This window comes from uncultured Winogradskyella sp. (assembly GCF_947498345.1).
In the GTDB taxonomy this organism is placed as follows: Bacteria; Bacteroidota; Bacteroidia; order Flavobacteriales; family Flavobacteriaceae; genus Winogradskyella.
Window position 1 is genome coordinate 519,042 of the sequence record NZ_CANMJY010000001.1, and the last position, 115,343, is coordinate 634,384.

112 protein-coding genes, 1 other RNA gene and 1 pseudogene (2 of these 114 cut by a window edge) are annotated in these 115,343 nt (G+C 30.9%); 55 read left to right on the plus strand and 59 right to left on the minus strand.

Features of this window, described 5'->3' with window-relative positions; all coding sequences use genetic code 11:
* On the plus strand, positions 1–354 hold the 3' portion of the coding sequence (locus tag Q0912_RS02370; RefSeq protein ID WP_299111598.1) for a uracil-DNA glycosylase family protein. 327 nt of this gene lie to the left of the window's left edge; 354 of the gene's 681 nt are visible here — the last part of the coding sequence; its start codon lies beyond the left edge, outside the window; it ends in the stop codon at positions 352–354.
* On the opposite strand, the gene Q0912_RS02375 is transcribed toward Q0912_RS02370, so the two are convergent.
* The 15 genes from Q0912_RS02375 to Q0912_RS02445 form a co-directional block, all read right to left on the minus strand.
* Positions 351–773 carry a hypothetical protein gene (locus Q0912_RS02375; protein WP_299111600.1) on the minus strand — a complete coding sequence of 141 codons (423 nt, stop codon included), beginning with the start codon at positions 771–773 and terminating at the stop codon, positions 351–353. The genes Q0912_RS02370 and Q0912_RS02375 overlap by 4 nt on opposite strands.
* A 38-nt stretch (positions 774–811) precedes the next feature.
* A complete protein-coding gene (locus Q0912_RS02380) occupies positions 812–1,702 on the minus strand; it encodes a YitT family protein (protein WP_299111602.1) in 891 nt (296 codons plus the stop codon).
* A 108-nt stretch (positions 1,703–1,810) separates the two neighbouring features.
* Positions 1,811–2,230, minus strand: coding sequence for an EF-hand domain-containing protein (locus tag Q0912_RS02385; RefSeq protein ID WP_299111604.1), 420 nt, complete (start codon positions 2,228–2,230; stop codon positions 1,811–1,813).
* Positions 2,231–2,316: 86 nt separating this feature from the next.
* Complete coding sequence (locus Q0912_RS02390; RefSeq protein WP_299111606.1) at positions 2,317–2,769, minus strand: tRNA (cytidine(34)-2'-O)-methyltransferase; 453 nt, start codon at positions 2,767–2,769, stop codon at positions 2,317–2,319.
* Between the two features lie 46 nt (positions 2,770–2,815).
* Entirely contained in the window at positions 2,816–3,586 is a 771-nt protein-coding gene (trpA, locus tag Q0912_RS02395; protein ID WP_299111608.1) for a tryptophan synthase subunit alpha, read from the minus strand.
* Between the two features lie 124 nt (positions 3,587–3,710).
* Entirely contained in the window at positions 3,711–4,013 is a 303-nt protein-coding gene (locus Q0912_RS02400; protein ID WP_299111610.1) for a GIY-YIG nuclease family protein, read from the minus strand.
* 36 nt (positions 4,014–4,049) lie between these two features.
* Entirely contained in the window at positions 4,050–5,237 is a 1,188-nt protein-coding gene (gene trpB, locus Q0912_RS02405; RefSeq protein ID WP_299111613.1) for a tryptophan synthase subunit beta, read from the minus strand.
* Positions 5,234–5,809 (minus strand): hypothetical protein, encoded by a 576-nt coding sequence (locus Q0912_RS02410; RefSeq protein ID WP_299111615.1) that lies wholly within the window; start codon positions 5,807–5,809, stop codon positions 5,234–5,236. The genes trpB and Q0912_RS02410 overlap by 4 nt, the downstream gene beginning before the upstream one ends.
* Positions 5,806–6,414, minus strand: a complete 609-nt coding sequence (locus Q0912_RS02415; protein ID WP_299111617.1) for a phosphoribosylanthranilate isomerase — start codon at positions 6,412–6,414, stop codon at positions 5,806–5,808. Before Q0912_RS02415 ends, Q0912_RS02410 begins: the two co-directional genes overlap by 4 nt.
* A complete protein-coding gene (trpC, locus tag Q0912_RS02420) occupies positions 6,411–7,196 on the minus strand; it encodes an indole-3-glycerol phosphate synthase TrpC (RefSeq protein ID WP_299111619.1) in 786 nt (261 codons plus the stop codon). The genes Q0912_RS02415 and trpC overlap by 4 nt, the downstream gene beginning before the upstream one ends.
* 40 nt (positions 7,197–7,236) lie before the next feature.
* Positions 7,237–8,229, minus strand: coding sequence for an anthranilate phosphoribosyltransferase (gene trpD, locus Q0912_RS02425; RefSeq protein ID WP_299111621.1), 993 nt, complete (start codon positions 8,227–8,229; stop codon positions 7,237–7,239).
* A gap of 81 nt (positions 8,230–8,310) precedes the next feature.
* Positions 8,311–8,877 (minus strand): aminodeoxychorismate/anthranilate synthase component II, encoded by a 567-nt coding sequence (locus tag Q0912_RS02430; RefSeq protein ID WP_299111623.1) that lies wholly within the window; start codon positions 8,875–8,877, stop codon positions 8,311–8,313.
* Between the two features lie 5 nt (positions 8,878–8,882).
* The gene (locus Q0912_RS02435) at positions 8,883–10,283 is read right to left on the minus strand and encodes an anthranilate synthase component I family protein (RefSeq protein ID WP_299111625.1); all 1,401 of its coding nucleotides are present in this window, start codon (positions 10,281–10,283) and stop codon (positions 8,883–8,885) included.
* A gap of 258 nt (positions 10,284–10,541) precedes the next feature.
* Positions 10,542–11,111, minus strand: a complete 570-nt coding sequence (locus tag Q0912_RS02440) for a YceI family protein (protein WP_299111627.1) — start codon at positions 11,109–11,111, stop codon at positions 10,542–10,544.
* A gap of 3 nt (positions 11,112–11,114) precedes the next feature.
* The gene (locus tag Q0912_RS02445; protein ID WP_299111629.1) at positions 11,115–11,573 is read right to left on the minus strand and encodes a MarR family transcriptional regulator; all 459 of its coding nucleotides are present in this window, start codon (positions 11,571–11,573) and stop codon (positions 11,115–11,117) included.
* A gap of 103 nt (positions 11,574–11,676) precedes the next feature.
* Between Q0912_RS02445 and Q0912_RS02450 the strand changes: the two genes are divergently transcribed.
* The 5 genes from Q0912_RS02450 (at position 11,677) to Q0912_RS02470 (ending at position 15,853) form a co-directional block, all read left to right on the plus strand.
* Positions 11,677–12,225 carry a TlpA family protein disulfide reductase gene (locus Q0912_RS02450; RefSeq protein ID WP_299111631.1) on the plus strand — a complete coding sequence of 183 codons (549 nt, stop codon included), beginning with the start codon at positions 11,677–11,679 and terminating at the stop codon, positions 12,223–12,225.
* 27 nt (positions 12,226–12,252) lie between these two features.
* Positions 12,253–12,864 carry a thioredoxin family protein gene (locus tag Q0912_RS02455; protein ID WP_299111633.1) on the plus strand — a complete coding sequence of 204 codons (612 nt, stop codon included), beginning with the start codon at positions 12,253–12,255 and terminating at the stop codon, positions 12,862–12,864.
* 124 nt (positions 12,865–12,988) lie between these two features.
* Complete coding sequence (locus tag Q0912_RS02460) at positions 12,989–13,300, plus strand: rhodanese-like domain-containing protein (RefSeq protein WP_299111635.1); 312 nt, start codon at positions 12,989–12,991, stop codon at positions 13,298–13,300.
* A 20-nt stretch (positions 13,301–13,320) separates the two neighbouring features.
* Positions 13,321–13,731: a rhodanese-like domain-containing protein gene (locus tag Q0912_RS02465; protein WP_299111637.1), complete on the plus strand. Its 411-nt coding sequence runs from the start codon at positions 13,321–13,323 to the stop codon at positions 13,729–13,731.
* A 145-nt stretch (positions 13,732–13,876) separates the two neighbouring features.
* Positions 13,877–15,853: a cytochrome c biogenesis protein CcdA gene (locus tag Q0912_RS02470; RefSeq protein ID WP_299111639.1), complete on the plus strand. Its 1,977-nt coding sequence runs from the start codon at positions 13,877–13,879 to the stop codon at positions 15,851–15,853.
* On the opposite strand, the gene Q0912_RS02475 is transcribed toward Q0912_RS02470, so the two are convergent.
* On the minus strand, positions 15,850–16,578 hold the full coding sequence (locus tag Q0912_RS02475; protein WP_299111641.1) for a nitroreductase family protein: 729 nt from the start codon (positions 16,576–16,578) through the stop codon (positions 15,850–15,852). The two genes, Q0912_RS02470 and Q0912_RS02475, sit on opposite strands and share 4 nt — an antisense overlap.
* A gap of 90 nt (positions 16,579–16,668) precedes the next feature.
* Here Q0912_RS02475 and Q0912_RS02480 point away from each other — a divergent pair, with 90 nt between their 5' ends.
* On the plus strand, positions 16,669–17,673 hold the full coding sequence (locus Q0912_RS02480; RefSeq protein ID WP_299111643.1) for a hypothetical protein: 1,005 nt from the start codon (positions 16,669–16,671) through the stop codon (positions 17,671–17,673).
* Here the strand turns inward: Q0912_RS02480 and Q0912_RS02485 are convergent.
* Positions 17,662–19,005 (minus strand): HAMP domain-containing sensor histidine kinase, encoded by a 1,344-nt coding sequence (locus Q0912_RS02485; protein ID WP_299111645.1) that lies wholly within the window; start codon positions 19,003–19,005, stop codon positions 17,662–17,664. The genes Q0912_RS02480 and Q0912_RS02485 overlap by 12 nt on opposite strands.
* On the minus strand, positions 18,995–20,344 hold the full coding sequence (locus tag Q0912_RS02490) for a sigma-54 dependent transcriptional regulator (RefSeq protein WP_299111647.1): 1,350 nt from the start codon (positions 20,342–20,344) through the stop codon (positions 18,995–18,997). The genes Q0912_RS02485 and Q0912_RS02490 overlap by 11 nt, the downstream gene beginning before the upstream one ends.
* A 194-nt stretch (positions 20,345–20,538) precedes the next feature.
* Between Q0912_RS02490 and Q0912_RS02495 the strand changes: the two genes are divergently transcribed.
* The 11 genes from Q0912_RS02495 to Q0912_RS02545 all read left to right on the plus strand — a co-directional run bounded on the left by Q0912_RS02495 (position 20,539) and on the right by Q0912_RS02545 (position 40,231).
* Positions 20,539–21,789 (plus strand): efflux RND transporter periplasmic adaptor subunit, encoded by a 1,251-nt coding sequence (locus tag Q0912_RS02495; protein ID WP_299111649.1) that lies wholly within the window; start codon positions 20,539–20,541, stop codon positions 21,787–21,789.
* 27 nt (positions 21,790–21,816) lie between these two features.
* Positions 21,817–22,494 (plus strand): ABC transporter ATP-binding protein, encoded by a 678-nt coding sequence (locus Q0912_RS02500; RefSeq protein WP_299111652.1) that lies wholly within the window; start codon positions 21,817–21,819, stop codon positions 22,492–22,494.
* Positions 22,495–22,620: 126 nt separating this feature from the next.
* Complete coding sequence (locus Q0912_RS02505; protein ID WP_299111655.1) at positions 22,621–25,026, plus strand: ABC transporter permease; 2,406 nt, start codon at positions 22,621–22,623, stop codon at positions 25,024–25,026.
* 25 nt (positions 25,027–25,051) lie between these two features.
* Positions 25,052–27,454: an ABC transporter permease gene (locus tag Q0912_RS02510; RefSeq protein ID WP_299111657.1), complete on the plus strand. Its 2,403-nt coding sequence runs from the start codon at positions 25,052–25,054 to the stop codon at positions 27,452–27,454.
* Positions 27,455–27,478: 24 nt separating this feature from the next.
* The gene (locus Q0912_RS02515) at positions 27,479–29,896 is read left to right on the plus strand and encodes an ABC transporter permease (protein WP_299111659.1); all 2,418 of its coding nucleotides are present in this window, start codon (positions 27,479–27,481) and stop codon (positions 29,894–29,896) included.
* Between the two features lie 27 nt (positions 29,897–29,923).
* On the plus strand, positions 29,924–32,371 hold the full coding sequence (locus Q0912_RS02520) for an ABC transporter permease (protein ID WP_299111661.1): 2,448 nt from the start codon (positions 29,924–29,926) through the stop codon (positions 32,369–32,371).
* Positions 32,372–32,539: 168 nt separating this feature from the next.
* Entirely contained in the window at positions 32,540–34,894 is a 2,355-nt protein-coding gene (locus Q0912_RS02525; RefSeq protein WP_299111664.1) for an ABC transporter permease, read from the plus strand.
* 27 nt (positions 34,895–34,921) lie between these two features.
* Positions 34,922–37,315, plus strand: coding sequence for an ABC transporter permease (locus tag Q0912_RS02530; RefSeq protein ID WP_299111666.1), 2,394 nt, complete (start codon positions 34,922–34,924; stop codon positions 37,313–37,315).
* 50 nt (positions 37,316–37,365) lie between these two features.
* Positions 37,366–38,109, plus strand: a complete 744-nt coding sequence (locus tag Q0912_RS02535; RefSeq protein ID WP_299111668.1) for a DUF2807 domain-containing protein — start codon at positions 37,366–37,368, stop codon at positions 38,107–38,109.
* Positions 38,110–38,121: 12 nt separating this feature from the next.
* Positions 38,122–38,793 (plus strand): ABC transporter ATP-binding protein, encoded by a 672-nt coding sequence (locus tag Q0912_RS02540; protein WP_299111670.1) that lies wholly within the window; start codon positions 38,122–38,124, stop codon positions 38,791–38,793.
* 16 nt (positions 38,794–38,809) lie between these two features.
* Positions 38,810–40,231 carry a TolC family protein gene (locus Q0912_RS02545; RefSeq protein WP_299111672.1) on the plus strand — a complete coding sequence of 474 codons (1,422 nt, stop codon included), beginning with the start codon at positions 38,810–38,812 and terminating at the stop codon, positions 40,229–40,231.
* Here Q0912_RS02545 and Q0912_RS02550 read toward each other — a convergent pair.
* The 6 genes and pseudogenes from Q0912_RS02550 to msrB all read right to left on the minus strand — a co-directional run bounded on the left by Q0912_RS02550 (position 40,224) and on the right by msrB (position 43,246).
* A complete protein-coding gene (locus Q0912_RS02550) occupies positions 40,224–40,466 on the minus strand; it encodes a hypothetical protein (RefSeq protein WP_299111674.1) in 243 nt (80 codons plus the stop codon). The two genes, Q0912_RS02545 and Q0912_RS02550, sit on opposite strands and share 8 nt — an antisense overlap.
* Positions 40,467–40,475: 9 nt before the next feature.
* Positions 40,476–41,432, minus strand: a complete 957-nt coding sequence (locus Q0912_RS02555; protein WP_299111676.1) for an aldo/keto reductase — start codon at positions 41,430–41,432, stop codon at positions 40,476–40,478.
* An 11-nt stretch (positions 41,433–41,443) separates the two neighbouring features.
* Positions 41,444–41,953: pseudogene (locus Q0912_RS02560) on the minus strand (peptide-methionine (S)-S-oxide reductase).
* The gene (locus Q0912_RS02565) at positions 41,932–42,183 is read right to left on the minus strand and encodes a glutaredoxin family protein (RefSeq protein WP_299111678.1); all 252 of its coding nucleotides are present in this window, start codon (positions 42,181–42,183) and stop codon (positions 41,932–41,934) included. Before Q0912_RS02565 ends, Q0912_RS02560 begins: the two are co-directional and overlap by 22 nt.
* 65 nt (positions 42,184–42,248) lie before the next feature.
* Positions 42,249–42,794 carry a peptide-methionine (S)-S-oxide reductase MsrA gene (gene msrA, locus Q0912_RS02570; protein ID WP_299111680.1) on the minus strand — a complete coding sequence of 182 codons (546 nt, stop codon included), beginning with the start codon at positions 42,792–42,794 and terminating at the stop codon, positions 42,249–42,251.
* Positions 42,794–43,246, minus strand: coding sequence for a peptide-methionine (R)-S-oxide reductase MsrB (gene msrB / locus Q0912_RS02575; RefSeq protein WP_299111682.1), 453 nt, complete (start codon positions 43,244–43,246; stop codon positions 42,794–42,796). The genes msrA and msrB overlap by 1 nt, the downstream gene beginning before the upstream one ends.
* Before the next feature lie 147 nt (positions 43,247–43,393).
* On the opposite strand from msrB, the gene Q0912_RS02580 reads away from it, so the two are divergent.
* Positions 43,394–44,272, plus strand: a complete 879-nt coding sequence (locus Q0912_RS02580) for an aspartyl protease family protein (protein ID WP_299111685.1) — start codon at positions 43,394–43,396, stop codon at positions 44,270–44,272.
* 70 nt (positions 44,273–44,342) lie between these two features.
* Here Q0912_RS02580 and Q0912_RS02585 read toward each other — a convergent pair whose 3' ends face one another.
* Positions 44,343–45,104 carry a LytTR family DNA-binding domain-containing protein gene (locus Q0912_RS02585; protein WP_299111688.1) on the minus strand — a complete coding sequence of 254 codons (762 nt, stop codon included), beginning with the start codon at positions 45,102–45,104 and terminating at the stop codon, positions 44,343–44,345.
* A 2-nt stretch (positions 45,105–45,106) separates the two neighbouring features.
* Positions 45,107–46,213, minus strand: coding sequence for a histidine kinase (locus tag Q0912_RS02590; RefSeq protein ID WP_299111691.1), 1,107 nt, complete (start codon positions 46,211–46,213; stop codon positions 45,107–45,109).
* A gap of 23 nt (positions 46,214–46,236) precedes the next feature.
* Here Q0912_RS02590 and Q0912_RS02595 point away from each other — a divergent pair, with 23 nt between their 5' ends.
* The 4 genes from Q0912_RS02595 (at position 46,237) to Q0912_RS02610 (ending at position 49,690) form a co-directional block, all read left to right on the plus strand.
* Entirely contained in the window at positions 46,237–46,713 is a 477-nt protein-coding gene (locus tag Q0912_RS02595) for a hypothetical protein (protein WP_299111694.1), read from the plus strand.
* A 215-nt stretch (positions 46,714–46,928) separates the two neighbouring features.
* Positions 46,929–47,978, plus strand: coding sequence for a DUF2911 domain-containing protein (locus Q0912_RS02600; RefSeq protein ID WP_299111697.1), 1,050 nt, complete (start codon positions 46,929–46,931; stop codon positions 47,976–47,978).
* A gap of 8 nt (positions 47,979–47,986) precedes the next feature.
* A complete protein-coding gene (locus Q0912_RS02605; protein WP_299111700.1) occupies positions 47,987–48,655 on the plus strand; it encodes a hypothetical protein in 669 nt (222 codons plus the stop codon).
* Between the two features lie 168 nt (positions 48,656–48,823).
* Entirely contained in the window at positions 48,824–49,690 is an 867-nt protein-coding gene (locus Q0912_RS02610; protein ID WP_299111703.1) for a DUF5050 domain-containing protein, read from the plus strand.
* A 99-nt stretch (positions 49,691–49,789) separates the two neighbouring features.
* On the opposite strand, the gene Q0912_RS02615 is transcribed toward Q0912_RS02610, so the two are convergent.
* Genes Q0912_RS02615 through ribA form a run of 11 tightly spaced genes read right to left on the minus strand, consistent with a single transcriptional unit; the run spans position 49,790 to position 59,452 of the window.
* Positions 49,790–51,199 (minus strand): oligosaccharide flippase family protein, encoded by a 1,410-nt coding sequence (locus Q0912_RS02615; RefSeq protein WP_299111706.1) that lies wholly within the window; start codon positions 51,197–51,199, stop codon positions 49,790–49,792.
* A gap of 3 nt (positions 51,200–51,202) precedes the next feature.
* Positions 51,203–52,906 (minus strand): sulfatase-like hydrolase/transferase, encoded by a 1,704-nt coding sequence (locus Q0912_RS02620; protein ID WP_299111707.1) that lies wholly within the window; start codon positions 52,904–52,906, stop codon positions 51,203–51,205.
* 4 nt (positions 52,907–52,910) lie between these two features.
* The gene (locus tag Q0912_RS02625; RefSeq protein WP_299111710.1) at positions 52,911–53,672 is read right to left on the minus strand and encodes a methyltransferase domain-containing protein; all 762 of its coding nucleotides are present in this window, start codon (positions 53,670–53,672) and stop codon (positions 52,911–52,913) included.
* Positions 53,665–54,366 (minus strand): class I SAM-dependent methyltransferase, encoded by a 702-nt coding sequence (locus Q0912_RS02630; protein ID WP_299111713.1) that lies wholly within the window; start codon positions 54,364–54,366, stop codon positions 53,665–53,667. The genes Q0912_RS02625 and Q0912_RS02630 overlap by 8 nt, the downstream gene beginning before the upstream one ends.
* Positions 54,363–54,968 carry an isoprenylcysteine carboxylmethyltransferase family protein gene (locus Q0912_RS02635; RefSeq protein WP_299111715.1) on the minus strand — a complete coding sequence of 202 codons (606 nt, stop codon included), beginning with the start codon at positions 54,966–54,968 and terminating at the stop codon, positions 54,363–54,365. Before Q0912_RS02635 ends, Q0912_RS02630 begins: the two co-directional genes overlap by 4 nt.
* A complete protein-coding gene (locus Q0912_RS02640; protein ID WP_299111717.1) occupies positions 54,968–55,903 on the minus strand; it encodes a glycosyltransferase in 936 nt (311 codons plus the stop codon). The genes Q0912_RS02635 and Q0912_RS02640 overlap by 1 nt, the downstream gene beginning before the upstream one ends.
* Positions 55,904–55,911: 8 nt before the next feature.
* Positions 55,912–56,589, minus strand: a complete 678-nt coding sequence (locus Q0912_RS02645) for a CDP-alcohol phosphatidyltransferase family protein (RefSeq protein ID WP_299111719.1) — start codon at positions 56,587–56,589, stop codon at positions 55,912–55,914.
* Positions 56,590–56,592: 3 nt separating this feature from the next.
* On the minus strand, positions 56,593–56,967 hold the full coding sequence (locus Q0912_RS02650; RefSeq protein WP_299111720.1) for a 6-carboxytetrahydropterin synthase: 375 nt from the start codon (positions 56,965–56,967) through the stop codon (positions 56,593–56,595).
* 3 nt (positions 56,968–56,970) lie between these two features.
* Complete coding sequence (locus Q0912_RS02655) at positions 56,971–57,906, minus strand: hypothetical protein (RefSeq protein ID WP_299111722.1); 936 nt, start codon at positions 57,904–57,906, stop codon at positions 56,971–56,973.
* Entirely contained in the window at positions 57,903–58,853 is a 951-nt protein-coding gene (locus Q0912_RS02660) for a RibD family protein (protein WP_299111724.1), read from the minus strand. The genes Q0912_RS02655 and Q0912_RS02660 overlap by 4 nt, the downstream gene beginning before the upstream one ends.
* Complete coding sequence (ribA, locus tag Q0912_RS02665) at positions 58,850–59,452, minus strand: GTP cyclohydrolase II (protein ID WP_299111726.1); 603 nt, start codon at positions 59,450–59,452, stop codon at positions 58,850–58,852. The genes Q0912_RS02660 and ribA overlap by 4 nt, the downstream gene beginning before the upstream one ends.
* A 540-nt stretch (positions 59,453–59,992) precedes the next feature.
* On the opposite strand from ribA, the gene Q0912_RS02670 reads away from it, so the two are divergent.
* The 8 genes from Q0912_RS02670 (at position 59,993) to Q0912_RS02705 (ending at position 68,592) form a co-directional block, all read left to right on the plus strand.
* Positions 59,993–61,258, plus strand: coding sequence for a phage integrase SAM-like domain-containing protein (locus Q0912_RS02670; RefSeq protein WP_299111729.1), 1,266 nt, complete (start codon positions 59,993–59,995; stop codon positions 61,256–61,258).
* Between the two features lie 3 nt (positions 61,259–61,261).
* Positions 61,262–62,248 (plus strand): hypothetical protein, encoded by a 987-nt coding sequence (locus Q0912_RS02675; protein WP_299111732.1) that lies wholly within the window; start codon positions 61,262–61,264, stop codon positions 62,246–62,248.
* A 100-nt stretch (positions 62,249–62,348) separates the two neighbouring features.
* Positions 62,349–62,636, plus strand: a complete 288-nt coding sequence (locus Q0912_RS02680; protein WP_299111734.1) for a helix-turn-helix domain-containing protein — start codon at positions 62,349–62,351, stop codon at positions 62,634–62,636.
* 70 nt (positions 62,637–62,706) lie between these two features.
* The gene (locus tag Q0912_RS02685; RefSeq protein ID WP_299111735.1) at positions 62,707–64,173 is read left to right on the plus strand and encodes a hypothetical protein; all 1,467 of its coding nucleotides are present in this window, start codon (positions 62,707–62,709) and stop codon (positions 64,171–64,173) included.
* A 112-nt stretch (positions 64,174–64,285) separates the two neighbouring features.
* Entirely contained in the window at positions 64,286–64,642 is a 357-nt protein-coding gene (locus Q0912_RS02690) for a hypothetical protein (protein WP_299111736.1), read from the plus strand.
* Positions 64,643–64,908: 266 nt separating this feature from the next.
* Positions 64,909–65,928, plus strand: coding sequence for an ATP-binding protein (locus tag Q0912_RS02695; protein ID WP_299111737.1), 1,020 nt, complete (start codon positions 64,909–64,911; stop codon positions 65,926–65,928).
* A gap of 207 nt (positions 65,929–66,135) precedes the next feature.
* Positions 66,136–67,485, plus strand: coding sequence for a HEPN domain-containing protein (locus tag Q0912_RS02700; RefSeq protein ID WP_299111739.1), 1,350 nt, complete (start codon positions 66,136–66,138; stop codon positions 67,483–67,485).
* Positions 67,486–67,608: 123 nt separating this feature from the next.
* Positions 67,609–68,592, plus strand: a complete 984-nt coding sequence (locus tag Q0912_RS02705) for a hypothetical protein (protein ID WP_299111742.1) — start codon at positions 67,609–67,611, stop codon at positions 68,590–68,592.
* Between the two features lie 515 nt (positions 68,593–69,107).
* Here Q0912_RS02705 and Q0912_RS02710 read toward each other — a convergent pair.
* From Q0912_RS02710 to ssrA, 4 genes are all read right to left on the minus strand, one after another.
* Positions 69,108–69,287 (minus strand): hypothetical protein, encoded by a 180-nt coding sequence (locus tag Q0912_RS02710; RefSeq protein ID WP_299111743.1) that lies wholly within the window; start codon positions 69,285–69,287, stop codon positions 69,108–69,110.
* 9 nt (positions 69,288–69,296) lie between these two features.
* Positions 69,297–69,503, minus strand: coding sequence for a hypothetical protein (locus Q0912_RS02715; RefSeq protein WP_299111745.1), 207 nt, complete (start codon positions 69,501–69,503; stop codon positions 69,297–69,299).
* A 136-nt stretch (positions 69,504–69,639) separates the two neighbouring features.
* Positions 69,640–69,825, minus strand: coding sequence for a hypothetical protein (locus Q0912_RS02720; protein WP_299111746.1), 186 nt, complete (start codon positions 69,823–69,825; stop codon positions 69,640–69,642).
* 106 nt (positions 69,826–69,931) lie between these two features.
* Positions 69,932–70,326: a transfer-messenger RNA gene (gene ssrA / locus Q0912_RS02725) on the minus strand.
* 210 nt (positions 70,327–70,536) lie between these two features.
* On the opposite strand from ssrA, the gene Q0912_RS02730 reads away from it, so the two are divergent.
* Positions 70,537–71,745 carry an NAD(P)-dependent oxidoreductase gene (locus Q0912_RS02730; RefSeq protein WP_299111747.1) on the plus strand — a complete coding sequence of 403 codons (1,209 nt, stop codon included), beginning with the start codon at positions 70,537–70,539 and terminating at the stop codon, positions 71,743–71,745.
* Here Q0912_RS02730 and Q0912_RS02735 read toward each other — a convergent pair.
* The 8 genes from Q0912_RS02735 to Q0912_RS02770 form a co-directional block, all read right to left on the minus strand.
* A complete protein-coding gene (locus tag Q0912_RS02735; RefSeq protein WP_299111750.1) occupies positions 71,711–72,391 on the minus strand; it encodes a DUF1361 domain-containing protein in 681 nt (226 codons plus the stop codon). The genes Q0912_RS02730 and Q0912_RS02735 overlap by 35 nt on opposite strands.
* Complete coding sequence (locus Q0912_RS02740) at positions 72,354–72,752, minus strand: DUF2809 domain-containing protein (RefSeq protein WP_299111752.1); 399 nt, start codon at positions 72,750–72,752, stop codon at positions 72,354–72,356. The genes Q0912_RS02735 and Q0912_RS02740 overlap by 38 nt, the downstream gene beginning before the upstream one ends.
* A 2-nt stretch (positions 72,753–72,754) precedes the next feature.
* The gene (locus Q0912_RS02745; protein ID WP_299111754.1) at positions 72,755–73,060 is read right to left on the minus strand and encodes a hypothetical protein; all 306 of its coding nucleotides are present in this window, start codon (positions 73,058–73,060) and stop codon (positions 72,755–72,757) included.
* 72 nt (positions 73,061–73,132) lie between these two features.
* Positions 73,133–74,512, minus strand: coding sequence for a cell envelope integrity protein CreD (creD, locus tag Q0912_RS02750; protein WP_299111756.1), 1,380 nt, complete (start codon positions 74,510–74,512; stop codon positions 73,133–73,135).
* Positions 74,513–74,536: 24 nt separating this feature from the next.
* Positions 74,537–75,046, minus strand: coding sequence for a Coq4 family protein (locus Q0912_RS02755; RefSeq protein ID WP_299111758.1), 510 nt, complete (start codon positions 75,044–75,046; stop codon positions 74,537–74,539).
* Positions 75,047–75,142: 96 nt separating this feature from the next.
* On the minus strand, positions 75,143–75,436 hold the full coding sequence (locus Q0912_RS02760) for a transcriptional regulator (protein ID WP_299111759.1): 294 nt from the start codon (positions 75,434–75,436) through the stop codon (positions 75,143–75,145).
* 32 nt (positions 75,437–75,468) lie between these two features.
* On the minus strand, positions 75,469–75,837 hold the full coding sequence (locus tag Q0912_RS02765) for a hypothetical protein (RefSeq protein WP_299111760.1): 369 nt from the start codon (positions 75,835–75,837) through the stop codon (positions 75,469–75,471).
* Between the two features lie 4 nt (positions 75,838–75,841).
* The gene (locus tag Q0912_RS02770; RefSeq protein WP_299111762.1) at positions 75,842–76,456 is read right to left on the minus strand and encodes a hypothetical protein; all 615 of its coding nucleotides are present in this window, start codon (positions 76,454–76,456) and stop codon (positions 75,842–75,844) included.
* A 177-nt stretch (positions 76,457–76,633) separates the two neighbouring features.
* Here Q0912_RS02770 and Q0912_RS02775 point away from each other — a divergent pair, with 177 nt between their 5' ends.
* Entirely contained in the window at positions 76,634–76,978 is a 345-nt protein-coding gene (locus Q0912_RS02775) for a hypothetical protein (protein WP_299111763.1), read from the plus strand.
* A 1-nt stretch (position 76,979) separates the two neighbouring features.
* Here Q0912_RS02775 and Q0912_RS02780 read toward each other — a convergent pair whose 3' ends face one another.
* The gene (locus tag Q0912_RS02780; protein WP_299111765.1) at positions 76,980–77,954 is read right to left on the minus strand and encodes a transglutaminase domain-containing protein; all 975 of its coding nucleotides are present in this window, start codon (positions 77,952–77,954) and stop codon (positions 76,980–76,982) included.
* A gap of 29 nt (positions 77,955–77,983) precedes the next feature.
* On the opposite strand from Q0912_RS02780, the gene Q0912_RS02785 reads away from it, so the two are divergent.
* Positions 77,984–78,370: a DUF1801 domain-containing protein gene (locus Q0912_RS02785; protein ID WP_299111768.1), complete on the plus strand. Its 387-nt coding sequence runs from the start codon at positions 77,984–77,986 to the stop codon at positions 78,368–78,370.
* Here the strand turns inward: Q0912_RS02785 and kdsA are convergent.
* Complete coding sequence (gene kdsA, locus Q0912_RS02790) at positions 78,360–79,163, minus strand: 3-deoxy-8-phosphooctulonate synthase (protein ID WP_299111901.1); 804 nt, start codon at positions 79,161–79,163, stop codon at positions 78,360–78,362. The two genes, Q0912_RS02785 and kdsA, sit on opposite strands and share 11 nt — an antisense overlap.
* A gap of 47 nt (positions 79,164–79,210) precedes the next feature.
* Positions 79,211–79,570 (minus strand): hypothetical protein, encoded by a 360-nt coding sequence (locus Q0912_RS02795; RefSeq protein ID WP_299111771.1) that lies wholly within the window; start codon positions 79,568–79,570, stop codon positions 79,211–79,213.
* 192 nt (positions 79,571–79,762) lie between these two features.
* Here Q0912_RS02795 and typA point away from each other — a divergent pair, with 192 nt between their 5' ends.
* Genes typA through Q0912_RS02830 form a run of 7 tightly spaced genes read left to right on the plus strand, consistent with a single transcriptional unit; the run spans position 79,763 to position 89,250 of the window.
* Complete coding sequence (gene typA, locus Q0912_RS02800) at positions 79,763–81,562, plus strand: translational GTPase TypA (protein WP_299111773.1); 1,800 nt, start codon at positions 79,763–79,765, stop codon at positions 81,560–81,562.
* A 34-nt stretch (positions 81,563–81,596) separates the two neighbouring features.
* Complete coding sequence (locus Q0912_RS02805) at positions 81,597–81,806, plus strand: hypothetical protein (protein WP_299111775.1); 210 nt, start codon at positions 81,597–81,599, stop codon at positions 81,804–81,806.
* 44 nt (positions 81,807–81,850) lie between these two features.
* A complete protein-coding gene (locus Q0912_RS02810; RefSeq protein ID WP_299111777.1) occupies positions 81,851–83,341 on the plus strand; it encodes a hypothetical protein in 1,491 nt (496 codons plus the stop codon).
* Between the two features lie 26 nt (positions 83,342–83,367).
* Positions 83,368–84,759: a class I SAM-dependent methyltransferase gene (locus Q0912_RS02815; protein WP_299111779.1), complete on the plus strand. Its 1,392-nt coding sequence runs from the start codon at positions 83,368–83,370 to the stop codon at positions 84,757–84,759.
* A gap of 5 nt (positions 84,760–84,764) precedes the next feature.
* Positions 84,765–86,255 carry a hypothetical protein gene (locus Q0912_RS02820; RefSeq protein WP_299111781.1) on the plus strand — a complete coding sequence of 497 codons (1,491 nt, stop codon included), beginning with the start codon at positions 84,765–84,767 and terminating at the stop codon, positions 86,253–86,255.
* Between the two features lie 12 nt (positions 86,256–86,267).
* Positions 86,268–87,752 (plus strand): hypothetical protein, encoded by a 1,485-nt coding sequence (locus tag Q0912_RS02825; protein WP_299111782.1) that lies wholly within the window; start codon positions 86,268–86,270, stop codon positions 87,750–87,752.
* Positions 87,753–87,759: 7 nt separating this feature from the next.
* Positions 87,760–89,250, plus strand: a complete 1,491-nt coding sequence (locus Q0912_RS02830) for a sulfatase-like hydrolase/transferase (RefSeq protein WP_299111784.1) — start codon at positions 87,760–87,762, stop codon at positions 89,248–89,250.
* Here Q0912_RS02830 and Q0912_RS02835 read toward each other — a convergent pair whose 3' ends face one another.
* Complete coding sequence (locus Q0912_RS02835) at positions 89,251–90,402, minus strand: glycosyltransferase family 2 protein (protein ID WP_299111787.1); 1,152 nt, start codon at positions 90,400–90,402, stop codon at positions 89,251–89,253.
* Positions 90,386–91,564 (minus strand): hypothetical protein, encoded by a 1,179-nt coding sequence (locus tag Q0912_RS02840; RefSeq protein WP_299111789.1) that lies wholly within the window; start codon positions 91,562–91,564, stop codon positions 90,386–90,388. The genes Q0912_RS02835 and Q0912_RS02840 overlap by 17 nt, the downstream gene beginning before the upstream one ends.
* A gap of 297 nt (positions 91,565–91,861) precedes the next feature.
* Between Q0912_RS02840 and Q0912_RS02845 the strand changes: the two genes are divergently transcribed.
* From Q0912_RS02845 to Q0912_RS02870, 6 genes are all read left to right on the plus strand, one after another.
* Positions 91,862–93,565, plus strand: a complete 1,704-nt coding sequence (locus Q0912_RS02845) for a hypothetical protein (protein WP_299111791.1) — start codon at positions 91,862–91,864, stop codon at positions 93,563–93,565.
* A gap of 51 nt (positions 93,566–93,616) precedes the next feature.
* Positions 93,617–94,570, plus strand: coding sequence for a glycosyltransferase family 2 protein (locus tag Q0912_RS02850; RefSeq protein WP_299111794.1), 954 nt, complete (start codon positions 93,617–93,619; stop codon positions 94,568–94,570).
* 170 nt (positions 94,571–94,740) lie between these two features.
* Positions 94,741–95,613, plus strand: coding sequence for a GNAT family N-acetyltransferase (locus tag Q0912_RS02855; RefSeq protein ID WP_299111797.1), 873 nt, complete (start codon positions 94,741–94,743; stop codon positions 95,611–95,613).
* Positions 95,610–96,713, plus strand: coding sequence for a DegT/DnrJ/EryC1/StrS family aminotransferase (locus tag Q0912_RS02860; RefSeq protein WP_299111800.1), 1,104 nt, complete (start codon positions 95,610–95,612; stop codon positions 96,711–96,713). The genes Q0912_RS02855 and Q0912_RS02860 overlap by 4 nt, the downstream gene beginning before the upstream one ends.
* Positions 96,714–98,021 carry an O-antigen translocase gene (locus tag Q0912_RS02865; protein WP_299111803.1) on the plus strand — a complete coding sequence of 436 codons (1,308 nt, stop codon included), beginning with the start codon at positions 96,714–96,716 and terminating at the stop codon, positions 98,019–98,021.
* Between the two features lie 11 nt (positions 98,022–98,032).
* A complete protein-coding gene (locus Q0912_RS02870; RefSeq protein WP_299111806.1) occupies positions 98,033–99,322 on the plus strand; it encodes an O-antigen translocase in 1,290 nt (429 codons plus the stop codon).
* Here the strand turns inward: Q0912_RS02870 and Q0912_RS02875 are convergent.
* Positions 99,319–100,467 (minus strand): glycosyltransferase, encoded by a 1,149-nt coding sequence (locus Q0912_RS02875; RefSeq protein WP_299111809.1) that lies wholly within the window; start codon positions 100,465–100,467, stop codon positions 99,319–99,321. The two genes, Q0912_RS02870 and Q0912_RS02875, sit on opposite strands and share 4 nt — an antisense overlap.
* Positions 100,468–100,664: 197 nt before the next feature.
* On the opposite strand from Q0912_RS02875, the gene Q0912_RS02880 reads away from it, so the two are divergent.
* Both Q0912_RS02880 and Q0912_RS02885 read left to right on the plus strand, forming a co-directional pair.
* On the plus strand, positions 100,665–101,753 hold the full coding sequence (locus Q0912_RS02880) for a glycosyltransferase (protein ID WP_299111812.1): 1,089 nt from the start codon (positions 100,665–100,667) through the stop codon (positions 101,751–101,753).
* 3 nt (positions 101,754–101,756) lie between these two features.
* Positions 101,757–102,167, plus strand: coding sequence for an FdtA/QdtA family cupin domain-containing protein (locus Q0912_RS02885; RefSeq protein WP_299111814.1), 411 nt, complete (start codon positions 101,757–101,759; stop codon positions 102,165–102,167).
* Here Q0912_RS02885 and Q0912_RS02890 read toward each other — a convergent pair.
* The 3 genes from Q0912_RS02890 to Q0912_RS02900 are packed head-to-tail and all read right to left on the minus strand — an operon-like array spanning position 102,146 to position 104,676.
* Positions 102,146–103,087: a glycosyltransferase family A protein gene (locus Q0912_RS02890; protein WP_299111816.1), complete on the minus strand. Its 942-nt coding sequence runs from the start codon at positions 103,085–103,087 to the stop codon at positions 102,146–102,148. The genes Q0912_RS02885 and Q0912_RS02890 overlap by 22 nt on opposite strands.
* A complete protein-coding gene (locus Q0912_RS02895; protein ID WP_299111818.1) occupies positions 103,084–103,971 on the minus strand; it encodes a glycosyltransferase family 2 protein in 888 nt (295 codons plus the stop codon). Before Q0912_RS02895 ends, Q0912_RS02890 begins: the two co-directional genes overlap by 4 nt.
* 21 nt (positions 103,972–103,992) lie before the next feature.
* Complete coding sequence (locus Q0912_RS02900; protein ID WP_299111820.1) at positions 103,993–104,676, minus strand: ATP-binding cassette domain-containing protein; 684 nt, start codon at positions 104,674–104,676, stop codon at positions 103,993–103,995.
* Between the two features lie 89 nt (positions 104,677–104,765).
* Here Q0912_RS02900 and Q0912_RS02905 point away from each other — a divergent pair, with 89 nt between their 5' ends.
* From Q0912_RS02905 to Q0912_RS02920, 4 genes are all read left to right on the plus strand, one after another.
* Positions 104,766–106,361 carry a hypothetical protein gene (locus Q0912_RS02905; protein WP_299111822.1) on the plus strand — a complete coding sequence of 532 codons (1,596 nt, stop codon included), beginning with the start codon at positions 104,766–104,768 and terminating at the stop codon, positions 106,359–106,361.
* 143 nt (positions 106,362–106,504) lie between these two features.
* Positions 106,505–109,528: a tetratricopeptide repeat protein gene (locus Q0912_RS02910; protein WP_299111824.1), complete on the plus strand. Its 3,024-nt coding sequence runs from the start codon at positions 106,505–106,507 to the stop codon at positions 109,526–109,528.
* Positions 109,529–109,597: 69 nt separating this feature from the next.
* On the plus strand, positions 109,598–111,325 hold the full coding sequence (locus Q0912_RS02915) for a TonB-dependent receptor (RefSeq protein ID WP_299111826.1): 1,728 nt from the start codon (positions 109,598–109,600) through the stop codon (positions 111,323–111,325).
* A gap of 196 nt (positions 111,326–111,521) precedes the next feature.
* Positions 111,522–113,129: an amidohydrolase gene (locus Q0912_RS02920; protein ID WP_299111903.1), complete on the plus strand. Its 1,608-nt coding sequence runs from the start codon at positions 111,522–111,524 to the stop codon at positions 113,127–113,129.
* An 8-nt stretch (positions 113,130–113,137) separates the two neighbouring features.
* On the opposite strand, the gene Q0912_RS02925 is transcribed toward Q0912_RS02920, so the two are convergent.
* A complete protein-coding gene (locus Q0912_RS02925; RefSeq protein WP_299111828.1) occupies positions 113,138–113,830 on the minus strand; it encodes a class I SAM-dependent methyltransferase in 693 nt (230 codons plus the stop codon).
* Positions 113,831–113,990: 160 nt separating this feature from the next.
* Between Q0912_RS02925 and Q0912_RS02930 the strand changes: the two genes are divergently transcribed.
* Together Q0912_RS02930 and Q0912_RS02935 are read left to right on the plus strand one after the other, a co-directional pair.
* The gene (locus Q0912_RS02930) at positions 113,991–114,485 is read left to right on the plus strand and encodes a YkgJ family cysteine cluster protein (protein WP_299111830.1); all 495 of its coding nucleotides are present in this window, start codon (positions 113,991–113,993) and stop codon (positions 114,483–114,485) included.
* Between the two features lie 51 nt (positions 114,486–114,536).
* Positions 114,537–115,343: the 5' portion of a hypothetical protein gene (locus Q0912_RS02935; protein WP_299111832.1), read on the plus strand. 96 nt of this gene lie beyond the right edge of the window; the window shows 807 of its 903 coding nt (coding positions 1–807); the start codon lies at positions 114,537–114,539; the stop codon falls past the right edge of the window.

Here is a 115,343-nt window from a genome sequence, read left to right on the forward strand (position 1 = left end):
AGAGATGTTATTGGTTATCTAATGCAATACCCAAAGATAGAGACGATTTTATTTACTGGGGGAAATAGTAAAAACGGACCAGAATACTTTTTTAGGAGACATTTAAAAGATTATAAACTAAAGTTAGAGCTAGTAAATAACCAAGTGCCGAGAATTCACCAATTTTCCTTGTCCGTTAGGTTGAGCACAGTTGAAACCTCGCTTAGAACTATCAAAACCGTTTCCCTAACTTCTGGTTCAGGTGCAGCTAATATTTCAATCAGTCGATTACCACTTTACAAGCAATTAAAAGCCAAGAATCCTAGCTTTAATACCTTCGATTTTAGAGTAATGCAGTATCGTGAATTCTTTTAAAACTTATAACGCACATTTATCCCAAAACCATCCCATTTAAAATCGGTATCATCAATAATCCAAAAGGTCGGTCTGTAGTCTAAACCTAAAACAATAGGCACTTCTTTAAAGACATATTCTAATCCTATTTCACCACTAACACCTATATTAAACTCATCTTCAATATAGGTAGATGCACCAGCACCAACATACCAGTTAATGGCTTCTTCTCCAAGAGGTTTATAAATAAAGTCGTAAAGCGCATCGATACCAACTCCATCACCAAAAGAGAGATTGGCATGGATTCTATTGCCTTCAAAATCAAAGACTCCATCAATGGCAATAGTATTACCTGTCACTTCACCAAATCTTAGTCCTATTTCCTGAGCATTTAATTGTGTGGTTAAAAGAAGAATAAAAGCTATAAGTATTTTTTTCATTAGAAATGTTTATATAAGTTTTCAAAATTATTAAACTTTCAGACTTTAGGCAAAATCTTATTCTTTTTCTTATCTAAATAATGACGAAGAACACCACCTTTTACGGAATTGACATCAAATTCTACAATAAATGCTTTTGGGTCAATGCGATTAACTACCCGATACATTTTTTTAATGTCAATACGGTTTATGATGGTATGGATGATATCAAAATCCTCTTGCTTTCCAGAGCTTCCCATACCACGCGTTCCTTTATAAAGTGTCATGCCTGTTCCGAGTTCTTCCATGATAGCAACTTCAATGGCACTAAATTGTTTTGACACTATCGTAATACCAATAAAATCTTCAAACCCTTCAATAATTAGATCGGTGACTTTTGCAGTGACGATATAGGTTAAAATGGAATATAGAGCAACTTCGGTTGAAATCACCCAAGCCGTGATGGCAAATAATATAATATTAAACACCAGAATAACTTTGCCTATCGTAATGCCAAAGGTGTCATTGAGATAAACTCCCAGAATTTCGGATCCATCAAGTACAGAACCGTTTCTTATGGCTATACCAATGCCAGCTCCTAAAAACAAACCACCAAATATTGAAATGAGCAACTTATCATCAGTTATGATTTCGAAATTTTCGAAATGAATAAATAAGGCCAAACCAAGAATACTAATAATCGATTTAATAACAATGCGTTTTGAAACCGTATAAAAGCCAAGAATTAAAAACGGAACACTAAAAATGACGAGTAATATCGAAATGTTAATATCCACCAATCGATTCACTAAAAGAGCAATTCCTGTTACTCCTCCATCTAAAAACCCATTAGGTAATAAAAAAGCTTTGAGTCCAATACTAGCGAGTACAATGCCAAAAGCAATCTGCCCATATTCGTATAAAAGCTTAAGTGTTTTTGTGTTTTTCAAATGCTGGTTTTGTTTTGATTAAAAGATACAAAACGAAAATTGGTTATCATATGTTTATGTATAAAAAATCCTCTAGAGTTTCTAGAGGATTATTATTACGACATCTTATTAATGGCGTTTATGCTTACGCTTTTTTCTATGCGTTTTATTGTCTTCTGTAAAGGCCTTGTATTCAGCTAAATCGATATTGCCATCTCCGTTGGCATCCATTTCTGCAAAACGCTTTTCTATACGTTCTGTTTTGACCAGTTCTTTTAGGGATTTAAATTCTTCAATAGATAAACCGCCATTGGCATCAGCATCTAAAGCTTTAAAACGGTCGTTCATGACTTCGGTTTTAATCTCTTCGCGTTGGCGTTTAGATGTGAACTCCTCTAGAGATAACTCACCGTCTGCGTTGGTGTCTAATTTTTTAAAGAACTCTTCTAGGTTACCTCTTTTTTTACTCCTGTGTTCTTGGGCATTTACAAATGATAAGCTGCATATAACAACCATACATAAACTTACTTTTACTGTTTTTGAAATCATAATTTTTTGTGTTTTTAATTAATGAACACTACTAAGACTTCAGTTTTTTTAAAGCGTTTAACCTTTAGATTGGTTTTATGAAAAAATTAACTAAGTTGTCTTAAACCTTCATAAACAATAATGCTTACAGCATTGGCTAGGTTAAGGCTTCTTATATGTGTACTATACATTGGTATTTTAAAAAGTTGCGTTTTATGTTGCTCTATTAAATGCTTGGGTAAGCCTACAGATTCTTTACCAAAAACTAAGAACATATTGTTGGTATAATTAATATCCCAATGCGATTTTGTACCATGACTCGATAAGAAGATCATTTTAGCATCTTTATTTTTTGCAAAGAACTCATCTATGCTATTGTAATAAATGACTTCTATGTGTTGCCAATAATCTAGCCCTGCACGTTTAAGACGTTTATCATCAATTTCAAACCCAAAGGGTTTTACCAAGTGCAGACTAGAGTCTGTAGCTAAGGCCAAACGACCAATATTACCAGTGTTGTTTGGGATTTCGGGTTCTATGAGGACGATGTTAAGTGGCATAATACTTCTTGAGAAGGCAGGAATCTTTTTTAATTTAATAGTTTATTTACAAATTCAATATTCTACTTACAAAATCATCAATAGAGTTAGCACCATTATTAGTGAGATGCTTAATAAAAGCACTACCAATGATAGCTCCCTTAGCATATCTTGTGGCTTGAGTAAAGGTGTCATTATTGGAAATTCCAAAGCCAACGATTTGCGGATTCTTAAGATTCATATTTGCAATACGCTCAAAATAATCCGTTTGTGTACTTCCAAAACCAGATTGAGCTCCAGTTGTACTCGCAGAACTTACCATATAGATAAATCCAGTTGAAATGGAATCAATATAACGAATACGTCTATCAGACGTTTGTGGTGTAATTAAAAAGACATTAATTAAGCCATATTTTTCAAATGTAGCTTTGTAATGTTCATCATAAACATCAACTGGTAAATCAGGAATAATTAAGCCGTCAATACCAATCTCTTGACATTTTTTACAAAAAGCTTCTACACCATATTGCAACACAGGATTAAAGTAACCCATAATTATTAATGGGATTCTTACAAAAGGTCTTATATCCTTGAGTTGTTTAAATAATTTTTCTGTGGTCATTCCATTTTTAAGTGCGGCAGTAGAACTGGCTTGGATAGTTGGACCATCGGCCAAAGGATCACTAAATGGTAACCCTATTTCAATCATATCTACTACGCCAGATAGTTCTAGCTTTTGTATAATTGAAACTGTGTCATCAATCTCGGGATAACCTGCAGTAAAATATATTGACAAGAGTTTTTTGTCTTCTTTTAATTTTTGGTTTATTCTGTTCATGTTTACTTTCCACGAAAGTGGAAATCTTTTAATTAAACTTTCTTTTGTTTTGGTAACCCTGAACTTGTTTCAGCATTTTTAATCATTTTTGGTTTGTCATTCCTGCGTAGGCAGGAATCCATTCTCAATTATTCCAATCTTTTGCTAAATCCTTCCATCCAGAATTCTCTTCTTCAATTAAGTTGATTTTCCATTGTCGTTTCCATTTCTTCATATTCTTTTCTCTTTTTATAGCGTCGTTTATATATTGATAACTTTCGAAATAGACAAGTTGAGTCAAATCATATCTTTTAGTAAAACCTTCTATAAGTTTGTTCTTGTGTTCAAAAATTCGTCTTTCTAAATCATTAGTTATACCAATATAAAGTGTTCCGTTCTTTTTATTGGTTAGGATATATAAATAATATTGATGAATTGTTTTATACATGCTTGTGGATTCCTGCCTACGCAGGAATGACAGTAGTTACAATTTAAAATAATCAATATAATTCTGTAAATCTTTATCGCCACGGCCAGACAGACTGATTACCACAATATCATCTGGTTGAAACGTTTTATGCTCAAAAATGGCCAATGCATGACTTGTTTCAATAGCTGGAATAATGCCCTCTAATTGACATAATTCTAATCCTGCTGTCATAGCTTCATCATCTGTTGCAGAATAAAATTCACCTCGCCCAGATTTGTATAAATGCGAGTGTAATGGACCAACACCAGGATAATCCAATCCAGCCGAAATAGAGTAGGGCTCAGTAATTTGTCCGTCTTTTGTTTGCATTAACAAGGTTTTACAACCATGGATGATGCCTTCTTTTCCTAAAGCAGAAGTTGCAGCACTTTTGCCCGAATGAATCCCTTTACCAGCGGCTTCGACTGCAATAATACCTACATTTTCATTATCTAAAAAATGATAGTAAGTACCAGCGGCATTACTTCCGCCTCCAATACAGGCGACTACATAATCTGGGTCTTCTTTACCTTCTTTGTCCTTTAACTGCCATTTTATTTCTTCCGAGATTATAGATTGAAATCGTGTTACCATATCTGGATAAGGATGGGGTCCAATAGCAGAACCTATGATATAATGTGTGTCTACAGGATTATTAATCCAATCGCGAATAGCTTCATTAGTGGCATCTTTAAGAGTACGACTACCAGATAACGCTGGACGAACTTCTGCACCCAACATTTTCATACGCGCCACATTTGGTGCTTGCCTTGCTATGTCAATTTCTCCCATATAAACAATACATTCAATGCCCATTAATGCACAAACTGTAGCTGTGGCAACTCCGTGCTGACCAGCACCAGTTTCGGCAATAATTCTGTTTTTACCTAAACGTTTTGCCATAAGGATTTGCCCAATGGTATTATTGACTTTATGCGCTCCAGTATGGTTGAGGTCTTCTCTTTTTAGATACACTTTGGTGTTGTATTTTTCTGAAAGACGTTTTGCAAAATAGAGTGGGGAAGGTCTTCCTACATAATCCTTTAGTAATTGATGAAACTCTTCTTGAAAAGAAGATTCTGCCATTATTTTCAGGTAGTTCTGACGCAATTCTTCAACATTCGGATAAAGCATTTCTGGTATAAACGCTCCACCAAATTCTCCGTAATAGCCTTTGTCGTTGATATTATAAGTATTTTTCATTCTCTTTCTCTTTTTCTCTTGTATTTTGAAAATACTTTAGTGTAGTTGTCTCCAAATGTAATTTTGGTAATCCACTTGTATTTATGTTTTACTGGTGTTTCATCTATATAGCCTTGAGCATTAAAATATTCAATATGAACTGCTTTTTTTGTGAATTCAGCTATAGAACCAATACAAAATAATTTATCCTCGTAGCGTTCACATTCGGTAATAATATGTAGTTTTTTAGTTTTTAAGTCAATAAAAATTGTTTCCCAAGAGCTCAAATCAATATCTGATAGTTTATCAATCTCAAACCAAGATTTTTTATGTTCAGATTTATTTATAAAATCATAATATTTATCATTGTCATTATATCTTATTCCCTTAACTGTGTAAGTTGGAATAATTTGATAGCCTCTAAACTCAAAATCATCTTCCTCTTTAACAAGAATAAAATCTTCAGAGTATTTTATGATATAACCTCTTAGTATTTCTTCAAAGTCGCCTTTTATTCCACGTTTAATTCTAGCGTAGAGTCTATTATCAAAGTGCTTTTGAATTTTTTTATTAATCTTATCTTTTTTGCTCATAATGAGTCTTTAAATTCTTTTAAATCTTCAATATGTTTTAACCCAGGCTCTATTTCAAATTTGCTGTTGACATCAATGGCATAACAGTATTTTGAAGCAGAACTTTTTGTAAATGCATTTATGTTTTCTAGTTCTTTTAAACCAATGCCACCACTTAAAAAGTAAGGTTTGGTTGAAGGATAATCTTTTAATATATCCCAATTAAAAGTATAACCGTTTCCGCCTGGTAATTTTCCTTTAGTGTCAAATAAGAAGTAATCGCAAACATCTTCATAGTGACTTAACACTGAAAAGTCAAAATCATTTTTTATAGAAAAGACTTTAATAATTTCCTTATTTGTAGATTTTAATAATCTACAAACTTCAGGTGATTCATGGCCATGCAACTGTATAGCATCTAGTTGGTGTTTTTCAATTTTACTTACTATTACTTCTACTTTTTCATCCACAAAAACACCAACCTTTTTAATGCTTTTTGGTAACTCTGGAATGGTGTCATAAAAATCTCTTGGTGAATTTTCATAAAATATAAAACCCAAAAAATCAGGTTGCAGCTGTGCAACTTCAGCAGTATTGTATTTCATTCCGCAGACTTTTAATTTCATGTTTCCAAAGTGTTTATGAATTCTGTTACACTAGATCCCGGATTATCCGTTTTCATAAAGTTTTCACCAATTAAAAATCCTTTGTAACCATAAGGTTGTAATTCCTTTATGGCTTCAACAGCACTAATACCACTCTCAGACACTTTTACAAAATCATCAGGTATTTGTTCACTTAATTGTTTTGAAGTTTCTAAACTCACTTCAAATGTTTTAAGGTTTCTATTGTTAACACCAAGCATATCTAAAGACGGCATAATTGATTTATACAATTCTTCTTCATTATGTACTTCTAGCAATACATCTAATTTTAAACTCTTTGCTAATTCTGAAAACTGTTTAATCTCATCTCTGGTTAAAATGGCTGCAATTAATAAGACTACATCTGCACCATAAGCCTTAGCTTCTATAATTTGATAAGGATCTACAATGAATTCTTTTCTTAATAGCGGAAGATTACAACTTGCTCTCGCCACTATTAAATCGTCTAGTGATCCTCCAAAATACTTACCATCAGTTAGAACAGACATACCACAGACTCCAGCATTTTCATAACCTTTTGCTACATCCTGAACATTTAAACTTTGATTAATAACAGACTTAGATGGCGATCGTCTTTTATGCTCTGCTATGATTCCGGATTTGCTTGCTTTTAATTTCTGAACTAATGAGTTTGTTTCACGTTCAAAAAGTATAGAAGCTTCTAGTTGCTGAGTAGGGATTAGGGATTTACGTAAGTCTACTTCCTTGCGTTTATCTATTACTATTTTGTCTAAAATGTTCATATTCATTGCCTGCATATGCAGAAACCTTATTAGTTGTTTTTTATTTACTTAACTCAATTAATTTACTCAAACTTTCTTTCGCTTTGCCTCCTAATAAAGATTCTTTAGCTAATTCAAATCCTTCTTTATGCGAAATCTGCTTTACAGTTGCTATGGCTAATCCAGCATTAGCGCAAACCACATTATTATGGGCAACAGTACCATTACCATTAATTATTTTGGTGAATAATCTTGCCGCTTGCTGTACTGTATTTCCTCCAAAAATCTCTTTTTGCTCTATTTTATTCAGTCCTAAATCTTGAGGGCTGAATAGCGTTTCAGAAGTATTAGAAATGACCTTTGTTTTTCCTGTTAAAGAGATTTCATCATAACCATCTAAAGCATGTACAACAGCATAATTTTTATTAGATTCTTGATATAGATAACCATAAAGTCTTAATAATTCTAGATTAAATACACCTACCATCTGGTTTTTAGGGAATGCAGGATTTACCATTGGTCCTAGCATATTGAAGAAGGTTTTTACACCTAATTCTTTACGAATAGGTGCCACATTTTTCATGGCTGGATGAAAAAGAGGAGCGTGTAATACACAAATGCCAGCTTCATCGATACTACGTTTTAAAAAATCTATATCATTAGAAAACTTTATACCTAAATGTTCCATGACATTAGAAGACCCACAGGCAGAAGATACACCATAATTACCGTGTTTTGTTACATGGATTCCAGCACCAGCAGTTACAAAAGACGATAATGTTGAAATATTAAAAGTATCCTTGCCATCTCCTCCTGTACCACATAAATCGATTGTGTTGTAGTTTTGTAAATCTACTGGAATACATAATTCTAGAAGCGCGTCTCTAAAACCCCGAAGTTCATCAATGGTTATACTACGCATCATATATACCGTAAGGAAAGAAGCTATTTGACTTTGGTTATACTTTCCATTGGAAATATTCACCAAAACATTTTTTGCTTCTTCACTTGAGATGCTTTCTTGATTAATAAGCCTATTTAGTAGTTCTTTCATGAAATAGATTTAAGATTTTTGCCAAACTTTTAATTCTTTGTAATTGTTCATATCTAAAGTCTAATTTATAGTGCTTAAAGACTAGCTATTAACCCAATTTTCTAATATCTTTTTTCCATCTGGTGTTAAAACAGACTCAGGGTGATACTGAACTCCTTTAACATCGTAGACTTTATGCCTCAATGACATGATTTGACCGTTAGAATCAAAAGATGTTGCCTCTAAGCTGTCTGGTAAATCAGTATTGACAACCCAAGAATGGTATCGACCTACTTCAAAGGTTTTGTTAAGTCCTCTAAACAAGGTCTCATCATCAACTGAAAGCGTAATATGTGTAGCAACACCATGATAAACTGTATCTAAATTTTCTAAAGAGCCACCAAAAACCTCACCAATAGCCTGCTGTCCTAAACATACTCCTAAAATGCTTTTTGTTGGTGCATATTGGGCAATAATTTCTTTAAGCAATCCTGCTTCGTCTGGTATTCCTGGACCAGGTGATAAGAGTATTTTTTCAAATGCATCAACTTCTTCTAAAGTGAGTTTATCATTTCTTTTTACCGTAACATCACAATCTAAATCTTCTAAATAATGAACCAAATTATAGGTGAAACTATCGTAGTTATCTATGACTAATACTTTTTTCATCAATCTTATATTTTTTTAGCTTGTTCTATAGCATTAGTTAAAGCACCAAGCTTGTTATATACTTCTTGTAATTCGTTTTCTGGATTAGATTTAGCGACTAATCCTGCTCCTGCTTGCCAGAAGAGTTTATGGTTTTTGCTTAAAAATGTTCTAATCATTATGGCATGATTATAATTACCTTCAAAATCCATAAAACCTATTGCACCTCCATAGTATGCTCTGTTTGTTTTTTCGTACTTCTCAATGAGTTGCATTGCCATGTGCTTTGGAGCTCCACTTAATGTACCCGCTGGAAATGTATCAGCTACGATTTGCATAGTGTCTGTATTTTTATGTTTAACACCTGTGACTTTGCTAACTAAATGAATGACGTGGGAAAAGAATTGTACTTCTCTGTAATTTTCAACAGTAACATCATGACTATGTCTGCTTAAGTCGTTACGAGCTAAGTCTACTAACATTACGTGTTCACTATTCTCTTTATCATCTTCAATAAGTTGTTCTGCTAATTCAGCATCTTTAAGATCATTTCCTGTACGTTTAAAGGTACCTGCTATTGGATGAATCTCTGCTTTATTTTTATTAACAACTAGTTGTGCTTCGGGTGAGCTGCCAAATATTTTAAAGTTTCCATAATCAAAATAGAAGAGGTAAGGAGATGGATTTATGCTTCTTAATGCCCTGTATACGTTAAATTCATCTCCACTAAATTTTTGTGAAAAACGCTTAGAAAGCACCAATTGAAATACATCACCGCGAGCACAATGTTTCTTAGCTAGCTCTACATGTTCTTTATATTCCTCGTCCGAAAGATTAGACTCTATATTACCTTTGGTGTTAAAATCGTATGATGCATATTGTCTTGTTTGAATGAGTTGAAGAATATCATCAATGTTATTTTCTGTATCAAAACAATGTGCAAAAATATAAGCTTCATTTTTAAAGTGATTAATAGCAATGATGTTTTGATAAACGGCATAATAGATATCTGGAATATTAATAGAGTTTTCTTTTTTCGACAGATCTATATCTTCAAAATACTTTACGGCATCATAAGCTGTGTAGCCAAATATACCATTGTTAATGAATTTAAATTCATGGTTTGAATCTACTTTAAACCGTTGGGTAAATTTGTGAATCTCATCTACAACACCAACTTTATTTACAAAGTTGTTTTTTGAACTTCCATCTGGATAAGTCTGGGAGATTGTATTGCCTTCTACCTTAATAGATGCTATTGGATTACAACAGATATAGGAGAAACTATTATCATTGGCATGGTAATCACTACTCTCTAGTAAAATACTATTAGGAAACCGATCTCTTATCTTAAGATAAATACTTACAGGTGTAATAGTGTCTGCCAGAATCTTTTTGTAATGGGTATAAAGACTAAATGTTTTCATCTATTTTTAATTAAAAAAGGCTTGTCGTGAATGACAAGCCTTTTTCTATATTTAGCATACTAAGGATTATTTCACGAACATGAGTTTGAGAAATTCCACCACCAAGTATGATTTGTTATTTTTTTCATTTTGAAAGTCAAATATAGAAATGATAATTTTCATTTCAAACTAATTTTAAAAAAAGATTCCTGCTTCAACAAAAATAATTGTTTTGACAGGAATCCATATAACAAGATTGCTATTAATCAGTTATGGTTTTTAAAATTTTAGCGTAACATTTAGGTCAAATTCATCATAGATTGCTTTGTCTTTTAAGTTATCAAAGAAGCTTGAAGAACCATATTTGATATCGAATTTGGTGCGATCTATTTTTACAAATGCTGTTGCAGAATTATCTTTTGTGTACATATTGAATGTGATAATATTAGTAATATCCTTTATGGTTAAGTCCGCTGTAACATTGTATTTACCATTTTTTCCTTCTACGGTAGTAATTTTTAAACTTGCTGTTGGGTGATTTTCTACACCAAAAAAGTCAGCAGATTTTAAATGACCATCTAACTTACCTTTATATTCACCCTCTAAATCAGTAGTGTTTATTGTGTTCATATCCATTACAACGTTACCGCCAGTTAGAGTTTTACCGTCAAATATTAAAGTTCCGCTTTTTAAATTGATAGTACCTTCGTGTTGACCTGTAACTTTATAACCTTTCCAGCTAATTTGACTTTCTTCAATATTAATTGCTTTTTCTTTCAATACTGTAAAAGACATAAATGATAGTGCCAAAATCACTACTAATCCGATGTTAAAATTTCTGTTTTTCATAATTTATTGATTTTTAAGTTTAATTAAAAGTGTATTTAATTGTATCAACTCTTTTTGAGTTAAGTTTTTTGTTATATTTTTTTCAGCTGCTTCGATTATTGGATCAATGTGTATTAAGGTGTCTTTTCCTAAACCTGTAATAATAATTTCTACTTTTCTCCTATTTGCTTTACAAATAGTTCGTTTTACAAATTTCTTTTTAATGAGTTTATCTACTAAGCGCGTAGTATTACTCATTTTATTAACCATACGTTCTTGGATATCTTGCAAGTTAATTGCTTTACCATTTTGTCCTCTAAGAATTCTTAGTACGTTAAACTGCTCTATGGAAAGATCGTATGGCTTTAGTTGTAATTGTAATTCATCTTTTACCCAGCTATTTGAATAAAATATATTAATAACTGTAGCTCTTTCCAGAGGTATTTCAGATTTGGTCTTTAATATTTTTTTTAATTCTTTCATATACAACAATTGTATATACAAATGTAATGAAGTTTTTTAATTTACCAATTAATATTTTGTTAAATTTTAAAAGTACAACGAGTTGGATTCATAACTTTATCGGATGAAGTGGTTATTTTTAGTACTCTTAATTTGTGTTTTTTCATGCAAAGATCATTCTTCTAATACTGATACTGAAGCATCTGCTTTAACTAGCGAAGAAGTAAATGGAGTTTTGGCTTTTGAATCGGATATAGATTTAAAAATTTATGATTATGATGGTTTAGAGCCATTAATCAACAAAACAGATGATAAGGTACATGTTGTAAATTTCTGGGCTACATGGTGTGCTCCATGTGTTAAGGAGCTTCCTTATTTTGAAGAAATAAATGTAAAATATAAAAATAATAATGTAGAAGTGTTATTGGTAAGTTTAGACTTTCCAAAAAATTATGAAACTAAGCTTAAACCTTTTATAAGAAGTCACGACTTAAAATCTAAAGTTGTAGCATTTGATGATACAAATCAAAATCGATGGATACCAGCGATCAATAAAAACTGGTCAGGTGCAATACCAGCTACCATAATTTATAAAGGTGATAAAAGAAAGTTTTATGAGAGGTCGTTTACACAAGAAGAATTAGAAGTTGAAATCCAGGGATTTCTTAAATAAATAAACAATTTTTAAAATAGATTACTTATGAAAATTTTAAAATTACTCGCAGTTATGGTGTTAGCACTCACAATTTCTGCTTTTACAATTAACACTGAAGGTAATGGTTATAAAATAGGAGATATTGCTACAGATTTTAGTCTGGAAAATATTGATGGAAACATGGTGTCACTCTCAGATTTTAAAACTGCTAAAGGTTTTATAGTTGTGTTTACATGTAATACTTGTCCTTATGCTGTTGCATATGAGGACAGAGTAGAGGCATTAAACAAAAAATATGCAGATAAAGGCTATCCTGTAATTGCAATTATGCCTAATAATACAAATGTTAAGCCAGGTGACAATATGGAAGCCATGAAAGCAAGAGCCAAAGCAAAAGGGTTTACATTTCCTTATCTAATGGATAAAGGGCAGAAAATATATCCGCAATATGGGGCAACAAAAACACCTCATATCTACATTTTAGAAAAGACTAAAAAAGGAAATGAAGTAAAATACATAGGAGCCATAGACGATAATTATAAAGATGCTTCTCTGGTTAATGAGAAATATGTTGAAAATGCTGTTGATGCTTTATTAGAAGGTAATGAGATTAAGGTAAAAGAAACCAGAGCTATAGGCTGCTCCATAAAGGTATAAGCGCAGAAGATTAAAATTTCTACAGAAAAAATGTTAAATAATTAATCCGAAGTGTAACACTTCGGGTTTTTTTACGTCTATATCATAAGGAAATGTTAATTTTGTTTAAGCAAAATAGCAATTCATGGCAGATTTATCTCAAAAAGATTGGACAAAACAACTTGAGCAAGATAATAATTCGGTTGTTTTAGATGTTAGAACACAAGAAGAAGTTGAGTTAGGTATTATACCTAACGCACTTCATATAGATATATATAAGGGTCAGGGTTTTATTGATGAAATTAATAAACTGGATAAAACGAAGAACTATTATGTGTATTGTAAAGCTGGAGGACGAAGTGCCCAGGCTTGTGCAGTAATGAATCAATTGGGATTTGCAAACGCCTATAATTTAGTTGGTGGTTTTAGTGAGTGGGAAGGAGAAGTTACCGACTAAAATTAAATTTTACAATGATTATGAAAAAAGTACTCTCCATCTGTTGCCTGGTATTAGTGATAAGTTTAACTACAAGTTGTTTAGATAGTAAAGAAGCTGGTGCAGATGTAAAGCTAGTAACTGCAGAAGAAATGCAATCTATTTTAGAAATGGAAGAAGTGCAATTGGTTGATGTTCGCACACCAAAAGAGTATAACCAAGAGCATATTGTAAGTTCGCAAAACATAGACTTTATGTCTCCAACTTTTGAAGAGGATATTAAAAATTTAGATAAAGCTAAGCCTGTAATTTTATACTGTAAAGGTGGTAATAGAAGTGCTAAATGTGCTAAGAAGCTAAAAGATGCCGGTTTTGAAAAAGTATACGATTTAGAAGGAGGTATTTCTAAGTGGAAACATTCTGATAAATTAAAGATCGAAGTCAGATCATAAAAGTTACACTAATTATAAGTATAAAACCGAGCCTATTATTGTTCGGTTTTTTTATGCCTTAATTCCTAAGGATTTTATAAATTAGACGACTTTAAAATCGTAATAAAACCACATCGTTTACATTTGTGGCTTAATGCATAACTCTATGACGTTTAAAAAAGGACTTCTCTACTGCTTTTTAGCATTTTGTTTTTCATTCAATTTATCTGCACAAGAATTAGAACCCGTTACATGGGAGTATTCTATAGAGAAAATTTCAGATAGCGAGTATGACTTAGTATTTACAGCTAATATTGAAGACGGATGGTATATGTATTCGCAAGAAGAGTCTGAAGGTTTAGGACCTTTACCTACATATTTTGAATATAAAAATCAAGAAAGTAATTATAAGCTTATAGGTAAAACTAAAGAACCGGATGTTAAACCTAAATATGACAAGGTTTTTGAATTAGATGTAAAAAAGTTCGAAAAGGAAGCTCAATTTAAACAACGTATATCTTTAATAAATTCGGAATTTAAAGTTATAGAAGCACGAGTAGATTTTCAAGCTTGTGATGATGGTAAGTGTATAATGTTAGACAAGATATTTAACCTTTCACTTGATGGTTCTGCAATTGAAAAGAAAAACATAGTTATAGATGAACGAAGTAAAGAACTATCTAATGCATTAGAATTAAATGTCACAGGATGGGATAAGTACGAAGAGCAGAATGTAGAACAAAAGAGTAATCTTACTATTTTCTTTTTAGGCTTTTTAGGTGGTTTGATAGCCTTACTCACTCCGTGTGTTTTTCCCATGATTCCTCTAACTGTATCGTTTTTTACAAAGAGTGCAAGTGATCCTAAAAAAGGGCTGTTTAATTCTATCTTGTATGGATTCTTTATCTTTTTAATTTATGCTTTGTTAAGTATTCCATTTCATTTGTTAGATTCATTAGATCCTGGAATCTTAAACAATATTTCTACTAATGTGACGCTAAATGTTATATTCTTTATCATTTTTATTGCTTTTGCATTTTCATTTTTTGGATATTACGAATTAACGTTGCCTCAGTCCTGGAGTGCAGCAATGGATAGTAAAGCCAACAAAATAGGCGGCTTTATAGGTGTCTTTTTTATGGCATTGACTTTAGCAATCGTATCATTTTCTTGTACAGGACCAATTTTGGGTACATTGCTCGGAAGTTCATTAACAGCAGATGGTGGTGCCACACAATTAACGATGGGAATGAGTGGTTTTGGTTTGGCTTTAGCATTACCGTTTACATTATTTGCAATGTTCCCTAAATGGTTAAATTCATTACCTAAATCTGGAGGGTGGCTAAATACTGTAAAGGTAGTTCTAGGTTTTATAGAGTTAGCATTAGCACTTAAATTTTTGTCTAATGCAGACTTAGTTGAACATTGGGGACTTTTAAAACGCGAAGTATTTATTGGTCTTTGGATAATTATAGGAATAGGTTTAGCACTTTACCTTTTTGGAAAAATAAAGTTTCCGCATGATGGTCCACTTCAAAAATTAAGTAAGGGAAGAATTACAACAGGAATTTTAGTTATTGCCTTTATCATTTATTTAATACCAGGTCTAACAAATACAAAATATGCTAATCTAAAACTCTTAAGTGGTTTTCCTCCACCTATGTTTTATAGCTTATATGAAAAAACATCTGAATGCCCTTTAGATCTAAATTGTTATAAAGATTTAGAGCAAGGTATTGCAGCCGCAAAATCTGAAAACAAGCCTATATTGCTTGACTTTACAGGTTGGGCATGTGTTAATTGTAGAAAAATGGAAGAACAGGTATGGAGTACTTCTAACGTTTACGATATGTTACAAGATAATTATGTCATTATATCACTTTATGTCGATGATAAAAAAGCGTTGCCAGAAGATGAGCAATTTCAATATTTAAGGACTAATGGTACAGTTAAGGCTATTGAAAGTATAGGTGATAAATGGGGAACATTACAAACTATAAACTTTAAAAATAACTCTCAGCCTTATTATATTTTATTAGATCATAATATGGGCTTATTAAATGTTACTAATGCTTATGAGCCTAATGCAGATGCCTATCTTAGTTGGTTAAAAACAGGCTTAGAAAACTTTAAAAAACACTAAACCTCAAAATACACGTTTTCAAAAGGAATTCGAAAGCGTGGCCCATAGATACCTTTGTCGTCTCTTATGCCACAACCTATAACCATATTAATTTCGGCACCTCTGGGAAGTTTTAAAATTTGCTTTACTCTTAAGGTGTCGCTTCCTTCCATAGGACACGTATCGTAACCAATAGCGGCCATACTGGTCATAAAATTTTGTGCAGCTAATCCAGCACTTTTATGGGCTACAATACGCATATCACTAAGACGTGTTTGTCTGTATATAGGCTTGAATAATCCAACAACCTGAAATACAAAAAATTTAATGTAACCAAGAATACCTAAGAAATCAGTGTAAATAGTTGGGATGAGTTTTTTATAGTAATTAGTAGCCATTTTTTTACGCTTCAAATCGCGTTCACTTAGCCCTTCTTTATTATAAACTTCATTTAAAAATTCAATATTGGCATTTGCACGCTTGCGCCATAAATCTTTCCGTACCACTACGACAACTAATTGCTGAGCTGTTTTTGCTGCACTCTGATTAAAACATGCCTCTGCCAATCGTTTTAATTTATTTTTATCGGTAATATGATAAAATTCCCAAAGTTGAAGGTTGCTACTTGTAGGTGCCAGAGACGCATTGACTAAACATTGTTTTACTTTTTCTATATCAATAGGGTCATCTTTGTAAACTCTTGTAGATCGTCTATAGGCAATTGCTTCTGAAACTGTTTTTTCCATTATTAATTATTAGAAAATATAATCTACAAGATAATTGAATTAAATATATTTAATTCAATTTTAATAGAAAGCTTATCTTGAAACCTTATTATGAAGAGTGAAACTATTGACTATATTAATATTGGGTTGTTAATTGTATCCTTTGTAGCTGCGATTTACTTACCTTTTGAGTTATTTCTTTTTTCTTACGCGTTTCTTGGACCACTACATTATTTAACAGAAATCAATTGGCTCGATGATAAAAAATATTTTATAAGATCTCAATCTAAAATCTATAAGATATTTATTGTTTTGGCATCTATCATAGCTGTTTACCCATTGCTTAAATATATTGATGATGATTTTTTCAGTTTTATGAGCTCACAAAAGCATATAATCCTTGTTTCAGGTTTTTTGTTTTCTATAAGTTTAATTCTGTTTTCAAAGTCGAAACAATTAATTATAGCTTTTATTATTAGTGCTTTACTATCAGTTTTATGTTTATTGTTTTTACCTAAGATTATTATGGTATTGGGTGTCTTTTTACCTACACTGATTCATGTTTATATCTTTACATTACTTTTTATGATTTATGGTCAGTTAAAACACTTTACTAAAGCTGGTATTGTGAGTATAATTCTTTTAGTCTTAGTTCCTATTGCACTATTTTTTATTGATATGGTGCCCAATTCTTATGAGGCCTCAGAATTTGCTCTGCAAACATTTATAGGTAGTGGTTTTTTATCTATTAACACAATTGTCGCAGACTTCTTTGCAGATATAAATACAGATACTATTAACCTAATGTCTCCTATAATACTTAAAGTCCAGGTTTTTATAGCTTTCGCATATACTTACCACTATCTTAATTGGTTTTCAAAAACTTCAATTATAGGTTGGAAATCGAGCTTAAGTAGCAAACGAACAAAGTATATTATTTTAGTATGGTTGGGCTCAGTGTGTATTTATTTATACAATTATATCACAGGACTGACAGTCCTATTTTTTCTTAGTTTGTTACATGTAGTATTAGAGTTTCCTTTAAATGCAGTAACTATAAGAGAAATAATTAATGTTAGTTTAAAGAAAATGAAATTAAACCAATCAAAAAACTAAACTAAATACTGTGCCTTCACCTTCTATGCTTTTCACAATTATTCGACCTTTATGTAGTAACATAATTTGCTTACAAAGGCTTAAGCCAATACCACTTCCCGTAGCTTTGCTGGTGAAAAAAGGTACAAATATGTTCTCGAGAATATCTTGAGGTATTCCAGAACCATTATCATAGACTTTAATGACAATGTCTCTATTAGAATTTTGAGATGCTAATACTTTAATTTGAGCGTCATCTTTATGCTTGCATGCATCAACTGCGTTAAGCAAAAGATTAATCAAAACTTGTTCAATAAGGTGCGTGTCTATATCTAATGTTAGCTTAGGTCCAGAAATTTTAAATTCTATGTTAATATTTTTAGCCTCTATTGAAGGTGCCATCAATAACTGAATATTATTAAATAGTTCAGATACTTTAACCCGTTGAAGATTTAAGTTAGTAACCTTGCTAAGACTTCTGTACGTTTTGGCAAATTTCAACAAGCCATCACTGCGTTTTTTTATTGTTTTGATTCCAGAGTTAAGATCGTCTAATTGCAATGTGTTTTCCTTAGGTTGTTCAATTACCAATTGCAGATTAGATTGGAGTGTGTCTGCTAAAGAAGAAATCGGAGCAATAGAATTCATGATTTCATGAGTCATAACACTTAATAATTTTTTCCAGGATTCAGACTCATTCTTATTTAAAGTATTATCTATATCCTGAATAACAATCAATTTAAAAGCATCATCATCAACCTGAAACACAGTATCTGAAATTAAAATTTTAATACTTTCATTCTGTAGCGCAATTGAAATAGAATTGGGTTCTCTATGGTAAGTTTCAAAAATGGTATTGAATAATTCTGGTTTTCTGTTTTCAACAAACCGTATGTTTTTAAACGTAGGTATATCTAAAATATCACCAAACGAATCATTAGTCCATAGAACATCACCAGTTTCAAGATTATAAGCAATAATACCAATATCTATCATTTCTAAAATCTTCTGTAAATAAACATATTGTGCCTGATTCTGAGAATTAATTTCTTTTATGGTTCTATTAATCTCATTAAATCCTGTATACAAAAACCGGATATCTTTAGGGCCTCTATCTTCTGGAAACCATCTCGAAAAATCACGATATTTTACAGCTTCAAAAAAATCATCCATGGCTACAAATCGTCGCTTTACAAAACTATAGGTATTGATAAGTACATAGAGGATAACTAAGCCGATAATTACTGCATAAGTGTTATTGTCATTATATATAAAATATGTAATAGCGAGAATGAGACCGACAAGGAGTATAATTTTAAAAAATAATCTAACAATATAGCCTTTATAGTTCATATTTATCTAGTCGTCTATAAAGTGCAGCTCTAGTAATCCCTAGTTCTTTGGCAGATTTTGAGACATTACCTTTATGCTTTTCTAACACTGTTAGAATTGCATTTTTTTCAATATCATCTAGGTTTAAGCTCGTTGTTTCAAGACTTTTAGTAGTGGTTGAGCGTTCAATAGAAGAGAAGACTAAATCTTCAGGTTTTAAAACATTACCATCTGTCATAATTACTGCGCGCTCTAGTACATATTGAAGTTCCCTAACATTGCCAGGGAAGTCATGTTTTTTTAATTTTGAAATAAATCCAGAATCAAAAGAGAATGCATTTTTATTATATTTTTCAGCATAAAGGGATACAAAATAATGGGATAATTCAGTAATGTCTGTACCTCTATCTCTTAAAGGTGGAATGGTTATATCTACTGTATTTATTCTATATATTAAATCTTTTCTAAACCGTTTTTCATTTGCTAAAACTTTTGGATCTTCATTAGTTGCGCAAATCAGCCTAATATCTATAGGTATAGATTCATTTGAACCCAAAGGTGTCACCTGTCTGTTTTGTAATACAGTTAGTAGCCTTACTTGTTGGCCTAAGGTGATATTGCCAATTTCGTCTAAAAACAATGTACCACCATTGGCGGCTTCAAAACGTCCTTTTCTATCTTCTCGTGCATCTGTAAAGGCTCCTTTTCTGTAACCGAATAATTCACTTTCAAATAACGAAGATGTTAAAGCGCCAACGTCAACTTTTATAAAAGGCTTATCTTTTCTATTAGAATTATCGTGAAGCGCTCTTGCAATCAAATCTTTGCCTGTGCCATTTTCACCAAGAATTAAAATATTAGCATCTGTGGGTGCCACTTTTTCTAACTTAACAAAGACATCATTCATAGCATCACTACTACCAATAATTTCTACACTGTTGGTATTAAAATTTTCTTTTTGAGAAGTCTTTGTTTTCTTACTAAGAATAGTAGTAATGGTTTCTATGACTTTTTCATTCTTCCATGGTTTCATTAAAAAATCTGAAGCCCCTTCTTTTAGACCTCTTATGGCCAAATCAATATCAGCATAAGCTGTCATTAGAATAATCGAGGTTTCAGAGCTTTGTTTTTGAATTTTATGTAACCAAAAAATCCCTTCATTACCTGTATTGACAAGCCCATTAAAATTCATATCTAAAATGACTATATCAAAATAAGTTCGCTCAATAAGAGAAGGAATATTATTAGGGTTTTTTTCGGTTACAACGTCCTTAACAAGTGGCTTAAGGAGTAAACGTAATGCGTTAAGTACGTCTACGTCATCATCGACAACTAATATGCTAGCATTTTTTAAAACCATTTATACAATATTACAATATATACATTGCTTAAAAAAATTAAATTATTGCTTTTTAAGAGTGTACATTTTCGAACATAAAGTGTATCAAAATCGAACACTTTTAGTTTTGATTAAAATTGTAAAGTATTGATTTATATGCATTTATTTTTTTGGCATCATCTTCACTATATATTTAATGTCATAAAACATACAAAATGGACGTACCAATTAAAAAGAAAAAATTCTCAAGTAAAAAATTAGGGCTTATAACGGGTATTTTAGCTTTTATAGCATTGATAGTTTATGTAATTGTTCAAACCTCTGGAGGCTCTAAATTGAATGTTGAAAAAGAGCGTATATCCATTTATACAGTAAGCAAAGATGTATTTCAGGAGAATATTCCGGTAAATGGTATTGTACTGCCAATAACAACAATTTATTTAGACGCTTTAGAAGGTGGTAGAGTTGAAGAAAAATTTGTCGAAGACGGTGCTATCCTGAAAAAAGGAGAACCCATTTTGCGCTTATCAAACACAGATTTAGAATTAAGCTTGGTCAATCAAGAAACAGCAGTTTACAATTTACTAACACAAATGCAGATTTCTCAGAATGCTGCACGTCAAAATACAATTAACAGACAGAATCAATTTACAGACGTTGAGAATAGTTTAATTGAAGCCAAACGTGTTTATGATTTAAACAAGCGCTTGTACGAAAAAGGTGCTATAGGGAGACAGGATTTTGAATCGTCTAAAAATAATTTCGATTATCAGAAGGAACGCATGAAGCTCGCAGAACAAGTATTATCGGAAGACTCTATTTCATCTAAACTCGAAATCAATCAAGCAAGAGATTCTTATGCCAGAACACAAAGTGCTTTGGAGCTAATGCGTAAAAAAGTAGGTGATTTAGTGGTGCGTGCACCAATTGATGGTCAGTTAACTTCTTTAGATGCTGAGATTGGTCAATCGATCACTAAAGGAACACGCTTGGGACAAGTAGATGTAACAAGCGGTTACAAAGTTAGAGTAGATATTGATGAGCATTATATATCAAGAATATACAACGGACAAATAGGGACTTTCAACCTTAATAACAAAACATACACTTTAGTTATTAAAAAGGTATTTACGCAAGTTGCCAATGGTCGTTTTCAGGTAGATATGAAGTTTGAAGGAGATGTACCTGTAGGGATTAGAAGAGGGCAAAATCTTCAGATACGCGTAGCACTAAGTGCAGAAAAAGAAGCGCTATTAGTGGCCAAAGGAGGGTTTTTTCAAAAAACAGGTGGTAACTGGATGTTTAAAGTAAGCGATGATGGAAATACAGCTTATAAAGTAGATGTAAGGTTAGGCAGTCAAAATACAGAATACTACGAAGTTCTTGAAGGCTTAAATCCAGGAGATAAGGTTGTAACATCGAGTTACGATTCTTTTGGTGATGTTGAAGAACTGATTTTAAAATAGAATACAATCAATTAAAAAATGAATACAATGATACAGATTACGGATTTAGAGAAGTTTTACAGAACAGAAGAAGTTCAGACTATTGCACTTAATAAATTGTCTTTTGGTGTAAAAGAAGGGGAGTTCGTAGCCATAATGGGACCTTCTGGTTGTGGTAAATCTACTTTGCTGAACATCTTAGGGCTTTTAGATGATCCAGATGGTGGAAGCTTTAAGTTTAATGGAGAAGAAGTCGCAGGATACAATGAGCGCAAACGTTCAGAATTACGCAAGCATAATATTGGTTTTGTCTTTCAGAGTTTTAATCTCATAGATGAACTTACCGTTTTTGAAAATGTAGAATTACCATTAATCTATACAGGTGTAAAACCTGCTGAGCGTAAAAAGAAAGTTGAAGCTGTTTTGGAGAAAATGCAAATAATGCATCGAAGAAATCACTTTCCGCAGCAATTGTCTGGAGGACAACAACAACGCGTAGCTGTCGCCAGAGCTGTAGTTAATAATCCAAAATTAATCTTAGCAGATGAGCCCACTGGTAATTTAGATAGTGTTAATGGTAATGAAGTAATGGACCTACTTATTGACCTCAATGAGGCAGGTACTACAATTATTATGGTAACTCATAGCGAGCATGACGCAAAGTATAGTCATCGTATCATTAGAATGTTAGACGGACAAAAAGTCACTGAGAATATATTGGCTTAATAAGAATTATCAATCAAAGAGGTGGTAAGCACTTCAGTATAAGATCAATCAACCAAAAAACCAATCAACTATACTGAAGTGTTACAGCCAAATCAATTAAAAAGCGAACAGTAATTCATAGAAATCATGCTTAAAAATTATTTCAAAATAGCGTTTAGGAATCTTCTAAAAAACAAAGTGTATTCATTTATTAACATATCTGGATTGGCTATTGGAATGGCAGCCACAATTCTTATAGGTCTATGGATATATGATGAACTTAATTATGATAGTTATTTTAAAGATAAAGCTACTATAGCTCAGGTTTTTCAGCATGAATCTGCTAATGATAATATAGGTACTGGACCTGCAATACCAAGGCCATTAGAGTTTGCTATGCGTGAAGAGTTTGGTGATAATTTTAAACATCTTATTATGTCATCTTGGAATTTTACAAGATACATTAGTTATGGTGATAAAAACATTAATGTTTCTGGTAATTACATGCAAGAAGGAGCTGTGGATATGTTAGAGCTTAATATCATCAAAGGTGATAGAGAAAGCCTTAAAGAGACTAATTCTTTAATGCTCTCTGAAGAGACTGCCAAAACTTTATTTGGTTCTGAAGATCCAATAGGTAAAATGGTTAAGATCAATAATGTTAATGCTGCAAAGGTTACAGCGATATACAAGGATTTGCCTGAGAATAACTCTTTTAATGGGTTAAAATATTTAATGCCTTGGAAGTTCTATTTGTCTACAGAAGAATGGGTAAAAAACTCAAAAAACCATTGGGGAAATAACTCGTTTCAAATGTTTGCTCAAATCAATAATAATACAACAATGGAAGCTGTTACAGCTAAAATTCTTGATATTAAGAAAAGAAATTCAGCAGATGAAGCGGAGTTTAATCCTGAAATTTTTCTATTCCCAATGAAGGATTGGTATTTGAGAGGAGACTGGGAAAATGGAGTGCAAACAGGCGGAAGAATTGAAAATGTCTGGTTATTTGGTGTTATAGGTATATTTATTCTCTTATTAGCTTGTATCAATTTTATCAATTTGAGTACAGCACGTTCTGAAAAAAGAGCTATAGAAGTTGGTATTCGTAAATCGATTGGATCTCAAAGAGGTCAGCTAATATTTCAATTTTTAACAGAATCATTTCTTATTGTTTGTCTGGCATTTATAGTTGCGCTTGGCATTGTTTTAGTGTCTCTAAATGGATTTAATAATTTAGCAAGTAAAGCCATTTTATTTCCTTGGGTCAATAGCTTATTCTGGCTGTCGGGATTTGTTTTTGTCCTAATAACTGCAATTTTAGCAGGAAGTTATCCAGCGTTGTATTTATCATCTTTTAATCCGGTAGCTGTATTAAAAGGAACGTTTAAAGCTGGTCGATATTCTTCATTACCTAGAAAAGTATTAGTGGTGGCACAATTTACTATTTCAGTAGCATTAATAATTGGCACTTTGGTCGTTATGGATCAGATTCAGTATAGTAAAGATAGACCAACTGGATATGATAAAAATGGTTTGGTACAAATTCCTGTAATGAGTTCTGAATTTGTTGGAAAACAAGACCTAATGCGCGAACAATTTATTGCATCGGGAGGAGCAACACATATGACAGCTATGAGCAGCCCAACTACTCAAGTTTGGTCTAATAGAAGTGGTTATACTTGGGATGGTAAACCAGAAGGGTTTCAAGAGGATTTAGCTTATACTTCTGTGCATTACGATTTTATAGAAACCTTGGGATTGAAGCTTGTTGAAGGTCGGGGGTTTTCAAGAGAATTTGCCACAGATTCTAATGCAGTAATTCTAAACAAAACAGCCGTTAAATATATGGGATTGCAAGATCCGACAGGTAAATATATTCGAGATTCGAACAACGATAATCCTAGTCCAGAATCAGCGTTAAAAATAATAGGAGTTATCGATGATATGATTGTTCAATCACCATATGCACCTGTAAAACAAGCTATGTATGTGTTTGAAAAATATGGTAATATCTCTTATTATAATTTAAGACTAAATCCACAAAATAGCGTTAGCAAAAATTTAGAATTAATTGAGAATACCTTTAAAACGAATTTTCCAAATGTGCCATTTGATTATCAGTTTGTAGATGAAGAGTATGGTAAAAAATTTAGATCAGAAGAACATGTAGCAAGTTTAGCTAGAGTGTTTACAGGCTTAGCTATTTTTATTAGTTGTTTAGGATTATTTGGTTTAGCATCTTTTGTTGCCGAACAACGTACTAAAGAAATAGGTGTTCGTAAAGTATTAGGTGCGTCAATAAGTCAATTATGGCTGCTACTCTCTAAAGATTTTATCACTTTAGTAACTGTGGCTTTGGTTATAGCTTCGCCTTTAGCATACTATGTTATGAGTGGTTGGCTACAGAAGTTTCCCTACCGCACATCATTGGGATGGGATATTTTTATGATTGCATGTATAGGAGCATTAATAATCGCCTTAATCACTGTGAGCTTTCAAGCTATTAAAGCAGCAACAGCAAATCCGGTAAAATCCTTGCGTACAGAATAATTATCATCAATCAAAATCAAATATTATGATTAAGAATTATTTCAAAATAGCAATCAGAAATTTAAAAAAGAATAAGCTTTACACAGGTATAAATATTTTTGGCTTGTCTATTGGTTTATCTGCATGTGTGCTTATTTCCTTATATATATCTAGTGAAGTAACCTATGATACATTTCACAAAAATTCTGATAGGATTGTTAGGGCAACCATGGAGTATAAATTGTCTAGTGAGATAAATACAGCAGCAGTTACTGGTACTAAAGTTGGCCCAGAGTTAACCAGAAGAATTCCTGGTATTGAAGATTATGTAAGGACATATGTAAGTGCTAGTGCTGTAAAGTATAATGATAAAATGTTTACAGAAGACCGCATTTTATTTGCCGATCCTTCATTTTTTAAAATGTTTTCATTCAATCTGTTACAAGGTGATACTTCTAGTGTATTAGATGCCTCAAATAAGATTGTACTTACAGCGTCAATGGCAAAAAAATATTTCGGAACGGATAATCCAATAGGTAAAGTTATAAATGCTTTTGGTAGAGATTTAGTGGTCTCTGGCGTTTGTATGGATACACCAAAAAACTCACAGATAAAATTCGATTTTGTAACACAATTCCTAAACTTAAACAATAGCGTTAAGCGAGAACAGTGGTGGTCAGCCAATTGGATTACTTATTTATTGTTGAAAAACTCTGCTAATAAAAATGCTATTGAGAAACAGATCAATGAGTATATGTTAACGGATCTTGTTAAGAAAGAGGCTAGCTTAGATGGTGGTGATTATTTAAAATTTAATCTAGAACCACTCTTAGATGTACACTTAAAGTCTGATTTGGCAGGTTTTGAACCCAATGGGAATATGACATATATTTATGTCTTTATCATTATTACGGTACTTATATTACTAATTGCTATTGCTAATTACACCAATTTAGCGACAGCACAATCTACAACAAGGAGTGGTGAAATTGGGGTAAGAAAGGTAATGGGTGCTTCAAAAAAACAAGTCTTTTTTCAATTTATAAGTGAAGCAACTATAGTAACAATTATATCTACACTAATAGCATTAGGAATAAGCATTCTGTTAATACCATATTTTAATACAATCACTGGGCAATCTTTTATGAGGTCAGAACTTGTGCAGCCATTACCATTACTGTTATTATTTATATTCTGTGTTATTGTTAGTACATTGGCAGGTTTGTACCCAGCATTGGTACTTTCTAATGCAAAAGTAATTTCTATTCTAAAAAAGGGATTTAGTTCAACTAATAGAAATGGCTCATTAAAAAAAGCCTTGATTATAGGGCAATTTGCTGTTTCTGTGTTCCTCATTATTTTCACTCTTATTATTGTACAACAGATGAATTACGTGCAGAGCAAAGATTTGGGTTACGATAAAGAACATGTAGTTGTATTACCAATTAGAGGAGAAATGCTTAATAATTTTCAATCTTTAAGAGAGGCATTTCAGCAGGTTGAAGGTGTAAAATCAGTAACAGCATCTTACGAAACTCCAGAATTTGTTGAATGGTCCGATGGTATATATACTGTTGATGAAAAAGGCGAGCATGATGTCTCTGTAAATGCTATGCCTGTAGATTTGGATTTTGTAAAGACTATGGGTATGAAATTGGTAGCGGGACGTGATTTCATTCAAACAGATTTTGCTTTAATGGATACGGTCACTTCAGGTAATAAAGATTATAGAGAACCCTATTTAATTAATGAAACATTGGCAAAACGTATAGGATGGACACCAGATGAAGCCATTGGTAAAACGATTTCAAAGCGTGTAGATGGACCAGTAGTAGGAGTAGTTGAAGATTTTCACTTCAGTAGTTTACATGAACCAATAGGACCGTTATTGATTTTTTTAGGTAGAGATTATTCGAGAAACTATATGCTTAGAATTACAAGTGAGAATATACAAGGTACATTGAATCGCCTCGAAAGCACATGGGCAGAACGTATATCTGCTATCCCATTTGATTATCATTTTTTAGACCAAGATTACGACGCACTTTATGAGTCAGAGAAACGAAGTTCAATACTTTTTTCTGTAGCTGCGGGTCTATCCGTTCTATTAGCGTGTTTAGGTTTATTTGGCCTGGTAGCTTTTAGTATTGTTCAGCGCACTAAAGAAATTGGAATACGAAAAGTGCTAGGGGCTAATCTTGGCAATATTATGATGTTGATAAGTAAGAGTTTTTTAATTCTAGTGATTATAGCTGTTGTCATTGCTTCACCTTTTGCATATTGGGTTTCTATGAATTGGCTTCAAAACTTTACTTATAGAATAGAACCACAGATATACATTTTTATAATAGCTGGCATCGTTACTGTAACGGTTACACTTGTGACTGTAAGCTATCATTCTTTGAGAGCAGCAATTGCAAATCCTGTGAAATCGTTAAGAACAGAATAATTGAACATCAAAAACGGATAAGTCATGATTAAAAATTATTTAAAAATCGCAATAAGGAATCTTTGGAAGAATAGAATCTTCACTTCGCTTAATGTTATTGGACTTACAACAGCATTTGGTGTGGCAATATTATTGGCTATGTATGTTGTATATGAACTTTCCTATGATCGTTTTCATGAGCATAGCGACAATTTGTATATGGTGTATTCTGAAGAGAGCACACCTAATGGTATAGAAGTTAATATTACTAAATCCGAACCTTTCTCATCTGCTCTAAGAAATGAAACAGTAGGGGTTGAAAAAATAACACGCTATAGAGGTTCAGGTGATTTATTGAGTTACCAAGACAAACAACTTTACATGAACACTGCTTATGTTGACCCTGAGTTTTTTGATATATTCAGTTTTCCTATAATTAAAGGAGATAAGAAGAATCCAATAACCTCAGAGTCATCTATTGCTATTACAGAATTTGCTGCAAAGCGAATTTTTGGTGATAAAAGTGCAATAGGGCAAACAGTTACCTTTCTTATAGATGGACAAGAGGAGCCTTTTAAAGTTAATGCTATTATAGAAGATTTCCCTAATACAAGTTCTATAGGTTTCGATATTATATTAAACTTTAAAAGTCAAGGTTATCATACTTATGAAAGGGTTATTAGTCGTTGGGATGTTGAGAATCATGAAGTATACATGCAACTTTCTAAAGAAGTTACTCCGAATCAGTTTGAAAGAAGCACTACGGACTTTACTAAACTACACTATAAAGAAGAGATTGAAAGTGCTAAACGAGATGGTGCTCAACCCAATAGTGAGGGCAATTACAGACAAATAAAGTTATTGCCTATAGCAGATATGAAGTTTGCAAACTTTAATCAAGGACCTGTTAGTGTTAATCGAACGATGCCTTATTTAGTATTAGGTATTGCAGTCTTAATTTTGTTTATCGCTTGCGTTAATTTTATAAATATGAGTATCGCTAAGAGTGATCAAAGATTGCGAGAAATAGGAATGCGCAAAACTTTAGGCGCAAATAAGAAACAATTATTCTTTCAATTTTGGGGTGAAAGTATTTTAGTGTTTATAATTTCTACTGGGTTTGGTATTTTGCTAGCCATGCTTTTGTTACCTCATTTTCAATTATTGTTCAGCACAAGAGCATCATTTGAAACTTTTTTAAACCCTTCTTTAATACTAATACTTACAGGAAGTGTTATTAGTATTACGTTAATAGCTGGTGGTTATCCTGCTGTATTAATGAGTCGCCTTGGTACATTACAAAGTTTAAAAGGAAAACTAGATAATAGAGGAAAAAATCACTTACGTAATAGTTTAATGGTGCTACAGTTTAGTATTGCTATTCTACTCATTAGTGGAACGTTAGTGCTTCAGAATCAAATGGAGTTTATGCGAACCAAGGATTTAGGTTTTAATAAAGATCAAGTGATTGCTTTTCCACTTAACGGAAAACGTAATGATCAACAAGCCATGCAGCTGCTTAGAGATACTCTAGAGGATAAAACCAATATTTTGAGTGTGTCAGCATCAAATAATATTTTAGGAATTGGTAAAGATGGCTCGCGATCTACTAGTATTCTCGGGTTTGAACATAAAGGACGAGGAGTAGAAACCCACATGTTGGTAGTTGATGCCGATTATGTTGAAACTTTAGATGTAAATCTGTTAAGTGGTAGGTCTTTTAAGAAGAATTTGCCTAGTGATAGCTTATCGGTTATTATCAATCAATCAATGGCTAAACAATTAGGTGAAGAAGATATATTAAACTCTAAAATATATCTTGAAGATAAGTTTTTTACTATTGTTGGAGTTGTTGAGGATTTTAATTTTCAAGAGTTAGATAGACATATAGCACCAATGACACTTTTTGCATTACCAAATTGGAATCTAACAAATGTTTATGTAAAAGTTACCCCTGAAGATTTAGAGCAATCTTTTTCTATTGTTAAAGCAGCATGGGCTTCCATAGAACCAAATGCAGAATTTCAGGGGTCATTTTTAAACGAGAATATTGATAGAACATTACGTAATGAGCGAAATATGATAACAATGATAGGTAGCGGATCTATTTTAGCTATTACTCTAAGTTGTATAGGTTTATTTGCTATGTCATTACTAATTGTTGCACAACGTCAAAAAGAAATAGGTGTTCGTAAAATTGTGGGAGCAAGTGTTTCTGCAATTACTATACTTTTAACAAAAGACTTTTTAAAATTAGTAGCCTTAGCTTTTTTTATAGCAACTCCAATAGCTTGGTTGATCATGAATAAATGGTTGCAAAACTATGCTTATCACATAGAACTCAATATTTTGATATTCCTTATTGCTGGCGGAATAGCATTATTAATAGCTATGCTAACTATTGCAGGGAAAACCATCAAGGCAGCAACATCAAACCCCGTAAAAGCATTAAGAACAGAATAATTGCCATCAAGTAAAAACCGAAGCGTTATGATTAAGAATTATTTCAAAATAGCATGGAGAAACATAATGAGGAACAAGGTGTTTTCTTTTATAAATATTATTGGTTTAACTATAGGTTTAAGTGCTTCATTTGTCATAGGGCTTATGATTTATTACGATTATACTTTTGATAATTTTCATAAAGATGGAGATCGTATTTATAGAATAGTAACAGATTTTAAAGCGCCAGAAGGTGAGTTTTATAACTCTGGTGTTACAATAGCATTAGAAGATGCAATAAATAGTAATATTAATTTCGAATTAGTAAGTGGCTTTTATATTGAAAGACCTTCGAAAGTTGAAAATAAAGAGAACGATATTGAAGTGAAATGGCCTAATCATGTCATATATACAAATGAAGATTATTTTAACCTGTTTGATTACAAGTTTATTGCTGGACATAAATCTGATGCGTTATCTAAGCCTAATTCTGTCATTTTAACTAAAGCTAGAGCTGCATTATACTTCCCTAAAATGTTGCCTTCAGAAATTATTGGTAAAACACTTGTTTATAATGATTCAATTAATATATCAGTTAGAGGAATCGTTGAGAATTTCAAACAACAATCAGACTTTGTATTTCAAGAGTTTATATCCCATCCTACAATTTTACAAACCAGATTACGAGAAGATTTTCAAAATAAAAATTGGAATAATACAAATTCAGCATCTCAACTTTATGTGAAAATTTCTGAAAATGGAAATTTGAATGAAATTCAAAAGCAATTAGATGCTTTAGCTTTAGAACATTTAGACGAAGAAGCTATAAAATATAATCAGTCTAGACAATTTGTTTTGCAGCCACTTAGAGATATTCATTTTAATGATAAATATGGTATTTATGATTGGACGCAAGGTCAAGCAAGTAAGTCATTACTTAGAAACTTAGCATTAATAGCTATTTTTTTATTACTTCTTGGTTGTGTTAATTTTATAAACCTTAACACAGCCCAAGCTACGCAACGTGCTAAAGAGATAGGTGTTCGTAAAACTCTGGGAGGCTCCAAAAAACAGTTGATAGTGCAGTTTATGGGAGAGACATTTCTTTTGGTTGTCATTTCTTCCGTACTATCTTTAATCTTATCAAGATGGTTAATTAGTATATTTTCCGATTTTGTTCCTCAAGGATTGAGTTTTGAACTTTTTAAAGCACCATTAGTAATATCTGGGATTTTAGTTCTATTGCTCATTGTAACATTATTATCGGGTTTTTATCCTGCATTTATGCTATCAAAATTCAATCCTGTTTCTGTATTAAAAAATCAAATAGTGGTCAACGGTAATAAAGCTAAACTAAGAAAGGTTCTAACTGTTTTTCAATTTACGATAGCTCAGGTTTTTATTATTGCAACATTATTAGTAGGTAAGCAAATTAATTATTTACTAAACAAGGATATGGGTTTTAAAACTGATGCCATAATTTCTGTTTACAGTCCACGAAGTGAAACGGAACTCTCTAAAAAAGAATTATATACTCAAAAGTTAAAAGCAATACCTCAAATTAAAGGTTTAAGTATTGGTGGTAATCCACCAGCATCATTTTCTACCAATTCAACTAATGCAACATTTATAGATGGTGAAAAAGAAATACAAACTGGCTTGCAGTTTATACATGGGGATACAAACTATTTAAACGTTTTTGAACTTAATTTATTAGCGGGTCGTACACGCAGAAATGATACGGTTAAAGAGTTAGTTGTTAACGAAACATTTGCTAAAAAAATAGGTTTTTTAAATCCTATTGATGCTGTAGGAAATAGTGTGATTCTTAGTGATGAAAATGTACCAATTGTTGGTGTTATGGCAGATTTTCATCAACGATCGCTTAGAACAGGTATTGAGCCTATGGCATTGATAGGGGATTGGTATCGACCACGATTTAGTCAATTTCAAGCTGTTCATATGTCTTTAAAGAGCGAATCCTCTGAAAACTTAAGGATGACACTTAAAAAAATTGAAAATGAATATAAGTCTGTTTATACTGAGGTTGAAGATTTTAGATTGGTGTTTATGGATGAAACTGTTCAGCAATTTTATAATCGAGAAGAAAAGGTGTCCAGACTTTTAAATTGGGCTACTGGTTTATCTATTTTAATTAGTTGTTTAGGACTATTTGGGCTTGTTATTTATACTACTAATAGACGTGTAAAAGAGATAGGAGTAAGAAAGGTGTTGGGCGCTTCATTGCTACAAATAAACACTTTGCTTTGTAAGGAATTTTTGACTCTTGTTGCTATTGCATTTATAATCGCTATACCAATTGCATGGTATGGTATTAGTAATTGGCTCCAAGATTTTGCCTATAAGACAAGTATTGGCTTTTGGGTGTTTCTAATTAGTGGGTGTGCAATGCTATTGTTTGCGCTTATAGTAATTAGTATTAAGACTTTACAAGCAGCAAATGCTAATCCTGTTAATTCCTTAAGGTCAGAATAAGCTAAAATTTTATGTGTTCGATTACGAACAAATAGTGTATCAAAATCGAACACTTTTAGTTTCTGTAATATTTATAAATGTTTGATTTGTAGCGAGTTGATTTTTTGGCATCATCTTCACTATACTAAAGTAGGTAAGATAAATCCCTATCGTCAAAACAAAATAATTATGATTCTTAATTATATCAAAATAGCATTTAGGACTTTATTGAAGAATAAAGGTTACAGTTTCTTAAACATTTTCGGTTTAGCTATTGGAATTACCTGTGCGACTCTAATCTTTCTATGGGTCGAAGACGAACTAAGTTTTAATAGCAATTTCGATAAGCAAGACCAAGTTTATTACGTGCCTACAAATCAAAATTATGAAGGAGAATGGCGTACATTTTATGCAACACCTGGTCCACTAGCTAAGGACATGAAAGATGATATTCCTGGGATTTTAAAAGCTACAAAGTCTAGTCTTCAAGAACGTTTGTTTGCTGTTGGAGATAACTCTATAACAAGAAGAGGTCGCTATGCTGATGAAGACTTTCTAGATATCTTTAGTCTGAAATTTATAGAAGGAAATAGAGAAAATGCTTTTTCTAACCCTGAAGCTATTGTATTAACTCAAAAAACAGCTGAAGAGCTTTTTGGCAAGGAAGAAAAAGCTTTAGGTAAAGTAATAAGAGTAAGTAATAAGGATAGTTATTTAGTGACAGGTGTTGTTGAGAATATGCCTGATAACATAACATTCCCTTTTGATTGGGTGGCACCGTTTGACCGGTATGGCCTAGGTGAAGAATGGACAAGAGTATATGGTAATAATTTTTCAGATACGTTTGTTTTATTATCACCTGAGGCTAATTTTGAAATAGTATATGCTAAGGTTAGAAATATAATTGCTACTAAAGCCGATTTTACAGATGACTATGCGTTTTTACATTCTATTAAAGATTGGCATTTACGTTCAAAATTTAAAGATGGAAAAATAGTCGGAGGCCGAATTACTTATGTACGTTTGTTCACAATTATAGCTTTTATAATTTTATTAATCGCTTGTATAAATTTTATGAACTTGTCTACAGCGCGAAGTGAAAAACGGGCAAATGAAGTCGGTGTGCGCAAAGCAATGGGGTCAAGTCGTTCAAGATTAGTTACCCAGTTTATTACTGAAGCAGTATTGTTAGCTTTTATATCTGTAGTTTTTAGTGTTCTATTGTTGGCCATAATATTACCACAGTTCAACTTAGTTATCGAAAAAGACTTGTCTTTAGGACTAACAAACCCAATGCATCTTTTTGTTTTATTGAGTATAACACTGATTTGTGGGATTTTTGCTGGCTTGTATCCAGCGTTTTATTTGTCTTCATTTAAGCCAGTACACGTATTAAAAGGGCTAAAAACAACACAGGGTTCAGCTTCATTTATTCGTAAGGGATTAGTTGTAGGTCAGTTTACCATTTCTATAGTCTTTATCATTTTTACAATATTGGTATATCAACAAATTCAACATGCAAAAAATCGAGAGTTAGGCTATGATAAAGATCAATTATTATCAATGCGGATTAATGGAGACTTTATACCAAAATTCGATTTGGTTCAACAAGAATTAATTAGAACAGGTTCAGTAAAAAATGCAACACTTTGTAATTCTCATATTTTATCAGGCGGAAATAATGGTTCGGGTTTTACCTGGAAAGGTGGTACAGATACAGAAGACGTTTTAATCTCTTTTAGAAATGTAACGCAGAGCTTTTTTGAAACAACTGGAATGGAAATTATTGAAGGTAGGGGTTTTAGTAGCAATGTTGAAGCTGATAGCTCTTATGCTTTAATCTCTGAATCATTAGCAAAAATGATGGGTAATGAAAACCCAATTGGAAATATTATAAGTCGAGATGAAGATACTTTTGAAATTATTGGAGTTGTTAAAGATTATGTTTATGGGGATATGTTTGAGTCTAGTGACCCTGTATTATTTATGCATTATCCATATTACACAAGATATATGTACATAAAAACTATGGATGGCGTTCCTGTTGACAAAGCATTATCAGATATTGAAGCCGTTTTAAAAAAGCATAATCCAGCTTACCCATTTGAATATACTTTTATTGACGAAGCTTTTGATGCTAAGTTTAAAAACGAACAGTTAGTTGGTGAATTATCTCAAATTTTTGCCATACTGGCTATACTTATTTCTTGTCTAGGATTATTTGGCTTAGCAGCATATACAGCTGAGCAGCGAAGGAAAGAGATAGGTGTCCGTAAAGTTTTAGGAGCGAGTGTTTCGGGTATAGTTAAGCTGCTTTCAAAAGATTTTATAAAGCTTGTGAGCATTTCAATCTTAATAGCAATACCTATAGCATGGTATTTTATAAAAGATTGGCTTCAAGATTATTCTTATCGTATAGAAATTAATTGGTGGATTTTCTTCATAGCTGGGTTAATGGCCATAATTATAGCTGTGCTCACAGTAAGTTTTCAAGCCGTAAAAGCTGCCATTGCAAACCCTGTAGATAGTTTAAAAACGGAATAATTATCATCAATCAAAAAAATATGAATCATGGTAAGAACAAATTTAAAAATTGGCTTTAGAAATATTTTAAAGAATAAAGGTTTTGTTATACTAAATACTTTAGGTTTGGTTGTAGCCTTAACTGCTGTATTACTTATTAGTTTATGGGTGCACAGCGAACTGACCTTCAATAAATCATTAACCAATTATGATACCATTGCAGGAGTAAGGCAACATTACTCACAGGGTAACGAGATTAGGACAAGTTCAGGGCAACCTTGGCAATTGGCTCATGCTCTCAGAGATCAATATGGCAGTCATTTTAAGCATGTGGTCACCAGTTCAAGACCTAATAGTTTTAACATTACTCACAACAATAATATAGTGGCGTCAAAAGGTAGGTTTGTAGAATCGGGTTTTGCCAAAATGTTTGACCTAAAAATGAAAATGGGCAGTAGAGATGTACTTGGTGATATCTCATCGATATTAATATCTGAGAGCATGGCAAAAAACATCTTTGGTACTGAGAACCCCATAGGTCAAGTACTAAATCTATCTCCAAAAATGAAAGTGACAGTTGCTGGTATTTATGAAGATTTTTCTATGAATTCAAATTTTAATGAGTTGGATTTTATTGCATCATGGGAATTGCTAAAAACCAGTCAAAATTATGAAGAACGATTAGGCTGGGGCAATTCTTGGTTTTTGTTGTACGTACAACTACATAATAAAGATGCTTTAGATAATGTTTCAACAATTATAAAGGATGTAACAAAAGATAATTATGAATATGCAAGAGAGACAGGTTTACAAGATTTATTTCTCTTCCCAATGTCTAAGTGGCACTTGTATTCTAAATTTGAAAATGGTGTTAATATTGGTGGTAAGATTGAATCCGTGACTATTTTTAGTCTAATAGGTTTTTTTATTTTGCTTTTGGCATGTATCAATTTTATGAATTTAAGTACGGCTCAAGCATTAAAAAGAAGCAAAGAGGTGGGTGTAAGAAAAACACTGGGCTCATCTAGAATACAACTTATTATTCAGTTTTTTACAGAATCATTCGTAGTTATTCTTATCTCCTTTTTTATGGCATTACTGTTAGCTTACATATTACTTCCAAAATTCAATATGATAACATTAAAGGAGGTTGAGGTTCCTTTTACTGAACTTTCATTTTGGTTTATTTGTTTGTTAATAGTAGTCGTAACTGCAATACTCAGTAGTGTATATCCCGCAATATATCTATCTGCTTTTAAGCCAGTTAAAGTGCTTAAAGGATTGAGTAGTAATAATAAAACAACAATTGGGTTTAGGAAAGCGCTTATAGTAGTACAGTTTTCAATTTCAAGTATTCTTATCATTTGCACCATAACGATTATTAGTCAAATAAATTATGCTAAAGACAGACCTCTTGGATTTAATAAGGACTTAATTGTAAGTGTGCCTATTAATACTATGAAAGTTATAAATAGTTTTGAAACTATTAAAAGTGAGCTTTTAACTTCTCCGTATGTAGATCAGGTTACTGCGTCAGATGTAAAAGTTACAAGTGCTTACACTGCAAATGGAGGTGATTTTGATTGGAAAGATAAAGACCCAAATATGCAGCCCGAGTTTTATACAATTCGTGCTACTGAAGGATTTGGAAAAATGATAGATTGGGAGATTTTAGAAGGAAGAGATTTTTCGAGAGATTTCCCTTCGGATTCTCTGGCATTTCTAGTTAATGAAACAGCGGTTAAGTACATGGGCTTAGAAAATCCTGTCGGGGAATTTGTAAGATGGAATAAGAATGGGACTTATAAAATTATTGGTGTGGTCAAAGACATGGTTACACAATCTCCCTTTGAACCAATTACGCCTTCTTTATTCATACTTCACAATGGAAGATTTTTAAATTGGGTAAATATAAAAATAGCTTCTAATTCTACTACAGCCATAGAAAGTACTCTGGCTAAAGCAGAGGCCATTTTTAAAAAGCATGACCCTAAAAACTTGTTTAGTTACACCTTCTTAGATGATGATTACGAAAGAAAATTTAATACTGAAAAACGAGTAGCAAGGTTAGTAGGTATATTTTCATTTATAGCAATTTTTATTAGTTGTTTGGGGATTTTAGGTCTTTCTACTTACATGGCAATACAAAGAAAAAAGGAAATCGGAGTTCGAAAAGTTTTAGGTGCATCCATAAATTCAATTTGGAAACTATTATCAAAACAGTTTATAATTTTAGTAGCAGTCTCTTTAGCAATAGCTTTGCCTCTAGGGTATTTTATTTCATCAGAATACTTAATGGAGTATAGTTATCGTGTTAACCTAAGTGTTTGGACGCTCGTTTTGGTTGCTATGATTACTCTTGGCGTTACATTATTAACAGTAAGTTTACAAGCAATAAAAGCAGCTATTGCAAACCCAGTAGATAGCTTAAGAATAGAATAAAATTAATTAACATACACTGAATCTATTTTCAGTATTAAAAACATTTAATCATGAAAAACATAAAACATATTACAGTTGTAATGCTGTTTTTTATAAGTCAAACGCTACTAGCGCAAACTATAAAACCAGTTGAAGCCTTTAGTAAAGTAATTATAAGTCCACATATCGAAACCACTTTCGTAAAGGGCGACGAAGAATCGGTAACTATTCTTGACAATACATTAACCGATGATAAAGTAAATATTGAGGTTAATAAGGGAACACTTAGAGTTTACTTGGATGATGCTAAAGTGACAACAAAACATAAAAAGGTCGTTAAAAATGGTGTAAAGATGAAAGTGCCTCTATACAAAGGAAAAGTATTAACCATAAAAATAACTTATAAAAATATTGATAATCTATCACTACGGGGAGAGCAGAGAACTGTTTGCGAAAGCTTAATTGATGTTGAAACGTTTCATCTTAAAATCTATGGTGAATCACAAGTGACTCTAAATGATATTAATATAGTGAATTTTGATGTTGATGTTTATGGTGAAAGCCAGTTATCGATTATAAAAGGTGTTACTAAAAATCAAAATATAACGGCTTATGGTGAAGGAGAAATTAATCTTGTTGATGTAGATAATAAAAGTTCTAAACTCAAGGCTTATGGTGAGGCCGAGTTTAAAATACAAGCTTCAGAACACATAAAGTTTACAGCTTATGGTGAAGCCGAACTCTATTATAAAGGAACAGCCGAAGTAAGTAAAGGTCTAAGCTTTGGAGATTCAAAAATCAATCGCATTAACTAAAAGGATTAAAAAATGGCAAATACACTATTAAGTCTTAACGAAGCCACACGGACTGTTAACTCTGGCAGCAATAAAGTTACTTTGTTAGATAATATAAATCTACAGGTTAAAGAAGGGGAGTTTATTTCACTTATGGGACCATCGGGATCTGGTAAATCTACCTTACTTAACTGTATAGGTATGCTAGATAGTTTTACAGGAGGTGGTTATACTTTCTTAGGTGAACCTGTGCATAGCATGAAAGAGAAAAACAGATCTAAACTCTATAAAGAATATATAGGATTTGTTTTTCAGGCCTATCATCTTATAGACGAGTTAACTGTATGGGAAAATATTGAGACACCATTATTGTACAAAAATGTAAAATCATTAGAACGTAGAGGGCTAGTGGCCGATATGTTAGACCGTTTTAATATTGTTGGTAAAAAAGATTTATTTCCAATTCAACTAAGTGGAGGACAACAGCAATTGGTAGGCATTGCAAGAGCATTAATCGGAAAGCCTAAACTAATTTTAGCTGATGAGCCCACGGGTAATCTTAACTCTAAACAAAGTACAGAAATCATGGAGCTGTTTTCTCAATTGAATAAAGAAGGTGTAACTATTATTCAGGCTACACATTCTGAGAAGAATGCCTCCTATGGATCAAGAATTATCAATTTGCTTGATGGAAAAATAGTCTAAGCAAAACAAAACAATAATGAAGCATAATCAAATCATATTTACCCTCATAATTTTGGTGGGTTTGGCAGGATATACTCAAGATTTAGATAAAAAGAGTTATTCGTTAGATGAGTGCATTTCAATTGCATTAGAAAACAACATTGATTTAAAGTCGGCCAATTTACGAGCTACTTCTGCTAAGGTCAATCATCAACAGTCTAAAGCTAACATGCTGCCTGGTATTAATGGTAATTTTAATCTTGGTGTCAATGATGGGAGAAGTATCGATCCGTTTACTAATGATTTTATAACTCAAGAACTAACATTTTCTAATTTAGGTTTAAGTTTGGATATGACTGTTTTTAATGGTTTTAGATTATTAAATACAGCAAAACAAAACCGCTTAAATAGAAAAGCTTCAGAGCTGGAAAGGGAAGCAGAACAACAAGATTTAGTGTTGAATGTTACTTTAGCATATTTACAAGTTTTAAATAGTAAAGCTGTTTTAGACTTAACAAAACAACGTTATGAAACTACAAAAAAGCAATTGAAAATTCAGGAAGATTTTTATAAAAACGAATCTGGAAACCCAGCAGATTACGCAGATATTTTAGGGCAAATAGCTAGCGACGAAACAAGTATTTTAGCTTCTGAGTCTAGCTTAAATAGTGCAAAATTAAGCCTGGTGAGATTGTTGAATCTTCCAGAGCGTGTTGTAGTTGATGCCAAGTCTATACTATTAGATTTTGAAAAATATAACCTATCAGCAGATGAGGTGTATAAAGAAGCAATACAAAACTTAGCTACTTTTAAAGCCAATGAATTACGTATCGAAGCTGCAAAGAAAGGGGTTAGTATAGCTAAATCTCAATTTACACCAGAAGTATCCATTTTTGCAGGTGTTAATACCAACTATTCTAGTGCAGCTCAACTTTTTAACTCAATAGGAACTAGTATTGTTGAAACAGGAGATTTTGTAATTGTTAATGGCCAGGATTTTCAGGTAATGACTGAGCAAAATAATTTTGAAGACGAATCTATTAGTTACCAAGATCAGTTAGATAACAATTTAAACACAGTACTAGGTGTTGCTGTCAATGTGCCACTTTTTAATGGGTTTAGAGCCAAGAATAATGTAGCTCTACAAAAAATTAGAGTAGAAGAGTCTATTTTAGAATTAGAGCGTACACATTTGGAAATAAAAAATGCAATAGCTCAGGTACATTTTGATATGGAAGCCGTTTATGACCGTTATCAAAGTTTGCTGAAACAAGTTGAAGCTTATGAAGAGTCTTACCGTATTAACGAGATAAGATTTAATAGTGGTGTATCTAATTTCTTAAGTTATGTGACAAGCAAGAATAATTTAGATAATGCTAAAGTCAATTTAACAAATGCTAAATATGAATACTTACTTCGTGTTAAAGTTTTAGATTATTACAGAGGTGTCGCTAATTAAAAATTAAATAGTAGATTTTATCACCTATCCAATACCCGAAACCTAAAAGTATAGGGTAGCCTATAAATAACCATAAGTAATCTATAATAGACAGTTTACTAAAAGTTGAAGTACCGTTATTGGTCAATAAATTAATAAAATCATACCAGGATTTAACTCCTAATTTCGCTACCAAGGCATTAACTAAAATAGCAATAATTAGAATAGCTAATCCGATAGTGTATAGTCGTATCATACTATTAATTTAATTCCACTCTAAGTTACTCCTTTCTTGCCAATATTGTTTAGGGGATATTGCAAATGATTTTAGTTGAGATAGCTCCATATCATTTAACTCAAAACTCATAGCTTTTAAATTTTGTTTTAAATGATTAGTGTTTGATGCGCCACTCAATACTATTGTTGGTCCTAGATTATCCACTACAAAACGTAGGGCAACAGCATCTATTCCAACATTATATTTTGCAGACAGATTATCTAAGTAATCATAATTGTTCAGGTAAGCCCGAAATTGTTTATTTCTAAAAACCCTACCATTAGCCATAGCTTCTTTAATAATCACAGATTTACCTTCAGCTAATAATTGTTTTAAAATAGTGTGGCAAGATTGTTCAAAAATGTTATATGTTACCTGATAGCTGTCAAACAAAGCTTTATCCTTAAAAACTATTTTTTGTGCTTCTTCAATAATCTTAGTCTGTTCGGGACCGCTGGAGGTAATACCTATTTTTAGCTGATACCTCTCTTTTAATTCACTAAGCCTAGATAACACATCAGTATTGGTTAACACACCACTATCTAGCGTAGCAGAATGTATTTGATAGATATTTAAATTAGGCATAAAGGCTTTTGAAATAGCCCATTGCTCATTAAGCTTTGATAAAGAATGCTCTTTTATTTCGTGCTTTCCTTTATATCCAACTTCCCAATTGGCTACATAAGTATAACCAAACTTTGTAGATAGACTAACATCCTTATAATCTCTTGAGTTATTCCATTCTAATAAAAACTGTTCGCCTAAACCATAAGAAGGGGCGACATCAAAATCTCTAATATCCAAGCTATAAGCTTCGTCTAAAATCCTAAATGCATTATTTTTAAAAGCATCAATAGATTTATCGATAGTATTATTAAATCTGATGTTAATATAATCTGGTCTACCTATAGCGGCTAAGCCTAGACCAATTCTAGTACGACTCATTTACTTTATTGTTAAGTTGTAATGATATAATCAGCATTGGTATAATCCGAAAATTTATCCAATAATAATTTCAATTTAGGGTTTATAAAGCGTTCGCAAAAAGGCTTTTTGGGATTTTTTTGATAATAATTCTGAATAGCTTCTCTCGAAGCTTTAAATTTTGAAAACGGTAATACTTTAGTAATGAGTTTTCCTTTAAAATCATTTTGAGATATTGCCAACAACTTTTTTGCTTCGGCTATCTGTTCTTCAGAGTAAGTGTAAATCGCAGAGCGGTATTTTTCTCGCATAGAATGTGCTGAGGTACTTTTGTGCGTGTGCAAATGAATTTCTATTAAAGTTTGAAGCGATATAATTCCAGTATCAAAATGAACAATAACAGCCTCAGAAAAAGAACTGTTGTCATTAGTTTAAGCTACGTAACCTTGTTCAACCAGTTTTACACCTTTCAAAGATTGAAACACGGCTTCAGTACACCAATGGCAACCACCTCCTAATGCTATTTTAGTTTGTTGAGCCATTTGTTTAATTCTTTATCTGAAGGGTTTCTTAATTTTTTAGAACCAATCAGTATTGTTGGGAAATTCAATTTTCTGTTTTCATAAAGTTGTCTTAATTCTTCAGCATAGTTTGCATATTTCTCAACATCAAGAAATGAAAAAGTCAGCCCCTTTTCGTTAAAAAAAACTTGATAATATTGCGTTTTATGGCAACGTTGCGCACCATACAATTTTATTTTAGGATATACCATTGGGTAATGACCTTTCTTTTTTAATAACTCAAAGCAACTTTAAAAGGCTGCTTTGAGTTTATTAATTAAGCACTTTTTAGTTTATCTGAGTGTAACTTTCTAAGCTTAGCCAATTTAGGATCTATTACAAAATTACAGTACCCGTAATTAGGATTGTTTTTATAAAAATCCTGATGTTCCTTTTCAGCTTCATAAAAAGTAACAGCTTCTGAAACCTCAGTGACTATAGGATCATCGTAATACTTAGCTAGTTCTTTAATCACGACTTCAGCAATTTCTTTCTGCGTTTCATCATGATAATAAATTACCGAACGATATTGTGTGCCACGATCTGCGCCTTGACGGTTCAAGGACGTAGGATCGTGAGTCGTCATAAATATGACAAGAATATCTTCGTAAGAAATCACATTAGCGTCAAAAGTAATTTGCACCACTTCAGCATGCCCTGTTAAGCCAGAGCAAATTTCTCTATAGGTTGGTCTCCCTGGAACATTACCTCCCGAGTAACCAGAAACAACACTTTCTACACCTTTTACTTCTTGAAATACTGCTTCTGTACACCAAAAGCAGCCACCACCAATAGTAGCGATTTTTAAATTTTTAGTAGTCATTAGGCCGTCTCCTTATCTAAGGTCATTGATTCTGAATTAATACAATAGCGTAAACCACTTGGTTCTGGTCCATCTGGGAAAATGTGGCCTAAATGGGCATCGCAAGTATTACACATCACTTCTACACGTACCATACCAAAAGACGAGTCTTTTTCGTACTTAATTGCATTTTTCTTAATTGGTTGTGTAAAACTAGGCCAACCAGTACCAGAGCTAAACTTAATTGTAGAATCAAACAAAGGAGTGTCACAACATACACAGTTGTACTTACCTTCATCATAGATGCTACAAAGTGCTCCACTATGGGCACGTTCAGTACCTTTTTGCCTTGTAATTCTGAATTGCTCTGGAGTTAATTGAGCTCTCCATTCTGCTTCTGTTTTTTCAACGCGTCTGTCTGGCGTTGGGTTTCCATTTACGGAAAAGTTGATTACATCTTTCCAAGTTAGCATACTGTTTGTTCCTTTCTTTTCTAGTTAATAATATGCTTTGTTTAAGATATAAAAATAGTCGAAGTATTTAGAATTTCCTTACACATTTTAAAATGTAATTTTTGAGTCTTTATAAACGTTTATCTTTAAGTGCTAAAACTATTCTAAATGAAGACAACAATTTTTAAATACTGTCTATTTGCTTTATTGTTTTCTATTGCTACCAGTTACGCTCAGGATACCATTCCATTTAATCTAGGTAAGGATAATAGAATATATTTAAAGGCTACAGTAAATGATTCTGAACCTTTGATATTTATTTTTGATACTGGTGCTAATGCGATGGTTGTTAACACCACTAAAACGAATTCTAAACTAAATTTAAAATTTAATTCAGAAACGGAAAATACAGGTGCAAATGGAACAATTAACCAGAAAGTAAGTACATCTAACACATTGCAAATTGGAAAGTTTAAAAGAACAAATGAAGATATCATAGGTATTCCTTATTCTGCTGAGCATTATACTTTTGACGGTGTTATTGGCTATCCTTTTTTTGAAGATTATTTAATTGAAATTAATTACAAGCTTCATAAGTTAGTACTTCATAGTTCCCTGAAAACAATAACTAATCTTAAAAGTTATGATAAAACTAAAATGGGAATAATACAAGAGGTTCCTTTTATAGACTTTACTATTATAAAAGCGAATAATATGTCAGTAACTTTTCCGGCTTTGATAGATACAGGATTTAATGGTGAATTAATTGTTTATCATAAAACGGTAACAGAATTTAAGTTATCTAACCATTTCGAAAAAATTGGTGCTGGAAAATCTCAAGGCACAGATGGAACAATAATACATTCAGATCAGGTTATTATACCTAAAGTGAAAATAGGGGATGTAACTATAAAAAATACAATCGCCAGTTTAAACAAGACTTCAACTAATACAGAATTTACAGCTATTTTAGGTGGTGAAATTCTTAAGAACATTAATTGGATTTTAGATTTTAAAAAGAAAAGGATCTACACAATTTCAAAATAATAAATAGAAAGTAACATAGTATTTGTTCTATAATATATTCTCTATTACATTACAAGTTGGCTAATAACGACTATTTTATTATTAAATACTTTGCTATTACACTACTAAATGATCTGGAAGACAAAACCTCAATACCGTTTTTTAGCTTAAATTTATATACATTGTTATTTACATAGACACATGTTTTAATATAAAATTTGTTGAGTATTAATGTTCTGTGAATTCTCAAAAATTGATCAGGGTCTAAATTGTTATATAAAGCATTCATAGTCTTTCTGTACAGATAAGATTTTTCATTTGTTATAAGTTTAATGTAGTTACCATCACTTTTAAAGTAAATAACATCATCAACATTGATACTTTTAGTTCTGCCTTTGGTAGTAAAACTTATTTCGTTTATAAATGTGTTGGTCTCTTGTAGTGTTTGCTGTAATAGACGTTTTATGTTTTTCTCTAGTTTAGAGGTTTTATTTGTTTTTTGAATAGCTATAATCCGTTCTATAGCAATTTCCAACCGCTCATTATCAAATGGTTTTAATAAATAATCTACAGCATTAATTTTAAATGCGTTTAGAGCATAAGTGTCATAAGCAGTTGTAAATATAACATAGGGTTTTTTGGGGAGTTTATCATAAACAGTAAAGCCATCCATATCTGGCATTTGAATATCCAAAAAAATTAAATCGGGTTCTTTTAAATTTATTTTTTCTAAAGCGTCTTTACCATTTTTACATTCACCAACAATTGATAATGATTCATAGGGTTCTAGCAATTTTATCAATCGTTGTCTTGCTAAAAATTCGTCATCTATAATAAGGCATCTTAGTTTCATTGTTATTCAATAATAGGCAAAACCATTTTTGCTCTATACAATTCAGGACTATCAAAATCTGCACTAAATACATAACGATTGTCGTAAAATTGTTTGAGCCTTTTCGTAATATTTAATAAACCAGTACCTGTACCATCTGGTTTTGTGTAATTTTTGTTTGTATTGAATGTATTCGAAATTTGTAATACCAAAGCGTCTTTTTGCATAAGACCGTTATGTTCTACTTGAATACCTATTTTTATTTCTCCATTTTCTACTGTTGGAATAATCCCATATTTAACAGCATTTTCTACTAAAGGTTGAAATATCATATTTGGGATTTTTAAATGCATAGCTTCCTTAGCTATATTATAAGATATGGTTACACGATCTTTATAGCGTACTTGCTCTAGATCTAAATAATCTTTTATAAACCCAAGCTCATCTTTTACAGTAACCATTTGCTCAGCATCGTATTCTAAGATGTATCTAAGTAATGTGCCTAACTTACTTAACATCTTTTGTGCATTCTTACTATCTATATCTATCATAGCAGCAATAGAATGCAATGTATTGAACAAAAAATGTGGCTGTAATTGCATTCGTAATGCATTTAATTGTGATGCAATTAATGCTTTTTGATTAAGTAAATATTTTTTTTGATAATCAAACGCAAGAAAAATTGCAACAATGACCAAAAGCTCTATAAAACTAGAAAAACTACCTATAACGAGAACTACCATGTTATTATGACCAAAAAAAGACTTTAAATAACCACCATTTATATAGTTTACGATATCATCTAATCTTGATACGATTAATTTATGACAAACAGCCAGAATTATGCAACCAGAAAGAAAAAGTAGAAGGTTAGATATATTAAAACGATTTAGGCTTTGAATGATTTTTGTTAAAGAATAAACTAAAGGTGTTAAAATAACCCAAAGTAAATATGTAATTGTTATTTTTAATGTTATTAATAACCAGCTAAAGGTGTAGTTATAATCATTTATTAGATGATTTGTATAAGCTTTAAGGATAAAAAATAAACTAATTATTATACTGGCCAATAGAATTTTATCAATGGCTACTGGCAAATTATAATAATATTGACGAATCCTTTTTAGCATTATAGGTTTTATATATTCTTAATATGAAATTAAATAGTATTTGTTTTTTAGTTATTGCCATTTTGTGTTTGGGTTGCAAAAATGATAAAACAACTTCAGAAACATTAGATTCAAATATAACAGAAACCAATTTAAAGCATATAAGTGAGTTGTCATATATGGAGATTTATCGTGCACTTTTTGTTGATAATAATGGAGGTTTTGATGCTCATGGTGATTTATATGGACAAGATGCTCTTTCATTTTTGTCTTTTTCTAAAGAACCTGGTTCTTGTGGAAATATAATATATGTATCTAATACTTCTAATGATGTTATAACACTAGCCTTAAAGTCTAGTTTCAGTTTTCCTGGCAATCCAAATAATGAAATGCTTAGAGCTTATAAAATAGCGCCTAATCAAAAAATATCTGTTGGTAATTCAAAATTATGTTATAACGGAAAAGAGTATGACATTAAAAAAGAAATTACTTCTGCTGGTTTTGGTAGTGACTATGAATAAACTTTTTTCTCAAAACTATAAGGTTTGTATACTATTATATAACCAAATGTGATGTTTCGTTTAATTTGTGACGAATAGTTAAGTTTTCATTTAAAGGAATAGTTTTTTTGAGCTTTTTTAACCATTTATCACAAAACTAACCACTCAACACAATTTAATTTTACTTAACTAAGGTCACTTTTAATTTTGTCTCTATAATATAAATCAATTAAGAGATGAAAAGATTAAAATCACAAAACGTCCTGTTTATAGCATTTGTACTAATGCTCACAACAGTAACATTTGCTCAAAACATAACATTGCCTAGAGTAAGTCAACAAGCATCTATTACACAGCGGTCTGGTTTGTCGGATGTGACAATTAACTATCATAGTCCAAGTGTACAAGGACGGCAGATTTTTGGAGGAATTGTACCCTATAATCAAGTATGGCGAGCAGGAGCTAATGAAAACACAACAATCCACTTTACGCACGATGCTACCGTTGAGGGACAAAAAATTGCTGCGGGTATTTATGGATTATACATAATGCCAAAGGAGGATAGTGCAATGGTATTGTTCTCAAAGTATAATCAATCTTGGGGATCAAATGTCCCTGAGGAAAAAGATTTAGTTTTAATGGTAACAGTTAAGCCTAAAACTATTCCTTTTCAAGAGTGGCTAAGTTATGATTTCATTGATAGAGGCAGCAAAGGTCTTACAGCTGTTTTACAATGGGAAAAAACACAAATCCCTTTTAAGATAGAATTCGACATCAAACAAGTTGTCGTTGATAACATGAGACAAGAGTTAAAAGGTGTAGCAGGATTTGGATGGAGAGGACATATGCAGGCTGCTAATTTTTGCTTACAAAATGACATCAACTTAGATGAGGCTATGACTTGGATAGATAAATCCATAGCAAGTTCTAAAGGCTTTAGTAACCTTCAGGTAAAAGCAGGCTTATTATTAAAAAAGGGAGATGTCGCAGGTTCAGAGAAGATTATGGAAGAAGCTATACCAACAGGTACACCGTATCAATTAAATCAGTATGGATATCAATTATTAGGATTAGGGAAAACCAAAGAAGCCATTGAAGTTTTTACTTATAACGTTGAAAAAAATAAAGAACATCAATTTATTTGGGGTTTTATAGATAGTTTAGGTGAAGCCTACTTAAAAGATGGTAATAAAAAAATGGCTTTAAAATATTACAAATTGGCAAAAACTAAAGCACCAGAAAACCAACACGCTTATTTAGATGGTGTAATAGCAGGAATTAAATAATCAAAGCCATGAGAAAATATAGCATTATACCTGTTTTGATTATACTTTACTTAAGTTGTAATCGAGTAGTTAGTCAACAAAAATTAGAAACATTTACTTATAACGGAAAAGCTTTGCAATATACAGTTATGCTACCGCTAGACTTTGATTCTAGTAAAACCTATCCAGTAATGATTGGTCCATCCGAAATAGAATCTGTAAGTGATCAAAGCTTTTATTGGAGAGGAGTTAAAGATAGTCAGGGTTGGATACTGATCAACTACGAAATTTATAATGCTACCAATAGAATAGAGGAAATAAAAGCACTATTAGAGCACTTAAAAACAAAATATCATGTAGAAGGCAATAAATTTCATACCGTTTGTTTTAGCGCTAATAGTGCTGGTATTTTTGATTTAGTAATGGAAATACCAGAATACTTCACTGCAATTACAGGAATGGCAGGAAACCCTAATAATAGTAATACAGAAAAAATGAAAAAGCTAAAAGGTGTTAAAGTTCAGTTTATTGTAGGAGATAAAGATACCTACTGGATGAATACTGCTAAAAAAAGCCATAAAATATTACAAAGTATTGAGGTTGAGAGCTCTATAGAAATCATTAAAAATGGTAAGCACGTTATGGAGCCTCTCATAGGAAAAGGTTTTCTAGATAGAGCAGAACGTTTAAGGGATTAATACTTTTAGGATGAAAATAATAATCACTTTTCTATTACGAATATCAATAGGTTTTTTTGAGTGATAACAATCAAAAGTAGAATTATAATTAACCAATAATTCAGATTTCGATGCTATGCCTACATAGTAGAGACGTGGCTTTGGTAAAGTAAAATAATAAACATTGATATGAATAAATTCAGTATAATAATAGCCTTAATGTTATTCTGTATTGTAGGCAAAAGTAAACAGTCTTATGAGATATTGTATACAAAACAAATAAACAATTCAGATAATATACATCTTATAGATACCAATGGAAAAACCAAACAAATTACTAATAACCCAAGAAAAGATAGTAGTCCAATGTTGTCTCCAGATGGAAATTTTATCGTTTTTACCTCAGAACGTGTTGGGTGGTGGAAAATATGGTTATTAGACATTAAGAAGAAAGAATATTTACAATTAACAAACTCTGGAAGTGCAGAATATGGTCCTTCTTGGTCATTAGATGGTAGTAAAATTGTATTTGTTTCTTCAAGAACAGGAAATAGCGAAATATTTTTAATGAACAGAGATGGTAGTGGTTTTATTAATCTTACTAATGATGGAAGATCGGATACAATGCCCTTCTGGGGAAAGGATAATAGGATTTATTATTCTTCAGAAGTTAATGGAACATATCAAATTATGCGAATGAAACCTGATGGTTCTAATAAAGAAGTACTTACAAAAGGTAGTGGAGATAAATTAATGCCACAATTATCTAATGATGGTAAAAGAATACTTTACTATGGCAATGAAAATGGAAACATGGAGTTGTATATTATTAATCTTGATAACCAAGAACAAGTAAGACTTACCAATCATCCTTTAATAGACATGAGAGGAAGGTGGTCGCCTGATGATAAAAAGATAGTTTTTGAGAGAGGGAATAAAGGTAATAATCATCATATCTATATAATGGATTCTAATGGTAATAATGTAACAAAGCTAACATCTTCTGGTTATAATTATGCTGCTTCCTTTGTTTCAAAGAATGTTAGCTTATTTTAATTATTTGCCAATCAAAAAATAAGGTGAGTTAAAAAACTATATGATTCCCTAATGGAATTCTAAAAACTGTTAGTGCAATTACTTAAACGATTAAAATTTTTATTTCAGTATTGTGTACCCATCTTTGATATAAAAAAATACGAAGAAGCCAATTGAAATTATCATATAGATTATAGTAAATAAGACCTCTTGGATATAATATGTATTTATAAAATAAGAGCCTAAAATAAATATTAGGATATAGACAAGTGTCTTTTTATTTGGTAATAAATTCACTTTCTTAAAAAGAAAGTAAGTAAACATAGCAATGTTAATCACATAAGATATAGATAGAGCATAAAGTGCTCCGTATAATTTATATTTTGGGATAAGAAATATCATAAGTAATATCATAATTATTACTTTGATAAAAGTTACTGAAGACAGTTTAAGAGATTCTTTATAATAGACCAAAAGAAGACCATAAAATCTCACAGGTATAACCAGTAAAAACACAATCGAACCAGTGAAGATGTAATCTTTAATTACCAGATATTCAGTATTTTTAATAATATACTCTAAATTATATCCCAAAGTATTTACTAGAGTAAGAACAAGAATGCCAAAACCAATGTAAAGATTAAAATATTTATTTACCGTTGCTTTTCCTTCCTTTAAATCCCTATATACAAAAGGTCTTATGCCATCGTCTACTGCATTTAGAGATATTATAAGTAAGCCTAATAACTTTATTAATAAAGTATATAAACCAACACTTTTTAATCCAAGATTCAACTCAATTAAATATTTGTCTATTTGATTTTCGAAAGCAAAAAATAACAAAAAGGGTAATAATTTTAAACTATAGTTCAATGATGGGTATAGTAACTTTTTTTTAAGTTTAAATCTAAATAAATAAGTGTTTGAAATTGAAATTAAAACGAAGATTATAATATTAGGTATTAGAGCACCTAAGAGTAGTCCGTATGCTTTCAAATTATATTGAGTTACAAATATAATTTGAAAAAAAGCGGTTAAAATTATAAGACATAATGTATATCTAAGATAAATTTTGAGGTTAATTTCATTTTTTAGAAAAACAAAATAGAGCTTATTTATAACTTCAAAAAAGACAGATAATAAAGCTATTAGGCCATAATCATAAAACGATACTTCATTTGAAGTGAAAATTAATTCATAGATATTATTTCCAAAAAGAATATGTATGCAGGTGATTAAAAAAAATGATAATAAATGAACTATAAATAAATTACTTAGATATTCGCGTAACCGATCTTTTTTATTAAAATCGAAATAGAATGTATACAATGCATTTTTTAATCCTAAGGACCCAATTACTGCAATAATACCTGAATAGATTAATACAAGAGAAACTATTCCATAGTCTTCTGGACTTAAGTAGTTAAGAAATATTGGAAGTAGTAATAATGAAATACCAGATCTTAAAACAGAAAAGACACCAAATAGCAGTGTGGATTTAAAAGGATTTTTTGTTTTAAGAAAATTCATAAGTTAATATAGATGTATACCGTCTTCAAAAATTGGGAGCTCTGCTTTTTTATTTTCACCATAGACTTTATTTATAGCATAAAGAAATTTTGAAAAAAAAGATTCGTGTTTTTGTGTTTGCTGATTAGGAACTAAACCTTGAGTGAAATTAAACTCTTTAAATGCGTTTATAAAATCATTGTTTTTTGCAATCACATGTATTGGCGTAGACTTATCAATATCTGCAGGCGTTATAAATGGTGGCTGATGGTCACCAATTAAAACCATAATAGTGTTTTCTAAATCATTATTTAATAAAAACTTATGTATATAATCTAATTGATAGTGGATGGCAGTAAAATAATTTTTTAGATTATTCTTTTTTAAACCATCTGTTAGTTTAAAATCCTCTGTGTTATAATCCTCCCAATGATTCAATGTTTTTATGGGTGAAATATAATTATAGTGAGAATTTATAGTGCTTACACATAGAAAATATGGGGATGAATTTAATAAAGAGTGATAAGCATAATTAAGAGAGTATTCATCTGGTAAAGAAAATCTGTCTCCAAATATTGGTACTCTATTACCTCTGTAATTAAAATCATCATATAACATTAAATGATCAAAAGGATAAGTGTTTTTTATTTTTTGCCAATCTACCTCGTTTTTATCATAGGATAAGGTGGTGCTCATAGTTGTTTGGTAGCCAATATTGTCTAAAAATTTGGGTAATGACTCTAGATTTGAAGCATAATCTGTGTGGCTAAAAATAACTTCGTGTGCAGCAATATCTTTAACTTTAGCTCCAAATAAAATACTAGAATGGCTCAGCCATGACCCTCCTGATGATATAGGTGATTTACTTAGTGTACTAACTGTTTTATAGTTTTTGGTGTTTATTGATGTGTTAATATCATTTAATTTTTTTTTGATCTCTATTCCATATTTTTCATCAGATAAAGCGAAGCTTCCATAAGATTCTAAAAAAATTAAAATAACATTAGGTGTATTTTTTAGTGTAATGTTTTTTGTGTAATTGTAGGGGGTATCATTATTTAGAGTTTTTAGTGATTGTTTTAGAGTTATACATTTTTTCAAATTAAAAATGAAATGTTTTATTAAAGAAAAACTCACACAGCTATGATATATACTATAGCTCACCTTTTTTATAGAATATAATGATACAAGTATATTGATTATTAAAATGCTACTGAAAACCCATTTGCCTTTAATTTGCTTTGAATTATAGATTAAAATGTCAGATAAGCTATAACTTAAAAAAACAACTAAGGTCATACAAATAAGTATAGTTATAATTGCTACGGGAATCTTTTTTTTATATACCATGATTCCTGTTTTTGCAAAATCTATATCGTTTAAAAGCATTGGCTCCTTCTTAAAAATCTTTATAATAACAGAAATATAGGTTATGTATACAAAGGATAATGTAGTAACTATAATAAATGGTATTTTGAGATAACTTGTATAGTTTTCATTAATTGTTAATAAAAGCAATGTGAGAATTTGTAGTTCAAAAATGAGTCTAAAAAAGTCGTCAGAATATCTTTGGTAAAGTATTTTTTTTAAAAAGAAATAAGGGGTTTCATCAAAAAAAGATTTTTTAGGGTAATCAATCTTTGCAAATTGGCCAATAAGCCAATAAGGAATAAAAACTAAAAAATTGATTCCTAAAAAACTAAGTATAAAAATTAGGGTTGATGTCATTTTTCTATTTCTTTCTGTATTCTATTACACAATATTTCATCATATTTTTTTTAAAAAGTTGTTCTAAATACAAACCACCTCTCATAATTGGGGCAATCGTTAATATGGGTTTTAGAATGGTTAATATTAGAATATTAATGTTCAGTTTAAAATAATTTTTAGTATTTAAATAAGGCGTAAGATCTTTTTTTATGGTAAAATCGGGAAAAAAATCATCCTTTTTAAGGATAACTTTTAGTGCCCAATCCTTAGCATATTTATCTATAAGAGATGGGTAATTATTATTGATTAATAAATCATCAATAATTACCAGTTTTCCATGTGGTTTTAAAGCTTTCTTAAGTGATTTTAGTGTTTTTTGAATGTTTAAAGTATGCTTTACAGATTCAATAGCTAGTATAAAATCAAAGCTGTTAGGTTCTAAATTATCATATGATTTTTGTTGGAAACTAACCAGGTTACTTATGCTAGCATTTTTAGCAAATGCTTTAGCTGTTTTTACTTCTTCATCACTAATACTTATACCTTTTACCTTACAAGAATAAAAATTAGCTAAGTATTGAGAACCATAACCAACACCACAACCTGCATCTAATATGGCTGCATTACTATTTATGGAGTAGGCCTTAGTGATCCATTCATAAATGTCATTAAAACCAAAGGTGTCAGATTTTAATTTCTTATGAATAGGATAAGGTGCTTTCTTATTTTTTCCTTCAAATAGAAATAATTGATTATATAATTTTTGTACTATAGCTTCAGACATCTTTTTTTAATAAAAAAATAAATTTCTCTGTTTTTGTAATAGGGTTGTTGTCATTAACCAATTGTTTATAGTTTATTTTCTTTAACCCGAATGATCTAAGTTTAAGCTTTTTAATGATGCTGTATTGGTCGGGATATACACCATCTATTTTATACCCAGCAGTTTTAAAAATTGTAGTCCATTCTTCTAGATTTTTAGCATCTTGATGTCCTTTTTTGTTTTTTAGATTTAATAAGGCTTTAATGTACTTCCAGCTATTGGCTTCAGAATTACGAACCAAAATACAGTAGTTGCAATCTTGCTTTCCTACTCTTTGCATTTCTTGCAATGCTAAGGGGATGTTTAGCATTCGCTCTAAAGAACCAATACAAGTCACCAGATCAAATGTTTTATCATTAAAAGGTAGCTCTTCAGCATTAGCAACCCTTGCATTAAAATCCGGAAATTTTTCTTTTATTTTTTCTATAGCTACACTAGAGATATCAATGCCGTAACTGTCTAATCCGTATTCAGTGCTAGCTTCTAATAGCCTACCTAATCCGCAGGCAATATCGAGATATTTTTGACCTTCTTTAGCGCCTAATAACTCTAAAAAAATGTAATATGCTTTTGTAGGTCTTAAATACCAGTTACCTCTTTTAGAATAGGTGCCGTTAAACCATTTTGTAACTTCTTGTTGCCTATTTGCTGTCATAAGTAACGTCTTGTTTTACTTTTATATAAGATATAGTCTTTTTTAAATTTTTTTTCTAAATATTCTTCTTCCATAATTATTCTAAAATGAATACTAATAGCATAAGTGATGAAGCATACTATATATATTAGAGAAGGATAAATAAGGTTAAGGCCAATTAAACTAATGTATAGTCCTGTTTGGCAAGGATTTCTGGAGAATTTAAAAATACCTTCTGTTATTAAAACATTATTAATCCTTTTTCTTTTGGCTTGATGTATAAATAGAATATTAATAATCCTACCAACTATAACTAAAACTACACCTAAATATGCCATACTACTGTTTGTATAAAGAGGCTCTAACATATCTAAATGATAAAGTAACGGTAATAGATATAATATATATGTGACTATAAGAGGTAAAACAAAAACAATGATTTTTTTTGTTTTTGACCATTTGAAAATTTGTTCTGTTTTCTCAGAAAAATATTCAGTATCTCCATTATTTAAAGAAAATATTTTTTTTGTAGAAACTACGCTTGGGATATTTACATAAATAATTTCATATCCTAAAGAGATATAGAAAATAGCAAAACTTATATGTATTAATAGGTCTAGCATTAGCCCTTTAATAATGTTTGAAATTCGTAATTAACCTTATCCCAAGTTCTGTTGATAGGGAGTTGGGATATATTAAAATTATAATCCGCAATTTTTCCTTCGTGTAAATCTTTTAGTACGGTTGAGAATTTTTCCATATTATGATTTTCTATACCAATGTAATTAGGATATTGGTTAAATAGATCTATATCACCTGTAAGGAATGCTAAACATGGAGTGCCAACTGAAATAGCTTCAAAAATTGACATCCCAAAGGATTCGTACTTTGATAAACTTAAAAATAAATCTGCTGTAACAAGTTTTTTGTAAATCTCATCTTGACTAATATTAAAATAAAAATGGATACGGTTTTTTAAGCTCTTGTTTTTTAACGACTTGCATATAGATTTAGCATAATTAGGTTCTATGGTGTTATTTCCAATAATATGTATTATAATATTGGATTTGTTGATATTTTTTAAAATAGGTATTAACCACTCATAACGTTTCCTCTCTATGAAATTAGCATTAATAACTATGTTAGTGATCTTGATACTGTGGTTATTTTTAGCCTTCCAGTGATTAGGTATGCCTGGCCTTATAACAAAGATATTGTCGTTACTGAGTTTCCATTTTGCCATCAATTCTTGTTTTATGGGGTTTCCTGTTACAATAAATGAGGAGTTAGTTCTGTAGAAATCAATAATATTAGAAGGTAATTCAGGTATAAGGTGTATAAGAGCTATAATACGATGTGTAAGTTTTAGGGATTTGGTATCGATCTCTTCCATGCAAAGACTGTCAACAATAGTAATATCATAATTTTTATCTGAAGGAGTAAGGTTGTAATCTACTTCAAAATTATTTTGTCGTAAACTTTCAATAATTTGAATATTGTATATGTTTCCACCAGAAATAACGTTGAGAGGTATGCAATTTATAAATTGAATTTTCATCTACAGTATCATTTATGGTATTGAATAATTCCTATTAAAAATGAAACCGCTATAGCCAATGATCCAATAAGTAAGATTAAGAATTGAATAGTGCCGCTAGTGATTAAACCAATTAATAAAATAATAAAATAACTGGCGGCTATTACGGTTGCATATGTCTTTTTGTCTTCTTTGACGTCTGGTTTTGGAAAACAAAATGTGTATATTCTAAAAAGATACCTTAATGCTCCAGGGATTAAAATCCACCACGAGACACCTCCGTATGTATAATAAAAATAGCACATTATTAGTACAAAAAACGCATCAATTTCCATGTCAAAATATTGACCAAAAAATGAGGATTCATTAAAATAACGCGCAGCAATTCCATCAAAAAAATCCAATATTACGGCTATACTTAGGCTATAAAAAAGTAAGTTGGTATCATTAAAGCTTATCAAATAAAAACTTAAAACAATAATTAAAAATCTTACCAATGTTAAAGTATTCGCTATACCAAAAATTGGTCTTGTATTAAGTAATTTTTTACGATTTATAAAAATCAATGCTATTATGGATATTGAAAACACGACCAGTAGTATGCTTAATTGCTTACTAACTAAAGCTATGATTAAAGCAGTGGTCATTGCAAAAGCATTGTAAATACTCCAGGTTTCAATATGTTTATCACTCAATATATCCATCATAGTTTATTTACCAGAGTAGCTTGCCCAAGCATCATGTGTTTCACCTAAGCAGACGCTTATTTGCCCTTCAAAAAACGCATTGACCTTTTCTTTTATGCTATCATGTATATATTTGGCCATAAATTCAGTTGTAGTTAGTTTATCCTTAAACTGTGGCAATTCATCCAAATTTTTATAATTTAAATGACTTAAAACCTCACTAGTCACTTCCTTGGCTTTACCTATATCTATGACCACATTGTGGGCATCTATATCTTTAGAATAAAATGTAACATCCACTACATATGTAGCGCCATGCATATTTTGAGCCGGACCAAAAAAAGGATGTGGTAGAGAATGTGCTATCATTATAGAATTTCTAACTTTTACAGTATACATATTTTAATATTTTATGAGATAAATAAGACCATTTGAAACATCGTTATTTCGTAAGGCATTAAAAAAAGCAGGGGCATCTTCAAAAGGAATTATGGTGGTAATCAATTTATCAAATATATTATGCCTTAAAATATCTACTGCTAACAACTTACGTTTGTAATAATCAAATTCCTTGCGTTTGCGTATTGGAATTCTTGAAACTTGACTAGCAATTAATCGCAGTCTGTTTTTATGAAAATTCTCACCAAACTTCACAGTTGTTTTCGATGTGCCGTACCAACTTAATTCTATAATTTGCCCTTCTTCATTTGTATTATCAATACAAAATTGGAGCGCTTCTTCATTGGCAGCAGTATTAAAAATGATATCAAAACTACCGTTACCTTCATAGATTTCAAAACCTAATTCTGATGCCTTTAGTTTTCTCCACAAATTAACTTCTATGATCTTTACGTTTAAGTTATAATGATATTTCAATGTAACTGCTAATAATGATCCTATATTACCAAAACCGCTAATTGCTATAGTTTTGTCTTGGTCTATATCACTATCCCATATAGCATTTATAACCGTTTCCAGATTACTAATAAGTGGTATGCGTTTTAACGGAAGATCTTGACATGCATTAAAAATTGAAGGTGCATCAACTATACAGTTATTTTGGTGAGGATGCATAAGATGAACTTTTTCACCATTTTCTATAATACCAGATAAGGCATAACCGTATTTTATAGGTAAATTGAAGCTACCTTCCATATAAGGAATAGTCATGTAATTCTGAATAGTTTTGGGAACCCTTTTATTTAATACTAAGGATTCAGTCCCCAGGCTAATCATAGAGTATTTGCTCTCAACATAGTGCTTCAAAGATATATTGTTAGGTACCTTAGTAGATCTAATCTCAGTTTGTGTTGAAGTATGCCATAACGATCTAATCATACCAAACCTGCTGTTATCATAAACGAATTACCTATCTGCGTTACATACATGTTTTTAAGTTTATGAGTTTCATTTACAAGATTTACTGCTGGTAATTTTACAGCTTTAATACCACTTCCAAATAGCATTGGGGAAATATGAAATTGAATGGTCTTAGCGAATTTGGTTTCGATAAATGTACTTAGAGTAGTGCCACCACCTTCAATTAGTATGGATGTTATGTTTTCATCTTTGCATTTTTGAAGAAGATCTAATATTTTATCTTTTTTGGATTTTCCTTTAAACGATATAATTTTATCGAAATGATTGGTGTAATCGTCATAACTATACTCTAGATCTCTAAGTAAATAAGTTTTACAATTAGCAATCTTTTTTAGTGAAGATAAATTTTTACACTTGTTTGACAGAATTAATCTTTTAGGATTATCTCCTTTTACATGTCTAACATTTAGTGAGGGTTTATCGTTTAAAACGGTTTTTCCTCCTACTAAAACGCTATCAAAAAGAGCTCGTAATCTATGCGCATGAATTAAGTTTTCATCATTACCAATCCACTGAGAAGAACCAGAGGTAGTTGCCAAATAACCATCAAGTGATGTTGCAGAATGAATGAATATATAGGGTAGATTTGTGTTGAGGTGGCATAATACACTCAATGGCCAATAATTTTGTAAGACAGCAAGCAATTCACTTGAAATATTTGTATAAACAAAAAACAAAAGTCCTTCAAAAGGAATTTTTATACGTCTGTAGCTTGATAAATTAGTGTTTTCAGAGAGCTCGCTGTTAGACTTTAGCAAAATAGCAGTGTAATTAGTATTAAGGTTTACAATACTATATATTTCAGAGAAAGACTTGCCATTAAAAGCCCAACCCAAAATATTCTTAGTTATTGTTTTGTTCTTTAACTCCAGTAATTTTTGCCAAAGCGTATCATCTACTTTCATAATTTTGTCAAAAAATGCCCGAAATGATCTTTTTTAGTTTTTAGATAACTGTAATTAGTTTCATTTGGATGGGATTCTATAGGTATTCTCTCAACAACATTAATTTTTTTATCATTGAAAAAATCCAATTTATCAGGATTATTAGTAAGTAATCTTATATTTTTTACATTAAAATAATCTAAAATTTTTATGGCATCGTTATATTGCCTTTGGTCTTCTTCAAAACCAAGCATTTTGTTGGCTTCTGCAGTATTATAACCCTCATCTTGCAAACAGTAGGCTTTTAACTTGTTAATAATACCAATACCTCTGCCTTCTTGTCTTAGATATATTAAAATGCCCGAATGTTCTTGAATAAACTTTAACGAATGTTGTAATTGTTCACCACATTCACAACGTTTAGAGCCAAAGAGGTCGCCTGTCATACACTCGGAGTGAATTCTAACAGGTAAATTTTCACTCCAATTATGTTGATCTGTAAACAGCGCAATATGAGGCATTAAATCTTCAGTAGAATCTGTAAAGGTAGCTATGTTAAAATTACCATAAATGGTTTCCATATTTACCTTGCTTTGTAACTTCAAAATTTTGTCTTTCATTTATAATTATTAGCTGCCTTAGTCAATTAGGTTGAAAAAATCTTACAAAGAATACCATTCTTTTATAATATGCATAATTTAAAAAATTATTCTTATACACATTAAACAACTTAAAGATTAATTCTCCTGAATTTTTTTTAATCTATTAAAAAGGGGATATTTTTAAATGAAATAATGTTAACTATAAGTGTTAAACCAAAAATCTTCTTAGCTTTATTGATAGTGTTAGATACAATTAATAATAAACTGAAAAACATTCTGAAAATACTGATTTGCTTAAAAAGAAGATGCCAGTTCTTGAATATTTAAGCAATCTATATAAATCACATATATTAGCCCATAACCAAAGAAGGTTATGGGCTCTACTCTGTGGAGTCGGAGGCTATTGAACTTATTAGTTGTTAATAATTAAAAACAAACCTAATTTCCTTGTTATTTCTTCAAATATAGTGATTTTTTACTGTTTAATATAATTTTGAATTATATTTGAATATAATAAAATTATCAACCAAATTATCAACTATACTATCAACCGGTAATATGAAGTACACATTCTTTCTCAAAGAACCGAATGGCAATAAAGAAAGTTTAATTCTCTTTTCATGTTATTTCAGTTCTGAGAGTAAACAATTCAAATATTCTACAGGAGAAAAGATATTACCTAAGTTTTGGAGTTTTAAAAACAATAGACCAAAACTAAAAGGGAGGAAAGAAGATCGTAGCCAAAATGCCAACTCAATTAATATTCAGCTAGGACGTTATACAGAAGCTTTTATAAGTACTCTGGCACTACAAAGAAAACTTAACGAACCATTAACTTCTGATATTCTTAAAAAAGAATTTGATGATACTTTTAAAAAAAGTAGAAAAGGGCGCAATGTTTTCTATGATGCTTACGATGAGTTCATGAATGAAAAAATAAAAAGAAAGGAATGGAAGCCATCAACAATAAAACGATATAATAATATAAAAAACCACCTCTTGGCTTTTGAAAAGCAATCGTCATATAAGCTCACATTTTCAAACATCAACGAAAAATTTTACACTGATTATACAGATTATTGCTATACAGAATTAGATCATGGGACTAATACATTTGCTAGAAATGTTGGGTTGTTCAAAACTTTTATGTATTGGGCTTATAGAAAAAATCACACATATAATGATAACTTTAGATACTTTAAAAAGCCAGAACGTGTAATCACTCAAGAAGTAGCATTAAACCTTAGTCAAATAAAAAAAATATTTGATTTTAATACTAAATCAAAATCATTGGAAAAGGTTAGGGATGTTTTTGTTTTTCAATGCCTAACTGGTTTAAGGTACGGTGAATTGGCATTAGTAAATAAAAGAACGGTTATTAATGACGTCTTGATAATTAAAGAAGATAAAGATGTTACTAAAGAAGCTAGGGAGATTCCGTTGTTTGAAATTACGAAGTACATTTTGAAAAAGTACAATTATAGTTTACCAATAATTTCTAATCAAAAACAGAATGAATTAATCAAGCAAGTGTTTATGAATGCTGAATTTGATTTTGATGTAGAATATACCAGGAATAAGAATAAACAAAAAGAGATTATTGTAAAACCATTCTTTAATAGGATATCTACGCATACTGCAAGGCGAAGTTTTATAACGATAATGAAAAAGAAAGGCATAGCCGATAAAACAATCATGAAAATGACAGGTCATCGAGACTTAAAAACTTTTACCAGTTATTACAAAGTTGATACTGAAGCCAAAATAGATGCGATGAAATTGGCCTTTGGTAGTATGGAATTGCCTAAACTCAAAAAAGCTTAATATATGAATGAAATCAAGTTTTTCGGTGTTTTGCAAAATTACAGTCTTGATATTTTAAACAAAGAAATAATAGAGATCCTACTTGATAAAAATGTTATAAGCAAAAGTACATTTCAAACAGAAGTTAATAAGTCATCAATTAAAGCTGAAGAATCTAAAAGTTTTGAATACTCTATTTTTTATGATAAGACTTCATATTTTATTTCAAAAGAGTTTTATAAGGAATTATATTATTTGTTACAGTTCTGTGTCGAAAAACATCTTTCGGGTGGGTATACTCTAGAAATTAATTCTTTAGAGCATAGTTTAAAGGGGTGTCTGAATAAAGATTCTAAAATCAAATATTTAGAAAAAAAATATTCTGAAATTTATAATGAAGATCAATTGGGATTTCCAGAGTATATGGCGGATGATACTAATTACTATAATTGGGATACTTACTTTGATGTTCAAATTGGAAATTCTAATCAATTCTTAATTGATTATTTGACATCGAAATTTCAGTTTATTTCTTGTTTAACAGATCCAGATGAGATACAAATACGAGATTTGGATATTTCCAATTGCTTATGGGAAATTATTTTAAATAATGAACATGAAGAGCTAAAAGAATTTTTACATGAATGGTCTAATTGCTTTGATAAAAAATGTATTTTAGAATACATTAAAAGAGAAATTGACAATTTGAAGCTTAATTCACATTCCAAAAATAAATTAAGTGCTTTGGAGATAGCTTATTATGCATACTACATGAAGGAGGCAAGAGAATCATTTACAGTCGAACAATTTCCCTCTGACGCAGCACATAAAGAACTTGGTGAAAGATTCAATACGAATTGGACTAACATTAAAAAAAACTATATAGAAATATCTACTAAAAAGAATCTTCGACTAAAAGCCACTAGAAGAGATAAGATTTTAAATTGTAAAAAGTTTTTAAAACCTAGTGCACTTAATATAGCAAATAAAGAAATTAAAGGTATTTATTAATGCTTTTTTTATTCATAGTACCTACTCCGTAGTTACTATAATGAATTGAATTTTTTAATTCAATTTAGTTTAGCGGTATTGTTAATTAAAACATTATCGCATGAATAGTATTGTTCAACTCCAAAATATTTCTAAATCTGAATTATTTGAACATTTAGAAAATCTCATTGATCGTAAATTAGAACCTTTCAATGCAATAAATAAAAATGAGAAATTGTCTGTACAAGAAGTTTCTGAAGAATTAGGAGTTACAGATCTCACAGTACATAATTACATCAAAAAGGGAATATTACCAGCTTTTAAAATAGGTCGTAGAGTTTTTATTAAACGTGTAGATCTTGATGATGCACTTAAAGAAGTGAAGTCATTAAGGTATCAAAGAAAATAAAAAGAGAAACCCTATAGCATTACCAGTACTATAGGGTTTTAATATTGTTTATTATAACAGCAACAAACAGATGCAAGATAACAAAAAAATAGCCACTACAGGCTTTAATAATTCTAGTGATACCAGAGTAGTTTATTTGGATAGCGATAAAGACTTAATTCATAGCGAAATTATAAAATCTGGTTCTCGAGTTATTACTTTTGAACATACCTTAATTTTAAGTTTTCTACATGAAAATGGATTTAGAAATTATCGAGAACAGCTAATCCGAGTTATAGATAATGTTGGTTCAGAGGTCACAAAAGAATCAATTTTTAAATTTCTTTTAAGTCATGTAGAATCCTTTGACGATAATCAGTTAATTAATGCTTATTATAAGCAAGGTGAATCTTTAATCTTAAAAAACAATGGGCTTATCCACGGTATCAAAGATGTTGAGTTTGAGCCTCTAAAAGATGTTGTAGATATTGGTTATATAGCTTATTTAAATGGTGTAGTGAAAGTCACTAAAAAGGATGTTATTATAATACCATATGTGGATCTTAAAAATTTTGTATGGCAAAATCATATAATAAATAGGTGTTTTTCTCTTATTGAGTGCTATGAAGATAGTCCAAATGTTTATAATAAATGTCTTCGAAACTCAACAAATAATGAAGAACATTATAAGAGTATTATTTCTGCAATTGGAAATTTGATACACAAATATAAAGACCAAAGATTAACAAAGGCAATAATCATTAATGATGAGAACCTTTCTGAAAAAGATGAGCAAGGTGGAAGTGGTAAAGGTTTAATAGTAAAATCCGTTAGTAAAATCCGACCTACTTTAATCATCAATGGTAAGAATGCTGATCCATCCAGGAATCGTTTTTTTCTACAAGGTGTAACGAGTACGACTTGTGTAATATCAATAGATGATCCACCTAGAAATGTGATTTTTGATGATTATTTTTCTCTTTTAACAGATGAAATGACAGTTGAGAAAAAGCATAAAGGAGCATTAATTATACCTTATAAAGAAAGCCCAAAGTTTGCTTTTACTACAAACTATACTATAAAAGGGAGCTCTTCAAGTCATAAAAGGAGAAGGTTCGATATTTTTCTAAACAGTTTCTATAATTCAGATCATACACCTTCAAATGATTTTCATCATGAATTTTTCTATGACTGGGATGATAACGAATGGTCCAAATTTGATTTTTTCATGTCGCTCTGTCTTCAAACGTTTTTAAAAGAGGGATTAATAGTTTATAATAATGAAGAGCTTATACTCAAAAAGCTTAAAAATGAGACTTCAGCAGATTTCTTTGAACTGATGGAAGTTGATTACACTTCCATGACAAAATATTCTTTACCAGACATGAGATCTAAGCTAATAAATATTTATGGTGATAAATACCTTTTTTTAAACAAGGAGACTTCTAGACTTATGGAGTGGGTAGAAAAATATAGTGCTTACAAAGGCTATGTTTTTAGTAAAGGTAGAGCTAGTTATGGGATGTGGTTTTCTTTTTCATTAAAAGAAAAAGTGTAGCATGTGTAGTGTTTTTAAAAATAATGCGTATATGAAGTACATATATAGTTATATAGATTTTTTAAGATTTTGCTACACATGCTACATGAAAACTTTCGAAGTATCATGATATATGGTGACTGAAAGGCAGAAATATAATAGAAATAAAGTATTCTTGGAGATAAAGAATGAACTAGATAAAATGTCAAAGTATGATTCGGAAATGGATAATGTGAGAGTTGATATTAAATTTAGAGAGAAAGAAGATCGTAGAGGATTTCTTTTTTATATATTCTTACGTGATTATACAGATTACAGCTCTCTAAAATATTACCTAAATACAGCATTTGATAGAGTTATAATAGCAGACAAGGAAGACAAATCTCTTACTAATTTAGACATAATGCTTAGAACTAGGTTAGGATCTGATAGAATTGGAAAAATCGTAAACATAGATTTAATTAAAAAAGAAATGAGGTGTGAAAATTAATATTGTTGTTGAAATAGTTGTTATTCTTAAATCTCTTTGTCTATATGGATTTTTTAGCTGATTTTGGCATATTAACAACCAAAAAACAACCAAAAAACAACCAAAAAACAACCAAAAAACAACCAAAAAATAACCAAAAAATAACCAAAAAATTATTGTTGTTGCTTATATAAGTGTATTTTTATTAGTGTTTATCATAGTGGGGATAAAGACATTGTTTTTGTTTTCTCGTTGTAGCCAATTAAACCAAATCACGAACTGAATTAATGATTTCAACCGAAGAACTACTTAAAATTCTTGAAAAAAGTGAATCTTCAACTTTAGATTTTAAAGAAGGCTTTTATGATTTTGCAAATGACAGAGACTTAAAAAACACTGCAAAATTCATAAAAGACGTTATTAGTTTTTCAAATACAATTAGAAACGAAAATGGGTTTATTCTTTTTGGAATAAAAGAAAAAGCGGACAAAAATATAGAGTTGATTGGGCTAAAAAATTCAATAGATGACTCAATTCTTCAAGAGAAAGTAAAAGACAAAGTTTTTCCACGACCATTTTTCAAATATTACGAACTGAATTATGAAAACAAAAAGATTGGAATTCTTGAATTTCCAATAGTAAAATACGAATTACCAATTACACCGACTGTAAAGTTAAAAGGTCTTGAGGTTGGAAAAGTTTATTATCGAAATGGCTCTTCGAATACAGAAGCTAATGCGATTGATGTTATCAGAATTAATGATTGGTTCAAATCATTACCTGGAAATTTAAAACTTACATTGTCTGACAAAATTTCTGAAATATTAAAAAGACTAACTTTAAATCAAGAGAAATTATCAGTAATAACTACTGATTTGCTCAATATTTCAAAAATTCACGGATTAACTGAACTCGAAATATTTTGTTCTGCACAAATAAAAGGAATAAAGCAGAACGAGGCTGAAAACCATAAATATAGAATACAAAAAATGTTTATTTCTCCAAATGGAATAGAAACTAATCCATATTCATTTATCGACATTACAACAGATATGATAAAAAAGGAAATGGAAAAAGATGATAGTTTTTTCGAATATAGGATGTTACTCAATCATTCAATTGTAAAAATCGAAGAGCTTCTTGAACGATTTAAAAATAATAAAACCTATGCTACTGTAAAAATGACTAGTCAGCATTTATTCGGTAAAGGAGATTATGACATCAATGTCTTTATTTTTGAGAATAACATAAAAGATGTTTATAGTAATATTAAACAAAAAACTATTGATGAACTAATGAAAATATAACTGGTTACATCAACGTGTATAAAACATAGCTAGTAAGTGCTAAACTGAAATGTTTGCGTTTACTTTCAAAAATCGCCAAATTTTTAATTTGGCTTTAAAGAGAAGAGTTAAAATAAAGTATAAAAATTCGGATTTGTGTTTATCCGAAAAGTTAGTGTCTTTTTGCGCGCTACGTTTCATACACAAATCCATTAGATTCAATACAGAATGACATCGAAGATAGAATATAAAGGGCAGTGGAAGTTACCAGATGATGAAGATTGGATAAATGGAACTTTAACCTTCGACCCTGAATTTGGTGGAAAATTAGAATTATTCGGTACATTTAATCCAAGTTTTCTTGACCGGTCTAGCAAAGAAATAATTTTGGGTAAAACAAATCATGGAGAAATTACCTTAATTGATAATTGGTATAGAACAAAAAAAGTAACTAACCATACTGGAATTACAATTGGAATTTATGAGCCAATTATAATTATAAAAGGTCATAACTTCAAAGAAGAATCAGAAATAAACTTTCAAAAAGTAATATTTAAACCATTCAATTTGTTTCAATGGTTATCTAAAACTGGGCAGAAGCATGATTTTAGAAATCAAAGTAGCTCTTATTCCTTGCACTATGAAGAAGTTCCTAGAATTGAATTTGAATTAGATGAAAATTGTAAAGGATACATTAGCTTCGATGCACCTATTAGCTTGAATGCAGATTACAATGCAGTGAAATATAGAGAAGAAGCATATGTAAATCTAATTTATTCTGAAAAAGTTAATTATACTAAAATAATTGAAGATGTGACCATCTTTGTCCAGCTCATTACTCTACTTACTTTTGAACAAAGCTATCCTATTGACATTACGTTAAAAGACAAAGATTATACTACTGAACAAGGTAGATTCCAAGAAGAAAAATTCATCAAGTGTTTTTACCGTACTTCTTTCTACAGTAAAAAACATAAATTGAGAAATCAAGGTCAACACATAGTAAGATATTCAGAAGTTGAGGATAATTTTCCAAAAATTATTCAGAACTGGTATAAGCTATATAATGAGATGGAATCAGTAATTATTTTAATGCTTCAACATTTTAAAAGTAAATATTTATTTTCTTCAGATAAATTTATGGACAGTATAAGAGCATTAGAAAGTTATCATCGACGAAATTTCAACAATGAAAGAATTTCCAAAGAAAAATTCGAAGAACTTGTTGTAGATATTAAAAGTCAAGTTAATTTAAGTGATGAAGACAAAAAATGGTTGAGTAGTAGATTAATTGGTAATGAACCAAGTCTAGCAACTCGATTAAAAGAGCTAGTTAATAACAATCAAAATGAGTATATCATCGAAAAAATACAAGACTTGAATAAATATTGCCATAAAGCAACTTCATCAAGGAATTATTATACTCATTATACTAAAAAACTAGAAAAGCGTGCATTAAAAGGGTCAAAACTCTCGGAAATAACACGAACAAACAGAGCTTTACTTTTTTCTTGTATTTTAAAAGAGATTGGAATACAAAACAGGCATTTTGAAAAAGGATTAAAACATAATTTGTGAAATAGTACAGCACTTAACGACGTGTTCCGTTCGTTTTAAATTACTGTCTTTCAGTTAAAAGAAAAGAACCATGCGAATTTTTCCGCAACAAAACCATACCCTAAACCGCTATCAAATATTATAATGACAAAAGATATAAGTTCAAACAAACAGAATACAGGTTTTCTAAGCTCAATAATTGGTAAATTATCTATTATATCAATTGGCTTAACGGGAATAGGAATACTAATAAATAATATGTATTTATTGGGGTTTGGTATTGTTGATTTCAATTTGCTTCAACCGAGAAATATCTTTACAGGAATAACCTTCGTGATATATTTATTTATATACTATATTATTTTTCAATTTAAGTTGGATTTTTTTAACTTAAAGAAGTATTCATATGTTTTAATAACTTCTCATCTTATAATTAAATTTTTCATTATCATAAATGGACTTTTTTACTTACTCAGAATTACTAGTCTACCATTTGACAATAATGAGTACCTTTTATTCTCTAAGTTATCAATTGGAATCCCGGGAGTATTTCTATTCATTTATTTATCTGATGCAATTTTCACTCATGAAGAAAGGAATACATTAATTCATCGAATAAGTTTTCCATTTTTTAAATGGCTTCTCATTCTAATGTCTATTTTTGTTTTTGTTTATTCATATGTTTTTATACCTGAATTTAAACAATTTGCGCAGTCACAAACTACTTTCTTATTCCTTGCTATTGCTATCTTTTTGTCAGCAAAAAATGCTCAAGCTAAAATAGAAATGGCACAAAATGGTAAAAAGAAATTTGAGCCAATAAAGTCATTTTTTACAGAAAACCATTTTGATTACGATCATATAGTTGAGAAATTTTTCAAATTTATAGTAGTAGCCTTTTTTATTGTTTATGGAATGTATTTATACAGTTCACACATTCACTCTAACATACCAACAAATTTTGGCGGTGCCCAAAAGTCTGAAATTTCTTTAGAACTCTCGAATGGTAAAAAGGTAAAAGGAGAGTTAATATTTCAAAATGAGAACAAGTATTATGTTCAAAAAGAAAGGGAGTTATTATTCATTAAGAAAGATGATGTGGCAAAAATTTATCTGATAAAGAAATAACTTATCGAACGAAAATAAGATCAAAAACAATAAAGTATACAACGTTTAGAAGCAAACGTTGCGATCACCTTTTTTAATCCTAAAAACCTTCATTAAACAATCATAAGTAGTTATATAGCATTAACTCCTTTGTTTATAGAGTTTTTTCATAAAAAACAGATAAGAATAAACGTTATTTTAACGCCTTATTTAACGTGTTTATAACGTGAAAAAACGTGTCACAAGAATACGTCACGAAATACGTTTTTTGCGTTACTATGTTCAACATGAAAGAAACGTAAAAGTAACGCGAATCGTTTTTGCGTTTTTTAACGTTGCGATTACCGTTTTTTAATCCTAAAAACCTTCATTTAATTCTATATAGTCTCTACTTAACAATTATAAGGGAACTATATAACATTAAACTCTTTATTTATAAGGGTTTTTAATGAAAAACAGATGAGAATAAACATTTTTTAACGCTCAATTAAACGTGTTGATAACGTGAAAAAACGTTTTACAAAAAAACGTTGCGATTACTGTTTTCTTTTTTCTTTACCATCTCTCGATAATAAAAATTCAATATCAATTCTCGTAATCTCTTTTTCTATTTCATTTAAGGTTTTTTTGTATTCTTCTTTAGTCATGTCTCCATTTTCAAATAGGTTCTTAGACCTCAATAATATAGAGGTTAGTTCTGATATATTATAGCTCATATTTTCTAATTATAATTCAAAGAAGTCTTTTAAATTGATGTTGTCTTTTTCGTATGAAAAGAATATCATTTCTGTTATCAAATCTTTCTTAATTTTTTCTATTTCATTTATATAGTCATCCTTTAAAAAAAGATGCTTTGATTCTTTTAATTGAAGTAATTTTTTTAAATAGTATTTATTGCTTGGGTTCATATAATATTTTTGGTGTGGACCCATAATGATTAATTATTAGATGTTAATACTCACAGGCAACAGTTGATATTTATAATCGAAGTTTGCGTTGAGTTTTTCTAAAGTTAACGTAAATAAACGTTAATTAAGCGTGTAAGCAATATGACGTTTAATTGGTGAATTATGATTGATATTCGATTAGTTTTAGGAGAAGCTTTTTGGAATCAACTTCGTTCCAATTTGTATGATCAATCATCTGTTTTAGCTTAGAACGTTTTTCTTTAATCTGGTTTTCCAAGAACTCGTCTATTTTCTTCAATAGTTGATTACTTTCTTTAGAAGTTAGTGTTGTACTTATTGTTTTCATAATTTAAAATTTACATTAAAATGATTGGAAATTATCAACTCAATTATCAACTCAATTATCAACCAAAAAATAAAACCCTTGTATTTATGGTAAATACAAGGGTTTATAGTGGAGTCGGAGGGACTCGAACCCTCGTCCAAACAAGTAACCAAAGAGCTTTCTACACGCTTAGTCTATACTTGAGTTTTCGATTATAAGCTGGTTAAAGACAACCTACTTATAACTTAGCTTCTAAATCTCGAAAAGGCATCAAAGCGCTACCCGATCTTAGTTAATATTTACGATGCCTCTAAAAAGAACGCCATTAACTAAGGCTTTCTGGAGACATAAAGCTTGCTCACCTTGTGAGCCGAGGCTTAATCTTACTATAATTCAGATTATGCAGCTAAAGCGTAGTTATTCTCGCCGTTTAAAATTTGGTCTAGCCTTTTACGTGTGTCAATGCCATTACACGACGTGCTTACCATTTAATTAATCTCGCTGTCAAAACCAGTCGACCCCTTAATGAGATAGCAAAATCTTGTTTTGCGAAATCAAATTAACCCTGAACTAGTTTCAGGGTCTCATCAATAAATGATATCCCTTTTCTTATAAAAAGGATGGCGAAGTTACAAAAAAAGTTGTGCAACCTCTTAAATCCAGTTATTTTCGTGCAAAAATTTTTCCAGAGTAAAAATTGACAGTTTTGTCAGTTTTTAAATCAATAGTACTATGAAATTTGCCATAATAAAAGAACGTAAAAACCCACCAGATAGACGTGTTGTCTTTTCACCAGAAACCTTAGCAGAAGCCAGAAGCAAGTTTCCTGAAGCAGAATTTGTGGTAGAATCCTCTGATATTAGAGTATTTCCTGATTCAGCTTACGCTAAGTTAGGTTTTGAGGTTACTGATGATGTATCTGATGCTGATGTTATGATTGGTGTTAAGGAGGTTCCTGTTGAGCATTTAATTCCCAATAAAAAATATTTCTATTTCTCTCATACCATTAAAAAACAACCCTACAATAGAAAGTTGTTGTTAGCTATGTTAGAGAAAAATATAGAAATGTACGATCATGAAACTATTGTAAAGCAAAGCGGAGCAAGGTTAATAGGTTTTGGACGTTATGCAGGTTTAGTTGGTGCTTACAATGGGTTTAGAGCCTTAGGTTTGCGTAACGGGTTGTTTAATTTACCCAAAGTTGAAACACTTGCTGATTTAAATGAAGTAAAAGCTGAATTAGATAAAATTACCATTCCTAATATTAAAATTCTTTTAACTGGAACAGGAAAAGTAGCTTATGGGGCCAAAGAAATATTAGACCATTTAGAGATCAAAGAGGTTAGTGATGCGTTATACTTAACAACACCTAAATTTACTGAACCTGTTTACGTTATGGCTGATGTTATGGAGTATGCTAAACGCTCTGATGGTAAAGTAGGTGATAAGCGAGAATTCTATAAAGATCCTACAGGTTATAAAAGTAATTTTATGCCTTATGCTAAACAAACCGATTATTTTATTGCTGGGCATTTCTATGGGAATAATGCACCATACTTATTTACCAGAGAAGATGCAAGGCATTCAGAATTTAGAATCAATTTAGTGGCTGATGTATCTTGTGATATTGATGGGCCAGTGGCAAGCACAATTAGACCTTCTACCATTGCAGATCCCTTTTATGGTTACAATCCACAAACAGAACAAGAAACCGCTTTTGATGCTAAAGATGCAATAACAGTTATGGCAGTTGATAACTTACCATGCGAATTACCTAAAGATGCTAGTGAAGGTTTTGGTGAAACCTTTGTAGAGCATGTGATTCCTGCATTTTTTAATAATGATGAAAGAGGAATTTTAAAGCGTGCCAGAATCACTACTGAAGATGGGCAATTGACAGAACGTTTTAGTTACCTTCAAGATTATGTGGATGGAAATTAATAAGGTTTTTAAAAATCCAATAACCAATCAATAAAAATCCACTAAAGCCTAAAGTAAATAACCAAGCATCAGAATTTTGAAATGGCGATAACAAAATATGAAATACATCCGATATTAGAACTTGAGGATTACTAATAATTTCCCATGAGTTATAGCGCAAAAATCGACCGAGATAGACTCCAAATCCACATAGAAATATTATAAGCAGCGTTAATGTTGTAATTGGTAAACGCTTAAACTTTGACGCAATTAACTTTTGCATATCTAAGATAGAAAGGTAGAAGAGGAGTAAACCAGTTAAAGTAAAAGACAACACAACCAAGACGTCTAACCATAAGAGTGAATCGTTTCCAACTCTAATGTGAATTAAATCCGTAACGATATAAGGAGCATTAGGTAAAAATGCTAACCAAGCAAAAAACCAAAGTACAAGTTTAAGTTTATTGATTGCTATTTTTGAGCTTAGATACATGGTGATGGAGTATGGTATAATGGCTAAAAAGACATTCCACACTAGAAATAAATAGAAGAATGACTTGTTGAGCTTAATTCTTACCATTAGCGTTATAATGCTAAACGCTAAAGCTACTGTGACTAAGGATAAGGTTTTAAATTTTGACTGTATCAGTGTTTTTATGGTTTCCATTGTAATATTCTATTAATAAAACTGTAAGTATTCCTAAAGTGTAAGCAATAATATCTCCGAACTGAAATGTGCTTCCTAAAATAAGTTTAGCTGTAAAGCTATGTTGTAAATTAAAGTAGGTTAAGAAGGGCGTGAGTTGAAGCAATTCAATGCTATAGGCAATTAAGAGGACGACCAAAGCTGAGGCCCTCACACTCAGATTGGTGCATCCTCTAAAAATTGCATACAGTAAAATGACTACGAGATAATCGCCAAAAGTGTAGCGGATAAATCCTGTTTTTATAATAAATGCAATGGCTAATTCTATTAAAAAGATAGAATGGGCTAATGCTAAATAATGTTTATTGAATCGTAGTTTCATAGTTATAAACCAATTAATTTTAATACAATGATAAAATATGCTATAGCTATGGGTATATTCATTAATAATAAGCCGCAATGGTAAAATAGTTCTAGCCTATATTTCCAAAAATAAAATGCTGATAGTAATACAGAAATGAATATTAAAAGATTAATTATCACAGCGATGTAGACATAGAATATGCCTATAGTCACTATTGGAGTGTATGTTCTTGTTATTGCAAATAGAATTACCAAAATAGTACCTATTATAAAACTTACCAGAGCAGTAATTTTACAAGTGTTTTTTATGTTTTGGATAACTTTCATAACGTTTATGATTTAATGAAACCTCGCTTATTTTTTACAGAATAACTTATGAGCGAGGCGCATCACACTAACCTAACCATTGTGCCAATCTATTTTTCGTGACACATACATTACTATCGCTAAGATTATAAATAGGCCAATACTACCAACGAGTAAAGCATAATTTTCTAGTTGAATAACTACATAGATAAAAGCGTATAATGCTGTTAATGAAATGCCTATAAAAGCTGGGAACTTAATGTTTTTGAGTATAGATTTTGAATAAAGTGTTATCAGTAGAACAACCGAAACGCCTGCAATTAAGTATGCTTTTAAAAAGTTACTATGCTCTGATATGGATACTAACAATGTATAGAACATAATCAATGCTAACCCAATCATTAAATACTGAAAAGGATGAATGTGTATTTTACTCAAAGTTTGAATAAGAAAAAACAACAAAAAAGTTAAGCCTATAACTAAAAATCCATATTTGGCCGAGCGTTCACTTTTTTGGTATTCATCGACTAAAACAACGAACTTAGTTCCAAAGGCAAACTGATTTAGATTTGGAATTTTATTGAAGTACATATTGGAAAAAGCACGGTTAATAGAAAGGACTTTCCAATCTACTTTAAAACCATCTTTTGTAATACTTCGGGTCTCGTCATTAGGTGAGTAATTACCAATAAATCCAGGGTCTGCCCAATTAGAATCCATAGACATTACTGTAGTCTTACCAACAGGTATAAGCTTTATTTGCTCACTACCATCATAAGTGATATTCATATCATATTTAAAAGTGTTTTTCAGCATAACTTCATTTAAGAAGCCTGTTTCTAGCTCATCTAAGTGATTTTTATAATTATTGTTTTCACTAAAATTTGTTTCAAAGGGGTAAGAATTTCCATTAAGCTTAATTTCCATTTCAGTTTTTATACCTTTTAAATTGGTGGTTTTAAACAGCATTGATGCTTTATTCCACATAATATCCTCTTGTTTAATATCTTTAGAACTTAAGTCTATGGTATTAAAACGGCCATTCAATCTTATTTTTGAAGTAAAAACTGCAGATTCAAAATTTCCTAAGTGCAACGATTTTGATTTTACATTTGCATTGGTGCTTAGGGTTTCAGGAAATATGTAAGCATAATTAATATGTGTTTTAGTTTCTTTTATATATGCTTTAGTTTTTTCGTTAAAGGTTGAAGTTTCTGAGTAGGTCTTGTATGGAAGTTTTAAAATTGGGCCATACATTGTTACTTCATTTCCCCATTTGTTATTAATTTCTTTTACCACATCTTGCTGTCGGTATGCACGTTCTTCTATAAGGATATTAACATAGGTTAAAGGAATCAATAGAATCATTACGAGGATACCAACGATAATCATTCGTGCTGTTATAGATGTTTTTAACCAATTTCCAAATTTATTAGGTTGATTAGGTGTATTTTGTTTTTCTGTGTTTTCCATGGTGACGTGATTTTATATTATGTTTTATGCTTTCTGATATATGAGTGTTGACTTTGAAAAGATTATAGCTCGTAAATCATTCAAAGATGTATTTAGAAGCTTTCTATAGTCGAAATGATGAAAAGGATTAGCGTGCTTACCAGCTTTATAAGACTTGTAGTAGTACTTATAATAGTCTGGAAGTATAGCAACACCTAGTAAGATAGCTCCATATAGATATGGGCTTCGTTTACCATTACCATAGCAAAGGCATTGCAAAGCGATTTCATCTTCGACTTTGGTACTGTAACCACAAAGTACATGATAACAATCGTGACGCTCTACTTTAGGAATGAGTTCAAAATTATTTTCATCTAAGAATTTGCCCAAATGTCTTCCAAAAGTAGGTTCTGGTAGATTTAGTAAATCAGCTTTTGTGATATTCCAGGATTCATGATTTTTAAATAATGAAGTGTACATACGTTGAGAATGTTCAAACATCCAAATGATTAGTTGTTTTCTTAAAGCTTTTATTTTGTGAAATAGGTTGTTCATAGTAGATGGGTTTGATTTGGTTCAACGGCAAATTTTTTCATTACATGTTGTGTTTAAAGTACTTTGTTTTTCAAAGTAAATAATTAAAAAAATAGATTATGTTTTCTTTATCAATTTTTCTAGTGCTTCAATATGTTTTCTAAATTCTGCTTTACCGAGTTTAGTAGCGCTATATCTCGTATTTGGTTTTCGACCTATAAATTGTTTTTCTACCAGTATATATTCTGCTTTTTCTAAAGCCTTGGTATGACTTGCTAAATTACCGTCTGTAGCTCCTAACAACTCTTTTAAGGTATTAAAATCAGCATACTCATTAACCATTAGAACAGACATAATACCCAGTCGTATCCTGTGGTCAAAAAGTTTGTTTATGTTTGTGATTATGCTCATAATTTCCTGCTAAGGCAGGAACCTCTTTTTAGTTAGAATATGTCATCGAATTTAGCACTAATCAAAATAGTATCGTTTAAAATTCTGATATTAATAATATCTTCCATTTGATAGCCATTAGTATAATATCCAAAACTTTTTGATTTTTTTTGATTAGTTGACGAATTTACGAACGAGATAAGATAACTTCCATCAGATTTAACTTCATCCATTTTTATATCAAGATTTACCTGCTCTCCTTTCTTTATTTCGATAATTTGTTTTTTAGAATCTGGTATCAGATATAAAGAATCTATATCAAAATCACTTTCATTAGAAATGGTAAAATTTCCTTCGTTACGACTACATGAAAGTGTAATGGTAACTATTACTAATAACAGGATGTTAATAATGTTTTTCATTATACTATGATTTAGTATCGTATTTAAAATGCATCCAGGTTCCATATAAAATATGCATAATACCAAAGCCAATAACCCATAGCCAAAATCCATAGCCAGGATAATAGCTAGCTATTAGTCCTAAAATAATTTCTATATACCCTAAATATTTAATATCACCAATACTATATTTTGATGCACTAACCAGAGCTAAACCGTAGAAGATAAGCATTAACCCTCCAGTTTGTCCATATCGTCCCTGGTTTAATATTATAAAACAGTAAATACCACCAACTATTAGTGGAATTAAGAAATTGAACAATAATCGACGTGAGGAGCTATCCCATATTTTTTCATTATTTTTTTTAGCCTTTCTAGTTGTAAGTATAATACCAGTTAAGGCACTTAAAAAGGCTACCATAAGTAGCACTAGCATGCTTGCCCAAAATACCCACCCATTAAATATGTATAGCTTACCACCACTATAGGTGACTACCAACCAATAAGCAACGGCAGCTCCAATTAAAGCATAGATACCAGCTAAGATTCCAGATAAACCACTCAATGATATAAAACGAGACGATTTGTTCATTAAACTTTTGATCTCGCTGATGTCTTTTAAATAATCTTCGTTGCTCATAATAAAAAGTACTTTGAAATACAAAGTAAATAAATTTATTTCATTCTCACAAAACTATTTTAGAAGATATTAACTAAATTTATGATTGAGCATTAAAGTAGATTACATATGATTTCTATCAATACTCAATGTAACAGAATAAAAAATTTAGCGACTAATAATAAAAATTAAAATAACATGATTGGTCTTCTTTTTGCAATAGCTCAAATCTCTGGTGGAATCTTACTTGGACTGGCAACTCTCGATAAATGGGATGGTGAAAGCAATTTTTTTAACAAAATTGCTGGTGTATTAACCCCTTTTCAAACCGTTATAGGTGGAGCACTAGTGGTACTTCCGATTTTAAAATTTAGTCTATTGGGACTAGTAAGTATTTTGGGAGGTATACTCTTGTTAACTCATGCATTTGGTAAAGTTCCTGCTTTGGAAGGTTCACTTAGAAAACTTTCTGATAAGCTAATGCCTTTTAAAGCTATTATTGGTATAGCACTTATTGTGATAGGTATTTTAAGTGTTTTATAGATTATCCTTCAATCTTAAAGTCTAAAATCTTTTCATTTTTATAGTATAGACTTAAGAATTTAGATCTCTTTGATTTACATTTTAAATATGCTATGTAATTATTCATATCATTTTTTGTTAATGATAACCTTTTTAGTGTACTTTCATTGTTAAACTTGTAGTATATAGTACCATTGTAATTTTTACTTTTAAAGCTGATACTAACTTTTTTGCTATTACCAATGATTTGCAAAAGACCACTTTGAGAGTCTGAGAGTTGTAAGCCGCTTTCAAAATACTTTCTATAATAAATAGGACGAGAAAAAAAATCTTCCGTACTTAATGGATTTGCAATAAATTGAAATTCAGCTTGAGCTGGCAAATGTGATGTTAAGAATTTTTTGGGATTTGTAAAGAAATAGAAATCGTTAAAAAACTTAACCCATTTACCTGTAGTATTATTTAAATAACCAGAAGAGAACGTTACATCGATAAGTTTCCATTTATTATTGATTTTTACAGCATTCCATGCATGATTTTTTAAATAATTTGGGTTTTCAATATTGTTTGCTGAAGTTTTAGTAATGCCTTTAATAATTTTCACTTCAATATTAGATTTTAAACAAAGTTCTCTAAAAAGGTAGCTAAAGCCTAAACATAATGCTTTTCGATTTTTAAAAACTTTTTCAGCTGTTTTTTTGATTTTTTGATTTTCAATACTTTTATTTAACCGCGCTGAGTCAAACACTATACCTAGAGTTTTGGGTTTTATAGCATTAAATGTATTTAAATCGTAAGTAATATTATATGCAGACCAGGTGTAAAATGCTCTTACCTTTTCTATATCTGAATTAAAATTAGTATTTACGTAAGATACTAATTCATCAATTTGGTTAAACTTTGGGTAGTTTTTAACCTTTTCATCAATCAATTTGTAATTTTGAGAGTAAGAATTTAAAATAAATAAAGTAAGTATAATTGTAAATAATGTCTTCATATAATAAATATATAATAATTTAATTTATCGTGAACCCGGCAGAAGCATACATTCTAAAGCAATCTGAGCCATATAGATCAATATTACTTCAATTGCAAACTATTATAGAAGCTGTAGCTCCAAATGCAGAGTTGCTTTACAAATGGAGAATACCTTTCTTTTACAATAATGGTATCCCGCTATGTTTTTTGAATCAGTCTAAAGATTATGTGGACTTAGCGTTTTGGCATTTTGACCAAATGGATCAGTATACAGAGCATTTTATAGATGCTAACCGAAAATCAATAAGATCATTGCGTTATAAATCTGTAGAAGACATTAATCATGAAGTTGTGGTCTATGTACTTCAAAAGCAATTAGAAATTAACATCAATCCGTTTAAGTTAATTTTAAAGTCCAAACGGTCTAAAAGGTAGAGACCAATTTTCTAATTGCAACCAGATTAGTTAGCAAACCTTCCAAATTATCTAAATGTAGCATATTGGCACCATCACTTTTGGCATTTGCAGGATTAAAATGTGTTTCAATAAATAAGCCATCTACATTGTTAACTACACCAGCTCTGGCTATAGTCTCAATCATTTCTGGTCGTCCACCTGTAACCCCTATACTTTGGTTTGGTTGTTGAAGCGAATGCGTTACATCTAAAACTGTAGGTGCATATTGGCGCATCGTTGGGATTCCTCTAAAATCTACAATCATATCTTGGTAACCAAACATAGTACCTCTATCCGTAATCCAGGCTTTGTCATTGCCAGCATCTTTTACTTTTTGTACAGCATGTTTCATAGCTTCGGGACTCATAAATTGTCCCTTTTTAAGGTTAACTACTTTTCCTGTTTTTGCAGCTGCAAAAACTAAATCTGTCTGTCTTACTAAAAATGCAGGAATTTGTAAAACATCAACAAACTCAGCAGCCATTGTAGCATCAGATACTTCGTGTATATCTGTAACTGTAGGAACATTAAATGTGTCTGAAACTTTTTTGAGTATTTTCAAGGCTTTTTCATCACCAATTCCTGTAAAACTATCTATTCTACTGCGATTTGCTTTTTTAAAACTGCCCTTAAAAACATAAGGGATTTTGAGTTTATCAGTAATAGAAATCACTTTTTCAGCAATACGTAATGCCATATCTTCACCTTCAATGGCGCAGGGTCCGCAAAGCAAAAAGAAATTTTCAGAATCGGAGTGTTTTAGTTTTGGAATTGAAATCAAAGCTTAAGACTTAAATATTAAGTCGCAAAGATAACATTTTAAAAAACCTTTTTTATGCTATTACGAATAATCCAAAGTGACATTACAAAGTTGCCAACCACTAATAGACCTCCATAAAACAATAAACGTTTAGAAGCTTCAGACCAATTCACAATATTGAGCACATTTGATAAATAAGCTAATATGAGGTAAGAAGACAAACAAACGAATATAATACCCAAAGAGAAATTTAATTTTCGATTAGGTTTAATCAATTGCCATAAAAAAGGAATTGCAAATAATAAGATTGGATATGCAGAAAGCCCTTCACTTTTATTAATATCTGTAAACCAATATACGATTACCGATAAAAAATAAAGGTAGGGAATAAACTTAGTGTATTTGCTAATTGCATTCATCTGCTTTTAATTTTTTAGGGTTCAGACGTAAATAGCCCAATTAGCGGTTGATAAGAAAAGGCTTTTACTATTAATCAATTTCTATAACGACAAGATACGAATTGAAATTGCCTGATTTTCAAATTATAACATATAATTAACGAAATGAGGATAATTAGATGTACCTTTGCGCGCTTAAAATCAGCATCAGTTATGACGAAGATTAAAAACATTGCAATTATTGCACACGTAGATCACGGTAAAACTACCTTGGTAGATAAGATTATGTACCACTGTCAGTTATTCCGCGAAAATGAGAATACAGGGGATTTAATTTTAGATAATAATGACTTAGAACGCGAACGCGGAATTACTATTACATCTAAAAATGTATCAGTAGTTTATAAAGATACTAAGATTAATATCATTGATACTCCTGGTCACGCGGATTTTGGAGGTGAAGTAGAACGTGTATTGAATATGGCTGATGGTGTTTTACTATTGGTTGATGCTTTTGAAGGCCCTATGCCACAAACCCGTTTTGTATTACAAAAAGCGATTGATTTAGGTTTAAAACCCTGTGTGGTAGTAAACAAGGTAGATAAAGAAAATTGTACACCAGATGAAGTACACGAGAAAGTATTTGATCTAATGTTCGAACTCGGAGCAGAAGAATGGCAATTAGATTTCCCAACGGTATATGGGTCAGCTAAGCAAAATTGGATGAGTGAGGATTGGGAAAAGCCTACGGATAATATTGAACCATTATTGGATATGGTGATTGAGCACATTCCGGAACCAAAAATTGAAGAAGGAACTACGCAGATGTTGATTACATCTTTAGACTTTTCAAGCTTTACGGGTCGTATAGCAATAGGGCGATTAACGAGAGGAACTTTAAAAGCAAACCAGCAAATTTCTTTGGTAAAAAGAGATGGTTCTATTGTAAAAAGTAAAATAAAAGAATTACATACGTTTGAAGGTTTAGGTCGTAAAAAAGTAGAAGAAGTGCAAGCAGGTGATATTTGTGCTATAGTAGGGCTTGAAGGTTTTGAAATCGGAGATACGGTTGCAGATATTGAAAACCCTGAAGGGTTAAAGACCATAGCAATTGATGAACCTACGATGAGTATGTTGTTTACAATCAATGATTCTCCTTTCTTTGGTAAAGATGGGAAATATGTAACCTCTCGTCATATTAAAGAGCGTTTAACCAAAGAGCTGGAAAAGAACTTAGCGCTTAGGGTTGAAGACACTGATAGTGCGGATAAGTTTATGGTTTTTGGTAGAGGAGTATTGCATTTATCAGTATTAATAGAAACTATGCGTCGCGAAGGTTATGAATTACAAATTGGTCAACCACAAGTTATCATCAAAGAGATTGATGGTGTTAAATGTGAACCTTTTGAAGAAATGACTATAGATTTACCTGAACATGTTTCTGGTAAAGCTATAGAAATGGTAACTATGCGAAAAGGCGAAATGCTAAGTATGGAAGCCAAAGCTGATCGAATGGTTTGTGAGTTTATTGTACCGTCTAGAGGAATTATAGGTTTACGTAATCAGTTGTTAACTGCAACTGCAGGCGAAGCTATTATGGCTCACCGTTTTAAAGAATATCAGCCATTAAAAGGTGGTATACCAGAACGTCAGAACGGATCTTTAGTATCTATGGAAAATGGACAAGCTATTCCTTATTCTATTGATAAATTACAAGAGAGAGGGAAGTTCTTTATTGACCCAGGGGAAGATATCTATGAAGGTCAGGTTATTGGTGAAAATTCTCGTGGTGACGATATGGTTGTTAATGTAACAAAGACCAAAAAGTTAAGTAATGTGCGTTCTGCAGGAGCTGATGATAAAGCTAAGATTGTACCGGCTATTAAATTTTCTTTAGAGGAAGCTTTAGAGTACATTCAGAAAGATGAATACGTAGAGGTGACACCAAATCATCTTAGGCTTAGAAAAATCTTATTAAAAGAAGTAGATCGTAAACGAAATAAGTCAATTTAAAATAAGAAGTTTTATATTTACCAAAACAATGACTATGCATTTTCTTTATTTCGACCCAGGATTAGGAGCCATGATTATTCAGGCTATTATTGCTGCTGTTGCAGGTGTAGTGCTCTTTTCTAAAAACTTAATGTATAAAATCAAGATGTTTTTTGGTATGGCAAAACCACAAGAAGAAGATGTTTTTGATGATATAGACATAAAAGACTCGGAGATTGAAAACGACAGCTCTGGGAAATCCTAAAATTCTTCACATAGTTAGATTTCAAGTGTTATTAGAAATAAGACATGATTGATAATTTACGTATGTTTATATTAAGGTTTATAAAATCGAAAAAAGAGACTCCATATATTGCTGCTATTGCTGCAGGTTTATATCCTATTCTGTATTATTTTGCCTCTAATTTTGGATATGTAAATTCAATAGAACATATAGGTTTCTTTGTCATAGCTTATATTGGTATTCCACTTATATCAATTCTCATTTTAAGATTAATTTTCTCTAAAATTGATACTCTTAAAGCATATAAAGGCTATATAATATCGGTATTGAATATATTATGGTTTGGAGTACTACTTGCTATAAATACATCGGGTTTAAGCAGACTTAACTCTGTAATCATTTTGGTTACTACAGTATTGTTAGGAGTATTTTTAACAAAGCACATTAAGAAGTTTATTGTGTTTCAGTTTTTTTTAGCTTTTGTAGCCTTGCTTTACATTACACCCAAACTTGGTGCTTTAATGTTTCAATCTACGGATTGGATGCAACAACCAGATAATATCGAAGCAGTTGTATTTAAAAACACACCAAACATATATTTAATTCAGCCCGATGGTTATGCTAATTTTTCTGAATTAAAAAGAGGACATTACAACATTGATAATTCTGAATTTGAGAACTATTTAGAACTTCAAGGTTTTACATTGTATAATGACTATAGAAGTAATTACTTTTCTACAATAAGCTCTAATAGTTCACTTTTTTCAATGAGGCATCATTTATATAACAAGCTAATTTTTAAGACTGTTGAGTGTTACAAATCGAGACGTATTATAGCGGGTAATAACCCTGTAATTAAGATATTCAAGAATAATAATTATAAAACATCATTGCTTTTGGAAAGCGAATATTTAATTGCCAATCGCCCAAAAGTTAATTACGATTATCAAAATATTTCATTTGATGAAATGCCTTATTTAACTCAAGGTTTTGATATTCAACGAAATCTTGTAGATGATCTTAAAACGGAGATGCATTTAAATTCTGATACTAAAAACTTCTATTTCATAGAAAAAATAATACCTAGCCATATTGCACAATCCCGACTAGATAATTTAGGAAAGGAAGGTGAACGTTTGGCATATATTGAAAACTTAAAGACAGCTAATGTCTGGCTAAAAGAAATGATAGAAGCTATTGAGAAAGAAGACCCAAATGGTTTAGTTGTTATTATGGCAGATCATGGAGGCTTTGTGGGTATGAATAGTATTTACGAAGCTAAAATAAAGCAAGACGATAAGGATTTAGTTAAATCTGTATTTACTGCAGCACTTGCTGTTAAATGGCCAAAAAAACAAGTTCCTGAGGATTTAGAATTTAAGACTTCAGTGAATTTTTTCAGGAATTTATTTTCGTATTTATCAGATGATAAACGTTATTTAGATCATTTGCAAGAAGATGCTAGTTATTTGGCAATAAAAAAAGAAGCACCATTTGGTGTTTATAAAGCTATAAATAAAGATAATAACGTTATTTTTGATAAAATAACTGATTAATCCTTATATAGTAAACCAAAAATTAAGTGCAAGCAAAAAACGCTCATTCTGCTTCTTTTAGAGATCCTTCAGGTTATATTTTTGTCGAAAATGGCGATGTGAAAAGAACCATTAATCCTATCTATTTTAAACAATACAAAGCACTAACTGAAAGTGGCTTTTATAAGAATTTGTTTAAAAATGAAGTGTTGATTAGACATGAAGAAATTTCTAAATCTGAAAAAGAAATTATCATCAAGGCCGAAAAGATTCCCTTTATAACTTATCCTTATGAGTGGAGTTTTAACATGTATAAGGAAGCGGCACTGCTGACTTTAAGACTTCAGAAATATAGTTTGGAAAATGGGTTTTCATTAAAGGATGCTTCAGCTTTTAATGTTACTTTCCATAAGGGTAAGGCTGTTTTTATTGATACCTTATCTTTTGATTTTTATACGGAAAACTCTCCCTGGAGAGCCTATAAACAGTTTATTACACACTTTTTTGGCCCAATGCTTTTGGCTCATTATCATGGCGCACAACAGTTAAAGTTATTGGCCAGCTTTATAGACGGTATACCTGTGAAACAGATAAGTTCTATGTTGCCAGCTAAAACAAAATTGAGTCCATTACTATATTCCAATATTCATTTACTTGCGAAATTAGAAGATAGGCATAATGAAGATTATAAGGGAGAAGCTAAAGTGGCATCATTATCTAAAAAAGGTCAGCTTAATATTATTAAAAGCCTGTACGATTATATTAAAAAGCTTGAGCTTAAAGAAAAGTCTGAATGGGGAAATTACTATGACAAAACAAACTATACCAACAAAGCATTTGATGAAAAGTCATTAATCATTAATCAATGGGTAGGTGAGGTTAATCCCAATACTTTAATTGACGTTGGAGGTAATGATGGTACATTTGTAAGGAAGCTTCAGGATGATGTTGAATTGGCTTTGGTTAGCGATATAGATAATAATGCGGTCGATTTTAATTTTAAAACCATGAGGCTTAATAAAGAAACATCTATGCTACCATTTGTTTTAGATGTTCTCTCCCCATCACCTGCTATAGGATTAAATAATCAAGAGCGCGATTCTTTTTTAGATAGAATTAAAGTATTTGCACCAGATATAACATTTGCGCTTGCTGTAATACATCATATTTCGCTGTCAGGTAATGTGCCATTTCAAAGATCTGCTGAGTTTTTTAGTGGTTTCTCAAAATATCTGGTGATTGAGTTTCCTAAGCGAAACGATTCATGGGTGCAACGTTTGTTAAACAGTAAAGCAGATTTTAAGGATTATTTCGACTTTTATAATTTTGACAATTTCATTGAGGCTTACTCAGAAGTATTTGAGATTATAGAACAAAAAGCAATAAAAGATTCTGAACGTGTATTATTACTTTTAAAGCATAAGAATCTGAACACTTAGAATATATGTTCAAAGTTTTAACCAAGAAGTTTCGCAATTTCTTAAATGAAGACAAAACACATCCCGTTATTGCGATTTTGGCGGCAAGTATATATGCATTGTTATATTATTACGATAAGAATTATGCATTAAGCAATTCAAAATCACAGTTTATTTATCTGGTAACAATTTATATTCTTAGCCCTCTTGTTTTATTCTATTTATTGAATTTTTTATTTAAGCAAAGTGAAAAAATCAATACGTTAAGACCTTATTTACTCCCTATATTTAATTTAAGCTGTTTTTTATTAACCGTAGTAATTAGCCTATACGGTTTTGACATATTTAAATTGTTTTTAGCTTTAATCATAGGTGTTACTATTGGTTATGTTTTAAAAGCGCATTTAAAAAAAATAATAGTTATTCAGTGTATTCTAATCCTTATGGTATTACCAAAATTGATACCGGATTTTTATAGGGAAATAACATACACTAAGGAATGGATGGAGCAACCAGATAAAATTGAATTAGCCGCATTTAAAAAAAGACCAAATATTTATGTGATTCAACCTGATGGTTATATCAGCTTCTCAACATTTAGAGATTCTATTCATAATTATAATAACAATAAATTTGAAGTTTACTTAAAATCGAAAAATTTTATAATTTATGATGAGTACAGAAGTAATTATTCTTCCACTTTAGGCTCTAATAGTGCTTTATTTGGTATGAAACACCATTATTATGGTAATACAACATTAGGAATTAACCCAAGGCATAATAAGCGAAATGAAATAGTAGAAAGTAATCCAGTACTAAGAACTCTAAAGCATAATAATTACAAAACATTTTTAATGTTGCAAGTTCCTTATCTGTTATCTAATAGACCTAATATTGATTTTGATTATTGTAATATCTCTATGGATGATGTTTCTTACCTTAATAGAGGCTTTTCTGGTAAAACAGACCTAATGAAAGATACGAAACAGGCAATTAAAAATAATGCATCCACTTCTAACTTCTTCTTTATTGAATCTATGTTACCAAGTCATATTACAACAAATTATAATTCTGAGAGCTCTGTACAAAATGAACGTAATTTATATATGGAGCGAATAGAGAAAGCTAATTTGTGGCTTAAGGAATTGGTAGATTTTATTACTAAAGAAGATCCCAATGGTCTTATCATTATAGCTGCTGATCATGGTGGTTTTGTCGGTTTTAATTTTTACCGGGAAAAACTCCGTAAGACAGATAATCCATTACTTATTAATTCAATTTTTTCGTCACTATTGGCGATAAAATGGCCAAATGATTCTGTTCCTACTTATCATAAAGAACTAAAATCTTCAGTTAACCTTTTTAGAGTTTTATTTACCTATTTAAGCGAAAATGAAGATTACTTATTTCACTTACAAGAAAACAAAAGTTATATTACTATTAGAGAAGGTGCGCCAACAGGAGTTTACGAGTATATAGATAAAAAAGGAACAACTGTTTTTAAAAGAATTAAGTAGAATTCTATGCTGATGGACATAAGAAGAAATATTCATAAATTTTCAAAAAGCGATAGGCTACGCCCAACAACTTATGCACTTGCTGCTGGCTTTTATCCATTGATTCATTATTACAATACTAATTTTCTAATGGTGAACTCTTGGCCTCAGTTAATGTGGTTTCTTATAGTTTTTATTATTCTTCCTATTATAGTTTTTTACATAGCTTCATTTCTGGTAAAACGGTTTTCTATATTAAAAAGCTATAAAGGCCATATTTTTACTGGTTTAAATATTTTTGTTTTTTCAAACCTGTTACTATTTGTAACTTATGGATTAACTAAAAAACACCTCTTAATTATGGGGCTTTTAGCATTATTGCTAATGTTTGTTCTACATAAGTATTATAAAAAGTTGATATTAATTCAATTTTTAATGACACTTGTTACTCTAGTCTTATTTCTGCCTAAGTTGTTTAGTTATTATAACTATTCTAATGATTGGATGCTACTGCCAGATACTATTGACAAAGTAGTATTAAAAGAAACACCTAATATTTATGTGATTCAACCCGATGGTTATACCAATTTTAATGAGCTGGAAAAAGCACCTTATAATTATGATAATTCTGAGTTTAAAAGATATTTAGAATCCAATGAATTTACAATATATGACAATAACAGAAGCAATTATTTTTCTACCCTTACGTCTAACGCTTCAATGTTTGCTATGAAGCATCATTATTATATGAAATCTGTTGGTGCTAATGAAACACAATATGATTATCGTAAAGGCTTAGCGGGAGATAATAACACAGTAAAGATCTTAAAAAACAACGGTTATAAAACCTTTATGCTTTTGGGGTTTCCTTACATTATCATTAACAGGCCTAAAAAAGAAATCGATGTTATCAATTACGATTATAGTTCTATGTCTTACATTGGTAATAAATGGAAAGGCAAATTTCCGTTAGATACTTTAGAATATTTAATGACTAAGAATAAAACTACTCACAACTTTTTTTTCATAGAAAAAATATTACCAACTCATATTGAAAATTTAAAATCTAAAAGCAGAGGTGTAGAAGGTGAGCGTAAAGCTTATTTAGAACGTTTAGAAGAAAGTAATAATTGGTTAAAACAAGTTATAGAGACGATTACAAGTAACGATAAAGAAGGAATCATTGTGTTGGTCTCTGACCATGGTGGTTATGTTGGTTTAGAATCTGCTGAAGATGTATATTCTAAACTAGAGAATTCAGCCCTCAAAAAATCAGTATTTTCATCATTACTAGCTATTAAGTGGTCTAATAATGGTGCTCCAAAATTTGATGATCAATTAAAAAGCAATGTTAATCTATTCAGAGTTTTGTTTGCACATTTAAGCCAAAACGAAACTTATCTTCAATATTTAGAAGATGATAAGAGCTACATAACTATTAAAAAGAAAGCACCTAAAGGTGTGTATGAGTATATTGATAATTCTGGACAGCCAGCATTTAATAAATTGAGTAACTGATATTAAAATGAGCCTACGTAACAAAGTCATTGATTATTTAAAAAATGATAAATTAAATCCAACTTTAGTTGCATTAGCTGCGGGTTTATATCCAATGATTTATGTTTATTCTAAGAACTTTTCTATTGTTAATTCTTTTGAACATTTAGTGTTTTTTGTATTAAGCTTTCTGGTATTACCATCTTTAGTTTTTAATGCTATAAATTGGGGATTAAAAAGGTTAAATAAAGCTCAATATAGCTTACTTGTTATAGCAATGCTTAATGTATTTACCTTTTTATTTCTTATTAAAATTATTACCTATTCTGGTCCGCAACGAAAAAAAACGGTTTTGATAGTATTAATTGCTGTTTTATTTGCTTTGTATCTAAAAAAGCATCTTAAACGCCTTGTATTATTACAATATTTGTTGGCTTTTGTTAGCGTGTTTAGTTTGGTACATACAATTTATACAAACACGAGCATATCTAATGCTTGGCAAAATCAACCAGATGATATTATTAAGGTGAAATTTAAAACCAAACCAAATGTATATGTTATTCAACCAGATGGTTATGCTAATTTTTTTGAAATCTATAAAGGGTATTACAATTATGATAACTCAGAATTTGAAGCCTTCTTGAATAAAAATAACTTTACACATTACCCTAATTTTAGAAGTAACTATTCAACAACCTTATCGTCTAATTCGTCATTTTTTATGATGAAACATCATTATTATAATAAACGCATTTCTAATTTCGAATTATACAATGCACGAAATATGATTGTTTCTAAAAACCCTGTCTTAGAGATATTTAAAAACAACGGTTATAGTACTCATTTTATAACGCAGACAGGCTATATGATGTTTAACAGGCCAAAAATGGGTTATGATTACTGTAATCTTACTTATGGGGATTTTCCTTATATAAGTCCGGGAATTGCTAAACCAATAGATATAAGCACAGATTTAAAATCTACGATTTCTGATGCTACAAAGCAACCAAAATTTGTTTTTATTCAATTACTAAAGCCATGGCATATTAAGAGTAAAAAGAAAAATTCTAGTAATGATAAAGATATTGAGCGACAAGAGTGGCTTAAAAATCTTGAAGAAGCAAATACAATACTTAGATCTACAATAGAGTTAATAAAGAAGCACGATAATAATGCTTTAGTTATAATTGCTTCAGACCATGGTGGCTATGTAGGTTTTAATTATGCCAGTGAAGCAGATGCGATGACTAAAGATAGAGATTTAATATATTCAATTTATAGCAGTCAGTTATCTATACATTGGCCTAATAACAATATCCCCAGTTTTAATGATAAATTTAAAACCTCAGTAAATGTTTTTCGCTTGCTTTTTACCTACTTGTCTAAAAACAATGCTTACTTAGAACATCTTGAAGCGGATGTGAGCTATAAGGTTTTAAGACATGGAGTTTCTGATGGTATCTATGAATATATAAATGAAGATGATCAGGTGATACTTAAAGAGTTTTATATGCTATAACTATTTTTTCAACCCTAAAACACTAAAAAACAGGCTAAATAATATGGTTTGAATACCTAATTGTGATAAAGTAATGGCAGGTATAACCAGACGCAATGTTGTGCCTGTATCTAATGTTCCAAAGTTAGTGTCGCTCCAAACCGATAAACCTTTGAAGCTTAAAAATAATCCAATACACAAGGCCATAAAACCAATAACTAGCCCTCTTTCGAGATTAATAATTTTGAAAAGCTTATTGTAACGGTTAGACTTTGGAAGTAATTCATTCTCAACAGCAAAAATCTTTGTAAGCCCATAAAAAATAATAAACTGAAAACCGACCAATAAAAAAGACGAAGCATAGAGTAGTGTATGAACATCTAGAGTTAAACCATTAATTTTTAATGGTTTAATAACCAATAAGGTTGATAATAAAAATCCAATTAAAGCTAATAAAATACCAGGATACAGAAATAACCAATTAGGTGCATAAAGCATTAGAAACCTTAAATGCCTCCAACCATCACTCCAGGTATTAAGGTGTGGTGGTCTTGTTCTTCCATCTTTTTTTAAAGTTGTTGGGACTTCTGTAATAGAAAGATTGTTCAACTTAGATTTCACAACCATTTCGGAAGCAAATTCCATACCCGAAGTTTTTAGGTTCATTTTATTATAAGCTGCTTTAGAGAACCCTCTTAGGCCACAATGAAAATCACCTATTTTAATCTTAAAAAATAAGCGACCAATAAAGGATAATACAGGATTCCCCAGGTATTTGTGTAAAAAAGGCATAGCACTTTTTTCTATTCCTCCTTTAAATCGATTTCCCATAACTAAATCGAAACCATCACGTAATTTATTGAGATAAGGCATAAGGTCGCTAAAGTCGTAACTATCATCTGCATCTCCCATAATAATATAAGTGCCACTAGCAGCTGCAATACCAGCTTTTAGTGCACTGCCATATCCTTTTTTATCAGCATGGACAATACTAGCGTTTAGTGATTTTGCGATCTCAATAGAACCATCTGTACTACCATTATCAGCAATAACTATTTCGCCATTAACTTTGTGTTTAATATAAAAGGATTGCGCTTTTTTAATACAAATAGCCAAAGTTTCTGCCTCATTGAGGCATGGCATTACAATGGAAAGTTCAAGATTTTTGTCCACGTCGTAAAATGTTGTAGGTGCTAAGAAACAATAAAAATATTAAAGCATAATTATAGAATAAATAACGTTGTATAGAGTGTACTGCAAATGCTATAAACATAGCATTAGATAATATAAGCGATGATAAAAGAAATATGATGGCATATTCTTTTTTAGAGTTTAGAAAAGTTTTAATCAAACTATAGAAAAATATTAGAGCTACAAACCATAGTAGAAGTTGAGATTTAAATCCATAAGTAATGTTAGCATAATAGAGTTTTAGCCATTCATTTAAGTTATTTAATATTAGGACTTTAGTATACTCCTTACATGCTGCTTCCGTTTCAAAAAATATATAAGAGTTAGCTTGGTTTTCGCTCCAATCTTTAGGTGTAGGTTTGTTAGAATAATACGCTTTGCCAACTTCTCTAACAGTCTGATTGCAAATTTTTGGTAAGTTGTCATGAAAAAATTTATAGGTCTCTTTTGTGGTGTATTCAGGTTTTGTCAATAAATCTTTTTTGATAAGACTATCGTAACTTATTTTAAAAACTTTTCTATAATCTTCATTTTTTATGAGCTTATAGTCAGATTTGTTAGAAAGATAAATTGGTGCTGTTGCGGCACTAGTATAGCCTAAAGGTGTAGGTTTAAAGAAACCATCTTTGACTTTGTGGTAAGTGCGTTCGGTAATACTAGCGACAAACATTATGCTGACAAAAGCTAAAATATTTAGACTATGCTTTTTTTGGAGCAGCTCTTTTCGATACATCATAAAATAAGTGCCAGCAAATATTAAGGTTGAAAAAATAAATTGGCTTCTCACAGAAACCAAAGCCAAGTAAACAACGAGGTAATATTTAAAGTTCTGATGTTTATTATTAAATAATATATCCATACCAATGGCAATGAACATAAGATATAAACCAAACCCTAAACCTTCTGAGCAAAGGTTGTTGGCAATGCTCAATGGTGGAAAAAATGGAAATAATAAAATAACAAGTAAAGGTAATTGCAGTAATCTGTTTAGTTGAAATACCCTTGAAACCTTAGTAAAAAAATAATGTACACCAAACAAACTAAAAGCGGTATGAAAACCAACAACAGCAACATCGTAAAAAGACCCAAACATTATGGTAAAGACTTTAAGAAAAAACACATAGCCCATTTGTCTGTATGGCATTGCTCTTAAGTAACTGTAAGTGTCAGGTGAATAAATAGGTTCAGTGAGTATGCAAAAAATGAATACACTTATGTACGTTAAAAACAAAATATATGCTGAAGTACTTAAATTTTTAAAGTCAATTTTAAACATTGAGATGCCTTCATGTGGTTGATGTAAAAATAGGAAAACTATTTAGTAACATGTCAGTGTTGTTATTAAAACTACCGATTTAATTTTTTACTAATTTTCTTTTAATTCAATGGACTTCATACAAAGCATTTATTTATCTTCATACGCTATAAAAACAATAGAATTTTGAAATTATCAAGACTTAATATTACTATAATAATTGTAATACTTATGCAATTATTAATGGCGTTTCAAGGTTTTGATGTTTGTGATGATGGTTTTGTTTTAACTTTCTATCAACAGATATTTTCTAATCCAGAAAGTGTTGAATATAATTTTTTGTATTGGTTCTCTGGCTTTGTTGGTGGTGTATGGTACAAGTTATTCGAAGATGGCGGAATTTTATGGTTTAGATTTTTAGCAATTATTGTTAATACATTAGCCTTCTATTTAACATACAGGCTATTAGAGAAGTATATTTCTCAATACTTTTTGCTCCTTTCACTTGTTATGGTTTTGTTTGTTAACGATTATGGATTTTTAACGTTTTATCACAATCAACTTACGGCTTTATTAGCTGTTGTAATTATTTATATTCTTAATAAAGCTATATTAAATCACAGTAAGCTACAGTATATCTTGGCAGGTTTTATTTTAAGTTTTACGGTGTTTACCAGAGTGCCAAATGCTGTTTTATATATCCTTATTTTAGCTATACCTTATTCTTATTATGTTAAAAATAAGACGATTACAAAGTCAATAAGACCTGTAAGTGTTTTTGTATTTGGTTCTGTATTAGGATATCTATTTATCTATATGATTTTGCTAGCTTTTGGTCAAGCTGAGGTGATGAAAAATGCACTCTTAACCATAGTTGATTTAGGAAATACTGAAGACAGTTCCCATAATTTTGCAGATATATTTAGGGCACCAATTTATAATTACATCTCAATTGTTATTGCCTTTACAAAATGGTTGTTTATTTCTTTGGGTCTAATTGTATTGCAATACCTTCCTATTGAAAAAAAAATATTATCAATTATAACTGTTGTTATTGCAACTGTTTTATTCTTTATTTGGTTTAATACAGGTAATATCTACCCAATATATAGTTTATGCTTGTTTGCAAGCATTGTGCTTATGTTTTTTAAGCAAGTACCTTATCAAGTAAAGCTTATCAGTTGTATGTCTTTCTTGGTTTTAATTACATTATCACTTGGTTCTGCTGGCGGTATAAAAAACAGTGGTTTTATGGCTATTTGGATTGGTTTACCGCTATTCTTCTATTTAATCAATCAAAAGCTAATTTTACATAGAAGCTTCAAGGATTTTAACTACAAAACTTACTTATGGTCTGTAATTATAGCTTTTTTAGTTTTAAAGGCATACAAAATTCCACAGCAAACGTATTTTGATCCAGGTAGTAGATTTGATAAAAGGTTTGTTATAAAAAGTAACAAAGCCAGAGGTATATATACCTCAGAAAGACGGGCAAAAATCATTAATGACCTATTATTTAACTTACAAAAATTTGTAAAGCCTAATGACTATTTAATGGTCTACGATAGAATACCAATGGTACATTTTTTAACAGAAACCAAGCCTTACATGTATAATCCTTGGGTTTGGATATATGATTATAATTCTTTTGAAAAAAAGCTAACCAAGGCAGAACAGGAAATAGAAGAATTACCGATTGTGTTACAACAAAAATTCGAAACAATCTATAAATTCTCTGAACCTATTAACGATTATATGTCAACTAATAAGGAGAATACTAATTTTCATAGCAATGAACGCAATACAGTTATTAACTCTTTTTTAAATAGAAATAATTATAAAATTGTGTGGAGTAACGCTTACTTTAATATTTATGCATCAAAGAATTAAAATACGGTCAAATCATTTCGCTTATATTAGTAGTAATCTTAATTAAAGTCTATGTTAGAAAATGATATATCAATAATAGTCCCCGTCTATAATGAGGAAGGAAACCTTTCAGAACTATACAATAGACTAACAAAAACTTTGGAGTCTATTTCAAATAAGTATCAAATTATTTTTGTAAATGATGGTAGTAATGATGATTCTTTTGTCAAAATATTAGCTTTTGCTGAGAATAATCCTAAAGTATTTTACCTCAATCTGAGTAGAAATTTTGGACATCAAATTGCAGTTTCTGCTGGTTTAGAGTATTGTAATGCAAAATGTACAGTTATTATAGATTCTGATTTACAAGACCCACCAGAATTAATTTCAGAATTATATGCTAAGTATAGAGAAGGTTTTGATGTTGTTTACGCAAAGCGAAAAAAACGAAAGGGCGAATCTTTTCTTAAAAAATTAACGGCAAAACTTTATTACAGGTTATTAAAGCGATGGGTGTCCTTCGAAATTCCTCTAGACGCTGGGGATTTTAGGCTAATATCAAAAAAAGTGGTGAATGCCATTAACAACATGCCAGAGCAAAACAAATTCTTAAGAGCACAAATTGCATGGCTAGGCTTTAAACAAACCAATGTTTTGTTTAACAGAGAAACCAGAAAGCATGGAGAGAGCGGTTATTCGTATAGTAAGATGTTTCGCTTAGCATTTGATGGTATTACTGGTTTTTCTGATAAGCCGTTGTTATATGTTAGCCGCTTAGGTTTTGTGATATCTATCTTTTCGTTCTTAGTAATTATTTATGCTATATTTTCTCATTATGTACTTAAAGAAACTATTACAGGTTGGACATCTTTAATAATCAGTGCCGCATTTATTGGTGGGATTCAATTATTATCTATTGGTGTAATAGGTGAGTATATAAGTAGAATAAACACTAATGTAAAAGGACGACCACTTTATATCATAGACGCTACTAATATTGACTGTGATATAGATAATAAATCCTAAACCAATCTCGTTTAATGAAGTGTTTTAAAATTTGTACTTTCACACCAATTGAATTCTAAAATTTCCACCCTATTTACGTAGCTAAAACATATCAGTCTTCAGACAAAGTTTCTTGGGATAATTTTGTTTTAAAAAGCAATCAGGACACTTTTTTGTTCTTGCGTGATTTTATGGATTATCATAACGATAGATTTCAGGATCATTCTTTAATGATTTATAAAAATGATAAGTTAATAGCTCTGTTACCAGCGAATAAAGTTAATGGTGAAGTATTTTCGCATCAAGGCTTAAGTTATGGTGGGTTTATAAATAACAAGAATTTAAAATCTGAGGACGGTATTCAAATTTTTAAGACTGTTTTAAAGTTTCTTAGTGAAAAGAAAATAGATAGTTTAATTATAAAAGAGTTGCCAGGGATTTATCTTCATAACGTCACAAATAATGCAATGTCCTATTTGTATTTTAAGGTCAACGCTGAGTTATTGAGAACAGATATGCATTCTGTTGTAGACCTAAATTTTAAATCCTACTCTAGTAGTAGAAAAGAAGGTCTTAAAAGAGGCCATAAGCATGGTTTAATTGTTAAGGAATCTAATAGCTTTGATTTATTTTGGAAAGAGCTATTAATCCCTAACCTAAAGTCTAAACATGGAGTACAACCCGTACATAGCTTAAAAGAAATTAACCTTTTGAAATCGAGATTTCCAGAAAATGTAAGACAATTCAATGTGTTTTACAATGATAAAATTGTAGGTGGGACTACAATTTTTGAAACCAGTAATGTAGCACATTGTCAGTATATATCGGGAAATACGAATAAAAACGAATTAGGAAGTTTAGATTTTCTTCATGCACATTTGTTAGATGTTACTTTTAAGGATAAGACTTATTGTAGTTTTGGAACCTCAAATATTGAAGCTGGTCAAAAAGTAAACAAAGGACTTCAATTTTGGAAAGAAGGTTTTGGGGCACGATCAATCACTCAGGGATTTTATAAGATTAAGACTGATAACTATAAACTATTAGATGGCATATTTGTATGATTAAGTTTTTAGACTTATATAAAATTAATAACCGATTTCGAAAGAAGTTAGAAACCGCTTTTTCTAAATCTTTAGATATTTCAAATTATATTTTAGGTTCAAATGTTTTAAAATTTGAAAATGAATTTGCCCAGTACTGTGGCACATCATATTGTTTAGGTACTGCCAATGGATTAGATGCGCTTACGTTAATTTTAAAGGGCTATGTTCAAACAGGAAAACTTAAAAAGGGAGACAAGGTTATTGTCCCAGCCAATACATTTATCGCAACGATTTTATCCGTATTACATGCGGAGCTTGAGCCTGTTTTAGTAGAACCTAATCCAGACACTTATAATCTTTCATTAAAGCATGTTAAGAAAGCACTAACTGTAAATGTGAAAGCGATAATTATGGTACATCTTTATGGGCAATTGGCTGATGTAGAACAACTAATACAATTGTCTAAAGACAATAATTTATTATTGATTGAGGATGCTGCTCAAGCTCATGGGGCTAAAGTAAAATACCAAAATTTAAGAGCTGGTAATATGGGTGATGCGGCAGCATTTAGTTTTTATCCGAGTAAAAATTTGGGGGCTCTTGGTGATGGTGGCGCAGTAACAACTAATGATTCAGAATTATTTGAAGCTATTTCTCTATTAAGAAATTATGGAAGTACAGAAAAGTACAAAAATGAGATTATTGGCTATAACAGTAGATTAGACGACCTACAAGCAGCTTTTTTAAGCATTAAGCTAAAGTATTTAGATACTGATAACGAAAAAAGAAGAGCTGTTGCTAAACAGTATTTAGAAGATATTTGCAACCCAAAACTAAAATTACCATTTTATGATGGCTTGCATAACCATGTGTTTTATGCTTTTGTTATAGAAGTAGAAGATAGATTAGACTTTATAAAATTTTTAGATAAGCATAATATAGAATGGTTAATTCATTATCCGATTGCTCCACACAAACAAAATGCTCTTCATCGTTTTTCTCACTTAAAATTGCCTATAACAGAACAAATTCAAGAAAGAATCATAAGTTTGCCTATCAGTCCAGTAATGACTGATCAACAAATAAAAACAGTTATTGAAGTTATAAATTCCTATTAATTGAGAAAATTTTTTCATTATATAAATAATGAGGTTTTAGTAAAAGCCGCTAATTTAAATACTGCTAATATTAGTATTAAGATTATTGCAGGTGTAATTATTTCAAAGTTTATTGCCATTTTTGTTGGGCCAGAAGGTATGGCCTTGATAGGTAATGTTAGAAATTTTTTGAGCACTATACAATCTATAGCTATTGCTGGTCTATATAATGGTGTTGTAAAGCTCATAGGAAGGTGTAAGAATAATATAGCTGAGCTGACTAGTACATTATCAACGGTATTTTATTTTGGGTTTTTCTCATCAATTCTGCTGGCATTTATATGTTATTATAATGCTGAATACATCAATAGTTTAATATTTCTAAACAATAACTATACTTATATTATAGAAACATTGGCCATAGTTTTGCCTTTCTATGCCTTAAACATGTTTGTGTTTTCGATAATGAATGGTTTTTCTAAGTTCAAAATTCTATTAATTATAAATATAATTAGCCAGATTTTAGGGCTTTTAGTTACCATAATTTTAATATGGCAAGAAAAAATAGATGGAGCCTTAATTGCTGTAGTAATAACACCAGCTTTAAATCTTTTAATTACTATAGTTGGTATTGCGTTTAGAAAAAATTTGATGTCGTATATAAAAATTACCAATATCAAATTTTCTGTACTCAGAAACCTTAGTCCTTTTATGATTATGGCTTTGGTATCATCAATCGCTTTACCGATCGTTTATATAATTATAAGAAACTATCTCATCTCTGAAATAGGAATAAAAGAAGCAGGTTACTGGACGGCTGTTACTCGTGTTTCGGATTATTATTTAATGTTTATTAATTCATTAATGGCATTGTATATTTTGCCGCGTTTTGCCGAAATAGATTCGCACAAGGAATTTAGAAAAGAAGTCTTTAGTTTCTATAAAACAGTATTACCAATATTTGCTGTTATTTTGGGTGTTATTTATTTAAGTAGGGGATTATTAGTAAACCTTTTATTTACAGAAGAGTTTAGACCAATTGAAAATTTATTTGGTTACCAAATTCTTGGTGATTTTATGCGTGTAATGTCCATGGTTATTGCATATAAGTTTTTAGCAAAGAAAATGTTTGCTCATTTTATAATTATTGAGATCTTTTTGTTTGTTATTATGTATATGTCTAGTATCTATTTAATAGATATCTTTGGGTTAAAAGGTGCTGTTATGGGGCACTGTTTAAGCTATTTTATGCACTTCTGCATAATATTACTAATCTTTGGAAGTTCTTTGTTTGGAGTGTTGAATGAAGAAGGAGTAGATGATTATTAAATAACTAAAAAGTGAAGCTGCCAAAATTTCTTAGTGGTAATACCGTCCTTAAAATCACATCTCTTAATGCTGTAGTTATTACCATTAGACTTATAGTATCTGTTTTTATACAACGTCTTTTGGCAATTACAGTTGGTGAAGCTGGTATTGCTAGTATTGGGCAAATTCGTAATGCAATGGTAATGCTCACCAGTACATCAACTTTGGGAATCTTTAGTGGTGTTGTAAAATATGTTGCAGAATACAAAGAAGACAAACCCGAATTAGCTAAACTTTTCTCTACAGCAGCGGTTTTTTTTATTCTTGGCTCTTTAATTTCTGCATTAGTTTTATTTTTTGGTTCTAGCTATTTCTCTAATTACCTTTTTAAATCAGACGATTTTGTTTATGCATTTAAGTTACTGGCAGTTATAGTGCCTTTTATTGCTTTAAATAGAGTAATTAATGGTGTGGTAAGTGGACTTTCGGACTATAAAAAATATGCTAAGATAGAATTGATAAGTTACCTCTTAGCTACAGTAGCGATTCTAGTAGGATTATACACATCAAACCTTGAAGGTGTTATTGTTGCTATTGCTGTTGCTCCGATTATACAGTTAGTTGTTCTATGGTTTGTGTTTGGGAAAACACTAAAAGCATATATAAATTTTAAAAATTTAAAACTAAACCTTAATTATAAGAATAAGCTTTTGGCTTTTACATTGATGTCCTTTGCATCTGCGTTTTTATTGAATTATATAGAAATTAATATTAGAACAACAGTGACCAATCAAATTAATGTTAATGAAGCTGGTTACTGGACAGCTATAACATTTATCTCTAAGAATTATATGGTATTTGCAACGGGATTATTTACATTATATGTCATCCCAAAATTTGCCAATATTCATGATAAGCACGAATTTAAAAATGAAGTTTTAAGTATCTACAAAACGATCTTACCAATTTTTGGATTAGGAATGCTCTTGGTATACTTACTTAGAAACCTGATTATTGATATTATTTACCCAAATTTTGTTGGAATGGAGCCATTGTTTAAGTGGCAATTATTAGGAGATTTTATACGACTTTGTGCTCTGGTGCTAGCACATCAGTTTTTAGCCAAACGGTTAGTGAAAAGCTTTGTAATTACTGAAGTCATTTCATTGGTGTTGTTCTTCGTTTTAACTAAAATATTTATACAGTATTATGGGACAGAAGGAGTTGTTATAGCACATCTGGTACGTTATATAATTTACTTCATTATTGTAGTTTTTGTTGTTAGAGCGTATTACAGTAATAAACCATCAAAAACTGTTTAAACTTTGTTGTGGCTTTTCCAGATATTTAAATAGTGTTTGGCAGACTGTATATAATGATGGTGTTCTTCTACAAATTGTCTGGCATTTTTCGATATTTCAATAATTTTACCAGGGTTTTTAATCAACCATTCTAATTTTTCAACAATACTTACTGCATCTGGTAAAGCATTAATAACAATAGTGTCTTCTTTGACATTATAATGTTTTAACCATTCTTTTTCTGCACCTGTGAAAACAACTTTGCCTTTTGCCATAGCTTCTAAAGCATTATAACCTTGGTCGTAAGCATAGATCTGATCTAATAAAATATGGGATAGGTTATAGGCTTTAATATATTCTGAATAGGGTAAATTTTTTACCGTTATAACTTTTATCTTATCCGAATATTTTTGCTTAATAATGTCTAAGGCTTTTTCAAAAATATCGTTTCCTTTTTTATAATAATTTTGAATATTGATACCATGAAAAATAATGATTTTGTCTGTAATTTTTAGTTCCTCAAAATTTAAGCTGTCGATATTTATTGGGTTTGGAATTAAGCCTAAATACTTTGGATGATTTTCTAAAGGCAAATGGTAGTCTATATCTGAAGCAATAACACCATTTATTTTATCATAAATATGATAGTGTAATGCTCTAAATTTGGGTTTTAGAAATTTTAGACCATAAGCATTGATATGAGTTTTATCCTTATTGTTTTTGTAAGGCGTAAGTATGGAGTATCTTAAATCTTTATCATTAGCATAATTAACACTAATGTAGTCTGTGCCACAAGATAAAAGATAAGCATTATTGTTTCGAGATGCGATGAAATCAAAAATTTGAGTTTCAACTTTAACAGTACAACCAAAAGGTGCCTCATTTATAAACTGTAAAACATCGTAACCACCAAGCTGTGAATGTAATTGCTGTATTTGTTGTTTTATATTAAAAGATTCGAGATCAAAACCTGTTAGTTTATAAAGCAGGTTTTTTATCTTTTTCTTTACCCCTTTTTGATATTTTTTTTCAATTAATAAATCGACATCATATTTCTTAAAGCCATCATAAGTTGCAACGATAGTAACATTATGATTGAGTTTTACCAAACCCTCTTTTAACGAGTTATGAAGTCTGCTATATTCACCAACCAATAAAATATTCATACTATATTTATGTTACTTTTTAAAAGGCGTGTGTAACGTCCCATTTATAATTAAGTTTAACGTTTGTATTACAAAGGGGATGTTTCATTTATATCGTTACATTTGTTTTCAAAAGTATATGATTTTTTTATTTAAAATTCGAAAACCAAATGAAAATTATAGACTAATAAAGTGGTTAAGAAGAAATATACTTGTAAATGATTAAGGCTGATACTAAAAAAATATGTATTGTAGTTTCGTCGCTTGGTGTTGGTGGAGCAGAAAGGTCTTCGGCAATATTATCCGAAATCCTTTTTGACTTAAATTTCGATGTACACATTGTTTCAGTTCAGGATAAAGTCGATTACCCATATAAAGGTAAGTTGTTTAATCTAGGCGAACTAAAAACAGAGCATAACTCAAAAATCAGCAGATTAAAGCGCTTAAAAATTTTTAAACGCTATCTCAAAGCTCAAAACTTTGATTATGTTATAGATAACAGAACACGAATAGGTTTACTAAAAGAATTAATTATTTCTAAATGGGTATACAAGCCTAATAAAACTATCTATTGCGTACGTAGTTATTATACAGATAATTATATAAATCCAAATAGATTTTTAAGTAGATTATTATATAATTCGGCTTATAAAATTGTATCTGTTTCTCATGCTATTTCTAAAAAATTAAGGCACAATTTTAAATTTAAGAATCTTGAGGTCATTCATAATCCTGTGGCAATAGATAATAAGGAATCTAAAATTGAAAATTCATCACACGATCATTATATTCTATTTTTTGGAAGACTAAATGATGAGATTAAAAACATTTCTCTTTTGCTTGAAGCATACTCAAAGTCAAAACTCCCAAAATGTGCTATAAAACTAAAAATATTAGGGAGTGGTGATGATAAACAACTATTAAAGGATAAAAGTAAAACTCTAGGTGTAGAAAATGAGGTAGAGTTTTTAGATTTTAAAGCAAATCCCTACACTTATGTAGAGGCAGCTTTTTTTACGGTTTTAACAAGCAGATATGAAGGATTTCCAAGAGCTATAGTAGAATCTCTTGCATTGGGAGTGCCTGTAGTTTCTGTAGATTGTAAATCTGGACCTAATGAAATTATTATCAATGAACAAAATGGACTTTTAGTTGAGAATCATAATGTAGATACTTTGTCGATTGCTATGAATAGAATGCTAGAGGATGAAGATTTATATTTACATTGCAAGTCTAATGCAAAAGACAGTATTGCCAAATTTTCTAAAACAACCATTGGTTTGCAATGGAAAGCCATATTAAAATAGACAATGTATACAATAAAAGACACAAACCTAATTAAAATACCTAAGGTGCATGACGAAAGAGGTGCTCTCGCTGTTATAGAAAAAGAAGTACTCCCTTTTGCTATAAAACGCGTCTATTATTTGTACGATGTACCAAGTGACAGTTTTAGAGGTGGGCATGCCCATAAGGAGCAAGAATCAGTAATTATTGCGTTAAGTGGAAGCTTTGAAGTTATTATAGACGATGGGTCATCTCGTAAGCGAATAATGCTTAATAAACCTACGCAAGGATTGTATATACCAACTCATATTTGGCGCGAAATTGATAACTTTTCTTCAGGAGCCGTTTGTTTGGTTTTAGCTTCAACTACTTATGATGAAACTGAGTATATAAGGGATTATAATGCTTTTTATCACCTAAAAGGCGAAATGTAAAGCTTCTTTTTTAAAAGAAAGAATTTTAATTTTTTTAAAAGCCTTAAGATATTTGCAGGTAAAATTAATAATAATCTTAATTTGTAGTTAAGATGTTTAGGATTGATTTCTTGCTTTACCTTTTTGTAGTTTTCATAATCATTTCTAAGTTTTGCTTCCATGGCAATCATAAATCTATTAACGTCCAGATGTGCCTTTAATGATGGATTTTGTTTTTCTTTATCCTTATGTTTATTTAACATCATCATTAGGTTAGGTATATCTTTGGTTAATGATAAATGATTATCCTTAGAGTGAATCATCTTATGAGCCGTAGGTTTTGAAGAAAAAGCCACTTTAAAATCGTTGGCAATTCGTATCCATAAATCATTGTCTTCTCCCCATCCGAGGTCTTCGTCAAAAATATACCCTTTGTCAATTATACGCTTAGGAATGGCTACAGCTGAGGTCCAAAGAATATTATCTATAGTACTTGTTCTAAAATAGTCTTTAACAATACCAAAAAAAGGCTCTTCGATATATTGAAACTTTGGTGTGGTGATATAACTTTCAAAAAAATGTTTTTTGTAACTGGTAGCATATATACCACAGCCCTGAAATGTGTCAATAAGCTGTTTCAATTCTAATAAGTGATTTTCTAACCAAATATCATCACCATCAGAAAGTGCAATATAATTACATTTTGCTTTATGTAAACCGTAGTTTCTTGCAGCAGATACGCCTTGATTTTTTGTTGGGTAAATAGAAATTCTATTGTCTTTAATACCATTGATAACTTTTAGACTATCGTCGCTACTACCATCATCGACAATGATAAGTTCAAAATCACTAAAGGATTGATTGAGAATGCTGGTAATCGTTTTTTCTACAAAATGAGATTTATTATATACTGTAACTACAACCGAAAAAAAAGGAGTCATTCTTTATTAAGACTTAGTGAACAAAGGTAGCCCAATTTATAAAATTGTAATAATTTGATCTTGGGATCTCCACTTAATAAGTTGCTCTTTATCGATTTTTCACTAAAATTAAATAGTAGTGCAATAATCTTTGTTAAGCCAAATGCCTTAAGTCTTTTAAAAAGATGTAATAGACTACTCTCTGTTTTGTTTTCAGAAAGATACATTTTAAACAATGTATTAACGGCTATTTTAGATTTATTTAAAAACTCAAGATTATTATCAAAGCCTTTGTGAATCACTGCATTATCAATATGTAAAATATTACTCTGATGTGATTTCAAAATAGAAGCGAATAATAAATCATTACCATATGCTCTGTTTTTAATTTCAAAGCTAGCTTTTAAAAAGATATCCTTTTTGATTAAAAAATTTGCAGAAACTAAGTGTTTAAATGGTTTTAGATTTCTCGATACGGCACTTACCTGTTCATACTTTAGTCCATATTTCCACCTTAGCATATATTCACTGTCTGGTGGTGTTTGATCATAGCTACAACCACCATAAATAGCATCATATTTATGTTTCAAATAATTTGAATAATTATTAATTAGATTATCATTTACCAGTTCTACGTCAGCATCTAAAAAAAGTAGCCAATCATATTTAGCTTTTTTTGCCAATAGTTTTCGTGTGAGAATGCTACCATTATTTTTACTTAAAATGAGATGAGTCGTGTTTTTTATAGAATTGCACGCTGTCTTATTATCATCTAAATATAACTGAGAACCATCTTCACAACATAAGATTTCATAATCAAAATCTAAATCTTTGGTGGCTATATCAAGAGAATTTAAGAGATTAAAAACCGTGTAATTATATATTGGTATTAGTATTGAAAGCATATGTTATACTTTGAAAACTTATTAACCTTTCCGCTGTACCACTTCAAAAACTTTATTTTCATCACATTTCAAAGTTTTACTTGGATATTTTAGAAGTAAAGCATAATCGTGAGTGGCCATTAAAATGGTGTTGCCATTTTTATTGATGTCTTGCAAAACTTCCATAACTTCAATACTGGTCTGTGGATCTAAATTACCTGTAGGCTCATCGGCTAAGATCAATTCTGGATCGTTTAGTAAAGCACGTGCTATAGCAATACGTTGTTGCTCTCCTCCAGAGAGTTCATGAGGGTATTTAAATCCTTTGGTTTTCATAGCAACTTTATCTAAAACGACTTCGATACGCTCTTTTATTTTGTCTTTATCCTTCCAGCCAGTTGCTTTAAGTACAAACTCTAGGTTACCATTAATAGTTCGATCTGGTAATAACTTAAAATCCTGAAAAACAATACCTAACTTTCTACGTAAAAAAGGGATATCCTTTTCCTTCATGGTTCTTAAATTAAAGTCTACAACTTGGCCTTCTCCTTCTGTTAATTCTAGATCGCCATAGAGAGTCTTCATAAAACTACTTTTACCACTTCCTGTTTTACCAATAAGATATACAAAATCGCCTTTTTTCATTTCAAAATCTACATTGGTAAGTACCATACTATCACCTTGGTATATGGTAGCATCTTTAAGTTGTAAGACCGTTTCGGACATATTTTTTAGTGATTTTTTTGGTATGTGTAAATGTATTGTTTAATATTTCAAAACCCAAATATTGGCATAGTAATTGGAAATATACTTTTATGAAATATGTATTCGCTTTCTTATTTGTATTTTTTGCTTTGGTATCTTCTGCCCAAAGTGAGTATCATGTATTTCCCATTGATGGAAAAGACAAACAGGGTTCGCCACATGGCGATGGCAGTGTTGATAAACCTTGGGATTTACAGACTGCATTATCACAACCTTCTAAACGTGTAAATGGTGATGATATTATTTGGTTACATCAAGGAACCTATAACGGTAGGTTTCAAAGTACCTTAGAATCCACTAATCTAAAATTTATTACAGTTAGTGCTTATAAAACTGACAAGGTCGTCCTTAATGGAAATATTAGAAATGAGTTAAAAGCTGTCTTAGAAGTAAAGGGTAACCAAGTAGTCTTTAAGAATTTTGAGGTAACCTTTTTAGGTGAATATTCTCGTAACGCGCAAGATGATAATTTTAAAGTATGTGCTGGGATTAATCATTTATCTGGTGTTTCAAAGTTTCAAAATTTAAAAATATATAATAATCCAGGTTTAGGTTTTGGTTCCTGGAAAAATACAGGAGGTTCCGTCATTGAAGAATGTATGATTTATTATAATGGAGTTTTGGGCAAAAAGCGAGGGTCGGGTGAAGGTATATATATTCAGAATAACAGTGAGGACCATAGAATTATTATAAATAACATCATTTATGGTAATTATTATAAAGGTATTGAAGTGTGGTCAGCTAGTTCTGGAAAAAAACAAGATTTTGTAAAAAATATTTCACTCGTTAACAATATTATTTTTAATAATGGTACACCCTCAGGAAGACATTGGGGAAATGTTATTGTGGCTACCAACGATAAAGAAGGTATAAATATCGCAAGAAATATTAAAGTTAAGGGAAATGTGCTTTACCATAATGTGGATTTAATTAATCATAAAAAACTAGGCAACGCCTCATCACTAGCTTTAGGTTTTATAAAACGTGCTCCCGTAAAAAATGTTGAAGTTGCAAATAATGTAATCATAGGGCAAAATAATGGTTTTAGTATTATGCATGCAGAGTCATTGATTTTTAAAAATAATATAGTGTATACAGGTTACATACATTTAGAGAAATCTACGCAATCATTTTTAAAACCTAAAGCTTTTAAAATGGAGGATAATATCTATTACACAAAAAAACCTAAAGCATTTAGAATTATAAAGAACAAAGATTATAACCTTTTAGGTTGGCAAACTATTTTCAATATTGATAAAACCAGCCAATGGAAGTGGCTTAAAGATTTTAAAATAGATCCCGTATTAAAAATTGTTGAATTAAAGACCGAAAAAGATCAATTTTATGTAGCGCTTTTGGATAAAGAAGCCAATGATGTTACAGTAGATTTTAGCGCATTTAATATTGAAGCTGGTGCAGCATACAAAATCTATGATATCGAAAATAGAAATGTGGTTGCTAAACCTGGTAAGATGCCTAAAAATATGAAAATATCATTTCCTATGGGATTAAAAGCATTCGAAAAGCCATTGCATAATAGCATAGCAGCAAAATCAGCAGACAATTTTGGAGTCTATAGAATTGTATTTGAGAAGCAGGAAAAGAAAAAAAGTTTTTTAGAGCGATTTTTTGGATGGTTGTTTTAATTTAAAATTAAAAACCATGATTGGGTACTAAAAATTAAAATATTAATAAGTCAGTTTATAATTATACAGAATTTCTACCGTTATAGATTTGGTATTGAATTATATTTGAATCATCAATAAATAATAATCAAAAAACGACACTAATGCTACATATAAAGAGACAACTCATCATCGTTTTCCTTGCCTTTTCGTTACTGGGTTTTGCACAAAAATCAGCAATTTATACTAGTGATTTAAAGGATTATCAGAAAGCATTAACCTTATACAATAACAAACAATACAAAGCTGCCCAATCTTTGTTTGACGATATTAAATACAATACAAACGATGCTGTTTTAAAGTCAGATTGCTCGTATTATATTGCTAATTGTGCTGTACGATTAAACCAGAAAAATGCAGACGATTTAATTACAGAATTTGTTGAAGAATACCCTACAAGTACTAAGCGCAATACAGCGTTTTTAGATGTTGCAGATTATTATTTTGAAAATTCTAAATACGCCTATGCACGTAAGTGGTATCAGAAAGTAGATGAGTTAAGTATTGCACGTTCAGAACGCGATAGGTTTAATTTTAATTATGGTTATTGTCTATATGCAACCAAGAGTAAAACGCAAGCTACAAAGTACCTCAACCGTGTTGTCAATTCTAAAGAATATGGTTCTCAGGCCAAATATTATATTGGTTATATGGCTTATGAAGGTGATGACTATGATACAGCAAATGAATATTTTGAGCAAGTCAGTGATAACGAAAAATATAAAGAGAAGCTATCGTATTATCAAGCCGATTTAAATTTTAAATTAGGTAAGTTTGAGAAGGCTATAGAATTAGCAAAAGAACAATTACCTAATTCTCGTGGTGTTGAAGAATCTGAGTTGTCTAAAATAATTGGAGAGAGCTATTTTAATCTTGAGCAATATGCAGAAGCTTTACCATACTTAAAAGTATATAAGGGTAAACAAGGTAAATGGAATAATACAGATTACTACCAATTAGGTTACACTTATTATAAACAAGATGATTTTGAAGCTGCTATTTCAGAATTTAATAAAATAATAGATGGCAATAACTCAGTAGCCCAAAATGCCTACTATCATTTAGGTGAAAGTTATATAAATTTAGATAAGAAACAAGAAGCATTAAACGTCTTTAGAAATGCTTCAGAAATGGATTACGATACCAAAATTCAAGAAGATGCCTGGTTAAACTATGCTAAGATCAGTTATGAAATTGGTAATCCTTATCAATCAGTACCACAAGTATTAGCTGGATATTTAGATAAATATCCCGAAACCAGTTATAAAGAAGAGATTGAAACTTTATTAATCGACTCTTATATTACTTCAAAAAATTATAAAGAAGCTTTAGAGCTTTTAAAAGGAAAAAATAGTTTTGAAAATAAAGTAGCCTATCAAAAAGTAGCATTTTTCAGAGGTATTGAACTCTATAATGAAACCAGATACAATGACGCTTTAGACTTGTTTAATAGCTCGTTAAAAGAACCTAGAGACCCAATCTTTGTAGCAAAAGCCACATTTTGGAAATCTGAGGCAGAATATAATTTAACGAACTATAATGATGCGTTGATAGGTTTTAAGCAATTTGCAGGAATGTCTGAAGCATCAAGTCTGCCAGAAAACGACAATCTCGATTATAATTTAGCATACACTTATTTTAAATTAAAAGACTATAATAATGCCTCTAAATATTTTCAAAAGTTTATAGATAAAAACCAAAGTGACCGACCACGAAGAAATGATGCTTATTTGAGATTAGCAGATGGTTACTTTGTGTCGAGTCAATACCAAAGTGCTATTAGTGCTTATGATAAGGCGATTCAAATTAATGAAATTGAGACTGATTATGCGTCATTTCAGAAGGCGATGAGTCATGGATATCTAGGGAAGAGCTCCACAAAAATCTCAGAGTTAAATACCTTTATAGCGGGTTATCCAAAGTCAGCCTTAAGAGATGATGCTATGTATGAGCTGGCTAACTCTTATGTAAAATCTGGTGATACAGATCAAGCCATGCAAATGTATGATCGTTTAAATTCTGAGTATAGACGTAGTGCATTTACATCAAAAGCTTTGTTGCGTCAAGGGTTAGTATATTATAATGGTAATGATAACGAACGTGCTTTATCAAAGTTTAAAAAAGTAGCGAAGGATTTTCCAGGTTCTGGCGAAGCGGTTCAAGCAGTTTCAACAGCGCGTTTGATCTACATTGATTTAGGTCGCGTTGATGAGTATGCACGATGGGTAAAATCTTTAGATTATGTCGAAGTAACAGATGTTGAGCTAGACAACACTATGTATTTAGCGGCAGAAAAGCCGTATTTAGATAATGATACAGATAAGGCTATTCGACAGTTTAACAAGTATCTCAGTCAATTTCCTAATGGTATACACGCTTTAAAATCACATTTTTACTTAGCACAATTGTACTACAAAAAGGATTTATTTGAAAATGCACAACCACATTATAAATATGTAGTTGAAGCATCTAAAAGTGAATATACGGAACAAGCCACGGTAAAACTGTGTGAGATATATTTAAATGCTTCAGATTGGTCACAAGCAATTCCTGTATTGAAAACACTTGAAACAGAAGCTGATTATCCTCAAAATGTATTGTATGCACAATCTAACTTGATGAATGCATATTACCAGACAGAAGATTATAATGCTGCAGAATCTTATGCTGAAAAAGTCTTGACAAATTCAAATCTTGATAATAAAGTGAAGAGCGATGCAAAAATCATCATTGCACGTTCGGCAATAAAAACCGGAAATGAAGACAAAGCAAAAGATGCCTATGCAGATGTAGAAAAAATTGCAACAGGAAGTGTTGCTGCAGAGGCACTATACTACAATGGTTATTTTAAAAATAAAGAAGGTAAGTACGAAGCATCTAATACAACCATTCAAAAGCTGGCTAAGGATTATAGTAGCTATAAGTATTACAGTGCAAAAGGTTTAGTTGTTATGGCAAAAAACTTCTATGCCCTAGGAGATGCATTTCAGGCCAACTATATTTTAGAAAGTGTAATTTCTAATTTCCCAGATTTTGATGATGTAGTAGAAGAAGCAACAGTAGAGCTCAATAAAATAAAAACCGAAGAAGCAAAAACAAATTCATCAATCGAAACTGACGACAACTAAAGAGAGTATAATGAGACTTTCTGGCTGCTTAATTAGTAGCCAAGTTGAAGTTAAATCAAAACATCAAATATGAAGATCAAGCTTTTAATTTTTATAATCACCATAACAAGTAGTTTGTCATTGACTTATGCACAAGAGCGAACCAAAGATACTATAGATGATCAGGTAGTCAATGTTGTAAAACCATATACGCCAACGATTTCAGATGCCTTTAAAATAAAAGATATGCCAAAGTTGAACGATTCTAACATGGTAAAGAAAAAACAGGTAAAGTATAATATATTTTCTATTCCTGTAGCATCTACATTTACACCTGCAAAAGGAAAAGCAGCAAATGTAGATAAGGCAAAACCTGTAAAATTATTTGACAATTACGCGTCACTTGGCGTAGGAACATACACTACAGTTTTAGGTGAAGTTTTTCTTAATCATGAGCTGAGTAGCACAGAAAATGTTGGAGGCTATTTTAGCCACCATTCTTCGCAAGGAGGTATTGATGATTTACTATTAGATGATAACTTTAGTAAAACCAGTTTAAACGCACATTATTCGCAAAAATTGAGAGATTTTTCGTGGAAAATTGATGGAGGCTTAGATTTAATGACCTATAATTGGTATGGTCTTCCTCAAAATTTCTTCGGTCAGACGGAGGCAGATATGATCGATCCAACGCATACTTTTAACAGTTTTCATCTCGGTGGAAAACTGAAATTCGATGATGCCATTATTAAAGATGGAAGTGTACGCTTTAGACGTTTTGGTGATAATGAGGATTCTGGCGAAAATAGGTTTATAGCAAAAGTTGGTTTTGATATACCTGTACAAGGAGAAGCCATTAGTACAGAATTATATATCGATTATATAGGCGGAAGCTTTGATATGAATTTCAATAATAATGATGAAATAAAATATGGTAATGTCACCTTTGGTTTATCACCATCATACCAATTAAAGCAAGACGATTTAACTGTCGATCTAGGATTACGACTAGTATATCTCAACGATACAGAACTTAGTGATAATAAGTTTTTTATTTACCCAAATATTGAAGCAACGTATCGCTTAGTTGACGAAATTTTGATTGCTTATGCTGGAATTAAAGGGGAACTTCAACAAAATTCGTATTACGATTTTGCTACAGAAAACCCATTTGTATCGCCAACCTTATTGATTGCTCCAACAGATCAACGCTATAATGGTTTTATTGGTCTAAAAGGTAAGTTATCTAATAATGTGAGTTATAATGTTAAAGGAAACTACTATGCAGAAGAAGGCAAAGCATTATTTAAAGCTAATGATGCGCAAACTTTTGCAACAGAAGATTATCAATATGGTAATTCATTTGGTGTGGTTTACGACGATATAACTACATTTTCAGTAGCTGGTGAACTAAATATAGATATTAATAGAAACTTTACACTAGGTTTTAAGGGTGAGTATTTTAATTATAATACTGATACTCAAGATGAAGCTTGGAACTTACCAGATGTCACAGGTTCTATATTTATGGACGTACAGATTTCGGAGAAATGGTATGCAGGTGCAAGTGCATTTTATGTAGGTGAACGTAAAGACCAGCAATTGCTGGTAGGTACTTTGGTAACTCCAGACCCAACACCAATAACACTAGATAGCTATTTTGATGCCAATGCACATTTAGGCTACAAAATCAATGACCAACTATCAGTATTTGCTAAAGTGAACAATATCTTAAATCAGGATTACCAACGTTATCTTAATTTTCCAGTTCAAGGAATACAAGCTTTGGCAGGAGCTACCTATCAGTTTGATTTCTAGTTTCCTTGAAAGTGAAAACCTCACGTAATGCCACCCAGAAATTATTTTGCGATATTATTATTAAATAACAAGCTATAGAAAGCGTTCTATTTCCAGAACGCTTTTTCTTATTTTTACGATATTCAAAAAACCATTCAAAATGAAATCGAAGCGACATCAACTTATGAGAAGCTCTAAAATTATTGTGCGTAATTCAATGCTGATAATTGTGATACTGTTTACTGTGTTTTCTTGCCAAAAAGAAAAACAACAGGCCGATTTAATGGTTACTAATGCTAATATCTATACTGTAGACAATGCTTTTAGTAAAGCAGAAGCCTTAGCTGTAAAAGATGGTAAGATTATAGCCGTTGGTACAACAAAGAACATTGAAGAGACTTACAGTTCTGTAGATACTATAAATGCAGATGGAAAAACACTTTTACCTGGTTTTATAGATGCACATTGTCATTTTTTAGGTTTAGGATATAACCAGCAAGCTGTTGATTTGGTTGGTACTAAAAGCTTTGAAGGTGTCGTTAAGCGGGTATTGGATTTTCAGAATAAACACCACAAAGATTTTATTTTAGGTCGTGGTTGGGATCAAAATGATTGGGAGGATAAATCGTTTCCAAATAAAACATTATTAGACAAACTCTATCCAAATACTCCTATTGCATTAACACGAATTGATGGTCATGCTATTTTGTGTAATCAAGCTGCTTTAGATTTGGGTGAAGTAACTATTAATAGTAAAGTTGATGGTGGTGAATTGATTACAGAAAATGGAAAGCTTACGGGAGTTTTAGTTGATAATGCTGAAGCTTTAGTAATGGATTATTGGCCAAAACCAAGCCGTAAAGATGAAGTTGATGCCTTATTAGAAGCGCAAAAAATATGCTTTGATTTAGGTTTAACAACTGTTGATGATGCAGGATTGAGTAAAACATCTATTGAAATTATCGATAGCCTTCACCAATCTGGAGACCTAAATATGCGTGTCTATGCTATGGTATCGTACACACCTGAGCACTTAGATTATTATTTAAATAAAGGTGTTATAAAAACCGAGAAGCTTAATGTTCGTTCGTTTAAGTTTTATGCCGATGGTGCTTTAGGCTCCAGAGGCGCTATGTTAAAAGAACCCTACAGTGACAAACCAGAGCATTTAGGGTTGTTACTTACCGATTTAGATACTTTTGAAAATGCAGCAACCCGTATTGCTAATTCAGAATATCAAATGAATACCCATGCCATTGGTGATTCTGCAAACCTAGCTGTGCTGCAAACCTATAACAAAGTATTGACAGGAAAACAAGATAGACGATGGCGCGTAGAGCATGCTCAGGTAGTATCTCAGAAAGATTTTGATCTATACAAAAATGTAATGCCATCCATTCAACCAACACATGCAACTAGCGATATGTATTGGGCTGAGGATAGAGTAGGTAGTGAGCGAATTAAAGGAGCATATGCCTATAAAAAACTGCTCGAGGCTTATGGAAAAGTTGCTTTAGGCACTGATTTTCCTGTTGAGCGCGTAAGTCCGTTTTTAACGTTTTATGCTGCTGTTGCAAGACAAGATTTAGAACAATACCCAAAGGGAGGTTTTCAAATGGAGAATGCTTTATCTAGAGAAGAAACCCTAAAAGGTATGACGATTTGGGCTGCCTATTCTAATTTTGAAGAGCACGAAAAGGGAAGTATTGAAACAGGTAAGTTTGCTGATTTTATAATCTTAGATAAAGATATTATGACGGTCGATGTTAGTGAGATTCCTACGATAAAAGTGTTGAAGACTGTTGTTGGTGGTGAGGTGCAGTAAGCAATAACTCAAAATATTCTCACTAAATAATCAAAATGTTTACCATCCATAATTTTATCGCATTGTAGGCCAACAGTTTTGCAAGCCATTTTTAAAGTTTCAAAATCGAGATATAACCACTTCATAGGTATTTCTTCTTCATCTTTATAACTGATGTAATAGTCGAGTTCGCCATAATATTGCAGTTGATTTTCAATTTCAGCTTCAAATTCATCAGCATACATATAAGAAATGTCAGAAGAGTCCATAAGGATTTGTCCATTGGGTTTTAAAAGGGATTTTAGATGCTTTAAATAAGTTGAAACCTGAGATAATTCCTGAAAAATTCCTGTACCATTCATAAGTAATAAAATGGTATCAAATGTTTGGGTTTCGTCTAATAAAGGCTTTAACTCAACATTTAATATACCACGATATTTTGCGACTTCAATAGCACCTTTAGAACTATCAATAGCTTTTACTTTATAGCCTTTGTTTTGTAGCCAAAGTGAATGCGAACCAGCACCACAACCAACATCGAGAATATGACCTTTACAAATTTGCAAAGCTTTTTTTTCTAACTCTGGCATTTTAGAAAAATCCCTGAATAAATATGGAAGTGGTAAAATATCTTTATCGGAGATATTAGTCCAGGTAATAATATCTTCAGAATAATTTCTGTTTTGATAATCTAATAAAGCCTTTCCGAAGATATCTTTCATGTTCTATAATTTCTGAGGCATTAAAACCTCATTATTAAACTTAAGAGGTTAAATTAAACTTAGATGGTTTTGGTTTTTTAGTGTTTAAAAATTCTTTTTTGTCTGTTAATTTTAAGATGCTTCGTTTCGCTCTAAAAGACAAGTTGTTTATTTTTACATTATGCAAGACCAAATCAATAATTTGCATAAGCTGGCCAAAGATAAGCATAAGGAAAACAAAACCTTTTTTACTAAGCTTAAAAAGAAGCCTCCTAAGCAGTTAGATTATATTATGCAAGAGTTGCACGATGAAGAATTTCAACGTACTGACTGTTTAGAGTGTGCAAACTGTTGTAAAACTACAGGACCGCTTTTTACAGATAAAGACATAAGTCGTATTGCAAAATTTTTTAGAATGAAGGAGCAGCAATTTATAGAAATATATCTTCGTTTAGATGAGGAGGAGGATTATGTTTTACAGTCCGTTCCATGTACATTTTTAGGCTCAGATAATTATTGCTCTATCTATGAGGTAAGACCAAAAGCATGTAGAGAGTTTCCACATACAGATAGAAAGAAGTTTCAGCAAATTTCTAATCTTACATTGAAAAATGTAGCAATTTGTCCAGCAGCTTATAATATTGTAGAGGCCATGAAAAAGCGAATTAAGGTTTAATAGTTTAGCTTCGGAATAATTTTTGATACAAATCAGAATAAAAAATATAAAATGAAAAACCTTCTAATAAAATCGGTATTTATTCTTTTTGCTTTTAATTTATCTTTTTCTCAGGCTTGGATGACAGATTTAGGCATTGCTCAAAAACTAGCAATGGTAGAGAACAAAATGGTATTGATGGTTTGGGAAGGTACTACAGAATATATGTATCCGGTTTTTGTTAATGACGATAAAGGAAGAACAATATTTATTGAGAATTTATTTACTGACGAATATATTAGTCCATTAATTTGGAAACACTTTGTGCCTGTTATTGTTAGTGAAGATAAATATGGTGAAATGTTTTATGAAATTAAGGGAAAGCGGAGCCAAAAATACATTGATAAGTTTAATGATAATTCCATAAAGATTATGGATATTAATGGTAATATATTAAACGCATCTGATGTTTATTTAGAAGATCTCGAAAACATTACTAAGATTATTCAAAAATATGGTTTAAATACAGAGTTTATTGCTCCGGAGCTAAAAGAATACCATAACGAAAAGACTTTTTTTTCTGCATACTACTTGGCATCAAAGTATATGGATTATACGATGTATCTTAATAAATACCAAAGAAAAGATCTTATCAATCTATCTTCAATTTATTTAAAAGAAGCACGATTGTTAGTGGCAAAAGAATCTACAGAAGACCAAACCGTATTGCAACAACGTTGTGATTTACTAGAGATACAAAAATTGTTATTTTTAAAGCAGCCAAAACGCGTTCTTAGATTTTTAAGAAAAATGGATGCCCAAGACATAAATAATACAAATACCACATTTGTAGCATTCTTATATTATACAGCACATATG

What these genes read in the sequence shown, in the direction of transcription:
- Q0912_RS02375 (WP_299111600.1), bottom strand. Translation starts at nt 773, where the DNA reads ATGAAAAAAATACTTATAGCTTTTATTCTTCTTTTAACCACACAATTA.
- Q0912_RS02385 (WP_299111604.1), bottom strand. Translation starts at nt 2,230, where the DNA reads ATGATTTCAAAAACAGTAAAAGTAAGTTTATGTATGGTTGTTATATGC.
- Q0912_RS02390 (WP_299111606.1), bottom strand. Translation starts at nt 2,769, where the DNA reads ATGCCACTTAACATCGTCCTCATAGAACCCGAAATCCCAAACAACACT.
- trpA (WP_299111608.1), bottom strand. Translation starts at nt 3,586, where the DNA reads ATGAACAGAATAAACCAAAAATTAAAAGAAGACAAAAAACTCTTGTCA.
- Q0912_RS02400 (WP_299111610.1), bottom strand. Translation starts at nt 4,013, where the DNA reads ATGTATAAAACAATTCATCAATATTATTTATATATCCTAACCAATAAA.
- trpB (WP_299111613.1), bottom strand. Translation starts at nt 5,237, where the DNA reads ATGAAAAATACTTATAATATCAACGACAAAGGCTATTACGGAGAATTT.
- Q0912_RS02410 (WP_299111615.1), bottom strand. Translation starts at nt 5,809, where the DNA reads ATGAGCAAAAAAGATAAGATTAATAAAAAAATTCAAAAGCACTTTGAT.
- Q0912_RS02415 (WP_299111617.1), bottom strand. Translation starts at nt 6,414, where the DNA reads ATGAAATTAAAAGTCTGCGGAATGAAATACAATACTGCTGAAGTTGCA.
- trpC (WP_299111619.1), bottom strand. Translation starts at nt 7,196, where the DNA reads ATGAACATTTTAGACAAAATAGTAATAGATAAACGCAAGGAAGTAGAC.
- trpD (WP_299111621.1), bottom strand. Translation starts at nt 8,229, where the DNA reads ATGAAAGAACTACTAAATAGGCTTATTAATCAAGAAAGCATCTCAAGT.
- Q0912_RS02430 (WP_299111623.1), bottom strand. Translation starts at nt 8,877, where the DNA reads ATGAAAAAAGTATTAGTCATAGATAACTACGATAGTTTCACCTATAAT.
- Q0912_RS02435 (WP_299111625.1), bottom strand. Translation starts at nt 10,283, where the DNA reads ATGAAAACATTTAGTCTTTATACCCATTACAAAAAGATTCTGGCAGAC.
- Q0912_RS02440 (WP_299111627.1), bottom strand. Translation starts at nt 11,111, where the DNA reads ATGAAAAACAGAAATTTTAACATCGGATTAGTAGTGATTTTGGCACTA.
- Q0912_RS02445 (WP_299111629.1), bottom strand. Translation starts at nt 11,573, where the DNA reads ATGAAAGAATTAAAAAAAATATTAAAGACCAAATCTGAAATACCTCTG.
- Q0912_RS02450 (WP_299111631.1), top strand. Translation starts at nt 11,677, where the DNA reads ATGAAGTGGTTATTTTTAGTACTCTTAATTTGTGTTTTTTCATGCAAA.
- Q0912_RS02455 (WP_299111633.1), top strand. Translation starts at nt 12,253, where the DNA reads ATGAAAATTTTAAAATTACTCGCAGTTATGGTGTTAGCACTCACAATT.
- Q0912_RS02460 (WP_299111635.1), top strand. Translation starts at nt 12,989, where the DNA reads ATGGCAGATTTATCTCAAAAAGATTGGACAAAACAACTTGAGCAAGAT.
- Q0912_RS02465 (WP_299111637.1), top strand. Translation starts at nt 13,321, where the DNA reads ATGAAAAAAGTACTCTCCATCTGTTGCCTGGTATTAGTGATAAGTTTA.
- Q0912_RS02470 (WP_299111639.1), top strand. Translation starts at nt 13,877, where the DNA reads ATGACGTTTAAAAAAGGACTTCTCTACTGCTTTTTAGCATTTTGTTTT.
- Q0912_RS02475 (WP_299111641.1), bottom strand. Translation starts at nt 16,578, where the DNA reads ATGGAAAAAACAGTTTCAGAAGCAATTGCCTATAGACGATCTACAAGA.
- Q0912_RS02480 (WP_299111643.1), top strand. Translation starts at nt 16,669, where the DNA reads ATGAAGAGTGAAACTATTGACTATATTAATATTGGGTTGTTAATTGTA.
- Q0912_RS02485 (WP_299111645.1), bottom strand. Translation starts at nt 19,005, where the DNA reads ATGAACTATAAAGGCTATATTGTTAGATTATTTTTTAAAATTATACTC.
- Q0912_RS02490 (WP_299111647.1), bottom strand. Translation starts at nt 20,344, where the DNA reads ATGGTTTTAAAAAATGCTAGCATATTAGTTGTCGATGATGACGTAGAC.
- Q0912_RS02495 (WP_299111649.1), top strand. Translation starts at nt 20,539, where the DNA reads ATGGACGTACCAATTAAAAAGAAAAAATTCTCAAGTAAAAAATTAGGG.
- Q0912_RS02500 (WP_299111652.1), top strand. Translation starts at nt 21,817, where the DNA reads ATGATACAGATTACGGATTTAGAGAAGTTTTACAGAACAGAAGAAGTT.
- Q0912_RS02505 (WP_299111655.1), top strand. Translation starts at nt 22,621, where the DNA reads ATGCTTAAAAATTATTTCAAAATAGCGTTTAGGAATCTTCTAAAAAAC.
- Q0912_RS02510 (WP_299111657.1), top strand. Translation starts at nt 25,052, where the DNA reads ATGATTAAGAATTATTTCAAAATAGCAATCAGAAATTTAAAAAAGAAT.
- Q0912_RS02515 (WP_299111659.1), top strand. Translation starts at nt 27,479, where the DNA reads ATGATTAAAAATTATTTAAAAATCGCAATAAGGAATCTTTGGAAGAAT.
- Q0912_RS02520 (WP_299111661.1), top strand. Translation starts at nt 29,924, where the DNA reads ATGATTAAGAATTATTTCAAAATAGCATGGAGAAACATAATGAGGAAC.
- Q0912_RS02525 (WP_299111664.1), top strand. Translation starts at nt 32,540, where the DNA reads ATGATTCTTAATTATATCAAAATAGCATTTAGGACTTTATTGAAGAAT.
- Q0912_RS02530 (WP_299111666.1), top strand. Translation starts at nt 34,922, where the DNA reads ATGGTAAGAACAAATTTAAAAATTGGCTTTAGAAATATTTTAAAGAAT.
- Q0912_RS02535 (WP_299111668.1), top strand. Translation starts at nt 37,366, where the DNA reads ATGAAAAACATAAAACATATTACAGTTGTAATGCTGTTTTTTATAAGT.
- Q0912_RS02540 (WP_299111670.1), top strand. Translation starts at nt 38,122, where the DNA reads ATGGCAAATACACTATTAAGTCTTAACGAAGCCACACGGACTGTTAAC.
- Q0912_RS02545 (WP_299111672.1), top strand. Translation starts at nt 38,810, where the DNA reads ATGAAGCATAATCAAATCATATTTACCCTCATAATTTTGGTGGGTTTG.
- Q0912_RS02550 (WP_299111674.1), bottom strand. Translation starts at nt 40,466, where the DNA reads ATGATACGACTATACACTATCGGATTAGCTATTCTAATTATTGCTATT.
- Q0912_RS02555 (WP_299111676.1), bottom strand. Translation starts at nt 41,432, where the DNA reads ATGAGTCGTACTAGAATTGGTCTAGGCTTAGCCGCTATAGGTAGACCA.
- Q0912_RS02565 (WP_299111678.1), bottom strand. Translation starts at nt 42,183, where the DNA reads ATGGTATATCCTAAAATAAAATTGTATGGTGCGCAACGTTGCCATAAA.
- msrA (WP_299111680.1), bottom strand. Translation starts at nt 42,794, where the DNA reads ATGACTACTAAAAATTTAAAAATCGCTACTATTGGTGGTGGCTGCTTT.
- msrB (WP_299111682.1), bottom strand. Translation starts at nt 43,246, where the DNA reads ATGCTAACTTGGAAAGATGTAATCAACTTTTCCGTAAATGGAAACCCA.
- Q0912_RS02580 (WP_299111685.1), top strand. Translation starts at nt 43,394, where the DNA reads ATGAAGACAACAATTTTTAAATACTGTCTATTTGCTTTATTGTTTTCT.
- Q0912_RS02585 (WP_299111688.1), bottom strand. Translation starts at nt 45,104, where the DNA reads ATGAAACTAAGATGCCTTATTATAGATGACGAATTTTTAGCAAGACAA.
- Q0912_RS02590 (WP_299111691.1), bottom strand. Translation starts at nt 46,213, where the DNA reads ATGCTAAAAAGGATTCGTCAATATTATTATAATTTGCCAGTAGCCATT.
- Q0912_RS02595 (WP_299111694.1), top strand. Translation starts at nt 46,237, where the DNA reads ATGAAATTAAATAGTATTTGTTTTTTAGTTATTGCCATTTTGTGTTTG.
- Q0912_RS02600 (WP_299111697.1), top strand. Translation starts at nt 46,929, where the DNA reads ATGAAAAGATTAAAATCACAAAACGTCCTGTTTATAGCATTTGTACTA.
- Q0912_RS02605 (WP_299111700.1), top strand. Translation starts at nt 47,987, where the DNA reads ATGAGAAAATATAGCATTATACCTGTTTTGATTATACTTTACTTAAGT.
- Q0912_RS02610 (WP_299111703.1), top strand. Translation starts at nt 48,824, where the DNA reads ATGAATAAATTCAGTATAATAATAGCCTTAATGTTATTCTGTATTGTA.
- Q0912_RS02615 (WP_299111706.1), bottom strand. Translation starts at nt 51,199, where the DNA reads ATGAATTTTCTTAAAACAAAAAATCCTTTTAAATCCACACTGCTATTT.
- Q0912_RS02620 (WP_299111707.1), bottom strand. Translation starts at nt 52,906, where the DNA reads ATGACATCAACCCTAATTTTTATACTTAGTTTTTTAGGAATCAATTTT.
- Q0912_RS02625 (WP_299111710.1), bottom strand. Translation starts at nt 53,672, where the DNA reads ATGTCTGAAGCTATAGTACAAAAATTATATAATCAATTATTTCTATTT.
- Q0912_RS02630 (WP_299111713.1), bottom strand. Translation starts at nt 54,366, where the DNA reads ATGACAGCAAATAGGCAACAAGAAGTTACAAAATGGTTTAACGGCACC.
- Q0912_RS02635 (WP_299111715.1), bottom strand. Translation starts at nt 54,968, where the DNA reads ATGCTAGACCTATTAATACATATAAGTTTTGCTATTTTCTATATCTCT.
- Q0912_RS02640 (WP_299111717.1), bottom strand. Translation starts at nt 55,903, where the DNA reads ATGAAAATTCAATTTATAAATTGCATACCTCTCAACGTTATTTCTGGT.
- Q0912_RS02645 (WP_299111719.1), bottom strand. Translation starts at nt 56,589, where the DNA reads ATGATGGATATATTGAGTGATAAACATATTGAAACCTGGAGTATTTAC.
- Q0912_RS02650 (WP_299111720.1), bottom strand. Translation starts at nt 56,967, where the DNA reads ATGTATACTGTAAAAGTTAGAAATTCTATAATGATAGCACATTCTCTA.
- Q0912_RS02655 (WP_299111722.1), bottom strand. Translation starts at nt 57,906, where the DNA reads ATGATTAGATCGTTATGGCATACTTCAACACAAACTGAGATTAGATCT.
- Q0912_RS02660 (WP_299111724.1), bottom strand. Translation starts at nt 58,853, where the DNA reads ATGAAAGTAGATGATACGCTTTGGCAAAAATTACTGGAGTTAAAGAAC.
- ribA (WP_299111726.1), bottom strand. Translation starts at nt 59,452, where the DNA reads ATGAAAGACAAAATTTTGAAGTTACAAAGCAAGGTAAATATGGAAACC.
- Q0912_RS02670 (WP_299111729.1), top strand. Translation starts at nt 59,993, where the DNA reads ATGAAGTACACATTCTTTCTCAAAGAACCGAATGGCAATAAAGAAAGT.
- Q0912_RS02675 (WP_299111732.1), top strand. Translation starts at nt 61,262, where the DNA reads ATGAATGAAATCAAGTTTTTCGGTGTTTTGCAAAATTACAGTCTTGAT.
- Q0912_RS02680 (WP_299111734.1), top strand. Translation starts at nt 62,349, where the DNA reads ATGAATAGTATTGTTCAACTCCAAAATATTTCTAAATCTGAATTATTT.
- Q0912_RS02685 (WP_299111735.1), top strand. Translation starts at nt 62,707, where the DNA reads ATGCAAGATAACAAAAAAATAGCCACTACAGGCTTTAATAATTCTAGT.
- Q0912_RS02690 (WP_299111736.1), top strand. Translation starts at nt 64,286, where the DNA reads ATGGTGACTGAAAGGCAGAAATATAATAGAAATAAAGTATTCTTGGAG.
- Q0912_RS02695 (WP_299111737.1), top strand. Translation starts at nt 64,909, where the DNA reads ATGATTTCAACCGAAGAACTACTTAAAATTCTTGAAAAAAGTGAATCT.
- Q0912_RS02700 (WP_299111739.1), top strand. Translation starts at nt 66,136, where the DNA reads ATGACATCGAAGATAGAATATAAAGGGCAGTGGAAGTTACCAGATGAT.
- Q0912_RS02705 (WP_299111742.1), top strand. Translation starts at nt 67,609, where the DNA reads ATGACAAAAGATATAAGTTCAAACAAACAGAATACAGGTTTTCTAAGC.
- Q0912_RS02710 (WP_299111743.1), bottom strand. Translation starts at nt 69,287, where the DNA reads ATGAGCTATAATATATCAGAACTAACCTCTATATTATTGAGGTCTAAG.
- Q0912_RS02715 (WP_299111745.1), bottom strand. Translation starts at nt 69,503, where the DNA reads ATGGGTCCACACCAAAAATATTATATGAACCCAAGCAATAAATACTAT.
- Q0912_RS02720 (WP_299111746.1), bottom strand. Translation starts at nt 69,825, where the DNA reads ATGAAAACAATAAGTACAACACTAACTTCTAAAGAAAGTAATCAACTA.
- Q0912_RS02730 (WP_299111747.1), top strand. Translation starts at nt 70,537, where the DNA reads ATGAAATTTGCCATAATAAAAGAACGTAAAAACCCACCAGATAGACGT.
- Q0912_RS02735 (WP_299111750.1), bottom strand. Translation starts at nt 72,391, where the DNA reads ATGGAAACCATAAAAACACTGATACAGTCAAAATTTAAAACCTTATCC.
- Q0912_RS02740 (WP_299111752.1), bottom strand. Translation starts at nt 72,752, where the DNA reads ATGAAACTACGATTCAATAAACATTATTTAGCATTAGCCCATTCTATC.
- Q0912_RS02745 (WP_299111754.1), bottom strand. Translation starts at nt 73,060, where the DNA reads ATGAAAGTTATCCAAAACATAAAAAACACTTGTAAAATTACTGCTCTG.
- creD (WP_299111756.1), bottom strand. Translation starts at nt 74,512, where the DNA reads ATGGAAAACACAGAAAAACAAAATACACCTAATCAACCTAATAAATTT.
- Q0912_RS02755 (WP_299111758.1), bottom strand. Translation starts at nt 75,046, where the DNA reads ATGAACAACCTATTTCACAAAATAAAAGCTTTAAGAAAACAACTAATC.
- Q0912_RS02760 (WP_299111759.1), bottom strand. Translation starts at nt 75,436, where the DNA reads ATGAGCATAATCACAAACATAAACAAACTTTTTGACCACAGGATACGA.
- Q0912_RS02765 (WP_299111760.1), bottom strand. Translation starts at nt 75,837, where the DNA reads ATGAAAAACATTATTAACATCCTGTTATTAGTAATAGTTACCATTACA.
- Q0912_RS02770 (WP_299111762.1), bottom strand. Translation starts at nt 76,456, where the DNA reads ATGAGCAACGAAGATTATTTAAAAGACATCAGCGAGATCAAAAGTTTA.
- Q0912_RS02775 (WP_299111763.1), top strand. Translation starts at nt 76,634, where the DNA reads ATGATTGGTCTTCTTTTTGCAATAGCTCAAATCTCTGGTGGAATCTTA.
- Q0912_RS02780 (WP_299111765.1), bottom strand. Translation starts at nt 77,954, where the DNA reads ATGAAGACATTATTTACAATTATACTTACTTTATTTATTTTAAATTCT.
- Q0912_RS02795 (WP_299111771.1), bottom strand. Translation starts at nt 79,570, where the DNA reads ATGAATGCAATTAGCAAATACACTAAGTTTATTCCCTACCTTTATTTT.
- typA (WP_299111773.1), top strand. Translation starts at nt 79,763, where the DNA reads ATGACGAAGATTAAAAACATTGCAATTATTGCACACGTAGATCACGGT.
- Q0912_RS02805 (WP_299111775.1), top strand. Translation starts at nt 81,597, where the DNA reads ATGCATTTTCTTTATTTCGACCCAGGATTAGGAGCCATGATTATTCAG.
- Q0912_RS02810 (WP_299111777.1), top strand. Translation starts at nt 81,851, where the DNA reads ATGATTGATAATTTACGTATGTTTATATTAAGGTTTATAAAATCGAAA.
- Q0912_RS02820 (WP_299111781.1), top strand. Translation starts at nt 84,765, where the DNA reads ATGTTCAAAGTTTTAACCAAGAAGTTTCGCAATTTCTTAAATGAAGAC.
- Q0912_RS02825 (WP_299111782.1), top strand. Translation starts at nt 86,268, where the DNA reads ATGGACATAAGAAGAAATATTCATAAATTTTCAAAAAGCGATAGGCTA.
- Q0912_RS02830 (WP_299111784.1), top strand. Translation starts at nt 87,760, where the DNA reads ATGAGCCTACGTAACAAAGTCATTGATTATTTAAAAAATGATAAATTA.
- Q0912_RS02840 (WP_299111789.1), bottom strand. Translation starts at nt 91,564, where the DNA reads ATGCCATACAGACAAATGGGCTATGTGTTTTTTCTTAAAGTCTTTACC.
- Q0912_RS02850 (WP_299111794.1), top strand. Translation starts at nt 93,617, where the DNA reads ATGTTAGAAAATGATATATCAATAATAGTCCCCGTCTATAATGAGGAA.
- Q0912_RS02855 (WP_299111797.1), top strand. Translation starts at nt 94,741, where the DNA reads ATGGATTATCATAACGATAGATTTCAGGATCATTCTTTAATGATTTAT.
- Q0912_RS02860 (WP_299111800.1), top strand. Translation starts at nt 95,610, where the DNA reads ATGATTAAGTTTTTAGACTTATATAAAATTAATAACCGATTTCGAAAG.
- Q0912_RS02875 (WP_299111809.1), bottom strand. Translation starts at nt 100,467, where the DNA reads ATGAATATTTTATTGGTTGGTGAATATAGCAGACTTCATAACTCGTTA.
- Q0912_RS02880 (WP_299111812.1), top strand. Translation starts at nt 100,665, where the DNA reads ATGATTAAGGCTGATACTAAAAAAATATGTATTGTAGTTTCGTCGCTT.
- Q0912_RS02885 (WP_299111814.1), top strand. Translation starts at nt 101,757, where the DNA reads ATGTATACAATAAAAGACACAAACCTAATTAAAATACCTAAGGTGCAT.
- Q0912_RS02890 (WP_299111816.1), bottom strand. Translation starts at nt 103,087, where the DNA reads ATGACTCCTTTTTTTTCGGTTGTAGTTACAGTATATAATAAATCTCAT.
- Q0912_RS02895 (WP_299111818.1), bottom strand. Translation starts at nt 103,971, where the DNA reads ATGCTTTCAATACTAATACCAATATATAATTACACGGTTTTTAATCTC.
- Q0912_RS02900 (WP_299111820.1), bottom strand. Translation starts at nt 104,676, where the DNA reads ATGTCCGAAACGGTCTTACAACTTAAAGATGCTACCATATACCAAGGT.
- Q0912_RS02905 (WP_299111822.1), top strand. Translation starts at nt 104,766, where the DNA reads ATGAAATATGTATTCGCTTTCTTATTTGTATTTTTTGCTTTGGTATCT.
- Q0912_RS02910 (WP_299111824.1), top strand. Translation starts at nt 106,505, where the DNA reads ATGCTACATATAAAGAGACAACTCATCATCGTTTTCCTTGCCTTTTCG.
- Q0912_RS02915 (WP_299111826.1), top strand. Translation starts at nt 109,598, where the DNA reads ATGAAGATCAAGCTTTTAATTTTTATAATCACCATAACAAGTAGTTTG.
- Q0912_RS02920 (WP_299111903.1), top strand. Translation starts at nt 111,522, where the DNA reads ATGCTGATAATTGTGATACTGTTTACTGTGTTTTCTTGCCAAAAAGAA.
- Q0912_RS02925 (WP_299111828.1), bottom strand. Translation starts at nt 113,830, where the DNA reads ATGAAAGATATCTTCGGAAAGGCTTTATTAGATTATCAAAACAGAAAT.
- Q0912_RS02930 (WP_299111830.1), top strand. Translation starts at nt 113,991, where the DNA reads ATGCAAGACCAAATCAATAATTTGCATAAGCTGGCCAAAGATAAGCAT.